Source organism: Paracoccus sp. PAR01, from assembly GCF_014851995.1.
In the GTDB taxonomy this organism is placed as follows: Bacteria; Pseudomonadota; Alphaproteobacteria; order Rhodobacterales; family Rhodobacteraceae; genus Paracoccus; species Paracoccus litorisediminis.
The window spans coordinates 780,133-892,604 of the sequence record NZ_JACVAW010000001.1 but is presented as its reverse complement, the minus strand read 5'-3'; the positions used below and the strand labels follow the sequence as shown (position 1 = coordinate 892,604).

The window sequence follows — 112,472 nt, the reverse complement described above, 5'->3', positions numbered from 1 at the left end:
CGCCATCGCCGCCCGGCGCGCGGCCTAGCCCCAGATCGATGCGGTCGCCATGGATGGTGGCCAGCGTCCCGAACTGTTCGGCAATGGCCAGAGGCGCGTGATTGGGCAGCATGACGCCACCCGCGCCGACCCGGATTGTCCGGGTCTGACCGGCGACATGGTTGATCAGCACCGAGGTCGCCGCGCTGGCGATGCCGGGCATATTGTGATGCTCGGCCAGCCAGAAGCGGTGATAGCCCCAGTCCTCGGCGGCCTGCGCCAGCGCCACGGAATTGGCGATGGCCTGACGGGCATCCGAGCCCTCGGCCACGACGGCCAGATCAAGAATGGAAAATTGCATCGGGATCACTCCTTTGCATGTCAGATAGGCGCGCCTCAGCCCGCTTGCCAGTGCCGATGGCGGCTGGCACAGTTCCGGAAAAAGGAGCAGCGCGCATGATGACCGACCATCGGCAATTGCCGGTCGAGACCCCCGAAGTGGCAGGAATGGTCTATTTCGACGACCCCGACGCCGCCGTTGCCCATCTGATCAAGCTTTATGAGCGTGCCTCGCATTTCCTGCTGGACCGTTTCATGGCCACGCTTGAGGGCACGCAGCCGCAGGCCCGCTACCGCGCCTTTTATCCGGAATTGCGGATGATCGTGTCGAGCCATGCCAAGACCGACTCGCGCCTGTCCTTTGGTCATGTCGCGCTGCCGGGCAGCTATTCGACGACGGTGACGCGGCCCGATCTGTTCCGCGGCTATCTGACCGAACAGATCGCCCTGCTGATGAAGAATCACGGGGTCGCGGTTGCCGTGGGCGACAGCGACACACCGATGCCGGTGCATTTCGCGGTGGCGACGCAAAGCACGCTGAATGTGCCGCAGGAGGGCGTTCTGTCCTTCCCGCTGCGCGATGTTTTCGACGTGCCCGACCTGAACACGATGAACGACGACATCGTGAACGGCACCGCCGGGCCGAACCCGGATGGCAGCCATCCGCTGGCGCCCTTTACCGCGCAGCGCGTGGATTACTCGCTGGCGCGGCTGTCGCATTACACCGCGACCCTGCCCGAGCATTTCCAGAATTTCGTGCTGTTCACCAACTACCAGTTCTACGTCGATGAATTCGAGGCCTTCGCCCGCCGCGCCCTTGGCGATCCGGATTCGGGCTATACCGAATTCGTCGCCCCCGGGAACCAGATCCTCGAACGCCCCGAGGATCTGCTGGTCACCGGTGCCAAGACGCCGCAGATGCCCGCCTATCACCTGAAGCGCCCGGATGGTGATGGAATCACGCTGGTGAACATCGGGGTGGGGCCCTCGAACGCCAAGACGGCCACGGACCATATCGCGGTGCTGCGCCCGCATGCCTGGCTGATGGTCGGCCATTGCGCCGGGCTGCGCAACAGCCAGTCCCTGGGCGATTTCGTGCTGGCCCATGCCTATCTGCGCGAGGATCACGTGCTGGACGACGACCTGCCGGTCTGGGTGCCGATCCCGGCCTTGGCCGAGGTGCAGGTGGCGTTGCAGGACGCCGTGGCCGAGGTCACGCAGCTGGAAGGCTATGAGCTGAAGGGCATCATGCGCACCGGCACCGTCGCCACCATCGACAACCGCAACTGGGAATTGCGCGACCAGTCCGGCCCGGTGCAGCGCCTGTCGCAATCGCGGGCAGTGGCGCTGGACATGGAAAGCGCGACCATCGCCGCGAATGGTTTCCGCTTCCGCGTGCCCTACGGCACCTTGCTGTGCGTTTCCGACAAGCCCCTGCACGGAGAGCTGAAGCTGCCCGGCATGGCCACGGATTTCTATCGCACGCAAGTTGCCAATCATTTGATGATCGGAATTCGTGCAATGGAGAAGCTGCGCGCGACTCCGCTTGATCGGATACATTCGCGCAAGTTGCGCTCATTCAACGAGACGGCGTTCCTGTAACGGGCCTGCATGGCGGCTTGTTTCGCAGCGTTTGCTGGGGATAATCCGCCAAAAATGGCTTGCACCCTTCTCAAAAAGCTTGTGTAGCGACGCGCATGCCGCCAAGGTGGCGTCCGAAAATTTCCCGAATGGGAAACAACGAGGAGACAGACTAATGGCTCAGGCCGCTTCCAAACCGATGACCAAGACCCAGCTGGTCGCCACGCTGGCCGAAGAAATGGGCAGCGACAAGAAGACCGCTACCGCTGCGCTGGACGCGCTTTCGGCCGTTGTCGCCAAGACCGTCGCCGATGGCGGCGCTCTGACCCTGCCGGGCATCGGCAAAGTCGCCTGCCGCGCCCGCCCCGAGCGTCAGGTCCGCAATCCGCAGACCCAGGAAATGATGACCAAGCCCGCCGACAAGGTGGTCAAGATCACCATCGCGAAAGCGCTGAAGGACAGCGTCAACGCCTGATCCTTGGCAGATCACAAATTCGGGGCCGTGCAGATCTGCGCGGCCCCTTTTCATGCGCATGCATGCGGGGTTCCGCCGGTCCGCGGGTTTTGCCTTGCGCACGCGCGCTCGTATGGTAGCCCGGCTGTGACGGATTGACGCGAGGGCGGCAGGACATGGATTTGCGGGCAATTACGATGGGGGTCGGGTTCGCGCTGTTCTGGGCCTCGGCATTCACCACGACGCGGATCATCGTCACCGCCGCGCCGCCCCTGACCGCACTGGTCATCCGTTTTGCGCTGTCAGCGGTCATCGCCATTCCGCTGGCACTGGCGATGGGGCAAAGCCTGCGCCTTAGCCGGGCCGAATGGCGCACCGTCATCATCTTTGGCATCTGCCAGAACGCGCTGTATCTGGGTCTGAACTGGATCGCGATGCAGCATGTCGAGGCCTCGGCCGCCGCCATCATCGCCTCGATGATGCCGCTGGTCGTGGCGTTCCTTGGCTGGCTGCTTTACCGCGAGAAATTGCGGCCGATGGCAGTGGCGGGGCTGGTACTGGGCGTCATCGGGGTCTGTGTGATCATGGGCGTGCGGCTGAAGCACGGTCTGGACGTGCCGGGCATGATCCTGTGCCTGATCGCGGTGGTGGCGCTGGCGGTGGCAACGCTGGCCGCGCGTGGCGTCGGCGGCAGTCCCAACATGATGACCATCGTCGCCATGCAGATGGCGGTTGGCGCGGTCACGCTGGCCATTCCCGCCGCGATCATGGAATGGGGCCGCCCCGTCGAATGGAGCGGCCGCCTGCTGTGGTCCTTCCTTTACACGGTGCTGGCGCCGGGAATCGGCGCGACATGGATCTGGTTCCTGCTGGTCGGCCGCGTCGGTGCGGTCCGGGCCGCGACCTTTCACTTCCTGTCGCCGATCTTCGGCGTGGCCATTGCCGCAGCACTGCTGGGCGAACGGTTCGGCGCCTCGGACGTGATCGGCGCGGGCGTGGTGGCGGCGGGCATCCTGATGGTGCAGCTGGCCCGGCTGCCCGCCGCCGCGCCGCCTCAGCCGTCCAGTTCCGCCGTCCGCGCCATCGACGGGCGCGACTGAACCCGACCTGCCCATTCCGCGACGGCGGGGGTGCTTTTCATCACGTCGCCGAAATAGATGAACGGCCCCGCCACCAGCAGATCCGCCGCCGAGAAGCTGTCGCCCAGCAACCAGGGTTGCCGTGTCAGCACCTCGTCCAGCCGCGCCAGCATGGTGGCGTAATCGCGGAAGGTGGCGTCCAGCGCCGGGTGTTTCAGCCCGGTGAACTCCAGAACCGCGACCGGTTCGACCACGCCCTGATACCAGAACAGCCAACTCAGATATTCGCCGCGCTTCGGATCGCCGGGCAGAGGGCCCATGCGCCCCTCGGGGAACAGGTCGGTCAGATACAGCATGATCGCGCCGCGTTCGCGGATATGGTCATGGCCGTTCACCAGATAGGGCACCTTGCCCTCGGGGTGGGGGTTGGCGGGATCGCGCCCGCCCGAGCCGTCCTGACGCGGAATGGTGACATGACGGATCTCGACCTCATCAAGCGCGTCGAGTTCGATCAGCAGGGAAAGGATGCTGGTCGAGCGGCTTTTCGGCGAATGGAATAGGGTCAGCATGCTGGCCTCCTGTTGTGGATGCGGGCAGGATGCGCCATCCCTGCTGACAGAAGGTGACAGTATGTCCCGTACCGACCGGTTGATGCGACTGATGGATGCGCTGCGCCGTCTGCCCGCGCCCGTCACCGCCGCGCGTCTGGCGGACGAAACCGGGGTGTCGCCCCGCCAGCTTTATCGCGACATCGCCACCTTGCGCGCCGGGGGCGCCCTCATCGATGGCGAGGCGGGTCTGGGCTATTCCCTGACCGAGGACCCGGCGCTTCCGCCACAAAGCTTCTCGCGGCTGGAAATCGAGGCGCTGCTGCTGGCCGTCTCCGGCCTGCGGGCTTTGGCCGATGACGCGCTGGCCCGCGCCGGAGAGGACGCGCTGGCCCGGATCATTGCCACCCTGCCGGAATCGCAGGGCCGTCACGCCATGCATGCGACCATGCGCCTGTTCCGGCCCGCCGCCACCCGGCCCGCGCCCTCGGTCGACATGGACCTGCTGCGCCAGTCGCTATGGGAGGAACGCAGTCTGCTGATCGACTATCTGGACCTGAACGACCAGCCCAGCCAACGCGAGATCTGGCCTCTGGGCCTGAGCTACAGCGACAACAGCATGATGCTGCTGGCCCATTGCCGTCTGCGCGAGGATTTCCGCGTGTTTCACGTTCCCCGCATCACACGGATGGAGCGCGGCCCGACCAGCTTTCGCCCGCGTCGGGTCGCGCTGTTGCGTGACTATGTCGGCAGCAGGGCTACTCGGCCGCCAGCGGGGTAAAGATCGCCGTCGAGCGGTCGCAGCGGTAATGCCGCAGATATTCCTGTGCGTGATCGGCAAGGTTGCAGACCGCGTCCAGAATCGCGTCCACCTCGGCGCGGGGTGCGGCCCAGCAAAGGTTCAGGCGGACAAAGCCCGGCTTCTCGATCTCCTCGCCCGCAAGGATCGCGGCGCGCATCCGGTCGGATTCGGCGCGCGAAAGGCCCAGCAGGTGATGGACATAAGGCCCGGCGCAGGCACAACCGCCACGCGCCTGCACGCCGTGCAGGTCCGACAGCATCCGCGTCGCCAGTTGTTGATGGACAAAGCCGCCTTGCCCGTCGCGAACACGGAAGCTGAAGAAAGGCAGGCGCGGCGCGTCCAGATTACCCAGCAACTGAATGCGCGGATGCGACCCCAGCCGTTTCAGCCCCAGAGCCAGCCATTCAGCATTGCGGGTGTCGATGGCATCCTGCCCGACCGCCGCCTTGGTCAGGAAAACCAGCGCCGCGCGAATGTCGCCAACGACGTTGGGCGTCCCGCCTTCCTCGCGCGCCTCAAGCGAGGTCGAATAATCATGCCCCTCGGGCGAGACGAAACGCACCGTGCCCCCGCCGGGCAGGGTCGGGCGACTGGCCGTCACTGCATCGCGGCGCACCACCAGCACGCCCGAGGCCCCCGGTCCGCCGATGAACTTGTGCGGCGAGGCGACCACAGCATCCATCCCCAGACCCATGTCGATCGGCAGATACGGCGCACCGCCCGCATAATCCCAGACCACCCGCGCGCCCGCAGCCTTCAGCAGCGCCGTGACCTGCGCGACATCGGTCAGCGTGCCGGTGACATTCGAGGCCGCCGAGAACGCGCCGATGACCGGGCCTTCCGCTGCTGCCAATGCGGCGCGCAGGGCGTCCAGATCGGGGCCGCCCGTCACGGCTTCGGGGATGTCCACGACCCGCGCCCCGCTTTCGCGCCAGGGCAGGATGTTCGAGTGATGCTCATAGGGGCCGATCAGCACCGTGGTGCCGGGGCCAGCACCCAACAGATGCACCAGCCGGTTGATGCCCTGCGTCGCCCCCGAGCCGGTGAAGATCACCGCATGTTCGGGTCCCGCGCCGACGCATTCCGCAATTGCCGCGCGGCCCGCGCGCCGCAGGCGCGTCATGGTGCCGCCGCAATGGCTGGCCTCGGTATGGCTGTTGGCATACCAAGGCAGGACGTTTTCCATCACCCATTGTTCTATCGAGCGCAGTGCCCGCCCCGAGGCAATGTAATCGGCATAGATCAGCGGACGGGGGCCGAAAGGCCCGTCGATCACCGCATCGCGGCCGATCAACCCGTCATGGATCGTGTGCAGGGGGGTATCGCCCAACTGGGCAAGATAGCTGTCAAAGGGGGGCATGGTCTTCCTCGTACTCCTGACCCATCTTGACCCGGACCGCTTAGATAATCATTTTCGATTTTTGCATCGATCAGGGAATATGGTTGTCAAATGGGCGCGCAGGGGCACGATTTCGATGAAATTGACAACAGGCTTCTAGTGCTGCTGCAGCGCGATGCCAGCCTGTCCCAGCGCGAACTGGCCGAGCGCGTCGGTTTGTCGCAGAACGCCTGCTGGCGGCGGCTGAACCGTTTGACCGAAATGGGCGTGCTGAAAGGCAGCCGCGCCATGATCGATCCCGCTGCCCTTGGGTTGCAACTGACCATCTTCATCATGATCCGCACCCGCCATCACGACGACGCCTGGGCCCGCCGTTTCCGCGCCCGGATCGAGGCTCAGCCCGAGATCATTGAGTTCCACCGCATCGGCGGCGAATGGGATTATATGGCCAAGGCGGTCACCAGCGGCATGGCTGGCTATGACGCGCTGTACAAGCGCCTGATCACGGATATGGATCTGGAACGCGTGACCGGCGTTTTCTCGATGGAAACCATGTTCGAGGGGCGGCCTCTGGTTCCGACGGGTTGATTTTCACGAAATGTTCTTCACCTTGGGGTCATGCAAGCCGACAGGATCCTTCATCCGACCGAGGCCGGCCTTTACTGTCCCGAGGGCGGTTTCCACATTGACCCGCTGCGCCCGGTCGAACGCGCGCTGATCACCCATGGTCATTCCGACCATGCCCGCGCGGGGCACGGCGCGGTTCTGGCCACGGCGCAGACGCTGGACATCATGCGCCTGCGCATGGGGCCGGATTTTGCAGGGACGACCCAGATTGCCGATGGCCCGCTGCGGATCGGCGGCGTCACCGTCGATTTCCGCCCGGCGGGACATGTGCTGGGGTCCAGCCAGATTTCGGTGACCTCGGGGGATTGTCGGATCGTCGTTTCGGGCGACTATTCCCGTGCACCGAACCCGACCTGCGCCCCGTTCGAACCTGTCGCCTGCGATGTCTTTGTGACCGAGGCGACCTTTGGCCTGCCGGTCTTCCGCTTTCCGGGTCCGGCGACGCAGGTGGCCAAGCTGATCGCCAGCATGGCCGAATATCCCGACCGCCCACATCTGATCGGCGCCTATGCCTTGGGCAAGGCGCAGCATGTGATCGCGCTGATGCGCGAGGCGGGCTATGACGCACCGATCGCCATCCACGGCGCGCTGCAGGCGATGTGCGATTACTACCGCACGCAGGGCGTTGATCTGGGTGTGCTGGTCCCCGCGACCGCCGATCAGGTCACGGCACAACTGGTGATAGCCCCGCCCTCGGCCTTTGCCAGCCCATGGGTGCAGCGTTTCCGCGATCCGGTGATCGGCTTTGCCTCGGGCTGGATGGCGGTCCGGGTGCGGGCGCGGCAGCGTGGGGTCGAACTGCCGCTGATCATCAGCGATCATGTCGACTGGCCCGCGCTGACCGCGACCCTGACAGAGCTGTCCCCGTCCGAGGTCTGGGTCACCCATGGCGCCGAGGAGGGCGTGATCCGCTGGTGCGAACTTGCGCAGATTCCCGCCCGCCCGCTGCGGCTGGTGGGCTATGAGGACGAGGCCGAATGAAAGCCTTTGCCGCCCTGCTGGAACGACTGGCCTTTACGCCCTCGCGCAATGCCAAGCTGCAATTGCTGCAGCATTATCTGGAACGCATCCCCGATCCGGACCGGGGTTGGGCGCTGGCCGCGCTGACCGGGGATTTGCAATTGCGCACCGTCACGCCCAGCCTGCTGCGCGGCTTGGCGGCGGAACGGGTGGACGATCAGCTTCTGTCGCTCAGCTATGATTTCGTGGGCGATCTGGCTGAAACCATCGCGCTGATCTGGCCTGATGGCGCGCAGGACGATCCGCCGCTGTCGCAGGCGGTGGCGTTGTTGCAGGGGACTGGCAAGGTTGCCTTGCCCGCGGCGATTGCGGCGATGCTGGACCGGCTTGGCCCGTCCGAGCGGCTGGCTTTTCTGAAGCTGGCGACGGGGAACCTGCGCATTGGCGTCTCGGCCCGGATGGCGCGGCTGGCGCTGGCGGGAATGGGTGCGCCGACCGTCCCCGAGCTTGAGGAAATCTGGCACGGCCTGACCCCGCCCTATGCGCCGCTGTTTGGCTGGATCGCGGGCGGGGTGAAGCCGGAAAGCGCCGCCTTGGCCCCGTTCCGCCCGGTGATGCTGTCCACCCCCACCGATCTGGCCGAACTCAGTGCCTTGGAGCCGACGGATTTCCATGCCGAGTGGAAATGGGATGGCATCCGCGTGCAGGCGGTCAGCGACGGCGGCGTGCGGCGACTGTATTCGCGGACCGGAGAGGATATTTCCGCAGCCTTTCCCGATGTGATCGCCGCGATGGAGTTCGACGGCACGGTGGATGGCGAATTGCTGGTCCGCCGCGATGCCGAGGTCGCCCCTTTCGGCGATCTGCAAAAGCGGCTGAACCGGAAGTCCGTGGGCAAGGGCCTGCTCACCAGTCACCCGGCCGGGCTGCGGCTTTACGATCTGCTGATCTGGCAGGGCCGCGACCTGCGTGGCCTGCCGCTTGAGGAACGCCGCGCCATTCTGGACAGCGCGGATTTCGGGCCGCGCATCGATGTGTCACCGCTGCTGGACTTTGCCAACTGGGATGATCTGGCGGCATTGCGTGCCGATCCTCCGGCTGCGGTGATCGAGGGGGTGATGATCAAGCGCCGCGACAGCCCCTACATTGCCGGGCGTCCGCGCGGGCCATGGTTCAAGTGGAAGCGCGATCCGATGGTGGTCGATGCGGTGCTGCTTTACGCACAGCGCGGGCACGGCAAGCGCTCGGGGTTTCATTCGGATTTCACCTTTGGCCTGTGGGACGGGGCTGATCTGGTCCCGGTCGGCAAGGCCTATTTCGGCTTCACCGATGCCGAACTGCGCGAGCTGGACCGCTTTGTCCGCGCGAATACGGTTGAGCGTTTCGGCCCCGTTCGCCAGCTTGCGCCGAAGCTGGTGGTCGAAGTGGCGTTCGAGGGGCTGAACCGCTCGACCCGGCACAAGTCCGGTGTCGCCATGCGCTTTCCCCGCATCAGCCGCATCCGCTGGGATAAGCCCGCGGCTGAGGCCGATCACCTGTCCACGCTTGAGGCCATGCTGTGATCCTGCCGCCCGAATTTCAGGACTGGTTCGCAAGGCAGGGCTGGCAGCCCCATCCGCATCAGCTTGCCCTGCTGGAGGCATCGGACGACAGCCTGCTGATCGCCCCGACAGGTGGCGGCAAGACGCTGGCGGGCTTCTTGCCCTCGCTGATCGAATTGCGGGACGGGGTGCGCAAGGGCTCGGTCCATACGCTGTATGTCTCGCCGCTGAAGGCACTGACGGCGGATATCGGGCGCAATCTGGCCCGCCCGGTCGCGGATATTGGCCTGTCCATCCGCATCGAGGATCGCACCGGCGATACCGGCCAGACCCAGCGCCGCCGCCAGCGCGTCGACCCGCCCGAGGTGCTGCTGACCACGCCAGAGAGCCTTGCCTTGATGCTGTCCTATCCCGAGGCCCCGGCGATCTTTGGCGGGTTGCGGCGGGTGGTGCTGGATGAGCTGCATGCGTTGGCAGAAAGCAAACGCGGCGACCAGCTGATGCTGGGGCTGGCGCGGCTGCGCGCACTTGCGCCGGGGCTCAGGGTCACCGGTCTGTCGGCCACGGTCGAGGACCCACATGCTCTGGCGGATTTCATGGCGGGCCGCGCGCCGGTCGCTGTCATTCAGGCCGATCCCGGCCCCGATCCCGATATTGCCATGCTGCCCACCGCCCGCCCCGCGCCTTGGGCCGGGGGCGGCGGCCATTACGCCATCCCCGAGGTGCTGGACGCGGTCGGGCAGGCCCGCACCACCATCATCTTCATCAATACCCGCGCGCAGGCCGAACTGTTCTTTCAGGCGCTGTGGGCGGCGAATGACGAAAACCTGCCGATCGGGCTGCATCATGGCAGCCTGTCGCGAGAGTCTCGTGCGCGGGTCGAGGCGGCGATGGCGGCGGGCGAATTGCGCGCTGTGGTGGCGACGGGCAGCCTTGATCTGGGCATCGACTGGGGCGCGGTTGATCTGGTCATCCAGATCGGCGCGCCAAAGAACGTCAAGCGGCTGGTGCAGCGCATCGGGCGGGCGAACCATCGCTACAATGCGCCCTCCAAGGCGCGCATCGTACCCGCGAACCGTTTCGAGCAGATCGAATGCGTGGCCGCGCTGCAAGCGGTCCGAGAGGGTGATCTGGACGGCGATCCGCGTGGGCAGGGGCCGTTGGACGTGCTGTGCCAGCATATCCTGCTGACGGCCTGCGCCGCGCCCTTCGCGGCGGATGTGTTGTTTGCCGAGATCACGACCGCCGGTCCCTATCGCCGCCTGACCCGTGCTAATTTCGTCGCCTGTCTGGATTTCGCGGCAACCGGCGGCTATGCGCTGCGCGCCTATGACCGCTGGCAACGGCTGATGCTGCGGGACGGGCTGTGGCGCTTGCGCGATCCGCGTTCAACGCAGCTTTTGCGCATGAATATCGGCACGATCGTCGAAGCCGAAATGGTCCGCGTGCGCATGCGCGGTCGCGGTGGTACGCCCTTGGGCGAGGTCGAGGAGGCCTTTGCCGCCAGCCTCTCGCCCGGAGATACCTTTCTGATCGGCGGGCGGGTGGTACGGATGGATGCCATGCGCGAAATGGTGATCGAGGTTTCGCCCGATCCCGGCCGCCAGCCCAAGATTGCGGTGTTTTCCGGGGTCAAGCTGGCCATGTCCACCCAGCTTGCCCATCGCGTGCAGGCGCTGATCGGTGATCCATCGCAACATGCCAGCCTGCCGCCCGACACGCGGGACTGGCTGGCCTTGCAAGCGCAGGTCAGCCGCCTGCCCGAACCGGGGCTGCTGCTGTCGGAAACATTCCCCCATGCGGGCCTGTGGCATTTCGCGCTTTACGGCTTTGCTGGCCGCAATGCCCTGCAGACGCTGGGACTGCTGTTGACGCGCGAGATGGAGGAGGAGGGGCTGGGCCCCTTGGGGTTCCTGTCGACCGATTACGCGCTGCTGATCTGGTCGCTGGACCCCGTCCGCAATCCTGCACCACTGCTCGACCCGGCAAGGTTGCGGGCGGGTCTGGGCGACTGGCTGGGCGGCAATGCCGTAATGAAGCGGACCTTCCGCAATGTCGCGACCGTGGCCGGGCTGATCCAGCGCAATATGCCGGGGTTGCGGAAAACCGGGCGGCAGGCGACGTTTTCCAGCGACATCCTGTACGACACCTTGCGCAAATACGACCCCGACCATCTGATGCTGCGGGTGACGGCGGATGAGGCGGGCAGGGGGCTGGTCGATTTCGGCCGGATCGAGGAGATGCTTTCCCATTCCCCCCGGCGCGAACATCGCATGTTGGAGCGTGTCTCTCCGCTGGCCGCGCCGCTGTTGCTTGAGGTCGGCAAGGTCCCGATCCGCGGCGAAGGACGCGAGCGCCTTGCCGGGATCGAGGCCGAGGCGCTGATGCGCGAAGCTGGGTTGGAGGTCAGCGCATGAGCGGCCATGCCTTTACCTTCCATGGATTGCGGCTGGAGGCGCGGGCCTCGGGCGCGCTGTGGTGGCCCGACGGGCGCTGGCTGGTGGTCGCCGACCTGCATTTTGGCAAGTCCGAACGGCTGGCCCGGCGTGGCGGCCCGCTTCTGCCGCCCTATGAGGGGCTCGCGACGCTGGAACGGCTAGGGTCCGAGATCGCGACGCTTCGCCCGGAAACCGTGGTCAGCCTTGGCGATGGGTTCGATGATATGGCCACGATTCAGGCGCTAGACCCGGCGGTTCTGGCCGAATTGCAGCGGATGGCGACGATGCGGGACTGGTTCTGGATCAGCGGCAATCACGATCCTTTGGGACATGCCGAACTGCCGGGGCGGATGCTGGACGAATTGCCACTAGCCTCGGTCATCCTGCGGCATCAGGCCGATCCGCAGGCGGGGCCGGATATTTCCGGCCATTTCCACCCGGTCGTGCGGCTGGCGGGCGAACGCCGTCGGGCGTTTCTGTTGGGCCATGATCACCTAATTTTGCCCGCTTTCGGGGCCTATACCGGTGGGCTGTCCTGCGAGGGTGCCAGTCTGCGTCGTCTGATTCCCAAGGGTATTGCCATTGCCTGCGGGCGGCGTGCGGTGGCGTTGCCTATCGGCTTTGCTCCAGCCAAGGGCCGCTGAAATGGGAAAGGGGCGCCAGAGGCGCCCCTTCACGATCCGGCATTCCGCTGGATCAGAAGCGGTAGTTCACACCGATTTTCAGGTTGTGATACTTGGTGGTCGCCTCGGTCGTGTAACCGGCGGCTTCCAGCGATTCCTTGCCGAAGTTGGCATATTCGTATTCGCCGGTCACCGAAACCTTGTCGTTGATCATCTTTTCAACGCCCAGACCCAGGATGTAGCCGTCGGCGTCATAGCTGACGTCTTCGCCGGCCAGCTCATAGTCGATATCGGCGCGGCCCCAGCCGGCGATACCATAGACCATGGTGTCGGGCTGGACGATGTAACCGGTCTTGAAGCGCAGGGCGAGGACGTTCTTGACCTTCGCGTCGGCCTCGACTTCGGTGCCGTTGATGATCCCGCTGGTATCGTCGCGGATATCGGTCATTTCCCAGCCGAGTTCCGGGCCGAAGACCCAGTTGTCGCGCTGCCAGCGATAGCCGCCGCGGATACCGATATTGGCACCGCTGACTTCAACATCGCCGATATCGCCCAGAAGCGAGCCGCCTTGGCTGACGCCAACGCGGTCGTCACCGCCGAAGCCATAGCCCAGCGTGCCGCCGACATAGCCGCCGGCCCAGTTTGCGACGGGCTCATCGACGACGATCGGTGCGATGACCGGTTCGGCGACCGGGGGGGTGTAGCCGCCTGCGTAGGCAGCAACACTCGCCCCGAGCGTGAGGGAGGTGGCCAAAATCGTGATATTCTTCATGCTCATTACGCTCTCCAGAGGCAAATGCACCGAACCTCGCGGGTCGGGCGCTACAGAACACCTACGCGGCAATTCGCGCCAGCTGCGATGCAGAAAACAACTCATGCAACCTGAATCCAAGTGTTAATGCTCGTTCAGGTGAATTAATCCTTTGTCAATATGGTAAACTTGTCGAGAGCAGAATCCGCAAAAACGCGGATTCATTTGCTCAGATATCAAGGTTTTCCACGTTGAGGGCATTCTGCTGAATAAAGTCGCGGCGGGGCTCTACCACGTCGCCCATGAGCTTGGTGAAGATGTCGTCGGCCTCACTCAGATCTTCAATTCGCACTTGCAGCATTGTGCGTGCAGCAGGATCCAGCGTGGTTTCCCACAGCTGTTCGGGGTTCATTTCGCCCAGACCCTTGTAGCGTTGCAGCGACAGGCCCTTTTCCCCCTCAAGGAAGATCGCCTGCAGCAGACCCAGCGGGCCGTGGATCGGGATGTCGCGATCCTTGCGGATCAGATGCGCGGTCTGGCCATAGACTTCCTGCAGGCTGGCGGTCATCGCGCCCAGACGGCGGCTTTCGCCACTGCGCAGCATCGGGCCGTCCAGCGTCCGCGATTCCTCGACCCCGCGCAGCTGGCGGGTCAGGCGAATACCGGCATCCTGCGTCGGACGACCAGACCAGCCGCGTTCATATTCCTCGGCGATCATGTCCAGCCGCTGGGCCACGGCCTGCGCCACGCCCTGCGCATCGGCATCGACGCGGCCCTGCACCAGCGCACCGGCAATGGCGGCCTGTTCGGTGATATGGGCGGGGTAATGGGTCGGATAGGCGCGCAGCACGCGGCGTGCGATGCGGGCCTCATCCACAACACGGGCCAGATCGGCGCCCGAGATGCTTTCGCCGCTGCCCAGACGCAGGCTGGCACCGTCGATGCCCTGTTCGATCAGGTAATCTTCAAGCGCGGCCTCGTCCTTGAGGTAGACCTCGGAACGGCCGCGGCTGACTTTGTACAGCGGCGGTTGCGCGATGTACAAATGCCCGGCCTCGATCAGTTCCGGCATTTGGCGGAAGAAGAAGGTCAGCAGCAGGGTGCGGATATGCGCGCCGTCCACATCGGCATCGGTCATGATGACGATCTTGTGGTAGCGCAGCTTTTTCAGGGTGAATTCGTCGCGCCCAATCCCGGTGCCAAGCGCGGTGATCAGCGTGCCGACCTGATCGCTGCTGAGCATCCGGTCGAAGCGGGCGCGTTCCACGTTCAGGATCTTGCCGCGCAGCGGTAGCACGGCTTGGTTCTGCCGCGAGCGGCCCTGCTTGGCGGAACCACCTGCCGAGTCACCCTCGACGATGAATAGCTCGGACAGCGCCGGGTCTTTTTCCTGACAATCGGCCAGCTTGCCGGGCAGGCTGGCTACGTCCATCGCGGTCTTGCGACGGGTCAGTTCGCGGGCCTTGCGGGCGGCTTCGCGGGCCAAGGCGGCCTCGACGATCTTGCCGACGATCTGCTTGGCTTCCGAGGGGTTTTCCTCGAACCATTCGGCCAGCTTCTCGCTGACCAGCCCTTCGACGGCGGGGCGCACCTCGGACGAGACCAGCTTGTCCTTGGTCTGGCTTGAGAATTTCGGGTCGGGCACTTTCACCGAAAGCACGCAGGTCAGGCCCTCGCGCGCGTCATCGCCGGTAAAATCGACCTTTTCGCGCTTGGCCACGCCGCTGGTCTGGGCATAACTGTTGATGACGCGGGTCAGCGCGCCACGGAAGCCCGCCATATGCGTGCCGCCATCGCGCTGCGGGATGTTGTTGGTAAAGGGCAGCACGGTTTCGTGGTAGCTGTCGTTCCACCACATCGCGACTTCGATACCGATGCCGTTCTTTTCGCCCTGAATGAAGATCGGGTCGGCCATGACCGGGCTTTTCGAGCGGTCGAGGAATTTCACGAATTCCCGCACGCCGCCGTCATAGTAAAGCTCGGTACGCAGAGGCTCGGCGGGGCGCTCGTCCTCAAGGATGATGCGCACGCCCGAGTTCAGGAAGGCCAGCTCGCGCAGGCGGTTTTCCAGCGTCTTGTAGACGTAATCGAGGTTCGAGAAGGTGCCCTCGCCCCCGTCCAGCTTGGACGAGGCAAGGAAGCGCACCTCGGTGCCCTTTTCATTCGGGGCATCGCCCACGACGCGCAGGTGCTCGACCGTGTCGCCATGCTCGAAGCGGGCGTAATGTTCCTTGCCATTGCGCCAGACGCGCAGTTCCAGCCAGTCCGACAGCGCGTTCACGACCGAGACGCCGACGCCGTGCAAACCGCCCGAGACCTTGTAGCTGTTCTGGTCGAATTTCCCGCCCGCATGCAGCTGGGTCATGATGACCTCGGCCGCCGAAACGCCCTCGGTTGGGTGCATGTCGACGGGGATGCCGCGACCGTTGTCGCGGACCGAAACCGAGCTGTCGGCATGGATCTTGACGCGGACAAAATCGGCATGACCGGCCAGCGCCTCGTCAATGCCGTTATCCACGACCTCATAGACCATGTGATGCAGGCCCGAGCCATCGTCGGTGTCGCCGATATACATGCCGGGACGCTTGCGCACCGCTTCCAGGCCCTTGAGAACCTTGATGGAATCGGCACCGTATTCGGAAGGCTGGGGGGCGGGTTCGGTCATTGTCATCTTATCCTGCCTTGGGCTCCCATCTTATAGTGGGCCACATGCGGAATGTCACGGGAAAGCCACAAGATTTGGTGGTTTTCCGGGGATTCAGACCAGTCCGGGCTGATCCAGCAACGTGACCCCGCCGCGGCTCTCGATCTCGATCACCCACAGGTCGGGATCGCGGGCGGAATGGCGCGTGATCGCGGCGTCGATTTCGGGTTCGGGGGCCTCGGCCAGCTGCACCCAAGGGCGCTGGTCGGTTTCAAAATCCCATTCCCGCACCCACAGGCTGGCGCGGCCATCCAGTGTGGCGCATTTGACCATGACCGCCCCCGCCGTGTCATCGCCGCGGCGCAGGATATAGGCGGGGATATCGGCCAGCTGCAGGCGCTTGAGATAGGCCGAGACCCAGATCCCCGCAGCCAGCCTTGCGTCAGTCATGCTCAGGCGTCGCCGTCGCGGAAGTCGAGGCCCATTTCGTTGTAGCGCTCGGCCTCGTCCTGCCAGTTCTCGCGGACCTTGACCTGCAGGAACAGGTGGATCGGGCGGCCCATGAACTCCATCATCTCGGCGCGTGCGGCTTGGCCCACGGCCTTGATGGTCTCACCGCCCTTGCCCAGCACGATGCCCTTATGGCCAGCGCGGGTGACATAGACGATCTGGTCGACGCGGGCCGAGCCGTCCTTCTTTTCCTCCCATTTCTCGGTTTCCACCGTGAGCTGGTAGGGGATTTCCTCGTGCAGGCGCAGGGTCAGCTTTTCGCGGGTGATTTCCGCGGCGATCATGCGCATCGGCAGATCGGCCACCTGATCCTCGGGGTAGAGCCACGGCCCTTCGGGAACCTCGGCGGCCAGCCAGTCGATCAGGGCGTTGCAGCCATAGCCCTTTTCCGCCGAGATCATGAAGGTCTGGGCGAATTCGAAGGTCTCGTTGATCTCTTGCGACAGGGCCAGCAGCACCTCGGCCTTGACGCGGTCGATCTTGTTGATGATCAGCGCCACCGGGGTCTTGCCGGCATATTCGCGCAGGTTCTCGATGATGGCCTTGGCGCCGTCAGTCAGGCCGCGATGGGCCTCAATCAGGAACAGGATGACATCGGCATCCGCAGCGCCGCCCCATGCCGCTTTGACCATCGACCGGTCCAGCCGGCGACGCGGGCGAAAGATGCCGGGCGTGTCGACAAAGACGATCTGCGATTTCTCGTGCATGGCGATGCCGCGGATGCGCGAACGGGTCGTCTGCACCTTATGCGTGACGATCGAGACCTTGGCCCCGACCATCTGGTTCAGAAGCGTGGATTTCCCGGCATTGGGTTCGCCGATCAGGGCTGCGAAGCCCGCGCGCGTTTCGGTCATGTGGAACCTTCGATCTGCTCAAGCAGGGCCTGTGCGGCCGCTTGCTCGATGCTGCGTTTCGTGCCCTTGCCGCTGGCGCTGGCCTGACGGCCATCATCCAGCTGGACGGTGATTTCAAATTCGGGGGCGTGGTCGGGCCCCGAGCGCCGGGTCTGGACGTAAGACGGCGGCGTCATGCCCTGAGCCTGCGCCCATTCCTGCAGCGCGGTCTTGGCATCGCGCGCGTCGTCATCGACATTCTTGAGCCGATTGGCCCAAAGTTCCAGCACGACCTTGCGTGCCGCATCAAAGCCCGCATCCAGATAGATCGCGGCCAGAACCGCTTCCATCGCGTCGGCCAGCAGCGCTTCCTTGCGCCGGCCGCCGGTCTTCATTTCGGACCGGCCCAGTTTCAACACATCGCCCAGACCGATTTCGCGTGCGATGGCGGCGCAGGTCTCGCCCTTGACCAATGCGTTGTAGCGGGGGGCAAGCTGGCCCTCGGTCGCCGTGCGGTCGGCGGCAAACAGTGCCTCGGCCAGGGTCAGGCCAAGCACCCGGTCGCCCAGAAATTCAAGCCGCTGGTTGTCGGGGCGCGTCGCGGTCGAGATCGAGCCGTGGGTCAGGGCGCGTTGCAGCAGTTCAGGCCGGGCGAATTGATGGCCCAGCCTGTCCGAGAAGGCTTGCAGTTCGGCAGAAATCTTCATGTCCCGATCCTGCCACGGCCCCCCTTCCGCGGCAATTCTTCCTTAATCCACAGCCTTGAAGAAGCGGTCCGCGCGCCACGTCCAGAAATACAGCAGCGACTTGCCCGCCGACGAGAACATGATCCGATCGGCGCGACCGATCAGGTATTCCGCGGGCACCATGCCGACGCCGCCCATCGAGGCCGGCCAGCGCGAGTCGCCGGAATTGTCGCGGTTGTCGCCAAGGAAGAAGTAATTGCCCTCGGGGACGGTGAATTCCGGGGTGTTGTCGCCGGGACCATTGTCGGCAAGGTTCAGCACGTCATGGCTGACGCCATTGGGCAGGGTCTCGGTCAGGCGGTCGGCGGTGCATTGGCCATCGGTCGCGGCGCGGATCTGACCGGGGCAGGGCAGGCTGCCCTGCGGGCCTTGCGGGGCCTGCGCCTCGGTGAAGGTGCCGTTCGGGACCTGCGGCGCTGCTTCGCCGTTGATGTACAGCACGCCGCCGCGCATCTGCACACGGTCGCCGGGCAGGCCGACAAGGCGCTTGATGAAGTCATCGCCGCGCGTCGGGTGGCGGAAGACCACGACATCGCCGCGCTCGGGTTCGGATCCCAGGATGCGACCGGTGATCGGGCAAAGCGACATCGGGCAGGAATGGCTGGAATAGCCATAGGCCATCTTGTTCACGAACAGGAAATCGCCGATCAGCAGCGTGTCCTTCATCGAGCCCGAGGGAATCCAGAAGGGCTGGAAGAACAGCGTGCGGAAGACGCCCGCGATCAGCAGCGCCCAGAAGATGGTCTTGACGGTTTCCCAGATGCCGCCATCCTTGCGGGCTTCGCTTTTGGCCATTGCCGGTCCCCTCATGCGGAAGTCGCGCGTTCATGGGCCGCGGGACATGGCAAAGTCAAGCGGTAGCGCCGGGAATAGGCGGGTCGCTCACGTCCTCGGGAAGGGCCTCGATGATGACGAAGGCCTGCGCCCAGGGGTGGTCGTCGGTCAGGGTGACGTGGATGCGGGGGCGGTGGCCGGGGGGAAGCATGCTGGCAAGGCGCTCCGCCGCCCAGCCGGTCAGTTCCATCGTCGGCTGGCCCGAGCGCAGGTTGCGGACCGCCATGTCCTTCCAGCTGATCCCCATCGCCAATCCGGTGCCAAGCGCCTTGGAGCAGGCCTCCTTGGCGGCCCAGCGTTTCGCCAGCGTCGCGGCCTCATGCCGGCGGCGGGCGGCCAGCGCCAGTTCCGTCGGCGTGAAGACGCGGTTGCGGAAGCGGTCGCCATGACGTTCCAGCACGCCCGCGATGCGGTCGATATTGGCGAGGTCGGAGCCGATGCCAAGGATCATGCGCCCAGTTGGTCCTGTCGTGACATGGGTATTTGGAAAACGAAGAAACTCATGCGTTCCGCGCCAGATCCATCCGGCGGCGCATTTCGCGGATCGCGCCGTCAAGACCGGTAAAGACCGATTCCGCGATCAGGAAATGGCCGATGTTGAGTTCCATGATCTGCGGGATCTCGGCGATGGAACCGACCGTGTCGAAGGTCAGGCCGTGACCGGCATGGACTTCCAGCCCAAGGCTGTGGGCCAGGGCTGCGGCATCGCGGAGCGCGGCCAGTTCGGCGTCGCGTTCGGCATGGCGGCCTTCGGTGTCGAGGTCGCAATAGGCGCCGGTATGCAGTTCGACGACCGCAGCACCAATCCGGGCCGAGGCTTCGATCTGCGCGGGCTCGTGCCCGATGAACAGCGAGACCCGGCAGCCGGCGTCGCGCAGCGGCGCGATGAACTCGGCCAGATAGGCTTCGTTTCCGACGACATCCAGACCGCCTTCGGTCGTGCGCTCCTCGCGCTTTTCGGGGACGATGCAAACGGCATGGGGGCGATGGCGCAGTGCGATCGCCTGCATTTCGGCGGTGGCGGCCATCTCGAAGTTCAGGGGCAGGCGCAGGGCGGCCATCAGATTGTCGATGTCGCTGTCCGAAATGTGGCGGCGATCCTCGCGCAGATGGGCGGTGATGCCATCGGCACCCGCCTCCTCGGCCAGTTTCGCGGCGCGCACGGGGTCGGGCCAGGGCGTCCCCCTGGCATTGCGGATGGTGGCGACATGGTCGATGTTCACGCCGAGGCGAAGCATGGAATTTTCCTCACGAATCTGGGGCAGATTAAGGCGTTGCGTGGGCGGGGGCGAGTCCGGATGCAGTCACCCACCAGCCGGGATGGGCCCGCGTGATTTGCTCGCAGGCCTGCCGGGCCAGTTCGGCGCTGGCGAACAGTCCGAAACAGGTCGCGCCGGACCCCGACATCCGCGACAGATCGGCACCCGCATCGTCAAGCGCGGCAAGGCAATCGGCGATTTCCGGCATGAGCGCGATCGCCGGGGCTTGCAGGTCGCTGCGGCAGGCGCGCAGGAAATCGGTCAGCTGGGCGGCATCTGCGAAATCGGGCAGGCTGTCCGGCATCGGCGGGTTGTCGCGGTTCGTCAGTGCCCGAAAGACAGCCGGGGTCGAGACAGCCTTGAGCGGATTGACCAGCACCAGATGCAAGGGCGGCAGCGGGGGCAGGGGCACCACGATTTCGCCGGTGGACTGCATCCGGCTGGGTCGGCTGGCAAGGCAGACCGGCACATCCGCGCCCAGCATTTCGGGGCGGTCGGGCTGGCAGCCAAGCGCGCGCAGCACCGCCGCCGCATCGGCTGAACCGCCACCGATGCCGGAGGCGACAGGCAGGTTCTTTTCCAGCGTGATCGCGGCCTGCGCCCCGGCAAGGCGTGCGGCGCGCAGGCACAGGTTGTCGGGATCATCCGCCAACCCGGCCGCAAAGGGCCCGGTCAGCGACAGCGACAAGGGGCCGTCCTGCAGCGTCACCACATCCCCCACATCCAGAAAGACCACGAGGGAATCGAGCAGGTGGTAGCCATCGGCGCGCTGGCCGGTGACATGCAGCGTCAGGTTCAGTTTCGCAGGCGCGAATTCGCGCCGTGGCAAGGTCATGGTCAGTTCTTCGGCGTCTCGGGCAGCTTGGTGCCCCCAGGTTTTTCGCCAGCCAGCACCTCGTCCAGTCCGCGATCCAGCTTGGCACGGATGCGCGCGGCGTCGGTTTCGGACTCGGGCTTCAGCGACAGCGCCCGCTGCCACTGGATCTGCGCCTCGCGTTTACGTCCGACCATCCAGTAAATGTCACCCATGTGGTCATTGACCAGCGAGTCGCTGGCCATCGCGGCGACGGCGCGTTCCATCGGGGACACGGCCTCGTCGTAGCGGCCAAGCCGGTAATAGGCCCAGGCCAGCGAATCGAGGATGTAGCCGTCATCAGGGCGCAACTCGACCGCCTTCTGGATCAGCTTCAGCGCCTCATCCAGCTTCTCGTTGCGGTCGACAAGGCTGTAGCCCAGATAGTTCAGCACCTGCGCGGAATCGGGGCGCAGCTTCAGCGCGGTGCGGAAGTCCTGCTCGGCCTTGGGGAATTGTCCCGCGCGTTCCAATGCGATGCCGCGGGCGTAAAGCGGGAACCAGCGCGCCTCGCCGGCCTTGTCGCCGATGATGTCCAGTGCCTTGTCATAGGCCGGGATGGCCTGTGCAAACTTGTCCTGCTGGCGCAGCAGGTCGCCAAGCGCGATCCAGCCCTGCGCCAGTTCGGGATGGGCGGCGGTCAGGGCCAGCGCGGCCTTTTCGGCATCGTCAGGACGCTCGGCCCGCGCCAGCGCATCGATGCGCGAGAGTTCGGCGATCGGGCGCATGTCGCCACGCTCGCGCAGCTTTTCGAACTCGCGCTCGGCCAGATCGAACTGACCGAAGCCTTGCAGCATCTGTGCCGAAAGCAGGTTCGCCTCGCCCAGTTCGGGCGACAGGTATGAGGCCAGACGGGCATGGATCAGCGCCAGCGGGTCGGGTTCCTCGGTGGTGGCCAGGACGCTGGCGAAGGTCAGAAACACCTGAGCGATCCCGTCGGCGGGATTGCGGATGGAGTCAAAGGGCAGCGTCTCGTCCTTTTTCATCCGGTCGCGCAATGCGATCAGGGTCGGTTCCTCGGTAAAGCCGGGCGTGGCTTCCAGCATGGCGATGGCGTCGTCATTGCGTTCCAGCTGCGACAGGATCTGCGCGCGGGCGACGACACCAAGGATATGCGCGCCATTCGCCGGATCGGCCAGCAATTGCTCGGCCCCTTCGTAATCGCCGACGGCGGCCTTGGCCAAGGCGAGGTGATAGTTCACCATCGGGCGCGCGCCGCGGATCTTGCCCAGTTCCTCGAACGAGGACAGTGCCTGACGGGCATTGCCTGCGCCCAGAAGCGCCCATGCCCGCATCATCTTGTCCAGAAGCTGGCTGCCGCCCGGCGCGGTCTGGGCCACGTCTTCGCCCGGCGCGGGCGGCGGGGCCTTGTCGATCTGGTCGACCAGTTCCTGCCAGCGCTGGGTGCGCGCCAGTTCCGAGCGCTGCATCAGCCGGGCCAGTTCGGTCGCCCTGCCCTGATCGGACATGGTGACCGCAAGGGCACCGGCGCGCTCCATCTCTCCGGACGAGATCAGCGCGACCAGCGCGGAATCCTGCAGGAAGGGGTCGGTGTCGTCCTGTGCCAGCGCTTGCAGGTAATAATTTGCGGCGCTGGTATAGTCATTTTCCATCGCGGCCTGACGTGCGGCCAGATAGGGGCCGGAAAGGCCACGGATCGCCGGGGCGGGCGTGACCGCTGCGGCAGGCTTGGCCAGTTCGGCCTTGGCCGCGGGTGCCTCTGGCGCGGTATTCTGGGCGACAGCCGGCGCGGCGAAAGCCGGTGCAGAGATCAGCGGCGCGGAGGTCAGCGCGATCAGCGCCAGCGGGATCAATCTTTTGGTCACGGCTTTGGCCCAGTCCTTGGCAATACGCGTTGTGACCCTAGCCGTCCCGGCGGGAATGGGCAACGCCGGGGGTGAACCGGCATTGCCACGCAAAGATCACATATTCGGGTAGTTCGGGCCGTCGCCGCCCTGCGGCGTGGTCCAGTTAATGTTCTGCGACGGGTCCTTGATGTCGCAGGTCTTGCAATGGACGCAGTTCTGGAAGTTGATCTGGAAGCGAGGGCCATCCTCGCCCTCCAGCACCTCATAGACGCCTGCCGGGCAGTAGCGCTGCGCGGGTTCGGCATATTCGGGCAGGTTCACGAGGATCGGGATCGAGGCATCCTTCAGCCGCAGGTGGCAGGGCTGCGATTCCTCATGGTTGGTGAAGCTGAAGGCGACGTTCGTCAGCCGGTCGAAGCTCAGCTTGCCATCCGGGCGCGGATAGTTGATCGGTTTGAAATCCTTGGCCTTGCCGGTGGTGGCGGCATCCGTCTTGCCATGTTTCCACGTCCCCAGCGGGTTCCAGCCGGTCAGGCTCGCCATCCACATGTCGAAGCCACCAAGGGCAAGGCTGGGCCACAGGCCAAGCTTGGACCAGATCGGCTTGACGTTGCGCACCGGCTTCAGGTCCTTGGCGATGGCGCCGCCGCGAACCTCGGTTTCATAGGCTGCCAGTTCGTCGCCCTCGCGGCCCGCGGCAATCGCTGCCGCCGCCGCCTCGGCTGCGGCGATGCCCGACAGCATGGCGTTGTGGTTGCCCTTGATGCGCGGCACGTTCACCAGACCGGCCGAGCAGCCCAGCAGCGCCGCGCCCGGCACGGTCAGTTTCGGGATCGACTGCCAGCCGCCTTCGCTGATTGCCCGCGCGCCGTAAGCCACGCGTTTGCCGCCCTCCAGCAGTTCCGCGACCATCGGGTGGTGCTTGAAGCGCTGGAACTCCATGTAGGGATACAGATAGGGGTTGGCATAATTCAGGTGGACGACGAAGCCGACCAGCACCTGATTGCCGCCAAGGTGATAGATGAAGCTGCCGCCACCGGCATTCTTGCCCAAGGGCCAGCCCATCGTGTGGGTGACTGTGCCGGGCTTCGCCTTGGCCGGGTCGATCTCCCAGATTTCCTTCATGCCTAGGCCGAACTTCTGCGGATCGTGACCGGCAGAGAGATCGTATTTCCCGATCAGCTCTTTGGCGAGGCTGCCGCGCACGCCTTCGGCGATCAGGACATATTTGCCGCGCAGCTCCATGCCGGGCTCATATTGCGGGCCGGGGGTGCCGTCGGCTTCCAGACCCATCTCGCCCGCGACGACGCCCACGACGCGGTCGCCCTCATAGACCAGTTGCGAACAGGCCATGCCGGGGAAAATCTCGACTTCCAGCGCCTCGGCCTGCTCGGCCAGCCAGCGGCAGACATTGCCCATGCTGACGATGTATTTGCCGTGGTTCGACATCAAAGGCGGCATCGGCCAGTTCGGGACACGGACCTGACCGGCCTCGCCCAGAATGTAGAAGTTGTCTTCCTTGACCTCGGTCTCGATGGGGGCGCCGCGTTCCTTCCAGTCGGGGATCAGCCGGTCCAGACCCGCCGTGTCCAGCACCGCGCCCGACAGGATATGCGCGCCGATCTCGCTGCCCTTTTCCAGCAGCACGACCGAAAGCTCGGGGTTGACTTGCTTCAGCCGGATCGCTGCCGACAGGCCCGCAGGTCCCCCGCCCACGATCACGACGTCATATTCCATGGACTCGCGAATGGTCTCGGTCATGGCTCGGCCCCCTTGCTCCCTGGCTCAATCTCTGCGCGACACAGGTAGCGTGTCACCTTGTCGCGGGCAATCCTGACGCAACGAAGGAGCGGCGGTTAACCTTGGGGCAAGATTGTCGGCAGAGGCATGGGCAAATGATCGCGGATGGCGTGGGGCGGGGCTTGAAACGCTTGGACAATCGCGCCACGATGCCCGAAATCGCTGGACGCCCTCGGTCTGAAAGGCCGGGGGCGTTCCAACACCTTGTTTCTCGTGATTATGCAGGCCGCCATCGGGCGACCGGAAGGACCGGAATGGAAAAGATACCGATGACCCGTGCGGGCTTTGATCTGCTGGACGAGGAGCTGCGCGAGCTGCGTTCGGTTGACCGTCCGGCTGTCATCCGCGCCATCGCCGAGGCGCGAGAGCATGGCGATCTGTCGGAAAACGCGGAATATCACGCCGCACGCGAGAAGCAGAGCTTTGTCGAAGGCCGCATCAAGGAGCTTGAGGGCATCATCTCGCGCGCCGAGGTCATCGACCCGTCGAAATTCTCGGGCAGCGTCAAGTTCGGCGCGACCGTGACCCTTCTGGACGAGGATACCGAGGAGGAGCGCACGTATCAGATCGTCGGCGAGGCCGAGGCCGATCTGGAACGCGGGCTTCTGAACATGCGCTCGCCGCTGGCGCGTGCGCTGATCGGCAAAGAGGAAGGCGACAGCGTCGAGGTCGTCACCCCCGGTGGCGGAAAATCCTATGAGATCATTTCGATCCGTTTCATCTGAATGGGGGGCGAGCGCATGAGTGCGCTCGAATCCCTGCGCCGGGTCGCGGCCGAACAATCCCGCGACCGGCTGCCGCTCATCGGTGCCGTGGCCAGCGTGGTCTGGCTGGCGCTGGTGGCGCTGTTTGCCTGGCTGGGCAGTGGACCCAAGGCAGAGCCGAGTTCATGGCTGGTCTGGCTGATGGGCGTGGCGCTGCCGCTGGGGCTGATCTGGTTCGGCATCTGGTCGGCCCGCAGTCTGGCGCTGCTGCGCCAAGAGGCCGACGACCTGCGTGCCAGCCTGCACCAGATGCGCCTGCAGCCCGACGACCCCGCCGAGCCGCGCCTGCATCCGCGCCGCCCGCCCGCGCCACAGCCGCGCCCTGCGCCTGAGCGCCGCGCCGCTGCCCCAGCCCCCGACAATGCGCAGTCGCGGCTGGATATTGATCCGGCGCCCATCCCCGAACTGACCCCGACCGAGCTGTTCCTTGCGCTGAATTTCCCCGACGGCCCCGAAGATCACGAGGCGATCCGCTGCCTGCATCTGGCGCTTGGCGATCCCGCGCTGGCACGGCTGATCCGCGCCGCGCAGGACGTGGTGACTTTGCTGGCGGGGCAGGGGGTCTATATGGACGATCTGGAACTGCCGGAAACCGACCCCGCCTTATGGCGCAGCCTTGCTGGCGGCGCGCGGGGGGCGGAAGTCGCCGGGCTTGCGGTCATTGAGGACGAGGCTGCGCTGGACGCCGCCACCGGGCTGATGCGCAAGGACGAGGTGTTTCGCGATGTCGCGCATCATTTCCTGCGCCACTTCGACCGGTTGCTGTCGCGCCGGGCCGAAACCGATGATGCAGTAGTGCTGTCGGTCCTGGGCGAATCGCGCTCGGGGCGGGCTTTTCTGCTGCTGGCACAGGCCAGCGGCATGCTGACCCGCGCGGACAGCTAGACCGGCAGCCGCATGACATGGGCGCGGCCGCGCCAGGGCCAGCCCAGCCGCTGTCGTCCCGAAAGCTGGAAGTCCAGCGCCTGCCACGCGGCCAAGGCATCGCCGTTCCGGGCCTCGACCTCGACCATCAGGGCGGGATGGCCCAGATCGCGGGCACACAAGGCTGCCGCCTGAACCAGAGCGCGGGCAATGCCGCAGCCGCGCCATTGCGGGCGCACCGCCACCCCGTCAAGGATCAGGTCCGCGGTTTCCGCGCCGCTTAGATGCAGCAGGCTGGAGAGGTGCCGCAGACGGCCCCGAACTGGTCCGAACACCCGCCGAAAATCCGCCCCGGAAAGCGACAAGAACCCGCCATCCGGTCCGCGCAGCCCGGCGATACCCACCAGCGCCCCCGATGGCGTCAGGGCGACCAGCGCGCGGTCGGGATGCATGGCGCGCGCCACCAGCGCGATTCCCTCGCGCGCCGGGGTGGGCAAGGGCACCAGCCCCGGCCCAAAGCCCCGCCAATACAGCCGCGCCGCCGCGCCGCGCAGATGCGGCGGCACGCCATGGCGGATCCGGACGCGCTGTTGCTTGATTGCGGTCAAATCCCGGTCACCCTTGCGCCTGCCCTGTGCTTTGGCCAATCTGTGCCCCATCCCTAGCGCATGCAAAGCCGTTTCCGCCATGACATATCCTGACAGCCCTCCGGCGATCTCGCCCGAGGTCGAACCCGTGCTGACCCCTGACCAGCGCCGCGCACTGGCGCGTAGCCCTGCGCAATGCCTGCGCCACGGCTTTGTGCAATCGCTGCCCTTCATCCTTGTGCTGGTGCCCTTTGGCCTGCTGTTCGGGGTGCTTTCGGCCGAGGCCGGGCTGGATCTGGCGCAGGTCATGGGCTTTTCGGTCCTTGTGCTGGCGGGGGCGTCGCAGTTTACCGCCGTGCAATTGCTGACCGACCATGCGCCGACCGTCATCATCCTGCTGTCGGCCCTGGCGGTGAACCTGCGCATGGCAATGTATTCAGCCTCGTTGGTGCCGTGGCTGGGGGATGCGACGCCAAGGCAAAGGGGGCTGGTCGCCTATCTGCTGATCGACCAGACCTATGCCCTGTCGATCCAGCATTTCGAGAACAATCCCCGCCTGCGCATGGATCAGAGGCTGGCCTATTTCGCCGGAACCGCGATCTGCGCCTGCGTGCCGTGGCTTATCGCCAGCGCGCTGGGCTTCCAGCTGGGCCGGGCCATCCCGGAAAGCTGGGCGCTGGATTTCGCGCTGCCGATCACCTTCTTTGCCATGGTCGCGCCGATGCTGCGCAGTCCCGCGCATATCGCGGCGGCGGGGGTTTCGATCATTGCCGCGCTGGTGTTTACCGTCCTGCCTTCTGGGCTGGGCATCCTGTTGGCCGCGCCTTTGGCCATGGCCACGGGTGCGATTGTCGAGAAGCGCATGGAACGGCTGAAGGGAGAGCTGAAATGAGCGGGTTCGATCTGAAGATCTGGTTCGTGATTCTTGTTCTGGGAATCGGAACCTACCTGATCCGCTGGTCCTTTCTGGGCGCGATCGGCAACCGGGCGATTCCCGAATGGGCGGCGCGCGCGCTGCGCTACACGCCGGTCGCGGTGCTGCCGGCGATTGCCGCGCCGCTGGTCGTCTGGCCCGCCGCGACCGAGGGCCAGACCGATCCGGTGCGCCTGACCGCTGCGGCGGTCACGCTGGGGGTCGGGCTTTTGACCCGCAACACGCTGCTGGCGATTGTCGCGGGCCTGATCACCCTGTTCGGGATGCTTTACCTCAGCGCGTGAAGCTGGCCGTCGTTTCCGTAGCCGGTGACGACGCCGTTCTTCTGGCGCAGCAGCACGTCATGGTTGTTGGCCGGGTCGCCATCCATGTGCTTTTTCGAGGTGACGCCGGGCTGGGTCAGGAACCAGCGCCGCAGCTTCAGCGGCGAGAAGCCGGTCGGCGCGCCCTCGAATCCGGGGACGCGACGCAGCACCTGACCGGTCGAGACGCCACAGAAGGTCTTGTTCGCGGGGCCCTGCATTTCGGCAGAGCGGATCGCAGCCTCGGCCACGGCCAGCGGCACCTGAATGGTGTCCTCGGCCACCCAATAGGTCGAGCGGGCGTGGTAATCGATGTAGAAATTCTTGAAATTCGGCGTGATGCCATACAGCACGTCATGCCGTTCCGGGATCGACGGATGATTCCAGCTGCCCGCGGGGTCATAGATCACCCGCTGCGTGCCATTGATCATCAGCGCGGAATGCCCGCCCTCGCCCTTGGGAATGCCGATGACGGTCAGAAGCGTGATCGAGGGCGGCTCACCCGACACGTAGCGCGCCTTGCGCACGGCCTCGTCGCTGGCCCAGATATTGTCAGCACCGCAGGCCGCAAGCGTGGCCGGCAGCGCCAGCGCGAGGAAGGCACGCCTTTGCATTGTCAATCTCCGAAGGTGGGGTCAGGCGTTGCTGAGCGCCATGAAGGTCAGGACGCCGATCGCAAGGACGCAGGTCCAGACCGAGAACTTGATGAAGCCCGCAAAGGTCTTCTCGTGATGGCTGATGTCCATCTCGCCATGCTTGTGTTCGGTGATCTCGTGATGCGAGGCCATGTGTCCCCCTGTTCGCAACGCGGCTTGGGCCAAGGGATAGCCGATGCCCAAGCCCCTGTCACGCCCCCCAGAGGGTTGCGCCGTCGCCGGTCTTGCCGATGGGCCACACCCGTCCGGTGGCGCGCAGGTGGTTGATATGGCCCGCCGCCTCGGCCAGGGCGAGGGCGAATTCCGGTTTGCCGATCATCCGGCGATACAGCAGGTCGAAGCAGCCAATGGTGGTGCGCGGCTGGTCGCGCAGGCCTGCCAACAGGCGTTCGATGGCGGAATTTTGGTTGTCGATCAACTGCCGCAGCCGGGTCGGCAGGCCGCGATAGGGCAGCTTGTGGCCGGGCAGGATCAGCTGATCGGGCCGGGCATGGGGCATCAGCCGTTGGCAGGATGCGATCCACGCGCCGACGGTATCGGCCCCCGGCTCATTGGGATAGACCCCCAGATTGGGCGAGATCGACCCCAGCAACTGGTCGCCCCCGATCACCAGATCGTCGTCCAAGGACCACAGCGTGACATGTTCGGGGGCGTGACCCTCGCCCATGCGCACGGTCCAGCGGCGATTGCCGAAGCTGACCACATCGCCTTCGGACAGGCGGTGATAGCCGGGCGGCAGCGGGCTTGAGGCATCGGACATGTTGAAGGGGCGCTCGGCCGCGCGTTCCAGAATCGCGTCGGGCTCCATCCCGGCCTCGCGCCAGAAGGCGATGGCCTGCGGGGTCGGGCGTTCCTGCACGTCAAGGATGCTCATCCGCGCCATCAGCCATGCCGTGCGCGAGGTCCACAGCTCGGCCCCCAGCGACTGGAACCAGCCGGCAAGGCCGATATGGTCCAGATGGTGATGGGTGGCGATCAGCCGGTGGACCGGTGCATCGGACAGCGGACCTGCCAGCAATTGCTGCCAGATCTCGCGCCCATGGCGGGAATCGATGCCGGTATCGACCACGGTCCAGCCATCATCGTCGCGAAAGGCATAGACGTTGACCGTGGTCGGCTTGAACGGCAGGGGCATCTGCATCCACAGAACCCCTGGCGCGATTTCATGCGCTTCGCCCGCGGCGGGCGCTATGTCGGTCAGGTTCTGGATCACACCGTCATCTGACCAAGGAACAGGTCGTCGTCAAGCGCTTCCAGATCGGCGACACCCGCCTTGGCTGCGGCCAGATCGCCGGCGAATTGCGGCAGGACGCGGGTGATATGGACGCGCGCCAGAGTGACGCTGCCGCCCTGCATCGCCGAGATCAGGTGGTAATGCGCGCCCAGAACCCGGGCAAAGGCCGACAGATAGGGCACCGCGCCCGCGAAACGGTCGGGCAGGGCGCTGTCCAGCAGCTCCAGCGTGGTTTCACGCAGGGTCTCCGCCGCCTGCCAGACGTGATTGGCAAGCTCGGGGAACGCGGCCTGCGCGGCTTTCGCGCTGTCGAGGATCTCATCGAGCAGGGCGGTCGCGGCAGCACCGCCATCGGCGAATTTGCGGCCGACCAGATCCATCGCCTGAATGCCGTTCGTGCCCTCATAGATCGAGGTGATGCGGACATCGCGCAGATACTGGGCGATGCCGGTTTCCTCAATGTAACCCATGCCGCCATGTACCTGCACGGCGGTATCGGCGACGCGGGTGCCGACATCGGTGCCATAGGCCTTGGCTATCGGGGTCAGGAAGGCGGCGCGGGCAGCCCATTCGGCCTCGCCGGTGGCACGGGCCATGTCGATGGCGACGGCGCAGGCGAAACAGATCGAGCGGGCGGCAAAGACCTCGGCGCGCGAGGTGGCCAGCATCCGGCGCACATCGGGATGGCGGATGATCGGACCAAACTGGTTGCGCTCGGTGGCATAGAGGGTGGCCTGCTGCAGCGCGGCCTCGCCCTGCGCGACGCCCTGCACCCCGACGCCAAGGCGGGCGCAGTTCATCATCGTGAACATCGCGGCCATGCCCTTGTGTTCCTGGCCGACCAGCCAGCCCTTGGCGCCCTCGAAGCTCATGACGCAGGTGGGCGAGCCATGGATGCCCAGCTTGTGCTCAAGGCTGACCACACGCAGATCGTTGGCAATGCCGGGATTGCCATCGGCATCGGGGATGAATTTCGGGACCATGAACAGGCTGATGCCCTTGGTCCCCGCGCCGCCATCGGGCAGGCGTGCCAGCACCAGATGGCAGACATTGCTGGTGACGTCGCTGTCGCCCCAGGTAATGAAGATCTTTTGCCCAGTGACGCGGTAGGTGCCGTCCTCGGCGCGTTCGGCCTTGGTGGTCAGCGCGCCCACGTCGGAACCGGCACCCGGCTCGGTCAGGTTCATCGTGCCCGACCATTCGCCCGAGTTCAGCTTGGGCAGGTACAGCGCCTTCAGTTCTTCGCTGCCGTGATGCTCCAGCGCCTCGATCTGGCCTTGGGTCAGCATCGGGTTCAGCTGCAGCGCCAGACAGGCCGAGGCGACCATCTCGTTTACGGCCATGTTCAGCGCCTGCGGCAGGCCCATGCCGCCATATTCGGGATTGGCCGCCAGCCCGATCCAGCCACCTTCGGCCAGCGCGGTAAACGCCTCGGCGAAACCGGGGCTGGAGCGCAGCGCGCCGTTTTCCAGCCGGGCCGGGGTCAGGTCGCCGGCGCGGTTCACCGGGGCAATGATCTCGGTGGCGATGCGGCCGGCTTCGGTCAGGATGGATTTGACCGTTTCGGCGGTTGCTTCGGCAAAGATGTCGGTGCGCGACACTTCGGGAAGGCCGACGACCTCGTTCAGGATGAACTCGATCTGTTCGACGGGCGCGTTATATGGCATGGTCCTCTTCCCTTCGCGCCTTGGCAAATCTTATCCGGGCGCATAACTGATCCTCTTGTCGGCCGATCATATGAGCGGCGCGAAAGCCATCAACCACAACCCCACGTAACAAATGCACACGCGCCTTCTTTCCCCGGATGATCAAGGCCTTGCCATCGCTTGCGACTGGCTCTCGCAGGGTGACCTTGTCGCCATGCCGACCGAGACGGTTTACGGCCTTGCGGGCGATGCAAGAAACGCCACCGCCGTTGCCCGCATCTATGAGGCCAAGGGCCGGCCCAGCTTCAACCCGCTGATCGTGCATCTGCCTGATCGACTGGCGGCCGAAAAGATTGCGCATTTCGATGAATCGGCGCGGGCGCTGGCGCAGGCCTTCTGGCCGGGGGCGCTGACCATGGTGCTGCCGTTGCGCGAGAATGCGGGCATCGCGTCCTTGGTGACGGCGGGGCTGAATACGGTGGCGCTGCGGGTTCCGGCGCATCCGGCGGCGCATGCGCTGCTGCAGCGTTTCGGCGGGCCGCTGGCCGCGCCCTCGGCCAATCCTTCGGGGCGGATCAGTCCGACCACGGCGGCGCATGTCGCCGATCCCGATTCGGGTCTGGGCGGGCGGATTCCGGCGGTTCTGGATGCGGGATCGTGCCCGGTCGGCGTCGAATCGACGATCATTGGCTGGGTCGATGGTCAGCCCGCGCTGCTGCGACCGGGCGGAATTGCCGCCGAGGCGATCGAGGAGGTGCTGGGCCAGTCCCTGATCCGCCCCGCGATCAATCCCGATGCGCCGAATGCGCCGGGACAGCTGACCAGCCACTACGCGCCGCGCGCCAGCCTGCGGCTGAACGCGGAAACGGCCGGACCGGACGAGGTGATGATCGGTTTCGGCAAGGTCGGCGGAGAATTGACGCTGAGCGCCTCGGGCGATCTGACCGAGGCGGCGGCGCGGCTGTTCGATCTGCTGCGGCAGGCCGATGCAATGGGTCGCCCGATTGCGGTGGCCGCGGTTCCCGAAACCGGTCTGGGCGCGGCGATCAACGACCGCCTGCGCCGCGCGGCAGCGCCCCGCTAGGCGCGGCCCGCGCTGGGGGACAGCACCAGCGGGTCGATCCCCAGACCCTTCAGCGCCGCACGCCACTTGCCGGAATTGTCCGCGCCAAAGATCAGCTCATCCAGCCGTTCGCTGGTCAGCCAGCCATTGTCCAGAATCTCGCTGTCCAACTGGCCCGGACCCCATCCGGCATAGCCAAGCGCCAGCATGGCGGGCTGAGGGCCGCGGCCATGGGCGAAATCCTCAAGAATGTCGCGGGTGGTGGACATGGCCAGATCGTCGGCGATGCGCATCCGGGTCTCGTCCAGTTCATCGCCCTTGGGGATGCGGTGCAGCACAAAGCCGCGCCCGGGTTCGACCGGGCCGCCGAAGCGGACGGGGATGTCCAGCGTATCGGCCCCGGTATCTATGCCCAGTTGCGCCAGCAGATCCGAGAAGCCCACCTCGGGCATCGGCCGGTTCACCACCAGCCCCATCGCACCATCCTCGGAATGCGCGCAGATCAGAATGACGGAATGCTCGAATCTGGGGTCGCGCATGCCGGGCATCGCGATCAGCATCTTGCCGGTCAGATCGGCCGAACTGTCCAAAGCCTGCTCCTTCTTCTTTCCCCAAAGATCGGCCCTGACGCGATGTTTCGCAAGAGTGTGCTGCCCTTTGTCGTGAATGTGACTTCACCAGATGCGCCTGTGCCACCTATGAATGCAGGCATGAAATGGTGTGCTTTCCTTTTGGTTTCAGTGGCTCCGGCATTTGCGCAGGGCGGGGTCGGACAGGTTGACGCGGCGGGGGTCGAACACCCGCCGGGGCTGGTCTCGGCCGAGTTGCTGCCCGGTTGGGTCACGCCCGAGGGCAATCGCATGACTGCCCTGGCGCTGCGGCTGGAACCGGGCTGGAAAACCTATTGGCGCAGCCCCGGCGATGCCGGCGTGCCGCCGCATTTCGATTGGCAGGGTTCAAGCAATCTGGGTCAGGTGACGATGCACTGGCCCCGTCCCGAGACCATCGAATCGGGTGGTGAGCGTACGCTGGGCTATCACGACATGCTGGTCCTGCCGATCGAGATCGCGCCTGCGGATACAACTGGTGCTGTCGATCTGGCGACGACGGTGGATTTCGGTCTGTGCGATGACATCTGCGTTCCGGTGCAGGTGCGGCTGACCGCGCCGCCCGCCGGTTCCGCGCCCGATCCCGCGATTCAGGCCGCATTGGCACAGGTTCCCGAAACCTCGACCGCACGCCCGCAATGCCGCGTCGAGGAAATCGAGGACGGCATGCGCGTCACCGCCAGTTTCGACCATCAGGATGCGCCGGAAGTGGCGATGGAACTGCAAGCCGATAAGGTCTGGGTCTCGCAGCCAGAACTGGGGCGGCAGGGCGACCGGCTGACCGCCAGCGCCGATTTCGTGGCCGAGTCGGGCAAGCCCTTTGCGCTGGACACGAATGCGCTGCGGCTGACGCTGATCGGCCCGGACCGGGCGACCGAGTATCTGGGCTGCGATACGGTGACGGATTAAAGCCCCAGATTAAAGCCCCAACCGGGCCGAGACGGACAGAAGATCGGCCCACGCCTCGCGCTTGGCCAAGGGCGTGCGCAGCAGATAGGCCGGGTGGGTCATCGGCAGGGCGGGCAGGCCAAAGGCCTCGGTCCAGTCGCCGCGCAGCCGCAGGATGCCCTGCTGGTTCAGCGCCGCGATGCAGGGTGTGTTGCCCATCAGAATCAGGATTTCCGGCTGCGCCAATTCGACATGGCGGCGCAGGAAAGGCAGCATCAAGGCGATTTCCGCAGGCTCGGGGCGGCGATTGCCCGGCGGACGCCAAGGCAGGACATTGGTGATGTACAGCGCCCGTTCGGCATCGACCGCATCGCGCGCCAGACCGATCGCGGCGAACATCCGGTCCAGAAGCTGCCCGGCGCGACCGACAAAGGGGCGGCCCTGCAGGTCTTCTTCCTCGCCCGGAGCCTCGCCGATCACCATGACCCGCGCGCCGGGGCGACCATCGGCAAAGCAGAAATTGCGCGCGCCCTTGCGCAGGTCGATGGCCTCGAATGCCTCTTGCGCCTCGGCCAGGGCGGCCAGCGTCGTGGCCCCTGCGGCCATGCCCTCGGCCAGTGTGACCAGATCGCGGCCCTCATCGCGGGGGGCAGGGGGCGGGGCCACTGCAGCCGCCGGGGCGGGCGTTATGCGATCGGGCAGGTCATATCGGTCCAGCGGATCGTCAAGGCATGGCTCATCCGCGCCCAGCTCGGCCTGCCATTGCAGAAGAGCCAGCGCGGTCTGCGCATCCAGCGCGAATCCCCGATAGGTCGGATCAGCCGTCATGCCCGCCAAGCTAAGGCCCGCAGGCCGCACGGGCAAGCCATGGCCTGCCCGTCTGCGGTCAGGTCACTGCGACTGGGTCAGCGGCGTGGTGCCGCCGCCCATCCCGATCAACCGCTGAATCAGCGGCTTGGCGGTCGGGCCGATGCGGTCACAGGCCTCCGGATCGTCCAGCAGCTTGAAGGCGGGGCCGTAATAGCTGCGGTCATAGGTGGTCGCATCCAGTCCCAGTTTGTCGGCCAGCTTGTCCCCGGTGCCGGTGATCAGCGTCCATTCGCCATCGGTGACCTCGTATCCCGGGCAGTTCGAGGTGATGACATTCACATTGGCCAGCTCTGCGATCAGCGCCTTGGCCTGATCGGCGCTCAACCCCGAGACATCGGGCAACTGGACCGTGACGCCCCCGTCGGCCAGCGCCATTCCGGCCAGTGTCATGCCAGCCGAGAGGGCCAGCGCTCCGGCCACTGCCGTGAGTGCATGCATGGGTTTTCCCTTTATTCCGATTGCCCGGCCATCCGGCCCGATGGGCCTGTCACACGCAACCCAATTCGCCGTGAACTTGACGGGGCGGACCCACCCCGCTACGCGGATTTCCAAACGTCGAGTTGCACGAGAGGATGCCTTGCGATGACCACCCATTCCCTGCTGATCCTGCCCGGTGACGGCATCGGTCCCGAAGTGATGACCGAGGTGCGCAAGGTCATTGACTGGTTCCAGACGAACAAGGGCATCCAGTTCGATGTCAGCGAGGATCTGGTCGGCGGCGCCGCCTATGACAAGCATGGCGTGCCGCTGGCGGACGAGACCATGCAGAAGGCGCAGGAAGTCGATGCCGTGCTGCTGGGCGCGGTCGGCGGCCCGGCCTATGACAATCTGGATTTCTCGGTGAAGCCCGAGCGTGGGCTGCTGCGCCTGCGCAAGGAAATGGACCTGTTCGCGAACCTGCGCCCGGCGCAATGCTTCGACGCGCTGGCCGATTTTTCCTCGCTGAAGCGCGAGATCGTCGCCGGTCTGGATATCCTGATCGTGCGCGAACTGACCTCGGGCGTCTATTTCGGCGAACCGCGCGGCATTCATTCCGACGACAACAACCCGCAAAACGAGGGTGGCCGCGTCGGCATCAACACCCAGCGCTACACCTCGGGCGAAATTCGCCGTGTCGCGCGTGCGGCCTTTGAGCTGGCCAAGAAGCGCGGCAATCGCGTCTGCTCGATGGAAAAAGCCAACGTCATGGAATCGGGCATCCTGTGGCGCGAGGAAGTGCAATGGGTCCACGACAACGAATACCCGGAAGTCGAACTGTCGCACATGTATGCCGATAACGGTGCCATGCAGCTGGTGCGTCGTCCGAACCAGTTCGACGTGATCGTGACCGACAACCTGTTCGGCGACATCCTGTCCGACGCGGCGGCGATGCTGACCGGTTCGCTGGGCATGCTGCCCTCGGCCAGCCTTGGCGCGCCGATGGCGAATGGCCGTCCGAAAGCCATGTACGAGCCCGTCCACGGCTCGGCCCCCGACATCACCGGGCAGGGCAAGGCCAACCCGATCGCCTGTATCCTCAGCTTCGCCATGGCGTTGCGCTACAGCTACGATCTGGGGGCCGAGGCCGACCTGCTGGAAAAGGCGATCGAGAAAGTTCTGGCGGATGGCGTACGCACCGCCGATCTGATGGGCCCGGATGGCGGCACGCCAGTCTCGACCTCGCAGATGGGGGACAAGATCGTCGAGGCCCTGTCCGCGCTCTGATCCACTGCCGCGCCCGCCCTTACCGGCGGGCGCAGTCATTTCTGGGGCAGCGGAGGGGGCATGCCGGGGAATCTCAAGGGCGCGCTTCTGGCGCTGCTGTCGATGGGCATCTATTCGACCCATGACGTGATCATCAAGTTTCTGGGCGCGGGCTATCCCGCGTTGCAGATCCTGTTCTTCTCGGCCCTGCTGTCTTTCCCGCCCATCGCGATCCTGCTGCTGCGCGATCCGACCCACGGGACATTGCTGCCGCGTTCGCCCTTCTGGGTCACGCTGCGATCAGTCTGTATCGTCAATTCCGGCATCTGCGGCTTTTACGCCTTTTCGGTGCTACACTTGGCGCAGGTCTATTCGATCCTGTTCGCCTCGCCGCTGATCATCACCATCCTGTCGGTGCCCTTGTTGGGCGAGCGCGTCGGGCTGGCGCGCGGGGCGGCGGTGGCGGTGGGCCTGCTGGGCGTGCTGGTGGTGCTGCGACCGGGCTATGTGGAACTGAGCCTGGGCCATTTCGCGGCAATGCTCGCGGCTTGCACCAGTGCCTTGGCGGCCGTCTCGGTGCGCAGGCTGGGGCGGTCGGAGCGAACGGTCATCCTGATCCTGTGGCCGATCATCGGCAACTTCATCCTGACCGGCCTGTCGCTGGGGCTGGCCTATCGCCCGATGGCCGGGATGGACCTGGCGCTGACCGGGCTGATCGCGCTTCTGGGCCTGCTGGCGGGCTTCCTGCTTATCCAGGCCTATCAGGCCGGTGAGGCCGCCAATGTCGCGCCGATGCAATATTCCCAGATGCTATGGGCGATCGGCTATGGCTGGCTGCTGTTCGACGAACATCCCGATTCGGCGACGCTGACCGGGGCTGCGCTGATCATCGGCTCGGGTCTGTTCATCTTGATGCGGGAACGCAGCGGCGCATCCCGCCTGCGCCCGGTGACCGAGGCCCGGCTGCGATCCGAAACCGTGACCGCGCCGCGTCCCAATCTTTTGCGGCGATTGCTGCGTCGGGAGTGAATTGGGGCAGAAAACCGCACGACCCCCCTTGCATTCCCTTTGGCGACGGGCTACCTGCCGCCTCACGGTCGGAGCGTAGCGCAGCCTGGTAGCGCACCTGCTTCGGGAGCAGGGGGTCGGAGGTTCGAATCCTCTCGCTCCGACCATATTTTCCCGAAATTCACCCAAGTGAAAATCAGCCACAGACCCGATGCCGGGTCCGCTGGCCGTTTCAGTAGATCCCCAGATCGCGCATGATCGGGGTCCAGTCCTTGATGCGCTGGCGCGACTTCTGTGGCTGCTTTCCTGCGACTGCATGGGTGATGATATTCATCATCGTGGTCATCGGGCCGGTGGTTTCCAGAAACGCATCGACCTTGGTTCCGACATGGAAGACATAGGGCGTATGCGCCCCGGCCCATGTGTTCACCTCATCGGTGACGACGACGGCATCCATGCCCAGCTGGCGCGCAAGGCGCAGGATCGGCAGCGCCTCGCGGGCATAGGGGGCCATCTCGACCATGATCAGGCAGTGCCGTTCCTGACCACGCCGCTGCGACGGGATCAGCGCCACCAGCCCGTCATCATTGGGTGACAGGAACCGGACCGAACCGCGCACGATCGACAGGCGGCGGGTGAAATCCTCGGCCACGCCCCGGATGGTCTGGAAGCCGACGACAAAGACCTCATCCGCCTCGGCAATGGCGGTGATTGCACCGTCCCATGCCGGTTTCTCGATCTCGGCCGCCAAAGCCAGCACCGCATCGGCATCGCGCTTGAGGATTGTCCCCAGCTCTCCGTTCAGCAGGCGCGTATAACGCTCTGAGGGCGACAGGTGGATGTTCACCAGCGCGCCCTGCAATTCCTCCTTCAGCCCCGCCAGCCCCCTGAAGCCGGCGCGTTTCAGGAATCGGCTGACGGTGATCTCGCTGACGCCGGTCTTGGTCGCGACCGACGCCCCGGTTTCCAACCCCAGCGTCGCCTCGTTCATGACCAGCCATTGCGCGATCATCGCCTCGGATTTCGTCAACTCACCGGGAATCCTGCGCAATCTGGTGGCAAGCGGGGACTCGTCGGGGTTTTCTGCTGATGAATGCATGACAGAATTTACAGCACGATTTTCCAATGTTAGCGTTCTGTCAAAGAATAACATGCCTGAGTCGGATGGGGGAAACTAATTCGGCTCATAACAAGGCGATAACTGGGAGAATCACGATGAAGGCACAGGGAATCGCCCTGGCCTTGGCCCTTGCGGCCGGGTCAGCGCATGCCGAGGGAAATCTCGCGCTTTATAACTGGGGCGATTACATCAACCCCGATATCCTCACCAAATTCACCGAGGAAACCGGGATCAAGGTGACGCTCGACACCTATTCCTCGAACGAGGAAATGCTGGCCAAGATCCAGGCCGGGGCCGCGGATTACGACGTGGTCTTCCCCTCGGTTCACATGAACGACATCATGTTGAAACTGGGGCTGCTGGAAAAAACTGGCATCAATGAAAGCGCGGCTTTCAAGAATATCGACCCCGCCAACCTGCGGTCGAAAGAAGATCCGAAATCCGAATATTGTCTGCCTTATGCATGGGGCACCGTCGGCATTTTCTATAATGAAAAAGTCACCGGCCCGATCAATGGCTGGCAGGATTTCTTTGCCATTCCCGAGAAAACCGGCGGCAAGATCACGCTTTTGGACGATATGCGCGAGGTTCTTGCGGTCGGCCTGATGATGAGCGGCAAATCGGTCAACGCGACCGACCCGGCCGAGGTCAAGCTGGCCACCGATTACATCCTGACCCAGAAGCCCAAGGTCACGGCCTTCACCTATGACATCGCGACGCTGCTGACCTCGGGCGACATCGCCGCCGCGCAGTATTTCGTCGGCATGAACATGATCACCAAGCCCATCGAGGGGATGAAATACGTCATCCCGGCCGAGGGCGCGACCATGTATCAGGAAAACATGTGCGTCCTCGCCTCGGCCCCGCATAAGGACGAAGCGAAGAAGTTCATGGAGTTCTTCCTGCGTCCCGAGATCGCCGCGATGAACGCCGCGACCGAGTTCAACGGCTCGGCCAATATCCCGGCCCGCGACCTGATCCCCGAGGATCTGCGCAAGGACCCGAACATCAACGTCCCGGCCGAGACCATGGCCCGGCTGCAGATCTTCGAGGATACCGGCAAGGCGCTCAAGCTTTACGACCGGGCCTGGAACACCATCCGCACGACCCAATAACGTCTGTTCCGGCGGCCTCGGAGGAGGGGCCGCCCCCTAGATGGAAAGATTTCATGGCTTCCCTGGAAATCCGCGCCGCTAGGCGCCATTTCGTCACGCCTGAAGGTGGCCGCGTCGCGGCTTTGGACGGCATTGACCTGACCGTCGGCGCGAATGAGTTCGTGACGCTTCTGGGCCCCTCGGGCTGCGGCAAGACCACGCTTCTGCGCGCCATTTCCGGCTTCGAGGCACTGGATTCCGGCTCGATCCGGCTGGACGGGACGGATCTGGCAGCGCTGCCGCCGTTCAAGCGGCCGGTGAACACGGTCTTCCAAAGCTATGCCTTGTTCAGCCATATGAGCGTCGCGCGCAACGTGGGCTACGCGCTGGAAGTGCGCGGCGTCGATCACAAGACACGCGAGGCGGCGGTTGAAAGCGCGCTGGCCAAGGTCGGCCTGACCGGTATGGGGTCGCGCAAACCGAACCAACTGTCAGGTGGCCAGCGTCAGCGCGTCGCCCTTGCCCGCAGCATCGTCGCCGAGCCGCGCCTGCTGCTGCTGGACGAGCCGCTTTCGGCCTTGGACCGCAACCTGCGCCAGCAGATGCAGATCGAGCTGAAGGCCCTGCAATCCCGTCTGGGCATCGCCTTTGTCTTCGTGACCCATGATCAGGAAGAAGCCCTGACCATGTCCGACCGCATCGTTGTCATGCGCGCCGGCCAGATCGAGCAGATCGGCACCCCGCGCGAGATCTATCGCCATCCGCGCACCCGCTTCGTCGCCGAATTCATTGGCGAAACCAACCTGTTCCACGCCACGGTCGACCGGATCGAGGGCGCTCAGGCACTGGCCCGCACCGCCCAAGGCGTCGAGATGCTCCTGCCCGCGACCGGCTTGCGCCGCGGCCAAGCCGTGACCGCCGTGCTGCGCCCAGCCGATTTCCGCCTTGCCGATCAGGGCATCAAGGGTCGGGTGACGCGTGCCGTCTATCTGGGTTCCGACCTGCAGCTTTACGTCCAGCCCGATGCCGGTGGCGAGGAAATCCGCGTCACCGCCCGCGACGGCGCGAACGCGCCCGCGACCGGCGCGGCGGTGCATCTTTCCTACGCGCCCGAGGCTGCCCATGTGCTGGAGGCTGCGTAAGCTCATGACCCGTCAGAACCTTGTCCTGACGACCCTGCTGGCACCGGTGACGCTGTTTCTGGGCGTCTTCTTCCTGCTGCCGCTGGTGATCATCGGGCTATTCTCGATCCTCAGCCCCGGCCTTTACGGCGGGGTGGAGTGGAGCTTTTATCACTGGAACTATGGCCGCATCTTCGGTTGGGCCGACGGCATCGATGAGATATTCGAGCCGATCTACCTGCAGATCCTGCTGCGCTCGCTGGGCTTTGCCGCGATGACCGTCGTGCTGTCCTTGCTGCTTTGCTACCCGGTCGCCTTCTGGGTCAGCCGCCTGTCGCCGCGCACCCGGCTGTTCTTCCTGTTTCTGGTGACGCTGCCCTTCTTTTCCAGCCTTGTCGTGCGGCTTTATGCGTGGCTTCTGATCCTGAAACCCTCGGGGCTGCTCAACAGCGCGCTGATGGGGATCGGCGTCATCTCGCAGCCGCTGGAAATCCTGTACACCCCGGCGGCGGTGGTGCTGGGCATGGTCTATATCATGGTGCCCTTCATGTTCCTGCCGCTTTACTCGGCGGTGGACAACCTTGACCGCGCGCTGATCGAGGCCTCGATGGATCTGGGCGCGAACCGCATCCAGACCTTCTTCAAGGTCATCCTGCCCCAGACCCTGCCGGGCATCATGGGCGGCGCGGTCATCGTCTTCATCCCCTCGGTCGGCAACTTCATCGTGCCGGACCTGCTGGGCGGCGCGCGCGGGCTGATGATCGGCAACCTTGTCGAGCAGCAATTCCTGTCGGCGCGCAACTGGCCCTTTGGTGCCGCGCTGTCGATGATCATCATGAGCGTGGTTCTGTTGGTCCTGCTCAGCTCGCTGGGCCGGGCGAAAAAGGCGGGAGTGTAAGATGCGCAATCCCATCGGTTGGGCCAGCCTGACGCTGTTTTCGCTGGGCTTCTTTGCCTTCATCTACGCGCCGCTTTTCGTCATCATCGGTTACTCGTTCAACTCGAACCCGGTGAACATGATGGTCTGGGACCATTTCACGCTGGACTGGTATCGTGGGCTGTTCGGCCTTGCGCGCGAGCAGCTTAGCGGCTCGGTCATGCCCGCCTCGGGTTATGTCGAAAGCACCGGGCATATGCTGGCGGCTTTGCGCAATTCGCTGATGGTCGCGTCAATCACCACGGTCATCTCGACAGTGATCGGCACGGCCACTGCCATTGCGCTGTCGCGCTTCCGCTTCCGGCTGAAGGGCTTTTATAGCGGCTTCCTGATGCTGCCGATGATGATGCCCGATATCGTGCTGGGCATCGGTCTGCTGATCTTCTTCGTGACGATCGGGATGCAGCTTTCCATGCTGACCATCATCATCGGTCACTGCACCTTCCTCAGCAGCTACGTCTTCATCATCGTGCAGGCGCGCATGGCCGGGCTTGATCCCGCGCTGGAAGAAGCCTCGGCCGATCTGGGTGCCTCGGAATGGCTGACCCTGCGCAAGGTGCTGCTGCCGCAGCTGGCACCGGGCATCCTTGGCGGGGCGCTGCTGGCCTTCGTCATCTCGATGGATGATCTGGTCATCACCTATTTCGTCGCCGGGACCGACAACACCACGCTACCCGTCTATATCTTTGGCATGATCCGCCGCGGCGTGAAGCCCGAGATCAACGCCATCGCCACCCTCATCATCCTTGCCTCGGTCGTGATCGCGGCCGCAGGTTTGTGGCTTCGCGCCAGAAAGACCGACTGACATGAGCAAACCTCGCGCCCGCGACCTTGGCCTGCCCTTTCCCGGCACGCCCGGTCCCCTGAACGCGATCACCGACGTGCCCGGTCTGGCGGTGGGTTTCTGCACCCTGACCGACCCTGAGAAGAAGATGCGCACCGGCGTCACCGCCATCCTGCCGCGCCCCGGCAAGCAGCCGAAACCCGTCTGGGCCGGGCAATATTCGCTGAACGGCAATGGCGAGATGACCGGCACGCATTGGGTCAATGACGCGGGCTATTTCGTGGGCCCCGTGATGATCACCAACACCCATGGCGTCGGCGCGGTCCATCACGGCACCACCAAATGGATGATCCAGAACTATTCGGATTACTTCACCACCGAGCACGCATGGGCCATGCCCGTCGTCGCTGAGACCTATGACGGCGTCTTGAACGACATCAACGCCATGCATGTCGAGCCTGACCACGCCATCGCGGCGCTGGATGCGGCCACGACCGGCCCAGTGGCGGAAGGCTCGACCGGCGGCGGCAATGGCATGATCTGCTATGAGTTCAAAGGCGGCACCGGCACCTCGTCGCGCAAGCTGCCGATCGGCGGGCAGGAATATACCGTCGCTGCGCTGGTACAGGCCAATCACGGCATTCGCCCTTGGCTGAGCGTGCTGGGCCGTCCCGTCGGCCAACTGATGCCGGAAGGCGCGCTGCATTCGCGCGAGATGGGCTCGATCATCGTGATCATCGCCACCGACGCGCCGCTTTCGGGTCTGTCGCTGCGCCAAGTGGCCAAGCGTGCGGCCATCGGCATCGGTCGCGGCGGCACGCCGGGCGGGAACAATTCGGGCGACATCTTCTTGGCGCTGTCGACCGCCAATGACGGCCCGATGCCCCAGCAGGCCGAGGCGCTTCTGACCAAGCAGGAATTGAACAACGAGCTGCTGGACAACCTGTATATGGCTGCGGTCGAGGCAGTCGAGGAATCGGTCGTGAACGCCATGGTCGCGGGCGTCGATGTCCCGACCGTCAAGCCCGAGGGTAAGACCTGCCACGCCATCGACACCGCACGGCTGCGGGCGATCTTTGCCCCCGAGGCTGACCAGCCGAAAGCAAAGCTCGCACGGGTCTGAAAAGCAGACGGGCCCCGCAAGGGGCCCGCGCGAAGGATGCGCCCGCTTGTCACAAGGCGGGCGTCGTCGTTTCAGTCCATGCTGACATTGGCGGCTTTCACCACCGGCTCCCATTTCGCCATCTCGGCGGCGACATGCTTGCCCAGATCCTCGGGCGACGAGGCCACGATGGTGGCAGAGAACTCGCCCATGCGTTTGGCAACCTCAGGATCGGCCATGGCTTCCAGCGCCGCCTTGTTCAGCGCGGCGATCGCCTCGGGCGGGGTGCCAGTGGGGGCGAAAAGCGCGTTCCAGCTATAGGTCTCATAGCCGGGCAGGGTCTCGGCAATGGCCGGGACATCCGGGAAGGACGGTGCGCGCTCCTTGGTCGTCACCCCCAGCGCCTTCAGCTTGCCGCTGGTGATATGGCTTGAGGCCGAGGGCAGGTTGTCAAAGATGATCGGCACTTGATTGCCCAGCACGTCCGTCAGCGCCGGACCCGAACCCTTATAGGGGATATGCGCGATCTCGGTCCCTGCCATCGAGTTGAACAGCGCGCCCGACAAATGCAGCGGTGTGCCATTGCCCGATGAGGCAAAGGACAGATCCTCTTTCTTCGCCAGATCGATCAGCTCCTGCACCGAGTTCACCGGCAGTTCCGGGTTCACCGCCAGCACGTTCGGGACCAGCACCAGCAAGGACACCGGCGCGAAATCCGCCACCGGGTCATAGGGTTTCTGCTTCAGGATCAGCGGGTTCAGAGCATGGGTCGCGACCGTACCCATCAGGATCGTGTAGCCGTCGGGATCAGCCTTGGCCACTTGCTGCGCGCCCAGACTGCCGCCCGCGCCGCCGACATTCTGGACCACGATCTGTTGGCCCAAGGATTGGCTCATCCGTTCGGCGACGATGCGGCCGACCACATCGGTCGAGCCTCCGGCGGCGAAGGGGATGACCAGCGTGATCTGGCGATCGGGGAATTCGGCGCTGGCGGCGCCTGCCAGCCCCATCGCCATCGCGGCGCCCAGAGCCAAGCGGCGGGTCAGTTTTATGGTCATGTTCTTCCTCCCTTTTGGTTTTTCATGCGTCGCTCTCGCTGAAGACCTCGTCCCGGCGCTTGCGGATCTGCGGCAGGAAGACCAGCACCAGCACCGCAGCGGTCATCAGCAGCAGCGTGGCGCTGATCGGGCGGGTGATGAAGGTGGTCGGATCGCCACGCGACAGGATCATGGCGCGGCGCAGGTTTTCCTCAAGCAGCGGTCCAAGGACGAAGCCCAGCAGCAAGGGTGCCGGCTCGCAGCGCAGCTTGGACATCAGGTAGCCGAGCAGCCCGAAGAAGGCGACAGCATACAGATCGAAGGTGTTCGAGGCGACCGAATAGACCCCGATCGAGCACATCGCCATGATGATCGGGAAAAGGATGTAATAAGGCACCGACAGCAGCTTCACCCACAGCCCGATCAGCGGCAGGTTCAAGACCACCAGCATCAGGTTGCCGATCCACATGCTGGCGATGATGCCCCAGAACAGGGCCGGTTGTTCGCTGACCACGTTCGGCCCCGGCACGATGCCTTGGATGATCATCGCGCCGATCATCAGCGCCATCACCGGGTTCGCCGGGATGCCCAGAGTCAACAAGGGAATGAAGCTCGTCTGCGCGCCCGCGTTATTGGCACTTTCGGGACCGGCCACGCCTGCCAACGCGCCCTTGCCGAATTCCTCGGGGTGTTTCGACAGCTTCTTTTCGACGGTATAGCTGGCGAAGCTGGCAAGGATCGCGCCGCCGCCCGGCAGGATGCCAAGGAGCGATCCGACAGCTGTGCCGCGCAGGATCGGGCCGAGCATCTGACGAAACTCGTCGCGGGTGGGGAACAGACGGCTGATGTTCTTGGTCATTACCTCGCGGTCATGCTCATCCTCGAGGTTGCGCAGGATCTCGGCGATGCCGAAAACGCCGACGGCAAGGGCCACGAAGTTCAGCCCATCCGCATATTGGGTGATGCCAAGGGTGAAGCGTGGCGCGCCGGTATAGATGTCGGTGCCCACGAGCCCCAGCAGCAGCCCCAGAACGACCATGGCCAAGGCCTTCAGGACCGAGCCATGCGCCAGGGCCACCGACATCACCAGACCCATGACCATCAGGCTGAAATACTCGGCGGCGCCGAATTTCAGCGCGATGGTGGTCAAGGGCGGCGCAAAGATCGCGACAAGGAAGGTGGCGACGGTTCCGGCAAAGAACGACCCGATCGCGGCGGTGGCAAGCGCGGTTCCCGCGCGGCCCTTCCGCGCCATCTGGTAGCCGTCGATGGCGGTCACGGCAGATGAGCTTTCGCCCGGCATGTTGATCAGGATCGCCGTGGTCGAGCCGCCATATTGCGCGCCGTAATAGATCCCGGCCAGCATGATCAGCGAGGATACCGGCTCCAGCTGGAAGGTGATCGGCAAGAGCATGGCGATGGTCGCCGTGGCCCCGATGCCGGGAAGCACACCGATCAGCGTGCCAAGGATGACGCCGATCAGGCAGAAGGCGAGGTTTGCCAGCGACGAGGCGACAGAAAAACCCAGCGCGAGATTGTTTAGAAGATCCATTTCCGCCCCCTCAGAATGGCAGCCAGGGGCCGAAGCGGCGGAAGGGCAGGCCAAGGCCGTAGCTGAAGATCAGCGTCGAGGCGATGGTGACCACCACCGCCAGAACCAGCCCATGCAGCGGCTTCAATCTGTGCGAGGCCTGAGCCGCGATCAGCGCGGCCAGAAACAGCGCCGGGACAAAACCCAAGCCCCGCACCGTCAGCCCGAAGAAGACCGGCGCGGGCAGGATGAAGGCCATGCCGCGCCACGCGACCTTGCCGAAGGGTTCACCCTCGCGGCCAAAGGCCTTCAGAAACACCAGCAGTCCCAGCACGAACAGCAGCACCGACAGGACCATCGGGAAATATCCCGGCCCCATGCGCAGCGACGTGCCGATATCCAGCCCGGTGGTCTGCCAGCCGAAAAACAGGGCCGCCGCCATCAGCAGCAGCCCCGTCGCAATGTCGGTTCCGTCCTTGGGTTTCGTGGACATGTTCTTCCCCCTGTCAGATGAGGTCCCGCCGCGGCTAGCGCGGCGGGACCGGAAGGATCAGTCGGCATAGACGCCGGCGGCGTCGATGACCGGCTTCCAGCGGGTGATCTCGGATTCAAGCTTGGCCTTCAGCGCGGCGGGCGTGGCATCCGCGGCGGGCGAGGGCGCGGTGCCCAGCTCGGCCATGGCCTTGATCACGCCGTCATCGGCAAGTGCCGCTTGCAGGGCTTTGGACAGGCGCTCATTCACCTCGGCGGGCGTGCCCTTGGGGGTATAGATGCCGTGCCAAATGGCGAATTCCAGGCTGTCCAGACCCGATTCCTTGGCAGTGGGCAGGTCGGGGAACAGGGGCAGGCGTTCGGGCGTGGTCACGGCATAGGCCTTGATCGTGCCGCCTTGGATCTGCTGGGTGGTGTTGGTGGTCTGGTCGCACATGATATCGACTTGGCCCCCCAGAAGGTCCGTCATCGCCGGACCCGTGCCCTTATAGGGGACGGTGACCAGCGGCGTGCCCAGCGACTGCATCAACAGCATCCCGCACAGATGCGAGGCAGCACCAATCCCGGCATTGGCCAAGGTCAGCTTGTCGCCGTTGGCCTTGACGTAATCCATGAAGCCCTTGAAATCCGCGGGCTCGAAATCCTTGCGGGCGACGACGACCATCGGGACCTCGGTCACAAGGCCCACATATTCAAAGGCGTTCAGCGTGTCATAGGCCAGGTTGCGATAAAGCGTGGCCGATGTCGCCATGCCGATATGGTGCAGCAGCACGGTGTAGCCATCGGGATCGGCCTTGGCGACCTGACCCGCGCCCAGAGTGCCACCGGCACCGCCGACGTTTTCCACGACGATCTGCTGGCCCAGATCGGCGGACATCTTTTCCGCGACCAGACGCGCCACGGTATCGGTCGGCCCTCCCGCCGAGAACGGCACCACCATCGAAATCTGACGCTCGGGATAGCCCTGCGCGAATGCCGGTGCGGTCAGCATGGTCGCGCCGATCAGCGCGCCGAAAAGCTTCTTGAAAGCCATTTTCCCCTCCCAAGGAATGATCGGCGGTCTCCCCTGTGCCGCCGCTTGGCTCAGACTGCGCCGTGCCGTGCCATTGCACCAAATGCTAATCCGCGCAGATCGGGTCTGTTCGTGCGGCTTGCAGTCGGAATGGGTGGAAAGGGTAACATCAGTCATCCGCGATGGGTGGATTTCCACCCATCAGCCGCCTTCATCCCCGGCATCGATGATCAGACGGCGGTCCAGCGCGTATTTCTGCATCTTTTCATAGAGCGTCTTGCGCGAGATCCCGAGCGTCTCATAGACGGGCCGCAAGCGCCCGCCATGCGCGGCGATGGCCCCGGCGATCAAGCCGCGCTCGAACTCGGCCACCCGGTCGGAAAGCTTCGCACCGGGGGCAGGGGCGGGTTCCGCTCCCTCAAGGCCCAGTACGAAACGCTCGGCCAGATTGCGCAATTCGCGGACATTGCCGGGCCAGTCCCGTGCGGCAAGTCCCGACAGCAGCGCCGCCGGAACCTCGCGTTCGGGGATATTGTGGCGCGCGGCGGATTCGCGGACGAGTTGCAGAAACAGCAAAGGAATATCCTCGCGCCGCGCGGCCAGGGGCGGCACATGCAGCACCGCGACATTCAGCCGCCAGAACAGGTCCTCGCGGAAGGCTCCTTGCGCAACCAGCGCCGCCAGATCGACCTTGCTGATGGCAATGAAACGCACATCCAGCGGCACCGGATCGTTCGAGCCCAGCCGCGTGATCACCCGTTCCTGCAAGACCCGCAGCAGCTTGGCCTGCAATTCCAGCGGCATCGAGCCGATTTCGTCCAGCAGCACCGTGCCGCCGCGCGCATGTTCGAACTTGCCGTAGCGCGGCCGCAGCGCGCCGGGAAAGGCCCCGGCCTCATGTCCGAACAGTTCCGATTCGATCAGTGATTCCGGCAGGGCGGCGCAGTTGATGGCGATGAAGGGGCGCCCGGCGCGTGCGGAAATATCATGCAGCGCGCGGGCCACGACCTCTTTGCCGGCGCCGGTCGGGCCAATGATCAGCGCATCCGCGTCCGAGGCCCCGATGGCCCGCAGCCGGTAGCGCAGATCGACCATGACCTGCGTGCGGCCCGGAAGCCGAGCCTCGACATCGTCGCGCTTGCCCGCGACGGCGCGCAGGCGGCGGTTTTCAAGGACCAACCCGCGATGGTCCAGCGCCCGGCGGATGACGGTCGCCAGTTCCTGCACGACAAAGGGTTTTTCGATGAAGTCATAGGCCCCGCCGCGGATCGCCTCGACGGCCAAGGGCACCTCGGCGTGGCCGGTGACAAGAATGACCGGGATCTCGGGATCGACCTCGTGCAAACGCCCAAGCAGGGTCATCCCGTCCATGCCGGGCATCCGGATATCACTGACCACGACACCCGCGAAGCCGGGCCCGGCCAAGGCCAGCGCCTCATCCCCGGTGGCCAAGGGTTCGACCGCGAATCCCGCCAGTTCCAGCGCCTGCGCGGTTGATGAGCGCATCTGTTCGTCATCATCGACCAGCAGCACGCGCCCGGTCATGCCGCCACCCCGGCAGGTTCGGCCACGGGCAGGCGGATGCAGAACTCGGCCCCCGGTGCGGCATTGCGGCAGGTGATCTCTCCGCCAAGGTCGCGGATGATATTGGCGCTGATCGACAGGCCCAACCCCAGCCCCGCGCCCATACCCTTGGTGGTGAAGAACGGGTCGAAAATCCGCGCGGCGATCGCCTCGGGCACGCCCGGCCCCCGGTCGCGGACCCGGATCAGCACCTGTCCGTTTTCCGCATGGGCGGTCAGGGTGATGCGGCGGTCAGGCTGGCCTTCGACCGCATCGGCGGCATTGGTGATCAAGTTCACCAGCACCTGTTGCAGCCGGGTCGGACCGGCACGCAGGCTGGGCAGATCGGTGGGCAGTTGGCAGTCCAGCATCGCGCCGCTGCTGGTCAGCCGCGCCTCGACGATGGTGCGGGTTTCCTCGAGCAGCGGGGGCAGGGCGACCGCCCCCAGCACGTCATCGGGTTTCCTCGCCGCCTGCCGCAGATGCTTGCCGATGGCCGCCATGCGATCGACCAACGCCAAAATCTGGCCGATATTTTCGCGCGCACGGGTGTAATCGCCGCGCTCGATCAGGATGGCGGCGCTGTCGGCATAGTTGCGTGCCGCCGCCAAGGGCTGGTTGATTTCGTGGGACAGCGAGGCCGACATCTGCCCCAGCGCGGCCAGCTTGCCCACCTGCACAAGGCTTGCCTGCGCCGCGCGCAGCTCGGATTCAGTGGCGCGGCGCTCGGTGATTTCCTGTTCCAGCTGGCTGTTGGCGCGGGCGAGGGCCGCCGTGCGCTCGACCACGCGGCGTTCAAGTTCGGCATGGGCAAAGCGCTCCAGCGCCAGCCGTTCCGCCGCCTGCGCCCGTCGCTGTCGCCACATCAGCGCGCAGATCCCCGCCGCTGCCAGCAGCAGAACAAGCCCCGCCACCGCCAGTTGCGCCTCGGCACGCAGATCGGCGCTGTCCAGCAGCACATGCACCGTCCAGCCCGCATCGGGCATCTCGTCCGAGGCGATGATATACGCCGCATCGGCCAGACGCAGGATCGGCACGCCATGCGAGGCCGTGCGGCTTACGGGGAATTCCGTCAGCGGCGTTTCGGCATAGCGGCGCGAGGCCGCGCTGCGGGCCAGCCGCTCGGGCGTCAGCGGCAGCAGGCTGTGATACAGCCAGTCCGGTTCGGATGACAGGAACACCGTCCCATCCGGGTCGCTCACCAGCACCCGGTATTCGCCGCCGCGCCACGATTGCTCGATCCGGTCGACGCCGATCTTGACCGCGACGACGGCGGTGATCCGCCCCAGATCGTCCCTGACCGGGGCCGAGAAATAATACCCCCTGACCCCCGAGGTCGTCCCCACACCGTAAAACCGTGCCGTCCTCCCTGCCATCGCGTCGATGAAATAGGGGCGATAGCTGAAATTCTGGCCGATGAAGCTTTGCGGCCCCTCGGGCGTGGAATGGGCGATGGTCTGGCCGTCGGGCAGGATCAGGTAGATGTCCGAAGCCTGCACCGCAAGGTTCTGTTCGGCCAGCCACTGGTTCGTCTGCGACTGCAAGACGGGATTGCCGGGATCGGCGGCAAGCTGATGGATCAGGTCCAGATCGCCGACCAGTTGCGGTACGACCTCGAACCGCGCCAGATCGGCCTGAAGCGCGTTCACCGTCAGCCGCAAGGCCGTGGCGGCCCGGCTTTGTCCGGCGCTCAGGTAATGCTGAAAGGCCAGTTGCGCGCCAACCCAAAGGATCAGCGCCAAGGCCGCCCCGCCCCAAGCTGCGCGCCAGATCAGCCGCATGTCACACTCTCCTCATCCTCGGAAGGGAATGTGACAGGCGGGCCGGTGCCGCGCAATGATGCCGTCAGATCACCAGCACGCCGGAATGCTTGGCCTTGTGTTCGGGTTCCACGTGGATCGTGATCAGCGCGCCGGGCAAATGGCCTTTCAGCGCCCGCTCGACCCGGTCGCAGATGTCATGCGCCTGATCGACGGTGGTCTGGCCGTCGACGACCAGATGAAAATCGATGAAGGTCTTCGGGCCAGCATGGCGGGTGCGCAGGTCATGCGCCTCGATCGCGCCGGTCGCCTCATCCGAGATGGTGCTGCGGATCTTCTCCATCATGTCCTCGGACACGGCCTCGTCCATCAGCCCGGAGAGCGAGGATTTCATCACCCGCCATCCCGACCACAGGATATTCACCGCGACCAGCGCCGCCAGTGCCGGGTCCAGCACCGACCAGCCGGTGATGACCGCCAGCGCCACCCCAATGACGACGCCGCCCGAGGAAATCACGTCCGAAAGCAGGTGATGCCCATCGGCGACCAGTGCCGGCGATCTGAGCTGCCTGCCACCACGGATCAACACCCAGCACCACCAGCCATTGATCACGCTGGCGGCGATGTTGATTAGCAGCCCCTCCAGCGGAGCATCCAGCACGCGCGGATTGAAAAATCCATGCACGGCCTCGCGCATGATCAGCAGGGCGGCGACAATGATCATCACCCCCTCCAGCACGGCGCTGAAGAACTCGGCCTTGTGATGGCCGTAAGGATGCTCGCGGTCGGCGGGGCGCGCGGCCACGCGGATGGCGATCAATGCGGCGACGGCAGTCGCGACATTCACTGTGCTTTCCAGCGCATCCGACAGCAACGCGATCGAGCCGGTCAGCCACCAGGACAAAGCCTTGAGGGCGAGGACGACCAGTCCGACGAAGATGCTGCCAGTTGCGATTCTTACGGTCGCGGACATGCGCGATTCCCTAGCTCGAATCCATGGAAGCGGCGTTTTAACGGCTTGCGCGCGTCGGGCCAACCGCCTGCCGCGATTTCTTGGGGCGATGGCGCTTTTTTCACGCTCAGTGCCGCCTTCGGCGGTTTGGGTATTTGAGAAACGGTGAATTCCTCAATGCTGCGAGCGCTTTCTTCGTTTTTCAAATACCCCAGCAAGCTCGGTCGCCGGTCAAACGCGCGCTGCGGTGAGCGAGAAAAAGAAACGGGGACCGCTTGGCCCCCGTTTCCTCCCTGTTATCGCTTACTCTGCCGGGACCGCCGCCAGATCCTCGACATCCGCGATGGGATGCTTCAGGTGCGGCAGCATTTCCTTGGGGCAGACCTGCAGGAAATTGGCCTTTTCCTCGGCCCAGTTCTGCAGGATCTCGCCCGCCCGGCGCGAGTTGGTTTCCTTGAAGTGGCGCTCGATCAGACCCTTCAGCTCGTCCTCCCAATGCGATTGGGTGACGGGACACAGGATCAGCGTCTCGGCGTTGATGTAATCGCGGGCCATGCCTTCGGGGTCGTAGAGATAGCCCATGCCCCCGGTCATGCCCGCGCCGAAGTTGGCGCCGATGCGGCCAAGGATCACGGCGACGCCGCCGGTCATGTATTCGCAACCGTTCGAGCCGCAGCCCTCGATCACCACTTTTGCGCCCGAGTTGCGCACCCCGAAACGCTCACCCGCACGGCCTGCCGCGAACAGGTAGCCATCGGTCGCACCGTAAAGCACGGTATTGCCGATGATTGTGTTCTCGGCCGCGGTCAGCGGGCTTGCCATCGGCGGGCGCACGACGATGGTGCCGCCCGACAGGCCCTTGCCGACATAGTCGTTGGCATCGCCCGAGACCTCGATCTTGAGGCCCGGTGCTGCAAACGCCCCCAGCGACTGGCCCGCCGAACCCGTCAGCCGCACCGTCAGGTGGTCGGGTTGCAGGTTGTTGCGCATGCCAAAGGTCTGCACGATCATCGACGAGGTCCGCGTGCCGACCGTCCGCAGGGTGTTCCTGACCGCATAGGACAGCTGCATCTTTTCGCCATCCGAGAAGAAGCGGCTGGCGTCGCGGATGATTTCGGCATCCAGCGTGTCCGGCACGGCATTGCGCGGTTTCGAGCGGTCGTAGACGATCTTTTCCGAACCATCCACGGTGATCAGCAGCGGGTTCAGGTCGAGGTCATCGAGCGACTTGTCACCACGGCTGACCTGCGTGAGCAGATCGGCCCGACCGATGATCTCGTCGAGCGAACGGGCGCCGATGCTGGCGAGGATCTCGCGCACTTCCGTGGCGTAGAAGGTGATCAGGTTGACCACCTTGTCCGCCGAGCCGTTGAACATGGCGCGCAGCTTTTCGTCCTGGGTGCAGACGCCCACCGGGCAGGTGTTCGACTGGCACTGACGGACCATGATGCAGCCCATGGCGATCAGTGCGGCGGTGCCGATGCCATATTCCTCGGCCCCCATCATCGCCGCCATGACGATGTCGCGGCCGGTCCGCAGACCGCCATCGGTGCGCAAGGTCACGCGGTCGCGCAGGCGGTTCATCGCCAGAACCTGATGCGCCTCGGTCAGGCCCATCTCCCACGGAAGACCGGCATATTTGATCGAGGTGGCTGGGCTGGCACCCGTGCCGCCATTGTGCCCCGAGATCAGGATGATGTCGGCTTTCGCCTTGGCCACCCCGGCCGCAATCGTGCCGACGCCCGAGCTTGCCACCAGCTTCACCGTGATCTTGGCGCGCGGGTTGATCTGCTTCAGGTCATAGATCAGCTGCGCCAGATCCTCGATCGAATAGATGTCGTGATGCGGCGGCGGCGAGATCAGCGTGACGCCCTTGGTCGAGTGGCGCAGCCGGGCGATCAGGTCGGTGACCTTCATGCCGGGCAGCTGGCCACCCTCGCCGGGTTTCGCACCTTGGGCGACCTTGATCTCCAGCTCTTCGCAGGCGTTCAGGTATTCGGCGGTGACGCCGAAACGACCCGAGGCCACCTGCTTGATCTTGGCGCAGGGGTTGTCGCCATTCGGCAGCGGGTGGCTGTGTGCCGGGTCCTCGCCGCCTTCGCCGCTGTCGGATTTCGCACCGATGCGGTTCATGGCGATGTTCAGCGTCATATGCGCCTCGGGGGACAGCGCCCCCAGCGACATGCCCGGCGTCACGAAGCGCTTGCGGATCGAGGTGATCGATTCGACTTCTTCCAGCGGCACCGGCTTGCCAAGCGCCTTGATGTCCAGAAGGTCGCGCAGGTGGATCGGCGGGTTTGCCCGCATGGTTGCCGTGAACTGCTTCCAGACGTCATAGGACGCCTTTTCGCAGGCCAGTTGCAGCAGACGCATGGTGTTGGCTTCCCATGCATGCTTCTCGCCCGAGCGACGCGCCTTGTAGAAGCCGCCAACCGGCAGCAACTCGGTCGCTCCGGTGTCGAAGCCCTTGGCGTGGATGCCCTCCAGCTTGGCCTGCAACCCGTGCAGACCGATGCCGGAAATCCGCGACTGCATGCCGGGGAAATATTCCGCGACCATGGCGCGGGACAGGCCCACCGCCTCGAAGTTCAGGCCGCCGCGATAGGAGGACAGGACCGAGATGCCCATCTTGGCCATGATCTTGAGCAGGCCCGCGTCGATCGCCTCGCGATAGTTGCGCATGTTCTCGATCAGGCTGCCGGTCAGCAGGCCGCGCTCGATGCGGTCGGCAATGGTGTCCTGTGCCAGATAGGGGTTCACCGTGGTCGCGCCGCAGCCGATCAGCACCGCGAAGTAATGCGGGTCGACGCATTCGGCCGAACGCACGTTCAGCGAACAGAAGGTGCGCAGGCCCTTGCGGGTCAGCCCGCTATGCACGGCGCTGGTGGCAAGGATCATCGGCAGGCCGATGCGGTCCGGCCCCAGTTTTTCGTCGGTCAGGACCAGATGGCCCGCACCAGAGCGCACGGCATCCTCGGCCTCGGCGCGGATGCGGGCAAGGGCTTCGCCCATTGCCTCGGGGCCGGCGCCATCGGCAAAGGTGCAGTCGATCTGCGTTACCGTCTCGCCGAACAGCTTGGTCATCTCGGCGAATTCGCCATTGGCGACGAAGGGGCTTTCCAGCACCAGAATCTCGGTCTGGGCCGAGGATTCATCCAGCACGTTCTTGAGGTTGCCGAACCGCGTCTTCAGGCTCATCACGCGGGTTTCGCGCAAGCTGTCGATCGGCGGGTTGGTGACCTGGCTGAAGTTCTGGCGGAAGAAATGCGACATCGGACGATACTGGCCCGACAGCACCGCAGGCGGCGTGTCGTCACCCATCGAGGCCAGAGCCTCTTTGCCGTCCTCGGCCATCGGGGTCAGCATCGATTCGATTTCTTCGATCGTGTAACCGGCGGCGATCTGGCGACGGCGCAATTCGTCGGCGTGGAAGACCACCTGCTCGGGCAGGTCCTTCATCACCTCGGACAGTTGCACGACCTTTTCCAGCCATTCGCCAAAGGGCTGGCTGTTGGCCAGGCGGTCCTTGATGGCGCGGTCGTGGTAAAGGCGGCCCTCTTTCATGTCGACGGCGATCATCTGGCCCGGCCCAAGCGCGCCTTTTTCGCGCACGGTGGTCTCATTGACCGGAACCATGCCAGCTTCCGAGCCCGCGATCAGCAGGTTGTCGCCGGTGATGACGTAGCGCAGCGGACGCAGGCCGTTGCGGTCCAGACCGCCGCATACCCAGCGGCCATCGGTCATCGCAAGGGCGGCGGGGCCGTCCCACGGCTCCATCACGGCGTTGCAATAGGCATACATGTCGGCCCAGACCTTGGGCATGTCGGTCGTGGCTTTCGACCATGCTTCCGGGACCAGCATGGTCTTGGTCATCGGGGCCGAGCGGCCCGAGCGCACCATGACTTCGAACACCGCGTCCAGCGCCGCCGAATCCGACGATCCTGCCGGGATGATCGGCTTGATATCCTCGGCCATCTCGCCAAACGTGCGGCTGGCCATGCGGATTTCGTGGCTTTTCATCCAGTTGGTGTTGCCCTTCAGCGTGTTGATCTCGCCGTTATGGGCCAGCATGCGGAAGGGCTGCGCCAACCACCACTGCGGGAAGGTGTTGGTAGAATAGCGCTGGTGATAGATGGCAAAGGCCGATTCAAAGCGCTCGTCTTTCAGGTCGGGATAGAATTCCGCAACCTGCTCGGCCAGCATCATGCCCTTGTAGATGATCGAGCGGCAGGACAGCGACGCGAAATACAGCCCTGCGATCTGGGCTGCGATGGCGGCTTTCTCGATCCGGCGACGGATGATGTACAGCTCGCGCTCGAACTGCTCGTGATCGATGTCCTTTTCGCAGCGGATCAGGATCTGCTCGATCTCGGGGCGGGTGGCATTGGCCTTTTCGCCCAGAACGGCGGTGTTCACCGGAACGTGGCGCCAGCCATAGATGTAATGGCCCATGCGCAGGACTTCGGATTCCACGATGGTCCGGCAGGATTCCTGCTGCGCGAAGTTCGTGCGCGGCAAGAAGACCTGACCCACGGCGATCAGCTTGGACTGGTCGGGCTCATGCCCGGTGCGGCGAACCTGATCGTAGAAGAAGGGGACGGGGATCTGCACATGGATGCCGGCGCCGTCGCCGGTCTTGCCGTCGGCATCGACCGCACCGCGGTGCCAGATCGCCTTCAGCGCGCCAATGCCGCTTTCGACCACCTTGCGGCTGGCCTTGCCGTCAAGGCTGACCACCAGACCGACGCCACAGGACGAATGCTCGTCCTCGGCACGGTAAAGCGAGTTCTCCGCCATCCAGTCGCGGCGGGCCTGTTCCTGTTGTTCCCAGTCCATCACGTCCGTGCCTCCTTCAAGATCATAAGCTGCCTGAGCAGATCGGGCTTTCCACCCCGGACCATCTGCAGGTCGCAATCATATTCCGGCTTGGTCTCGCCAAATCCGGGCTGTCCCGGAAAGGCAAAGCTTACCGGACTGTCATTGGTATTCTCGCTGGCGCCGGTCCAATCGCTGGAGGTCTCGACGCCACCGTAAAAGCGGCCTTGCGCGCGGCTGATGAATTGCTGCCCCTCGCGCTTGATCAGCTCGTCGCCGGACTCGCTGTAGGTGCTCAGCCGGAACTTGGTGATTTCCAGCTCGACCCCGTCGATATCGACCTTGTCGCCGGTCAGCTCGTCGCGGCCGACATGGTGCAGCCGCTCGCCATTGTTCGAGCGCGTCCAGAAATCGAATTCATCCGCGCCGGTCTTGGTCAGGGTCGAGAATGACGCGTCATCCCTCGCCCCTTCCTCCAGCGTGTCGACCAGACCGGTGTTCAGGTCGGTGCTTTCCATCCAGCGAGTCTCGCGGTCGATGCGGGACTGGTAGGTCGGCCCGTCCGGGGTGAAGTAGACCACCCATTGATCGCCCGGAGCATCCGCGCTGCAGCGATAATGCTGCGAGACCGTGCAGCCGCGATTCTGCACCGTGACCTCCAGCTTGCAGCCTTGCGGCGGCGTGAAGTTCGCCGCCATGACGGGCAGGGCAGAAAAGGTCAGCAAGGCTGCCATTCCTGCAATCCCGCGCGCAACATGCAACGCGCGCTGCCGGTCTACGCGCGGTGTACAGCCTGTGGTCGGCTTGTGCACCATGGTCACACCCCTATTCGGCGGCAACGCGGGCAGCGCCGGTCAGGTAGCCGGCGATGCTGTCGGCGGCCTCGCGGCCGTCGCGGATCGCCCAGACCACCAGGCTTGCTCCCCGCACGATGTCGCCCACGGCGAAAACGCCGCTCAGGCTGGTCTGATGGGTCTGGAAATCGGCCTTGATCGTGCCCCAGCGGGTCACTTCCAGACCGTCCACACCCCAAAGACGCGGCAGTTCCTCGGGCTCAAAGCCAAGCGCCTTGATGACCAGATCGGCGGGCTCGTCGTAATCGGCGCCTTCGATCAGTTCCGGCGACTGGCGGCCCGAAACATCGGGCTGGCCCAGACGCATTTTCTGCACGCGGACGGCGCTGATGGTGGGCACGTCGCCGACTTCGTCCATGTCGCGTTCCTGCGCTTCCATGGCCTCTCCGGTGACATGACCGGTAAAGGCGCCGGGGGCGGAAAGCCACACGAATTCAACGCCTTCTTCCTCGGCGTTCTGCACTTCGCGCTGCGAACCCGGCATGTTGGCGCGGTCGCGGCGATACAGGCATTTCACCGATTGCGCGCCTTGGCGGATCGCCGTGCGAACGCAGTCCATCGCGGTGTCGCCGCCGCCGATGACGACGACGCGCTTGCCCTTGGCGTTCAGTTCCCCATCCAGATAATCGGGAATCTCGTCGCCCAGATCCACCCGGTTCGAGGCGGTCAGATAGTCCAGCGCCCGCACCACGCCCTTGGCGTCGGCATTGTCCAGATCCAGATCGCGGGTCTTGTAGACGCCCGTGGCGATCAGCACCGCGTCATGCTTGCCGCGGATCGCGTCAAAGCTGATATCCTCGCCGACATTGGCGTTCAGGACGAACTCGACCCCGCCATCGGCCAGCAGCTTGTTGCGGCGCTCGACCACGTCCTTCTCCAGCTTGAAGCCGGGAATGCCATAGATCATCAGCCCGCCGGCGCGGTCATGGCGGTCATAGACGGTGACCTGATAGCCCATGCGGCGCAACCGGTCGGCAGCAGCAAGGCCGCCGGGGCCAGCGCCGATAATGCCAATAGATTCAGGATGCTCGACAGGCGGAACGATGGACTGGACCCAGCCTTCTTCCCATGCGGTGTCGGTGATGTATTTCTCGATCGCGCCGATGGTCACGGTGCCGTGGCCCGATTGCTCGATGACACAATTGCCTTCGCACAGACGGTCCTGCGGGCAGATGCGACCGCAGATTTCCGGGAAGGTGTTGGTTTCCTGGCTGCGCAGATAGGCTTCCTGCGTGCGCCCTTCGGCGGTCAGGCGCAGCCAGTCCGGGATGTTGTTGTGAAGGGGGCAGTGGCTTTGGCAATAGGGGACGCCGCATTGGCTGCAACGGCTGGCCTGTTCCTTGGCCTTCGCCTCGGCGAATTCACGATAGATCTCGTGGAAATCCTCCGAGCGGGATGCCGCGTCACGCTTTTCAGGCATTTCACGCCCGATGGTGACGAACTTGAGCATCTTTTGCGTGGCCATGGCTGCGCATCCCCCCGAAATCTGACTGGTCAGAGGGTGATAAAACACGGCTGAAATGATTAAAAGTCAGCACGACTGACCTATTTGACGATTTTTCCCGCTACAGGACTAAAATCGCCCCCGCATTAGCGATAAATAGGTCAGCACAGTTTACCAACCTGCTGCCAGAGCCGCCAAAGCGACCACGCCCACGATGATTCGCCACCAGGCAAAGACCGCGTAGCCATGGACCGAGACATAGTTCAGCAGCACTTTCGCCACCAACAGCGCAGACAAGAACGCGCAAATGAAGCCGATGACGATATTCCCGGCCGAGGCTGCATCGAGGATGTCGCGATTCTTGTAGAGATCATAGACAAAAGCGCCCAGCATCGTCGGCATGGACAGGAAGAAGCTGAATTCGGCGGCAGATCGCTTGTCCGCGCCCAGAAGCAGCGCACCGGTGATCGTCGCGCCCGAGCGGGACACCCCCGGAATCATCGCCAGACATTGGATCAGCCCGATGCCGATGGCGCGGGGGATCGGAATATCCTCGGCCGAATGATAGCGGGGATTCTTGGCCATCCGGTCCACGAACAGCAGTACCACCCCACCAAGGATCAGCATCGAGGCGATCAGCATCGGCGTCTCGAACAGGACTTCCTTGATGATGCGATGCGCCATCACCCCAATCACGGCGGCAGGCAGAAAGGCCAGCAGCACTGACGCGATGAAGCGCCGCGCGCGCGGATCATGTGGCGCGCTGGTAAAGATGCGCCACAGCCGCCCGGCATAGACGCTGAGGATCGCAAGGATCGCGCCGAACTGGATCAGCACCTCGAAGGCGCGCCCCGGTGAGTCGAAGCCCAGGAAATGCCCTGCCAGCAGGACATGTCCGGTGGACGAAACGGGAATGAACTCGGTCAGCCCTTCAAGCAGACCCAGCAGGGCGGCAACGATCGTGTTGTGTTCCATCAGCTCCGGCGCAGGTTCTTCGCAGTTGCGGTCATCGATTCGTATTGGCCCGAGGGGCGGAAGCGCCACAGGTATTCATTGATGACCGCCGAAGAGGCCGTCGGCACGATCCCCAGATCGGCAAAGGTCTTGTGGTTCCCCGAAACGACATTGGGATGGCTTAGCGAGCGCAGCTGGTCGCGGGTCAGAATGCGGTTGGTCAGCAGGCCACCGGTCAGGAATTGCACCCCGTCCAGCACCGCGGCCATGATCCCGGCGATGAAGCCCGGAACGCCCAGCACCAGCTTGCGCCGGTCGATGGCGGTCAGCACCTGCTGGGCCAGTTCGCGCATGGTCACGACATCCGGGCCACCCAGCTCATAGATACCGGGCTGGGCCTGACCACTTGCGCCCTTTGCGGCGGCGGTGGCGACATCCATGACATGCACCGGCTGCAGTTGCGCATTCGCGCCCGGCAACGCCATGACCGGCCCCAGCCGCGACATCGAGGCGATGCGGTTGTAGAAATGGTCGTCGGAACCGAAGATCACCGAAGGACGCAGGATCACCGCATCCGGGCGCGCGGCCAGCACCGCGGCTTCGCCCCGGCCTTTCGACGCGGCGTAGTGGCTGTCCGAATCCTTGTCCGCCCCCAGCGCCGAGACATGCACGAAATGCGCGATGCCGCGTTCAGCGGACAGGCGTGCCACGCGGGCGGCCGCATCGACATGGACGGCGTCGAAGGTGTTCTTGCCTTCGTTGACCAGAATGCCCACGCAATTCACCACCGCATCGGCATCGGCCATGCAGGCTGCGACCGAGCGGTCGTCGCGGACGTTGCAGGGAACCGGCTCGATCTGGCCCGGCGCGCCATAGGTGCGCACGATGCCGGCTTCGTTGGGGCGACGGACGGCGACGCGGATGCGCCAGCCTTGGCTGGCCAGAACCTTGGCGATCTGCCGACCGAGGAATCCGGACCCACCATAGATCGTGACAAGCTTGGCTGCGGACATGGCTCTCGCTCCTTCGCGGGGGGTCTTGGGTGGCGTGCTTTTCCGCTCATTACCCAAGGCTGTCGGCTGCGGCAAGTCGCGGGCGCATCGACGCCGCGATCTGATCCGCCACCCGCAGCGCATTCGCCGCAATGGTCAGGCTGGGATTCACCCCGTTCGAGGTCGGCATGAAACTGGAATCGGTGACGTAAAGATTGCTCAGCCCATGCACCTTGCAGTCGCGGTCCAGCACGCTGGTCGCCGGATCGTCGCCAAAGCGCAGCGTACCGCAGGGATGGGCGAAGTTCAGTTGCGGCGCCGTGCCCATGAACATCGCCCGATGCGGATGGAAGGCTGCCCGCATCGCCTTGCGAAAGATCGCGCGGCGGCGGCGCAGTTCATCCGAGATGTCGTAGTGAAAGACAAAGCGATCCTCATCCTGCGCGTCGGGGATCAGCCGGTTGGTGGGGTAGGGCAGGTCCTCCAGCACGCCGACGAACAGCTTGGCGCGTCCCAGCATCCCTGCCGCGATGCGGGCAGGAACGCGCAAACCCATCCGCAAGGGCCGGACACGGCGCAGCGCCGACATGTCGAAGCGGTTGTGCATCGCGTGCAGGATTTCGCCATAGCCGGCGGTCAGGCCCATGGACTGCACCGTTCCCAGCCGCGCGCCATTGCGGAAATACAGGTCCCGCATGCTGATCGAACGCGAGGCGGCGCTTTCGTCGCGATTCTGCCCGGCCCAGATGGCGATGATCTCGCTCATGTGGAACATCAGGTTGCGGCCGACCAGATCGTTGCGATTGCCCAGCCCCTCGGGCCAATGCTCGTTCTTGGAGCGCAGCATCAGCGAGGGCGAACCCAAGCCTCCGCCCGCCAACACATAGCGCCGAGCGCTCAATGTGATCTGCTTGCCCTCACGCATGCACAGAAGCGAGGTGACGCCCGTTGCATCCGCCTCGATCCGCGAGACGCTGCAGCGGTCGAGCAGCGCGGCGCGTCCGGTCTCGATCGCGGGCAGTACCCCGGCCGAGCGGCCATCCATCTTGCAGCGCCGCGTGCATCGCCTGCCAAAGCAGCCCTCGCAGCCCGGAACAAAGCGGGCGGCCATATGGGTCTGATAGGGGTGCATCCCGGCCCGCTTCAGATCCGCCATCAGGTCGATATCGGATTGCGGCAGGGCGCGCGGTGGGGCGGGCAGGGTCGCCGCCTGGGGGTCCAGCGGATCGGCCTCGCCGCTGATCTGGTAATAGCGTTCGGCCAGATCGAACCAGGGCCGCATCTCATCATAGCTGACCGGCCAGCCGCCGGTCGGGTGCGGCAGGTGCTCGGCCGTGTCCAGATCGTGGCGTTCAGGGCGTTCCAGCGTTGCCGCGTAAAAGGACGAGGTTCCGCCAACGACCGAGCCGATCATGCCGTCCAGCTCGCACCATTTGCCATCCAGCCGGGCCGAGATCGTTTTGGGCCATGCGCCACCGGCAACCCGTGCGTCGGGGTCGATGGTGTCGGGGGGAACCGGCGGCACGACATTGTCGCCAAGGTCCGGACCCTTTTCCAGAAACAGGACGGATAGCCCCTGTTCGGCCAGTCTGCGCCCGACACTGCCGCCACCGATGCCGGTGCCAATGACGATCACGTCCCAGGTCATTGTCGCGATATCGGCCAACATCCGGTCCCCCGATGCGATTTTCTCCATAATTTCTATGCCAATACCCAAACCTTACAAGTTGCCGGAATGGTCAGTCCCGATTCCCGGCATCGCTTGCATCGATGGCGGAATCGGGCGTGCAGGAAAAATATGAAGCTTCGATGAAAAATCGACTTTCACCCCATTGACGCCCCCCGCGACTGTCTTTAATCAGCCGCTCACACCACCTGCCCAGGTGGCGGAATTGGTAGACGCGCACGGTTCAGGTCCGTGTGCCGCAAGGCGTGGAGGTTCGAGTCCTCTCCTGGGCACCAAAACAAAAACCCCCGAAAGCGTCACGCTTTCGGGGGTTTTTGCTTTCCGGATTCCACGTTTGCGGCGGGGTGGAACGGCCCTCGGAATGCCTTGTCGACGAAATCCGAAAAAACCTTCCACATCGAGTTGACGCCGCCCGCGACTGCCTTTAATGAGCCGCTCATACCACCTGCCCAGGTGGCGGAATTGGTAGACGCGCACGGTTCAGGTCCGTGTGCCGCAAGGCGTGGAGGTTCGAGTCCTCTCCTGGGCACCAAAACAAAAACCCTCGAAAGCTTCGTGCTTTCGGGGGTTTTTGCTATCTGGCGTCAAGGTCGGCCCCTGATCGAAAGCCCCGCGCGGGCTTGCGGATCGCACGGGCTCCGGGCAAGGCTGCGGCCGCAATGGCTGCGCTTCAGCCACGATCCGTCGAAAGGCAGCCATGATTCCCCGTTTCGGCCCTCCGCCCGGTTCTCATTCCTACCGTCATCGTGCCGGAGCCTATGCGGTTCTGATCCGTGATGGCCGGGCGCTGGTCACCTTTCAGCACGCGCCCGAGCCGGAATTCCAGCTGGCCGGAGGCGGCGTCGATCCCGGCGAATCGCCCGTCGCGGCGCTGCATCGCGAAGTGCGTGAGGAAACCGGCTGGTCCATCGGCTCGGTTCGGCGGCTTGGCAGCTATCGCCGCTATTGCTGGATGCCGGACTACGATTTCTGGGCCGAGAAACTGTGCACCATCTATCTGGCCCGACCGATCATGCGGTTGGGTCCGCCGACCGAGCCGGGCCATGATGCGCATTGGGTCGCGCTGCCGGACCTGCCGGGGCTGCTGGCCGATCCCGGCTCGCGTCATTTCGCGCGCCTCGCCTTGGCGGGGCGCTGATCGCGGTCAGATCAGGAATTCGGCCAGAACCGGATCGCGGGTGATGTCGCGATGCCCGATCCCCGCCGCCTCCAGCCGCTCGCGCAGCCGGTCGAGGTTTTCGGGCGAGGTGGTCTCGATCCCGATCAGGATCGAGCCGAAGTTCCGCGCCGATTTCTTCAGATATTCGAACCGGGCGACGTCATCGTCGGGGCCGAGCAGCTCAAGGAAATCGCGCAGCGCGCCGGGGCGCTGCGGCATGCGCAGAATGAAATAGCGCTTCAACCCCGAGAAACGCTGGGCGCGTTCCTTGACCTCGGGCAGGCGCTCAAAGTCGAAATTCCCGCCCGAGCAGATGCAGACCACCCGCTTGCCCGCCAGATCGGGGATGTCGCGCAGCGCGTCGACGGCCAGCGCGCCCGCAGGCTCCAGCACGATCCCCTCGATATTCAGCATTTCCAGCATGGTGGCGCAGATCCGGTCCTCGGGGGCCAGATGGACCTGATCGGGCGAAAACCGCCGCAGATGCTCAAAGGGCAGGGCACCGATGCGTGCAACCGCCGCGCCATCGACGAAAGTATCGACGGCGGGCAGGGTGACGGGCGCACCGGCCAGCAGCGCGCCTTGCAGGCTGGCACCGCCATCGGGTTCGGCGAATTCGGCGCGAGTGCTGGGGGAAAGCTCGGCAAACAGCCGGGTCACGCCCGCGGACAGCCCGCCACCACCAACCGGCAGCACGATCACATCCGGTACGCCGTCCATCTGGCTCAGGATCTCAAGCCCGACGGTCGCCTGACCCTCGATGATATCGGGATCGTCGAAGGGCGACAGGAACGTGGCCCCCTGTGCACGGGCAAATTCCTGCGCGGCGGCCAGGGTCTGGTCGAAGTAATCGCCGGTCAGCACGATCTCGACCGCACCGCCGCCAAAGATCCGGGTCTTGTCGATCTTCTGCTTCGGCGTCGTCACCGGCATGAAGATCGTACCCTTGGCCCCGAAATGACGGCAGGCAAAGGCCACGCCTTGGGCATGGTTTCCGGCGCTGGCGCAGACGAAATGCCCTGCAGCCCCCGCGCCGATCTTGCGCATGGCGTTGAAGGCCCCGCGCAGCTTGTAGCTGCGCACCGGCGTCAGATCTTCGCGTTTCAGCCAGATCTCGGCCCCGTATTTGGCCGAGAGGTGGTCGTTCTTCTGCAGGGGCGTCGGCTCGAAGAGGTCGCGCAGCGCGATCTCTGCCTGGCGGACAGAGGCGGCAAAGTTTTCCATGCCCGGCCAATGGCGCGAATTATGCGATTTGGCAAGGGTTTCAGCGCAGTGGTCGAGCCTCGACGTAATGCCCCCACAATGTTGTCAGCACAGACAGATAAAAGAGCACCGAAAACCAGTAAATCCCGAGTTGTGCGGCAATCCACCAGACACTGGGCAGTTTACCAAAGTTGGTATGACCGCCCGCCAGTGCTTGGAAACCCCATTGAAACAGCATGTAGCCTAGAACGAGGATAGCCAAGGTTCGGGATGTTTTGCCCATGGCGATCCAGCTGCGCTTGATCGGTTTTGCCGCGCCGATGGCCGCCCCCGGCAAAGCCGTGCTAAGCCTTAGCACAAAGATATAAAAGATGAACGTTCCCGCGACGCTGAAGAAGCGCGTGGCAGCGGGGATCGATTCTTGGTTCACCATGCGCATGGCAGTGAGGGCAAACAGGAGCATTGGAATCGCGATAGCGGCCATCAAGACGAGCGTGAGCAGCATCGTCTTGAGATATGGCAAGATCTGACGCGGTCGAGAAAAGGCACGTTGCACTTCGGCAAGCAGCACGAACCTATGCCATCTCGTTGCTAGCCATGCCGCAGAGAAGAGGATTGCGCCGAAGGTCAGAGCCCAGACAAAAAAGAAGAAGAAGATAGACTGTGGTGGAGCGTGCAGCCCACCCAACATGAAAATCGCCAGCCCGAGGGCGGCTGTCTGAACCAGTAGCGGCCCGATGGAAAGCAATATGGCCTGCCGCCAATTGCCCGCGAGTTGCATGAAAGAATGTCTTAGAATGCGAATTGACTGCATGATTTTCCCAAAATTTCGCAGAGCCTAATTGCCCCCTTCCCCTTGTGACAAGTGTCGAATGGGCCTATTCCCTGCGCGACATTCCAAGGGGGCTTACCGCATGACCGACGCGCCGAAGAAAGTCGTCCTTGCCTATTCGGGCGGGCTCGACACCTCGATCATCCTGAAATGGTTGCAGACCGAATATGGCTGTGAGGTCATCACCTTCACCGCCGATCTGGGGCAGGGCGAAGAGCTGGAACCGGCGCGCGCCAAGGCCGAGCTGCTGGGCATCAATCCTGCGAACATCCATATCGTCGACGTGCGCGAGGAATTCGTGCGCGATTTCGTTTTCCCGATGTTCCGCGCCAATGCGCTGTACGAGGGGCTGTATCTGCTGGGCACTTCGATCGCGCGCCCGCTGATCTCGAAGCATCTGGTCGAACTGGCACATAAGCACGGCGCCGATGCCGTGGCGCATGGCGCGACCGGCAAGGGCAACGATCAGGTTCGGTTCGAACTTTCGGCCTATGCGCTGGACCCCTCGATCAAGGTGATCGCGCCGTGGCGTGAATGGGACCTGACCTCGCGCACCAAGCTGATCGAATTCGCGGAAACGAACCAGATCCCGATCGCCAAGGACAAGCGCGGCGAAGCGCCCTTCTCGGTCGATGCGAACCTGCTGCACACCTCCAGCGAGGGCAAGGCGCTGGAAAACCCGGCCGAGGCTGCGCCGGAATATGTCTATCAGCGCACCGTTTCCCCCGAGGAAGCGCCGGATACCCCCGAATTCATCGAAGTCACCTTTGAGCAGGGCGACGCGGTCGCGATCAATGGCGAGGCGCTGTCGCCCGCAACGATCCTGACCAAGCTGAACGAACTGGGCGGCAAGCACGGCATCGGCCGTCTGGACTTCGTGGAAAACCGCTTCGTCGGCATGAAATCGCGCGGCATCTACGAGACCCCCGGCGGCACCATCCTGCTGGAGGCCCATCGCGGCATCGAGCAGATCACGCTGGACGCCGGCGCGGGTCACCTGAAGGACTCGATCATGCCGCGCTATGCCGAGCTGATCTATAACGGCTTCTGGTTCTCGCCCGAGCGCGAGATGCTGCAGGCCCTGATCGACAAGTCGCAAGAGCATGTCACCGGCACGGTCCGCCTGAAGCTCTACAAGGGCTCGGTGAATTGCGTCGGCCGCTGGTCGGACCATTCGCTTTACAGCGAAAAGCACGTCACCTTCGAGGAAGATGCCGGCGCTTACGACCAGAAGGACGCGGCTGGCTTCATCAAGCTGAACGCGCTGCGCTTGAAACTGATCGCGACCCGCAACGCGCGCGTCGCCAAGTGATACGAAGGGCCGCGGGCGATCCCCGCGGCCTTTTCCTTTCCGGCCCTCAGGTCAGGGCTTTTTCGAAATAGACCCGGTCGAAACCGTCTTCGGACCGCCTGCCTGTCTCGGTGAAACCCAGATGCGGATAGATCGACAGGTTCGCGACCATCTTTTGGTTGGTGTATAGCTGTACCGCTGACAGCCCTGTGCGCCGCGCCTCATCCTCGCAGAATTTGATCAGCAGCTTGCCGACGCCCCGACCGGCGGCTTCGGGCGTCACGGCCACGGCCTCCAGATGCATGGCGGTTCCGTCGGGAAAAAACACGACATAGCCCAAAAACGCGCCGTCCCTGTCGGTTGCCACATGCACCTGCCTGGCAGCGATCTGGGCGGTGAAATCCGCGACCATGGGTGCCGGAGGCCGTCCGATTGCGGCGATATAGGGGCCATAGGCGGCCTTGGCACAGGCCCTGATGGCGGGTTCATCAGCGGGGTTGGCGGGGCGGATCAGGATCGGGTTCATGCCGGTAATCGATCATGCCCGATCGCCACGGGCAACGGAAACCGCCCACGATCTTTCATTCCCGCGCTTTCCCCGCCACTATGTCCCGGAACTGACCAGAAGGCCGCGCCATGACCCGTCCCGCCCATATTGCCATCGTCACCGTATCCGACCGCGCCAGCCGCGGCGAATATGAGGACAAGGGCGGGCCGGGTGCCGAGGACTGGCTGCGCGCTACCATCACCTCGCCCATGACCATCACCCGCACGATCATCCCCGATGGACGCGAGATCGTGGCCGAAACGCTGCGCAATGTCGCTGACCGGGAACATGCCGACCTGATCCTGATCACCGGCGGCACAGGTCCCGCCCCGCGCGACCAGACGCCCGAGGCGATGGCCGATGTCATGGAAAAGGAACTCCCCGGCTTTGGCGAGGAAATGCGCCGTGCCAGCTTGCGCGAGGTGCCGACTGCCATCCTGTCGCGCCAGACCGCAGGGATCCGGGGCCAGACGCTGATGATCACCATTCCCGGCAAGCCCTCGGCTATCGCGACCTGCCTTGATGCGGTTTTCGCGGCGGTTCCCTACTGCCTTGACCTGATCGGCGCGGCCCGGATCGAGACCGATCCCGCCCGGATCAAGGCGTTTCGCCCCAAGGCGTGACCTCTTTCTTGTCCAAATATCCCGGGGGGCGCCAGACCGGCCCCATCGAGGGGCCGATCTGGCGGGGGGCAGAGCCCCCCTTTCGCGCAGCGGCTTGAAACTGGACAAAATCCCCCTGCTCGTATCGGATAGGGGAACGCCTGCGTCCTTCGCGACGTTGGCCGCAGTCAGGTGAAAGGACGCAACCGGCCATGGCCGATGATCCCTACAAGGCGCTGGGTGTCAGCAAGACCGCCAGCCAGGATGAAATCAAGAAGGCCTATCGCAAGATCGCCAAGACCGATCATCCGGACCTGACGCCCGACCCCGCCGCGCATGAGCGCTTCAAGGCGGCCTCCTCGGCCTATGACCTGCTCAAGGATGCCGATCAGCGCGCCCGCTTCGACCGGGGCGAGATCGACGCCTCGGGGCAGGAGCGCCAGCAGCGGCACTATTATCGCGATTACGCGCAGGCGGGGGACAATCCCTATCGTCCCGGCGCGCAGGATTTCGACGATCTGTCCGACGTGTTCTCGGACCTGTTCGGGCAAAGCGGTGCTTCGCGAAAGCGGGGTGGCGGCGCGCGAGGTTTCGACATGCGCGGTCAGGATCAGCGCTTCACTATGGAGATCGACTTCATGACCGCCGCGCGTGGCGGCTCGACCCGGATCACCATGCCTGACGGAGCGGTTCTGGATGTGAAGATCCCCGAAGGCGCGCGCGACGGCCAGATCATCCGCCTGCGCGGCAAGGGCGCCGCCGGCTATGGCGACGGCACGCCGGGGGACGCGCTTCTGACACTGGTCATTGCCGAAGACCCCGACTGGCGGCGCGACGGCGATGACGTGGAAACCACCCTGCCGATCACGCTGGATGAGGCGGTCCTTGGCGGCAAGGTCGAGGCCGAGACCATCGACGGCCCGGTCATGCTCAGCATCCCGCGCGGGGCCAGCACCGGGCAGAAGCTGCGGCTGAAGGGCCGTGGCCTCAAGGGCGAAGGCGGTCAGCGCGGCGACCAGCATGTCGTGCTGAAAATCGTCATGCCGCCCCGTATCGACGACGATCTGGCGCGATTCATGGAAGAATGGCGCCAGAACCATGGCTATGATCCAAGGAGGGGCAAATGACGCGCAGGCATTACACCCTGACCGAAACCCTGATCGAACTGCCCGAGATGACCCGCGAGCAGTTGGAAACCTATATCAGCAGCGGCGTCGTTCAGCCGGTGCAGTCCGAAAGCGGCCCGCTGTTTCGCGATCTGGACATTGCCCGGCTGCATCTGGTGGTCGATCTGTCCGAGGGTTACCATCTGGACGATGAGGCGTTGGCGCTGGTCCTGTCGCTGGTCGATCAGTTGCACGGGTTGCGCGGCGACATGCGCGCGATTCTGGACGCCGTGGCGCGCGAGCCCGCCGAAACCCGCATCCGCCTGAAAACCGCGATCCGAGAGGTGCGGGTGGTCCGTCGGGACTAAACGTCACCCAAGCGTCACCCGGCCTTCAAGGCCATGTTACATGCGCGCGCCACATCCGCGGGGACCTTGCCAACCCCCGAGGAAATCATGACGTTTCGCCTGACCCTCTGCTCGCTTGTTGCGCTGGCGGCTGCATCGCCCGCCGTCGCCGAGCCGGTTTTCAACCGCATCGCCAGCTTTGCCACCGCCGACAACATGGCCGATGGCGAGGACCGCGCCCGCGCCACCTCGGCCGAGATCATGACTGCGACCGCCGATGGCATGGAGCTGATCTATTCCGACAGCCCGCTGAACGCGATCGGGCTGATCGATATCACCGATCCCGCTGCGCCCAAACCGCTTGGCAATATCCCGATGGATGGCGAGCCGACCACGACTGTGGTGCTGGGCGGGACGGCCTTTGTCGGCGTGAATACCTCGGAAAGCTTCACCCAACCCTCGGGCGTGCTGCGTTCGGTCGATCTGGCGTCCAAATCCGTGACCGCCAGCTGCGATCTGGGCGGGCAGCCCGATTCGGTGGCGCTGTCGCCCAAGGGCGACTGGCTGGCCGTCGCGATCGAGAATGAGCGTGACGAAGAGGTGAATGACGGCGCGCTGCCGCAGATGCCGGCCGGTTTCGTCACCCGCCTGCCGATCAAGGACGGGCAAGTCGATTGCGCCGGAAAGCAGGTCGTTGAACTGACCGGGCTGGCTGAAATCGCCCCCGAGGACCCCGAGCCCGAATATCTGGACTTCAACGCCAACGGCGATCTGGTCGTCACGCTTCAGGAAAACAACCACATCGTGGTGATCGGTGCCGATGGCAAGGTGGCCTCGCATTTCAGCGCGGGCGCGGTCGATCTGGCGGGCGTCGACACGGAAAAGGACGGCAAGCTGGACTTCTCCGGCAGCCTGACCGCTGTCCCGCGCGAACCCGATACCGTCGCATGGTTGGACAATGACCACTTCGCCACCGCGAATGAGGGCGACTGGAAGGGCGGCTCGCGCGGTTTCACCATCTGGAAGCGCGACGGCTCGGTCGCCTTTGAATCCGGCGCCGAGTTCGAACATGCGCTGGTCCGCATCGGCCATTACCCCGAGGGCCGCTCGGGCAAGAAGGGCGTTGAGCCCGAGGCGTTGAAATATGCCGAGTTCGACGGGAAAAAGCTGCTGTTCGTCGGTTCGGAACGCGGCAGCGCCATCGGCGTCTATGACGTGGCCAATCCTGCCCAGCCGAAGCTGACCCAGATCCTGCCCTCGGGCATCGGGCCGGAGGGTTTGGTTGCGATCCCCGCGCGCGGCCTGTTTGCCAGCGCCAATGAGACCGATCTGGGCGAGGACGGCGCCGCCCGCTCGCATGTCATGATCTATGCCCGTGCCGAAGGGACGCCCGCTTATCCGACGATTGTGTCGACCGGCGATCAACTGATCGGCTGGGGCGCGCTCTCGGGCCTGACGGTCGACCCGCAGGATACGACCGTCGTCCACGCGGTCAGCGACAGCGCCTATGCGGCGGAACCCTCAATCTATCGCATCGAGACCGGGACCACGCCCGCCCGCATCACCTCCCGCATGATCGTCACCAAGGACGGCAAGCCCGCCGAAAAGCTGGATCTGGAAGGCATCACCGCCGACGGCAAGGGTGGCTTCTGGCTGGCCGGCGAGGGCAACCCGGAAAAGGAAATCCCGCATCAGATCCTGCATGTAGATGCGCAGGGCGCCGTGCAGCAAAGCATCGAGCTGCCCACCGATCTGGTTGCCGGTTCGACCCGTTTCGGGCTTGAGGGCATCGCGCTGGCATCGGACGGCGCGCTGTGGATGGCCGTCCAGCGCGAATGGAAGGACGATCCCAAGGGGCAGGCGAAACTGCTGCGCTTCGATCCCGCCACCGGCGAATGGGCGGGCGTCCGCTATCCGCTGGAGCAGGGCGAAGGCTGGGTCGGTCTGTCGGAACTGACCATCCATGATGGCGACATCTATTTGGTCGAGCGCGACAACCTGATCGGTCAGGCGGCCAAGCTGAAGCAGGTGACCAAGGTGGCCCTGGACGGGCTGTCCCCTGCCGCGCTGGGTGGCGATCTGCCGCTGGTCGAAAAGCAGGTCGTCCGCGACCTGATCCCCGACCTGAAGCAGTGGAACGGCTATGTTCAGGACAAGGTCGAGGGCATGGCGATCACCGCCGATGGGCTGGTCTGGACCGTGACCGACAATGACGGTGTCGACGATGCCTCGGGCGAGACTTTCCTGTGGTCCTTCCCGCTGGGCAAGCAGACGGCTTCGAACTGATCTTCGGCAAAGAAAAAAGCGGCCCGCAAGGGCCGCTTTCGCATGTCACGCGGGGCGCTCAGCCCAGAAAACTCAACCGGTCCAGCGCGCCTTGCAGGATATAGCCCGCCGCGACCTGATCGATGACCTCGGCGCGGCGTTTGCGCGAGGTGTCGCCCTCCAGCAGGGCGCGTTCGGCGGCGACGGTGGACAGGCGTTCGTCCCAATAGCTGATCGGCAGCGGTGTCAGGCGTTCAAGATTGCGGACAAAGGCGCGGGTGGATTGCGCGCGCGGCCCCTCGGACCCGTCCATATTGCGCGGCAGGCCCAGAACCAGCCCGACCAGCGCGCGATCCGCGACGATCTTCAGCAGCGCCTCGGCGTCCAGCGTGAACTTGACCCGCCGGATCACCGTCAGCGGCGAGGCGACGCTGCGCAACCCGTCACTGACCGCGACGCCGATGGTCTTGGTGCCCAGATCCAGCCCGGCGATGGCGCCGGTGCGCGGCAGGGCGGCGGCGAATTCCTCGATCGTCTCGCAGATCATTGCAGTCCCGATTGCTTGCCCGCGGCCTCGATGGTGGCGAGCGCCTCGGGGATTGAGGCGAAACGCGTCCGCGCCTCGCCCAGGATGTCCTGCGCATGATCCTTTTGGCCAAGGACGACAAGGGCGGAAATCAGCCGCGCCCATTCCTCGGGCGTGCCACCCTGCGTCGCCAGCCGCGATTCCAGCCCCTTGACCATGCCTTGGATCATCTGCTGACGGTCTTCGGGGGTCATGTCCTGCGCCGCTGCCATCGTTTCGGCATCCGGGCCGGGCAGCGCGCCGGGCTGTGGGGCGGATTGCTGGTCGGGCGGCGTGTAATCGGGCACGCCTGCGAACCAGGCCAGATCCTTGATCGAGGCACGAACCAGCCCGTGCCAGGGCGCATTGTCGATATCCTCGACCAGCAGATGCGACCAGATCGGGAAGGCCAGATCGGGGCGGCCGCTTTGGATCTGCAAAAGGCCCGACAGGAAGCGCGCCTGTTGTTCCATCGGGTCCAAAGAAAGCGCGCGGTCCAGATGGTCCTCGGCTTCGCGGGTGATCAGGCCACCCGCGGCCTCGATCGTCAGTCCGGCAAGACGGGTGTAATCGGCAGCCGAAGCCTTGTCGCCGCGCAGCGCGATCAGCCGGGTCTGTGCCTCCTTGGCGGCGACCAGATTGCCCAGACGTTCCTCGTGCTGGGCCAGCAATTCCTGCCCGCGCTGATCGTCGGGATTCTTGGCGACGGTCGCGCGCAGCTGTTCGATCAGCGCGGCATAATCCGCATCGGGCTGGGCGCGTTCGGGTTTCGGCGCGGCCTTTTCGGCCTCGGCCTGACTGGGGCGGTTGGCGTAATTGGCCTCGGCATGGGCGATGCGGGTGCCGATGGGTTCGTCCGGCATGTCGGGCGAGCCCAGATGCCGATAAAGCAGCACCGATCCGAGCAGCAGCAGGCCCAAGACTGCCAGCGCCACCGGACCACCGGCTGTGCGGCCCGAGGCGGTTTCCGTCGCCAGCGCACGGTCGGCGGCCAGAACCTTGCGGCCGATTTCATTGCGCAGGCGCTCGGCCTCGGCGGGTTCGACGACGCGGCGCTCCAGATCGCGTTCGACCTCGCGCAGCTGGTCGCGATAGATCCGCAGGTCATAGGCGGCAGCAGGCTGTTCGCCCGCCGCGCGGCGACGCAGCAGCGGTGCGGCAATCGCAATCGCAACGATGGCCGACAAAGCCGCGCAGATCATCCAGAACATCGCATACTCCCATGGCGCCCCCGTCTTCTATCCGTTCCGGAGGCGCGGAAAAAGTCAATGTGGCGCGAGCGGCCGTGCGGAAGATCTGCGCCGCCCCCTGTCGCAATTCGACAATTGGCCCGTCGCAGGGCTGACTTGCCGGACGCCTCGCGAAAATCCACTCTGCTGACCGAGTCTTTTGCAAAGGTCACGCCCCATGTCCGCCAATCCCGCATCGAAAAGCACCGGCCGCTATTCGGTCTTTGCCATCGCGCGCGAGGCGATGCGCCTGCATTCCGGTTGGAAACGCGCCTGGGCCAGCCCCGAGCCAAAGAAGAAGTATCAGGTCGTCATCGTCGGCGCAGGTGGGCACGGGCTGGCCACGGCCTATTACCTTGGCAAGAATTTCGGCATCACCGATATCGCAATCATCGAAAAGGGCTGGCTGGGTGGCGGCAATACCGGGCGCAACACCACCATCATCCGTTCGAACTATCTGCAGGACCCCTCGGCGGCGATCTATGACAAGGCGCTGAAGCTGTATGAAAACCTGTCACAGGACCTGAACTACAACGTCATGTTCAGCCCGCGCGGGTTGCTGATGCTGGCCCAGACCGAACATGAGGTTCGCGGCTACAAGCGCACGGTCTATGCCAACCAGTTGCAGAATGTCTCGACCGAATGGGTCACGCCCGAACGCATCAAGAAGATGCTGCCGATCATCAATATCGATGGGCCGCGCTATCCGGTTCTTGGCGGGCTGTATCAGGAACGCGGCGGCACCGCGCGGCACGATGCCGTGGCATGGGGCTATGCGCGGGCCTGTTCCGCCATGGGCATGCATATCATCCAGAATTGCGAAGTGACCGGGATCGAGACCGAATCCGGTCGCGTCCGCGCTGTGAACACCGGCAAGGGCCGCATCGAATGCGACAAGCTGGCGCTGGTGGTCGCGGGCCATTCCTCGGTTCTGGCAGAGAAGGCGGGCTTCCGGCTGCCGATCGAATCGATGGCGCTGCAGGCGCTGGTCAGCGAGCCGATCAAGCCCTGCTGCGATCTGGTGATCATGGCCAACACCGTCCATGGCTACCTGTCGCAATCCGACAAGGGCGAGATGGTGATTGGCGGCGGCACCGACGGCTTCAACAACTATTCCCAGCGCGGCTCGTGGCAGCATGTCGAGGAAACCATCCGCGCCCTGATCGAGACCTTCCCGATGCTGTCGCGGCTGAAGATGCTGCGGCAATGGGGCGGGATCGTGGACATGACCGGCGACCGCTCACCCATCCTGTCGACCACGCCGGTCGAGAATATCTTCGTGAACTGCGGCTGGGGCACGGGCGGGTTCAAGGCCATCCCCGGCTCGGGCTGGGCCATGGCGGAACTGGTGGCCAAGGGGCAGCCGGGGCCTCTGGCGGCCGATTTCGGGCTGAACCGTTTCCGCGAGGGGCGCTTCATCGACGAAAGCGTGGCAGCGGGGGTGGCGCATTGATCCGGCAGGAAATCTGCGGGCGGCTTTCCGCCAATCGTGACGGCGCAAGAAAAATGCTGCGATTTCAATGGAACTCTTGGCGGAATAGTGCATTGGTCCCGCACGTCACCATGACCAAGGAGTTTTCTTCATGGCCGAACAAAACAAGAGCAATCTGTGGCTCATCATCGGCGCCATCATCGTCGTGCTGGCCGTCATCTACTGGTACATGTCCGGCTCGACCGAGCCGACCGCACCGGTCGATAACGGCGCCGTCACGACCCCTGCGCCGGCTACGACCGATGGCGCTGTCAGCGTCGAGCCCGCCGCTCCGGCCACGACCACGCCCGCACCGGCCGAGCCTGCTCCGGCCGCACCCGCAACCCCTGCCGAACCGGCGACGCCTGCCGAGCCTGCAGCTCCGGCAACGCCTGCTCCGGCTGGCACCACCCCGCCCGCGAACTGATCGCGCTGCGGCATTAAACAAGGATCGAGGGGCTTTCCGCCCCTCGGTCGACATTGCGGCGCGGCTGATCCACATCGGCCCGCGTAAAGTCGGGATTGCGCGCTGGCGGCTAATGCCCGTCGTGACGCAGCCTGCGCCTATGGCCAGCAGCACCCGGCCTGAACTGTTTTCCCATGTCCAGAACCCCACCCGCGTCCGGCCCATGGCCTTGGCGCGACTGACCATGCGCGCCTGTCACGCAAGGAGTGAGTGATGCTGACCCTGACCTGTCCCTGCTGCGGCATCCGCGCCGAGGAGACCGAGCTTGCTCCGGGTGGCGAGGCGCATCTGAAACGCTTTGGCCCCGGTGCGAGCGACGAGGATTTCGAATCCTACCTGTTCGCGCGCAAGAACCCCAAGGGCGTGCATTTCGAGCGCTGGCGCCACGCCTATGGCTGCGGCAAGTGGTTTCTGGCCGCGCGCTGCACCGTCACGCTTGAGGTGTTCGGCACCTACAAGGCGCAGAACCCGCATCCCACCCCCGAGATCGTTGCCGCCATCCGCGCCAAGCGCCCGGATTGGACGCCTGACTGGACCGAAACCTCGCCTGCCGAAAGCCTGACCGAATGAGCGATAACGGACCCTTCCGCCTGTCCCGCGGCGGCCGCCTGATCGACCGCGCCTATCCGCTGCCCTTCCGTTTCGACGGTCGCCACCTGCGCGGACTGCGGGGCGATACGCTGGCCTCGGCCCTGCTGGCCAGCGGTCAACTGATGATGGGGCGCAGCTTCAAGTATCACCGCCCGCGCGGACCTCTGGCCTCAGGCGCCGAGGAACCGAACGCGCTGCTGGGCTTGGGGCAAGGCGGCAGGTTTGAGCCGAACCAGCGCGCCACCACCACGGCGCTTGTCGCGGGCATGGTCACGACCAGCCAGAATTGCTGGCCCAGCCTGAATGTCGATGTCGGCGCGGTGAACAACTGGCTGTATCGCTTCCTGCCGGCGGGCTTCTATTACAAGACCTTCATCCATCCCCGCCCGTTCTGGAAACATGTGTTCGAACCGGTGATCCGCCGCTCGGCCGGTTTGGGCAAGGCCCCGACCGAGGCCGATCCCGACAGCTATGAACAGGCCTATGCCCATGCCGATCTGGTTGTTGTCGGTGGCGGCATTGCCGGGCTTCTGGCGGCGCGCGATGCCGGGCGGCAGGGCAAGACCGTTACTGTTCTGGAACAGAACCCGCATTGGGGCGGACGCACGCCGACCGATCACGCCGACGGCCAGTCGCGGATCGACGCGGCTCTGGCCGATCTGCGCGCCATGCCGAATGTCACCCTGCGCCGCAACACGATGGCGACCGGGCTTTACGATCATGGCTACCTGATCGCGCGCGAGGCCTTGGCCGATCACGACCCGAATGCCGGGCTGCCGCGCCAGCGGTTGTGGCGCATCCGGGCCGGGCATGTGGTGGTTGCCTCGGGCGCACTGGAACGTCCGCTGAGCTTTGCCGGCAATGATGTGCCCGGTGTGATGCTGGCCTCGGCCGTGCGGGATTTCATCGCGGATTATGCCGTGGCGCCGGGGCGGCGCATTGTCGTGGTGACGAATAACGACGACGCCTATCGCACGGCGCTGGCGGCACTGGATGCCGGGCTTGAGGTGCCTGCGGTGATCGACGCCCGCGCCAACCCTTCGGGCGCGCTTCCTCAGGCCGCCCGTGCGCGCGGCATCCGCATCCTTTCCGCCAGCGCCATTGCCGGGATCAAGGGCGGGCAGGGCGTTCAGGTGGTGCAGGTCTGTTCGCATGTCGGGGCGGGTCAGGTGTCCGAGACGATCGAGGCCGATTGCGTCGCCATGTCCGGCGGCTGGTCCCCGGTCGTGCATCTGTGGAGCCATTGCGGCGGCAAGCTGAACTGGTCCGATGCGCAGGCGATGTTCCTGCCCGATACCAGCCGTCCGCCGACAGGCGACGATGGTGCGGCGATGGCGACCCCGGTCGGGGCGGCGGCGGGCGATCTGCTGGTCGCCGGGGCCACCGGGGCCGAACCCGAACAGCCCTTGCTGCCGGTCTGGGTCATGCCGGTCAATGCGACCAAGGCGATGAAGTTCAAGATGTGGCTGGATTTCCAGAATGACGTGAAGGTCTCGGATGTCGAGCTGGCGGCGCAGGAAGGCTATGCCAGTGTCGAACATACCAAGCGCTACACCACGCTAGGTATGGCGACCGATCAGGGTAAGGTCAGCAATATCAACGGCCTTGCCGTGCTGTCCGCCGCGCTGAAGCAGCCGATCCCGCAGACCGGCACCACCACGTTCCGCCCACCCTATACGCCGCTGACCCTGGGCACCATCGCGGCCGAGGCGCGCGGCGATCTGTTCCAGCCGCTGCGCAAGACGCCGATGCATGGCTGGCATCAGGCCAAGGGCGCGCATTGGGAACCGGTCGGCCATTGGCGCCGCCCCTATTGCTATCCGCAGGCCGGGGAAAACCATGCCGCTGCGGTGGCGCGCGAAATCCGCGCCGTGCGCGGGGGCGTGGGGACGCTGGACGCCTCGACCCTTGGCAAGATCGTCGTCAAGGGGCCTGATGCCGGGCGTTTCCTTGACATGATCTATACCGGGATGATGTCGACGCTGCCGGTCGGCAAATGCCGCTACGGGCTGATCTGCAACGAAAACGGCTTCCTCATCGACGATGGTGTCGCCGCGCGTCTGTCCGAGGACACCTGGCTGGTTCACACCACCACCGGCGGCGCCGACCGCATGCACGCCCATATGGAAGACTGGCTGCAATGCGAGTGGTGGGACTGGAAGGTCTATACCGCCAATGTCACCGAGCAATGGGCGCAGGTCGCCGTGGTCGGCCCGCAGGCGCGCAACCTGTTGGAGCGGTTGGGCGGCATGGACCTCTCGCCCGAGGCGTTGCCCTTCATGGGCTGGGCCGAGGGTCAGATCGCCGGGATTCCCGCCCGTATCTATCGCATCAGCTTCTCGGGCGAGTTGTCGTTCGAAGTCGCCGTACCCGCCGGGCGTGGGCTGGAGCTGTGGGAGAAGCTGCACGCCGCCGGGGCCGATCTGGGCGTTACGCCCTATGGGACCGAGGCCATGCATGTCATGCGCGCCGAAAAGGGCTTCATCATGATCGGTGATGAAACCGACGGCACGGTGATCCCGCAGGATCTGGGTCTGAACTGGGCGATCAGCAAGAAGAAGTCCGATTATATCGGCAAGCGCGCGCAGGAACGCAGCCACATGACCGATCCCCTGCGCTGGAAGCTGGTCGGGCTTGAAAGCCTTGACGGGCGGATGCTGCCCGATGGGGTCTACGCCGTGGACGAAGGGGTAAACCCCAATGGCCAGCGCAATCTGCAAGGGCGCGTGACCTCGACCTACATCTCGCCGACGCTGGGCACACCAATCGCCATGGGTCTGGTCCGGCACGGTCCAGACCGCATGGGCGAGGTGCTGGAATTCCCGGTCGCGGGCGCGGAAACCTACAAGGCGCGGATCGTCGATCCGGTCTTCTATGACAAGGAAGGGAGCCGCGCGAATGGCTGAGGCTTTGGCACATATCCGCGAGATCACCGATCTGGGCATGATCCAGATCCGCGCCGATCTGACCGAGGCGGGGGCGGCCATCGCCAAGGCGGCGGCCGTCCCGCTGCCGGGGCCGACCTCGACCACCACCAATGGCAGCCGTCGCCTGTGCTGGATGTCGCCGGATGAGCTGCTGCTGGTGTTGCCGCAGGCCGAACTGGCGGCGGCGCTGGCAGAGCTGACGACGGCGCTGGCCGGGCAGCACGTGCTGGTCCTTGACGTCAGCGACATGCGCGCGGCCTTTGCCATCGAGGGGGGCAGGGCCGATCAGGTTCTGGCCAAGCTTTCGCCCGCCGATCTGGCCGCGATGCCTGCCGACGGCATGCGCCGCAGCCGCGCGGCGCAGGTGGCCTGCGGCTTCTGGCGGCAAGAGGGGGGATTCGTTCTGATCGGCTTCCGCTCGGTCGCGGATTACCTGCGCGGGCTTCTGGCCAATGCGGTGCGGGCGGGAACCGGCCTCGATCCGCGTTGACAGGGCGATTGCCCCCTTGTGCTTGACCGTCTGACGGCTTTGGATGGGGCCAGCACAGCTTGGGGTTCCGATGCGCCAGCTTATCACCGCCGCCGTGATCGTCGCCTTGCCGCTTGGAGTGCAGGCGCAGGACGCACAGCCCGATCTGCGGGTGATGATGTGTCAGCTGATTGATGAAAGCGGCACCGGCTGGGTGCCGGATTTCCTGATGTTCACCCGCCAGAATGCCGGGCCGCATGCCGGCCGGATCGAGGTCTATGACCCGGTCCTGCAAAAACTGGTCCGCCATCCGATCAAGGCGGTGGTGACGGTGGATGACGCCAAGGGTCGTACCTATGGCTGGGCGCTGGGCCGGGTCCGCAACAATTCCGGGCAGCGGACCGAACGGCTGGATTACCGGCTGCGCGTCAGCAAGTCCGATGGCACAGCCGAGCTGCTGGTGACGGCGCAGGGTTACCAGAACACCATGCGCGGGGTAGGGGAATGCGCCACCCCTTAGGCCGGATGCGGCGGAACCTCGCTCTGGCTGGCGCGTTGTGCCGCCTGACGCCACCGCCTTGGCATTGCCGCGATCTGAGGGCTTTTCCCTGCCCGCCGGCTGTGTCAGAACCCTGTTCCGAACCCCTTGGAAAGGACTTCGAAAATGGCCTTCACGCTTCCCGATCTTCCTTATGCCCATGATGCGCTTGCCGCTGGCGGCATGTCGAAAGAGACGCTGGAATTCCACCACGACAAGCACCACAAGGCCTATGTCGACAAGCTCAACGAGCTGGTTTCGGGCACCGAGTGGGAAGGCAAGAGCCTTGAGGACATCGTCAAGGGCACCTACCAGTCGGGTGCCGTGGCGCAGAACGGCATCTTCAACAATGCCAGCCAGCATTGGAACCACGCCCAGTTCTGGGAAATGATGGGCCCCAATCCGGGCGCTATTCCGGGCGATCTGGAAAAGGCGCTGACCGAATCCTTCGGCTCGGTCGACAAGTTCAAGCAGGATTTCGCTGCGGCAGGCGTCGGCCAATTCGGCTCGGGCTGGGCCTGGCTGGTCAAGGACGCGGATGGTTCGCTGAAGATCACCAAGACCGAAAACGGCGTGAACCCGCTGTGCTTCGGCCAGACCGCGCTGCTGGGCTGCGACGTGTGGGAGCACAGCTACTACATCGACTTCCGCAACGCCCGCCCGAAATATCTGGAAAACTTCCTGAACAACCTGGTGAACTGGGAAAACGTGGCCTCGCGCCTCTGACCCCCGGCTTTTGCCTGTTGCCAGTGAACGCGGCCCGCCCCTTTTGGCGGGCCGTTTTCTTTCTTGTCGAAATATCCCGGGGGACGCCACAATGGCCCCATCGAGGGGCCGTTGCGGCAGGGGGCAGAGCCCCCCTCTTGCCCTTGCGGCCAAACAGGCGCATGTCCGAAACCTTGTATGGAGGCGCGCATGTCTGAATGGGGCAAGGGATTCTGGGCGATGATCGGGGTCTGCCTGACCTGGGGTCTGTCGCCGCTGTTCTATCACCAGCTTGCCGATGTCGCGGTGATCGAGGTGCTGGCCCATCGCACGCTGTGGTCGCTGGTCCTTTTCCTGGGCATCCTTGGCTGGCAGGGACGGCTGGGCGAATTCCGGCGCACGCTGTTCGGTCCTTTCCTGCCGCGGCTGGCCTTTGCGGCGACGGTGATTTCGATCAACTGGGGCATCTTCATCTGGGCGGTGCAGGCGGGCTATGTCGTTGAAAGTTCACTAGGATATTACATCTTTCCGCTGATCGCCGTGGTCATGGGGCTGGTGTTCTTTGGCGAGAAACTGTTGGCCGCACAGGGCGTCGCCGTCCTGATCGCGGCGCTGGCGGTCATCCTGCTGACCTGGGGCCTTGGGGTCGCGCCATGGATCAGCCTGTCGCTGGCGATCAGCTTTGCGCTTTACGGCGTGGTCAAGAAATCGCTGCCGGTGGGTCCGGTCCTGTCGGTGGCCTGCGAGGTCGCGATCCTGGCGCCTTTGGCGCTTGGCTGGCTGCTGGCGCAAAAGGCCGGCATCATGCCCGCCGCCTTGGCCCATCCGGTCAGCTTTGGCACCGACATGCGGATGTCGCTGCTGCTGGCGGCTTCGGGTGTCATCACCGCCGTGCCGTTGGTGATGTTCAGCTATGCCTCGCGCCGGGTCGAGATGTCGACGCTGGGGCTGATGCTTTACCTGAACCCGACGCTGCAATTCCTGTGCGCCGTTCTGGTCTTTGGCGAGAACTTCACCCGCTGGCACATGATCGCATTCGCGATGATCTGGCTGGCGCTGGCGATCTACTCGGCCTCGGCGCTGATCGGCCAGCGCGCCGAAGCGCGCCGCAACGCGTGATCCCCTGCCTTGCGCGCCGCCATTGGCAAAGGGGCGCATCCCCGTATAGAACAGCGCGAAAGCAGACGGGGACGACATGGCGAACCAGAACGACAGCTTCATTGACGAGGTCACCGACGAGCTGCGCCGCGACAGGCTGTTCAAGGCCTTCCGGCGCTTTGGCTGGATCGCGATCGCGCTGATCCTGGCCATCGTTGGCGGGGCCGCATGGCGCGAGCATGCCAATGGCAAGGCCCAGTCCGAGGCTCGCGCCTGGGGCGATGCGGTGCTGGCCGCGCAGGACACCAAGGACCGCGTTCCGGCGCTGGAAGCGATTGACGCCGGCGATATCCCCGGCCGCAAGCTGATGGCCGAAATGCTGGCCGCCGGCACCGAGGCCGAGGCGGGCGAAAACGGCAAGGCGTCTGAACGCCTGCTGGCTGCCGCCGATCTGCCGGGGCTTGATCCGCTGTTGCATGACCTTGCCCAGCTCAAGGCGGTGATCGTCGCCGGGCAGGAAATGGATGCTGCGCAGCGCGATACCATCCTTGCCAATCTGTCCAAACCCGGCGCGCCCTTTGAAATGCTGGCGCTGGAACAGAAGGCCGTCGCCCTGATCGGCGCGGGCCGGACCGAGGACGCGACCATGCTGATCCGCCAGATCCAGCAAAAGGACGGCCTGTCCGAGCCCTTGCGCCGCCGCCTTGCCGAGATGATGATCACGCTGGGTGCCGACCCGGACGAGGCGCAAGGCCCCGGCCCGCAATCCACCACCGTGGCCCCGTCCGAATAACGCGAAATACGCCGGCCCTGCCGGAAGAACAAAAGTAGGCGTGCCCCGTCCCGCCGCAACGAGGAGACAGCGATGACCCGGTTGCCCCTTATCGCCGCCCTGACCGGCATCGTGGCCCTTGCGGCCTGCAACAAGAACGACCAGCCCTTGCCCGGCGAACGTCTGGACCCGCGAGCGGTAATCTCGCCCGACGGTGTCCCGGTACAGGGCGCGACCGGTCCGACCACGACGGCGCTGTCGCTGCCGCCGGTGCGCGGCAATGCCGACTGGCCGCAACGGGCGGGCAGCGCCAGCCACGCCTCGGGGAACATGGCCATTGGCGCGGGCACGAATCGGGTCTTTGCGACCTCGATCGGCGCGGCATCCGACCGCCGCCACCGCATCACCGCCGATCCGATCGTGGCGGGCGGGCTGGTCTATACGCTGGACAGCCAGTCGACCGTCACCGCCTCCAGCACCGGCGGTGGCCGCGTCTGGAGCGCCAGCCTGCGTCCTTCGGCGGAAACCTCGGACAGTGTCTCGGGCGGTGGGCTGGCCTATGAGGGCGGTCGCGTCTTTGCCACCTCGGGCTATGGCGAGTTGGTCGCACTGGACGCACGGACCGGCGGCATCGCATGGCGGCAGCGGGTCGATGCCCCGATCAGCGGCGCGCCTTCGGTGGCCAATGGCGTGGTCTATGTGATGGGCCGCAATGCCACCGGCTGGGCGGTTCGCGCCAGCGACGGCAAGGTGCTGTGGCGCGTCTTCAGCAATAACGGCATGGCGGGTGTCATGGGCAGCGCTGCGCCTGCGGTAGCGGGCGGCACGGCGGTTTTCCCCTTCTCGACGGGGCAGATCATCGGCGTCGATACGACCGAGGGCACGCAGACCTGGCAGGCCAATGTCGCGGGTTCGCGGCTTGGCCGCGCGATCACGCTGTTCCGCGACGTCACCGGCGATCCGGTGATTTCGGGGAACGCCGTCTATGCAGGGACCAGCTCGGGCCGGGTTGGGGCCTATGATCTGGCGACGGGCGCGATGAAATGGGAGGCCGCCGAAGGTGCCTCCAGCCCGGTGCTTGCCGTGGGCAATTCGGTGTTCCTCGTCAATGACCAAGCCCAGCTTTTGCGGCTGGATGCGGCCAATGGCGGACGGGTCTGGGCGCAGAAGCTGCCCTACTTCACCAAGCAGATCGTCAGGAAGCAGGACAAGGTCTGGAATCATTATGGTCCGGTCCTTGCAGGGAATCGGCTTTACCTTGCCGGCTCGGACGGGTATCTGCGCGTCTTCGATCCCGCCTCGGGCGCTTTGATCGGCACTGCCGAGATCCCGGGCGGCGCCGCAGCAGCACCGGCCGTCGCAGGCCAGACCCTTTACGTCGTCACCCATGACGGCCAATTGATAGCATATAGATGAGCTTCACCCTCGCCATTGTCGGGCGGCCGAATGTCGGCAAGTCCACGCTTTTCAACCGCCTTGTCGGCAAGCGACTGGCGCTGGTCGATGACCAGCCCGGCGTCACGCGCGACCTGCGCGAGGGAGCGGGCCGCCTTGGCGACCTTCGTTTCATCGTCGTCGATTCGGCGGGCCTCGAGCTTGTCGATGATGACAGCCTGCAAGGCCGGATGCGCCGCCTGACCGAGCGCGCCGTCGACGAGGCAGATATCTGCCTGTTCGTGATCGACGCCCGCGTCGGCGTGACCGCGGCCGACGAATATTTCGCCGACATCCTGCGCAAGCGGGCCAAGCACGTGATCCTTGCTGCCAACAAGGCCGAGGGCCGGGCTGGCGAGAACGGTTTCCTCGAGGCCTATGGCCTTGGTCTGGGCGAGCCCCTGCGCATCTCGGCCGAGCATGGCGAGGGGATGGACGATCTTTACCGCGTCCTTGTGCCGCTGGCCGATGTGTTCGAGGCTCAGAACGTCCAGCAGGCGCCGGAAACCGATGTCGATGTCTCCGAGGATGACGATGAAGACGATTCCGAGGATTGGCGCCCGAGCGCCGCGAAGCCCCTGCAGGTCGCCGTAATCGGTCGTCCGAATGCCGGGAAATCGACCCTCATCAACAAGATTTTGGGCGAGGACCGTCTGCTGACCGGCCCCGAGGCCGGGATCACCCGCGATTCGATCTCGGTCACCACCGACTTCATGGGCACGCCGACCCGCATCTTCGACACGGCCGGGATGCGCAAGCGCGCCCGCGTCACCGACAAGGTGGAAAAGCTCTCGGTCGCCGATGGCTTGCGCGCCGTGCGCTTTGCCGAGGTGGTCGTGGTGCTGCTGGACGTGGGCATCCCCTTCGAGCAGCAGGACTTGCGCATCGCCGATTTCGCGGAAACCGAGGGCCGCGCTGTCGTGGTCGCCGCGAACAAGTGGGATCTTGAGGAAGAAAAGCCGCAAAAGCTCAATGAGCTGCGCGAGGCCTTTGAACGGCTGCTGCCGCAGCTGAAAGGCGCGCCGCTGGTCACCGTCTCGGCCCGCACCGGCAAGGGGCTGGACCGCCTGCACAACGCGATCCTGAAGGCGCATGAGGTCTGGAACCGCCGTATTCCGACCGCCCGCCTGAACCAGTGGCTGGGCGCGATGACCGAGGCGCATCCGCCGCCGGCTCCGGGTGGCCGCCGCATCCGCCTGCGCTACATGACGCAGGTCAAGACCCGTCCGCCGGCCTTCGTGGTCATGGCGACGCATACCGACAAGATCCCGGATAGCTATCAGCGCTACCTGATCAACGGGTTGCGCGCCGATTTCGACATGCCCGGTACGCCGATCCGTCTAACCTTCCGTGATCAGGGGACCAAGAACCCCTATCTGGCCAAGGCCAACAAGATCAATCAGTCAGGCGCGCTGTCGAAGCACAAGCACCGGCAAAAGCCCAAGGAAGCCTGATCAGGTCGTGACCCTGACAAGGGCGACGGCAATGACCGCGATGGCCAGCACGGCCATCGTGGCCAGCGCCGCCTCGACCGAGACCGATCCCGCGGCCAGCCCGATCATCCCCCAGATGACGGCGACGCTGTAGCTGATCGTTCCCCCCAGTCGCAGCTGGACATTCACCGCGGCCAAGGCCGCGATCAGGATGGCGATGCCCGCCGCCAGCACCATCGGTGCCCGCAACTGGGTCTGCAGCAATGTCGCAAAATAGGCGCAGGTGACCAGCGTGGCCCAGCCCGCGGCGAATCCCAGCGCGCCGCTGTTCCTGATCCGGTCGCCCAGCCGCATCGCGCTAAGCGCCGCGCCCAGAAAGCCCGCCAGCATCACCGCGCATAGCATGATCCCCATCATAGGGTGGCCGTCACGCAGCCATGGCCATGTCGCCCCGGCAATCAGCCCGACGATCAGTAGCGCATATTCGTCATGGCGACCGCCCTCATCGGTCAGCAGGCAGCGGATGGCGTGAAACCCCAGCGCCAGCCAAGTCACGACCAGCAGACCCATCATGGTCAGGACGCGGGGCTGCAGAAACTGCCCGCCCAGATCCAGAAACACGTTCTCGCTTTCGAAGACCATGCCCATGCCGAATTCGGTCGCAGGCTCCAGCGCCAATGCGACCGGGCGCAGGGCATAGCCGAATGTGCTGGCGATAAAGGCCAGCGTAGCGATCAGCAAAAGGGGGGCTGCGGCTTGTCTCATGTCTGCGGAACGCCGCTCGGGTCCGCCGGGTTCGATGGCGCGGAAGGAATTCCGCACCATCGTGTCGCTTTCAGCGCTCAGACCAGATCGCCATCCGCGCCCAGACGGGTTTTGCCGCCCAGATAGGGGTGCAGCGCCTCGGGCAGGATGACCGAGCCATCCGCCTGCTGACCGTTCTCCAGTACCGCGATCAGCGTCCGTCCGACCGCCAGACCCGAGCCGTTCAGCGTGTGAACGAACTCGGGCTTGCCGCCCGCTTCGGGCCGATAGCGGGCATTCATCCGCCGCGCCTGGAAATCGCCGCAATAGCTGACCGACGAGATCTCGCGGTAACGGTCCTGACCCGGCAGCCAGACCTCAAGGTCATGGGTGATGCGGGCGCCAAAGCCCATGTCGCCGCCGCACAGCACCATGGTGCGATAGGGCAGGCCCAGCTTCTCCAGCACGGCTTCGGCGCAGCGGGTCATGCGGCCATGTTCGGCCAGACCGTTTTCAGTATCGGTGATCGAGACCATCTCGACCTTTTCGAACTGGTGCTGGCGCAGCATGCCCGACGTGTCGCGGCCCGCGCTGCCCGCTTCCGAGCGGAAGCACTGGCTATGCGCGACCATGCGGCGGGGCAGGCTGGCATGTTCGACCAGATCGCCATTCACGGTATTGGTCAGCGTCACTTCGGATGTCGGGATCAGCCACCAGCCTTCGGTGGTCTGATAGCTGTCCTCGCCGAATTTCGGCAGCTGGCCGGTGCCTTCCATCATCTTGGACAGGACCAGAACCGGGGTCCAGGTCTCGGTCAGGCCGTGCTGGTCGACATGCAGGTCCAGCATCATCTGGGCCAGCGCGCGATGGATGCGCGCGACCCCCTTCTGCAGCACCACAAAGCGCGAGCCCGACAGCTTGGCCGCGGTCTCGAAGTCCATGCCGGGCTTCACGCCTTCGATCTCGAAATGCTCTTTCGGGGTAAAGTCGAAACGACCGGGCTCACCCCAGCGGCGGATTTCGACATTGTCGTTCTCATCCGCTCCGGGGGGAACGCTGTCGACCGGCAGGTTGGGAATGCCCATCAGCAATTCGGCCAGCTTCGCGTCCAGCGCGGCAGCCTCGGCCTGAAGCAGGGCGTTTTCCTCTTTCTTGGCGGTGACGAAGGCGCGCAGCCGCTCGAACTCGGCCTCATCACCGCGACCCTTGGCGGCACCGGCTTCCTTGCTGGCGCGGTTCTGTTCGGCCTGAGCGGCCTCGGCGGCACTGATGCGGGAACGGCGGTCGGCGTCCAGCGACAGGATCTCGGGCGAAACCGGGGCCAGGTTGCGCAGGCTCAGGGCTGCATCAAAGGCGGCGGGGTTTTCGCGGATGGCGCGGATGTCGTGCATGGGCTGACCCGTTCATCTATCTGGTTACGGTGCCCCAGATAACGCAAGCCCGCGCAGGGCGAAAGCCTTCAGGCCGAACCGCGTGCCTGCCCGATCATGCCGCGCAGGACCGGAAAGAACCGATCGGCGCCGGGATAGCCCTCATAGCGGGCGATTTCGGCCCCGTTCTGAACAAGGATGAAGCTGGGCGTCAGCCAGGGCATCCGCGCTAAGGCCAGCCCGTCGGGATAGGGGCCATCGACATCGACCATCACCAGCGGGGCCTGCCGCCCCTCGGCATGCTGGCCATAGATCGGTCCGATCTCACGGTCCCAGCGGGCGCACCAGACGCAGCCCTTGCGCCGGATCATCAGCAGCCCCAACCCGCTCCCAGCCTGCGCGAGGGCGGCCCAGCCTCCGGCCAGGGCCAGCCCCAGAAGCGCGCGACGTGTCGGATGATGGGCTTTCCAATCCATGACCTCGACACCTAGCTCCCGCATCTTCCTGCGACAAGCCTGCGGCCCCTGCGGTTTCTTTCTTGTGAAAATATCCACGGGGGTGCGGGGGCAGTCAGCCCCCGCTGAACAGCGCCAAGGTCGAATCGATTCCCCGGTGGAATCCCCTTGCCGCAGCTGTCACGGCCATGCGATGCGGGGCCTCGCGTCAAAATCCTCGGGCAAATGCTGCATTTCGATCCCGCCCGCGCCGCAAAACCCCGGCAAAAAGACTTGACGCGCCCCCCACGACCCCGTATTTCCCCCAGACAGATTTCCGGGCGCTGCCACGCGGCGCCCTTTCATATTGCGGGCAGCCGCCCGTGCAGGATCGAATCGAAGGAATAAGATCATGTCGCGCGTTTGCGAACTGACCGGCAAGGGCCCGATGAGCGGCAACAACGTGTCCCACGCCAACAACAAGACCCGTCGCCGCTTTCTGCCGAACCTGAACGAGGTCTCGCTGATCTCGGACAAACTCGGCCGCAGCTACCAGCTGCGCATTTCGGCCCACGCTCTGCGTTCGGTCGATCACCGTGGTGGCCTTGACGCCTTCCTCGCCAAAGCCCGCGACGAAGAGCTCTCGGACCGCGCGCTGAAAATCAAGCGCGAGCTGGGCAAAGCCTGATTCACGCTGCGCCTGCCGGTCGATCGATTCGCGATCGGCGGGAATGACAGTGACGAACCCCGCCCGAAACGGCGGGGTTAAGTCAATTCAGGGATGCGCTTTGCGGAACCTGTACCGCGTTCTGCGCCTCGACCCGGTCGATCAGTTCCTCGACCTTGGGGCCCAGTTCCACAACGATCGCCTTCACCCCGGCAGACGAAGGATGCAGCTTGTCGGGCTGCAGCATGGTCAGCATCTCGGGCTTGGGCAGGGCAAAGAACGGCGCATACAGGTTTTCCAGCAGCAGCGCATCATGCACGCGCGCCAGCCTTGGCCAGATCGCGGCCCAGGTCCGGCCCTGCGGATTGTCCGAATCCGGCAAGGCGATTCCCACCAGCAGCAGGGGCCGGTCACCGTCCCCCGCCTGTTTCATGATGAAATCCAGATTGCGGGCGGCCTTGCCGGGGGCCGTGCCGCGCAGCAGATCATTGCCGCCCAGCTCGACGATCACCGCGTCGGGGGCGTGCTTCTCCAGATCCTGCTTGATCCGGGACACGCCATCCGCAGTGGTCTCACCCGAGACACCGGCATTCAGCACTTCCACATCGTGCCCGCGCCCGCGCAACCAGCCTTGCAGCTGGGGCACAAGGCCGTCTTCGGCAGGCAGGCCGTAGCCCGCCGTCAGACTGTCGCCAAAGGCGAGCAGCCGGACCGGATCGGCCCATGCCGCCAGAGGCAGACACAGGCCGATCACCAGAGCAATTGAACGAATCGTCACTTGAACCCTCGGAGCCTCAGCGCATTGGTCACCACGAAGACCGAGGATAGCGCCATGGCCCCGGCCCCCAGCATGGGGGACAGCTGCGGTCCGCCAAACGGAACCAGCACCCCCATGGCCACGGGAATCAGAGCTACATTATAAGCAAACGCCCAGAAAAGATTCTGCCTGATATTGCGCATCACCGCCCGCGACAGGCGGATGGCGCGCGAAACGCCCAAGGGATCGCCGCTGGCCAGCACGACCTCGGCCGATTCGATGGCAACATCGGTGCCGGTTCCGATGGCGATGCCAGTCCGGGCGGCGGCAAGGGCAGGGGCGTCGTTGATGCCGTCACCGACAAAGACCGTGTCCTTGCCCATCTCGCGGATCGCGCGCAGCTTGCCCTCGGGCAGGACGCCCGCGATGACCTGACCGATGCCCAGCTTTGCTCCGACCGCCTCGGCGGTGGCCTGCACATCACCCGACAGCATCACCGTCCGCAGCCCCATCCGGCGCAGTTCGGCAACGGCCTCTTGTGCGTCGGGGCGGATCGGGTCGGCCAGCGCCATCACCGCGACATGCTGTCCGTCAATCGCCAGATGCACCGGGGTCGCGCCATCCTTGGCCCAGCCTTGGCCGCGTTCCAGCAGGTCCGGGTCGGCACTGACCCCGCCCTCGGCCAAGGCATCGGCATTGCCGATGAGCAGTGCGCGTCCCTCGACATGGGCTGTCAGCCCGCGCCCGACCGAGGCGCTGACACCCTGCGCTTCCGACAAGGCGATTCCTTCGGCCTGCGCGGCGGCGACGATGGCCGCGGCCAAGGGATGCTCTGACCGCGCCTCGGCCGAGGCCGCCAGCCGCAGCACCTCGGCCCGTTCCAGCCCGTTCGTCGCCAGATCGGTCAGGGCGGGTCGGCCCTGCGTCAGGGTTCCGGTCTTGTCAAAGCCCACCACCTCGGCCTCGGCCAGATGCTGCAAGGCGTCGCCGCGCCGGAACAGCAGGCCCAGCTCCGCCCCGCGTCCGGTCCCGACCATGATCGAAACCGGCACCGCCAGCCCCATGGCACAGGGACAGGCGATGATCAGAACCGAAATCGCCGCCACCAGCGCATCGCCCAGCGAGCCGGTGGCGATCAACCAGCCGGCAAAGGCCAGCACCGCCAATGCGATCACCACCGGGACAAAGATCGCCGTCACCCGATCCACCACCGCCTGCACCGGCAGCTTGGTCGCCTGCGCCTCTTCGACAAGGCGGATGATCCGCGACAGGACGGTATCGGCACCGGTCGCGGTGACGCGATAGGTCAGGGCGACATTGCCGTTGACGGTGCCGCCAGTCACGGCATCGCCCGGCGATTTGACCACCGGGACGGGTTCCCCGGTCAGCATCGATTCGTCGATTGCGCCGCTGCCTGCGGTCAAAACGCCGTCGACGGCGACACGCTCGCCGGGGCGCAGATGCACGATGTCGCCGGGTTTCAGCTGGTCGATGGGCAGTTCGACCGCATTGCCGTTTCGCTCGACAAGGGCGGAATCGGGGCTGAGTTCGACCAGCCGCCGGATCGCCGCCCCAGCCTGCCCTTTGGCGCGGGCCTCAAGCCAGCGGCCCATCAGAATCAGCGTGACGATGACCGCCGCCGCCTCGAAATAGACATGGCGGGCATTTTCCGGCAGCAGGTCGGGCAGGAAAGTCGCGACGGTCGAATACAGCCATGCCGCCCCCGCACCCAGCGCGACAAGGCTGTTCATCTCGGGTGCGCCGCGCAGCAAAGCGGGGATGCCGATGCGAAAGAACATCCGCCCTGGCCCGGCCAGCGCCGCTGTGGTCAGGACAAATTCGATCAGCCACAGCCGGGTCTGCCCGATCGTCCCATGCAGCCAATGATGCAGGCCGGGCAGGGCATGGCCGCCCATCTCGGCCAGAAACACCGGCAGGGTCAAAGCCAGCGCGATCAGGAAGTTGCGCCGCAGGGTCGCGGCATCGCCTCCGTGGTCATGCATGTGATGCGCGGAATGGTCCGCGACGACATGGGTCGGATAGCCCTTGGCGGTCACGGTCTGGGCCAGCAATCCGGCGGGCGTCGCGGGCGAATGGGTCACATGCGCGCTGCCAGTGGCAAGGTTCACGCTGGCCGAGCTGACACCCGGCACCGCCGCCAGCGCCTTTTCGACACGCCCCACGCATGAGGCGCAGGTCATCCCCTCGATCCCCAGCCGGGTCTCAAGGGGCGCGGCGGGATAGCCCGCCTTGTCCAGCGCGGTCACCGCCTCGGCCAGAGCCTGTGGCGTGGCGGCATGGAAATGCGCCTGCCCGGTCGCAAGGTTCACGCTAGGTGCGCTGACCCCCGGCACCGCTTGCAGCGCCTTTTCGACGCGGCCCACGCATGAGGCGCAGCTCATCCCGGTGACGGCCAGTTGCGCGTCACCTTGGTCGATATTCGAATGTTGTGTCATCTTTCCTGATCCTGTCTGAAGGGCGAAAATCGCTGTTCAGGCAGAAAGAGGCGGGGCCTGTGGTCGTCGCGGCGCGCGCTGCGGCATTTCCGCCACCGGCACGCGCAGCAGGCGTGGCGGTTGCAGTCGTGTATGTGACAGGCGTAGCCGCGCGGTCACGTGACAGCGGCAACCGCGTAGCCCGCTGGCCCGGCACAGATACGCGGCACGCGTGGTCGCGCGGCGCGGCGGCTTGGGGGCGGGCATGGTCGCACAGCACATGGCGGGGCTCCTTCACGATGCAAGCTAGGCACGATTCCGCAGGCTTTCAAGCGTGTCACGGCGCTTTGAGTTGATCCCCGCTCAGCGAATCGTTACCGGAAACCCAAACCTTGCTTGAAGTCAGGAATGGATGATGAACCGCCGTCAGATGCTGATGCTATCGCTGCCTCTGGTCGCCGCGCCTTCGCTGGCGCTGGCCCAGAACAAGAACTTGCCGGCCGCGCCGGCAGCCAAACCCGTCGCCAAGCGTGACCCCTATGCCCCGACCGAGGTCGCGATCCGTTCGGATTTCGAGGTGGGCAGCATCGTCGTCGTGTCCAAGGACTTCTTCCTGTATCACGTCGTCGCGCCGGGCCGCGCGGTCCGCTACGGTGTCGCCGTCGGCAAGGACGAGTTGGTCTGGAAGGGCCGCGCCACCGTTGGCCGCAAGACCGAATGGCCCAGCTGGACGCCCACGCCCGCGATGATCAAGCGCAAGCCCGAGCAATATGGCAAATGGGCCGATGGCATGCCCGGCGGCCCGACCAACCCGCTGGGGGCGCGTGCGCTGTATCTGTATGACGCCAAGGGCAATGACACCTCGATCCGCATCCACGGCACGACCGAGCCGAACTCGATCGGTCGCGCCGTGTCGAACGGCTGTATCCGCATGCGCAACGAGGCGGTGATGGACCTGTTCGAACAGGTGCCGACCGGCACGCCCGTCTACGTCTACTGATTGGACATCCGTCTGAAATCCCTGTCGGATCCGGCGTTGGCCGGGTTCGACACCATCATCGACACGCGCGCCCCCTCGGAATTCCTTGAGGATCACCTGCCCGGCGCGATCAACCTGCCCGTCCTGTCGGATGATGAACGCGCGCAGGTCGGTACGATCTACAAGCAGGTTTCCCCCTTTGACGCCCGCAAGATCGGCGGCGCGCTGGTCGCAGCCAATGCCGCACGCCATATCGCCGGGCCGCTTTCGGGCTTTGGCGGTGGCTGGAAGCCCTTGGTCTATTGCTGGCGGGGCGGGCAACGCTCCGGAGCATTCGCCACGATCCTGTCGCAGATCGGCTGGCGGGTCGGTCGGATCGAGGGCGGCTACAAGGCATGGCGCGCTTTGGTGGTTGCGCGGGTCGAGGCCCCGGTCGCCCCTCCGGTCATCGTCCTTGACGGCAATACCGGCAGCGCCAAGACCGAGATCCTGCTGAGGCTGGCAAAACGCGGCCATCAGGTCATCGACCTTGAGGGGCTGGCCAACCATCGCGGCAGTCTGTTCGGGGCGATGCCCGGCGGTCAGCCTAGCCAGAAACTGTTCGAATCACGCCTCGCCATGTCGCTTGAAGGGCTGGACCCGACCCGCCCGCTGCTGGTCGAGGCCGAAAGCTCTCGCATCGGCGAGGTGAACCTGCCACGCGGCATCTGGCAGGCGATCATTGCCGCGCCGCGCATCCGGCTGGCGGTTCCCGTGCAGGCCCGTGCCGCCTATACAGCGCAAAGCTATGCCGATGCCTGTGCCGATCCGCGACGCCTGACCCGGATCGTCGACAGCTTGCGCCCGCTGCATCCCGGGGACCACATTGATGGCTGGCTGCGTATGATCGATAGCGCCGATTGGGTCGCACTTTCGGCGGGCCTGATGCGCGACCATTACGACCCGCGCTATGAAAAACACCGCGCCCGGCATGATGACGGACGCGGCGCGGTGGTGGCTTTGGACAGCCTGAGCGATCTTGAGGTCGCGACCTCGGCGGTTGAGGCCGCCCTAGCCGCGCAGAAACCGGCGTAGCACCTTTTCCAGCTTGGCCGCACCCAAGGGTGCCATGGCCTTGGTATGTTCATGGCTGATCGATTCGTCCGACAGGCCCGCGCCCATATTGGTCACGACCGAAACCGCGGCGCAGCGCAGCCCAAGGAAGCGGCCAAGGATAATCTCGGGGACGGTGGACATGCCGACCGCATCCGCGCCCAGCACTTTCGCCGCCCGGATCTCGGCCGGGGTTTCAAACGACGGCCCAGAGAACCAGCAATAGACTCCCTCGGGCAGATCGACCCCTTCGGCCTCGGCCGCAGCCTTCAGTCCGGCGCGGATTTCGACGTCATGGGAATCGGTCATCGGCACGAAACGCGCCTCAGAGGCCTCGCCGATCAGCGGATTGGTTCCGGCGAAGGCGATATGATCCGACAGCAGCATCAGCGATCCGGGCGGCAGATCGCTGCGCAGCGAGCCGGCGGCATTGGTCAGGATCAGCCGCTGACATCCCAGCGCCTTCAACACTTCCAGCGGCAGGCGCATGACATCGGCGCGCCCCGATTCATAGTAATGCGCCCGCCCGCCAAAGACGGCGACCCGCCGCCCCTCAAGCTGGCCGATCACCAGTTGCGGCACATGCCCCGAGACTCCGGCATGGGGAAAGCCGGGCAGGTCGGAATAGGGGATCGCAACGCCATCAACCGTCGCCGCCAGATGCCCCAGACCCGAGCCAAGGATCAGCCCATATTCCGGTGCCTCAGCCCCCGCACGGTCGCGGATCAGCGCGGCAAGCTCAGCGCTCTTTGACATAGGGCTCTCCTCCGGCGCGGGGCGGAATGGCACGGCCGACGAAGCCAGCCAGAATGATGACCGTCAGGATATAGGGCAGCGCGCTCATGAACATCGAGGGCACGGTGATGATCCCCAAATCAAGGTTGGGGAAGCGGTTCGCCAAGGCCTCAAGCAGACCGAACAGGAAGGTCGCCCCCAGCGCCGCCCATGGCCGCCATTTGGCAAAGATCAGCGCGGCCAGCGCGATGAAACCACGGCCCGCCGTCATTTCCTTGACGAATCCAGCCGAAATCCCGGTCGCCAGATAAGCCCCGGCGATGCCGCACAGCACGCCGCAGATCGCCACGGCGCCGTAGCGCAGACGCGTGACGGAAACCCCGGCGGTATCGACCGAGGCAGGGTTCTCACCCACTGCCCGCAACCGCAGCCCAAAGCGCGTGCGGTAAAGTACCCACCAGGTCAGCGGCACCATGGCAAAGGCGACATAGACCAGGATCGTATGGCCGGAAATCAGCTCGGCATAGATTGGGCCAATGACCGGGACCGGGCGCAAAGCCTCGGCAAAGGGCAGGGTGATTTCCGAAAACCGTGCCGGACCCGCCAGCGCAGGCGTCCGCCCGGCAAGGCCGAAGATCTTCTGCCCCAGCAGCACTGTCAGCCCCGAGGCCAGAAAGTTGATCGCCACGCCGGAAATCAGCTGATTGCCGCGGAAGGTGATCGCGGCCAGCCCGTGGATCGCCGACATGGCCAGCGCCCCCATGATCCCCGCGCACAGCCCCAGCCATGCGCTGTTCGTGGCATAGGCGACCGCCGCCGCGGCAAAGGCCGCCATCAGCATCTTGCCCTCAAGCCCGATGTCGAAGACCCCGGCGCGTTCCGAATATAGTCCGGCCAGACAGGCCAGCAGCAGGGGCGTCATCAGCCGGACCGCGGAATCAAGGATCTGCAGGATTGTCGGGAAATCCATCACGCTCTCCCCTTGCGCAGCGCCATGAAAATCCGCTCAAGCGGCATCCGCACCATGTTGTCCAAGGCCCCGGTGAACAGGATCACCAGCGCCTGAATGACCACGATCAACTCGCGCGGGACCGAGGTCCACAGCGCCAGCTCACCGCCGCCCTGATAGAGGAACCCGAACAGCAAGGCCGCCAGCAGCACGCCAAAGGGGTGGTTGCGGCCCATCAACGCCACCGCGATGCCGATGAAGCCCGCGCCCTCGACTGCGTTCAGTACCAGCCGCTCGGCCTCGCCCATGACGTTGTTGATCGCCATCAGCCCGGCCAGCGCACCGGAAATCAGCATGGCGATGACGGTGATCCGCACGGGCGAGATCCCGGCATAGACCGCCCCGCGTTCGGATTTGCCAAAGGCGCGGATCTCATAGCCCAGACGCGAGCGCCAGATCAGCAGCCAGACCAGCAGGCAGGCGATGACAGCGACAAAGAAGGTGACATTGGCGGGGGTGTTCTTGCCCCACTGCATGCCGAATGCCAGCGCCATATCCGTCAGTTTCAGCAGATGCGCCGCCTCGGGGAAGCGGGCCGAGGCCGGGTCCATGCTGCCCACCGGGCGCAGCAGGTTGACCAGCACATAGTTCAACAGCGCCGCAGCGATGAAATTGAACATGATCGTGGTGATGACGATATGGCTGCCGCGTTTCGCCTGCAGCCATGCCGGGATCAGCGCCCAAAGCGCGCCAAAGACCGCCGCCCCGACCATCGCCGCAGGCAGGGCCAGTGCCCAATGCGGCCATGGCACGGCCAGCAGCACCAGCGCGACGCCCAAGCCACCCATCGCGGCCTGCCCCTCACCGCCGATATTGAACAGGCCTGCGTGATAGGCGACGGTGACGGCCAGACCGGTAAAGATGAAGTTCGTCGCGTAATACAGCGTGAATCCCCAGCCATAGCTGGAGCCCAACGCGCCCTCGACCATCACCTTCAGCGCCTCGATGGGGCTTTCCCCGATCGCCAGGATCACCAGCGCCGAAATCGCAAAGGCCAAGACCAGAGAGATCAGCGGCGTCAGGATCACATCCGCCCATTTTGGCATTCGCTCCATCAGCATTCCCTCGCGACACTGGTCTTTCGCCGTTTTCCAAATACCCCCGCCGGAGGCCAGCAGCGCCTCATCCCGCGACCCCCGCAGGACCCATCGCGGGCGGGATCGCCTGCTCGGGCGGTGTGCCCGGCTCGACACCGGCCATCAGGCAGCCCAGATCAGCGGTGGTCGCCTGATCGGGCAGGCGCTCGCCCATGATGCGGCCGTCGAACATGACGGCGATCCGGTCCGACAGCGCCAAAATCTCGTCCAGCTCGACCGAGACCAGCAGCACCGCCTTGCCCGCATCGCGCAGGGCGATGATGCGCTTGTGGATGAACTCGATCGCACCGATATCGACGCCGCGCGTCGGCTGGCCGATCAGCAGCAGGTCGGGATTGCGCTCGACCTCGCGGGCGACGACGATCTTTTGCTGGTTCCCGCCCGAGAAATTCTTGGCCGCAAGCTCGGGGTTCGGGGGGCGCACGTCGAAACGCTCGATTTTGGCACTCGCATCGGCGCGGATCGCGGCCTGATTCATCAGCCAGCCATTCTGGAATTCGGGCGCATCGTGATAGCCGAAGGCCACGTTTTCCCAGGCGCTGAAATCCATGATCAGCCCCTCGACCTGGCGATCTTCGGGAACGTGACCCACGCCAGCTTCGCGCCGCGCCCGCGCATCCGATCCGGTCAGCGGCAGCGCCGCACCCTTCAGCCGGATCTCGCCTTCCAGCCTTGCGCCCTTTTCGGGGTAGCCGCCAAGGATTTCCAGAAGCTGGCTTTGACCGTTCCCGGCGACGCCCGCGATGCCCAGAACCTCGCCCGCGCGGATGTCCAGATCGATGCCGCGCAGCCGTTCGACACCCGCGGCATCGACCATGCGCAAGCCGCGCACCTCCAGCACCGGCGCGCCGGGCGTGGCCGGGGCCTTTTCGACCCGCAGCAGGACCTTGCGCCCCACCATCAGCTCAGCCAGCTGGCTGGGGCTGGTTTCCGAGGTCTTGACCGAGGCCACCATCTCGCCGCGTCGCATGACGCTGACATTGTCGGTGATCTCCATGATCTCGCGCAGCTTGTGCGTGATCAGGATGATGGTTTTGCCCTCATCGCGCAGCCCGCGCAGGATGCGGAACAGGTGATCGGCCTCGGCGGGCGTCAGCACGCCGGTCGGCTCGTCAAGGATCAGGATATCGGCCTGACGGTAAAGCGCCTTGAGGATTTCGACCCGCTGCTGATGGCCGACCGACAGATCCTCGATCATCGCGTCGGGATCGACCTGCAATTCGTATTCGGAGGCCAGACGTTTCAGCTCGCCCCGCGCGCGCGCCAAGGACGGGCGCAGCAGACGACCGTCCTCGGCGCCAAGGATGACGTTTTCCAGCACGGTGAAGTTCTGGACCAGCTTGAAATGTTGAAAGACCATGCCGATGCCAGCGCGGATCGCGGTCTGGCTGTCATGGATGGTGATCGGCCCGCCGCCGATCAGGATTTCGCCGGCATCGGGGCGATAGAAGCCGTAGAGGATCGACATCAGCGTCGATTTCCCGGCCCCGTTCTCGCCAATGATGCCGTGGATCGTGCCGCGAGGCACGATCAGGTCGATGTTCTTGTTCGCCTGCACCGGCCCGAAGGCCTTCGAGATCCCCCGCAATTCGATCGCGGGGGCCCCGTTCACGGCTTCGGGCCGCGCCGTCATTACTGCACCGGGCAGGTGTTGTCGGTCATGTAATCATGAACCTTGATCTCGCCGCCGGTGATGCCCTTGGTGGCGGCATCGACGGCTGCGGTCATGTCCTCGGTGATCAGCGGCTTGTTGTTGTCGTCCAGCGCGACCGACACCCCGCCCGAGGCCAGATCCATGACCTTGATCCCCGGCTGCACTTCGGTCCCGGCCTTGAAGGCGTCATAGACGGAATTGTCGACGCCCTTGACCATCGAGGTCAGGATCTTGCCCGGATGCAGGTGGTTCTGGTTGCTGTCGACACCGATCGACAGGATATTGGCATCGGCCGCCGCCTGCAGCACGCCGATCCCGGTGCCGCCCGCTGCCGCATAGATCACGTCAGCCCCTTGCGAGATCTGGGCCTTGACCAGCTCGCCCCCCTTCACCGGATCGTTCCACGCGGCAGGGGTCGTGCCGGTATAGTTGATGATGACCTTGCCTTCGGGATTGGCGGCCTTGAAGCCTTGGGCATAGCCGCATTCGAACTTGTGGATCAGCGGAATGTCCATGCCGCCGATGAAGCCGACCGTGCCCGATTTCGAGGCTTTCGCCGCCATCACGCCCGCCAGATACGAGCCCTGCTCCTCGGTGAAGACGACCGATTGCACGTTCGGCTGCTCGACCACCATGTCGATGATGACGAATTTGGTGTCCGGATAGTCGGGCGCGACCTGATTGAGCACCTCGCCAAAGGCAAAACCGGTCATCACGATCGGGTTGGCGCCGGTCTCGGCCAGACGGCGAAGCGCCTGTTCGCGCTGCGCCTCGGACTGCATTTCCAGTTCCTTGTAGCTGCCGCCGGTTTCGGCCTTCCACTTCTCGGCGCCGTTGAAGGCGGCCTCGTTGAAGGACTTGTCGAACTTGCCGCCCAGGTCGAAGATCAGCGCCGGATCGGCCATGGCGACCAGCGGCAGAAGGGACAGGCTGGCACCGGCCAGCAGCGACTTCATCAGGGACATTCCAAAACCTCAAGCTTTTTGCGGGCGTTCCTGCCCGGTTATGGATGGATTAGCGCGCATGGGCCGCCATGCGTCAACAGGCATCTGACGTGGCTAAAGCGCGCGGCGCATCAGGACCGCATCGATGCCGGGTGCATAATAATTCCGCCGCAATCCGACATTTGCCCAGCCATCCGACAGGTAAAGCGCACGTGCCGCATCATTGTCCGAGGCGACCTCAAGAAAGGCCTCGACCGCGCCGCGTCCGCGCGCGGTGTCGCTGAACTCGGCCAGCAGGTCGCGGGCCACGCCCTGACGCCGCGCGTTGGGCGAGACGGCGACGGTCAGCAACTCGGCCTCATCGGCGACGGTGCGGCCGATCAGGAAACCCTGCGGGCGATGCAGCAGGAAATTCAGCTGGCTGGACAGCAGATCCTCGATCTCGGCCGCCGACCATGGCCGGGGATGTGCGCGAAAACAGCGCAGATGCAAATCGGCAAGGAAATCCGAGGTCATGTCAGGATGACGGGTCCGCGGTCGCGGGCAGGGGCTGCATCGGCCGGGCGCAGGTAGATCGGGGCAGGCCGGGGCAGGTCGGGCTGCGCGCGGCGGTCCTGCGCGATCCGGGCGATGGCCACGGCAAGGGGATGGACAGGGTCCAGAACCGGCGGGCCGGGGGGCAGGGCATGCAGCACGCCCTGATCGGCGCGGGTGTCGTGCCCGGTGCCGAAATCCTGCCAGATCACCTCGCCCGCGCGGGCGGGGATGGCGACGCGGCAGGGGCGGGGCAGGTCCAGCGCCAAAGCCTCGGTCACGCCGACGCCCACGGCGGGAATGCCCAGCGACAAAGCAAGGCCACGCGCGGCGGCGACAGCGATGCGGATGCCGGTGAAATTCCCCGGCCCGGTGCCGACGCCGATCACCGACAGGTCGTGCCAATCCACGCCGCCTTCGGCGATCACCTCGGCCAGCAGGGGGAACAGCCGTTCGGCCTGCCCCTTGGCCATGTCCTCATGACGATGGGCCAGCACGCGCCCGCCTTGCAATAAAGCGGCCGCGCAATGCGCGGCCGATGTGTCAAAGCCCAGAGACAGTGCCTCAGGCAACGGGACGAACCTCGGTCACCTCGGGGATGTAATGGCGCAGCAGGTTCTCGATGCCCATCTTCAGGGTCAGGGTCGAGGACGGGCAGCCCGCGCATGCGCCTTGCATGTGCAGGTAGACGACGCCGCGGTCGAAGCCGTGAAAGGTGATGTCGCCACCATCCTGCGCCACGGCGGGGCGGACGCGGGTGTCCAGCAATTCCTTGATCTGGGTGACGATGTCGGCATCGGGGCCGTCCTGATCGTTATGGCCGCTGGTCGCAGCGCCTTCCATGACCGGGGCGCCGGACTGGAAATGCTCCATGATCGCGCCCAGAACCGAAGGCTTCAGATGGTCCCATACGGCACCATCGGCCTTGGTCACGGTCACGAAATCCGAGCCGAGGAAGACGCCAGCAACGCCGGGCACGGCAAAGATGCGGCGGGCCAGCGGGCTGGGCGCGGCGGCCTCGGCCTCGGGGAAGTCGGCGGTGCCGGTTCCCAGAACGGTTTCGCCGGGCAGGAACTTCAGCGTGGCAGGGTTCGGGGTGGTTTCGGTCTGGATGAACATGGGCGCGCTCCTTTGATGCGCGATATGGGGATTGAGGGGGGTATGAGTCAAGGAAAACGCGCGCTTCCATTTGTCGCGGCCAGCACTGCAAAGGTGCAGATGTTGATGGCCACATGGCAGAGCGCCGCAAAGCCGGCGCTGCCCGAGGCCAGCCGCGTCGCCATTGCGCAAATGCCCAGCAGCGCCGCAGCGATCAGCAGACCCGGCACCCCGCCCTTGGCATCCAGCGCGGCCATGGCGGCGGCAGGGGCCAGATGCCACAGCGTGAACAGCCCGACGGCGGGTACGGCCGCCTGCCAACGGGCACGTGGAACTAGCGCGCCACGCCAAAAGGCTTCCTCAAGCGTGCCATTGATGCAGGCCGCGATCAGCACGGTTGCCAGCACATGCGGCGAAAGCTGCGGGATCGCCGATCCGCCGAAGATGGCCGCGCTGGCGGTCAAGGCCGCCAGCGGCAACGCGGCGCGCCAGCCCGGCCAGCGCAGGTGCAAGGACCAATCCCGGCGCCTATGCAGCGCCGCCAGCAAAAGCAGCCAATATGCGCAAAGCCCGACAAGGCAGGCGGTCAGCGGGCGCATCCCGCCTTGAGCCAGCCCGTAAAACAGCGCCGCCAGTGCCGGGATGGCAGCCAGCGCCGCCAGCGCCAGCCCGCGATCCATCAGGTGATCTGTTCCAGCCGTTCCCGAGAGATGTCGCCGGGCACGATGGTGATCGGGCAGGGCAGGGTCGCCATCTCGCGCATGAGGCGGGTAATCAGCGGTCCCGGTCCGGTGCTTTCGACCGAGGCGGCCAGGACGATGACGCCGATCTCGGGGTCGTCGTTCAACTGGGCCAGCAGTTCGTTGCCCGGCTCACCCTCGCGCACGATCAGTTCCGGCTCGACCCCCGGACGGTCGCGCATCCATTTGGCGAAGACCTCGAAATGGGCACGGATTCGCTCGTAAGCCTCTGCGCGCATGACCTCGGCGACGCCCATTCCGTGCTGAATCTCAGAGGCGGGAATCACCGCCAGCACCTGAACTGCGCCGCCCGTTTTCGCGGCGCGCATCGCCGCAAAGCGGATCGCGTTCAGGCATTCCCGCGAATCGTCCAGAAAAACCAGGAATTTCCGCATCTTCGTCCCGTCCGTCTGGCCTGCAGATTGGCAAAGACTGGCCGAAAGGACACGCTCACGCAAGTCTGTCGCGCTTTCACCCTTGCGCGCATTTTCAATTTGGATGCCCTATGTTAAGGCACAAACGTTAACGAGCTGACCACTTACACGGGACCGCGCTGTGACAATTCATCACGATTGGGGCAGACGTCATGACCGTTCCGTGGATACGCCATCGGGCGTAGACCTGTCATGGATTGCCGAAGAAGGTCAGGGATGCCGCGTTGGCATGACCTTCGGCAAGCGCGCCTTCGATATTTTCTTTGCGATCCTGCTGCTTGTGCCGCTTTCCGTGGTGATCCTCGCGGTGGCGATCGTGCTGCTGGTCAGTCAGGGACGCCCGCTGTTCTACGTCGCGCCGCGGATGCGTGCGCCGGGCGAGAAATTCAACCTGCTCAAGTTCCGCACCATGCTGCTTGAGGCGGATGATTTCGGCGCAACCGGGGCGCATAAGCATTGGCGGATCACCCGCGTCGGTCGCTTCCTGCGTCGCTCGCGGTTGGATGAATTACCTCAGCTTTTCAATATCTTGCGCGGCGATATGAGCTTTGTCGGCCCGCGCCCGCCGCTGCCCGAATATGTCGAGCGTTTCCCGGCGCTGTATAATCAGGTGCTGAGCAATCGGCCCGGTGTCACCGGCCTTGCGACGATGATCTATCACGCGCATGAAGACCGCATCATGGCGCGCTGCAAGACCGCCGAAGCGACCGAGGCCGCCTATTACCGGCGCTGCCTGCCGACCAAGCTGCGGCTGGACCTGATCTACCAGCGTCGCCGCAGCCTGCGCGTGGATCTGTGGATCATCTGGCATACGGTGATGACGGTGCTGGTCCCGAACTGGCAGGGTCGGGGCCGTCGTCGGCTGCCCTCGGATCAGGTTGCCCCGTCGAAAAAACGGGCACGAGTCAAAAACCAGATGCCGGCCGAGTGATTCTCTGGGGTTAAGCGCGGTCGATCCCGAACGGGTCCTGCGGATAGCCCACCCCCGACAGATACAGCCCCTGAGGCGGGCAGACCGGCCCACATGACGCACGGTCACGTGCCGCCAGCGCATCCGCCACGCGGTCGGGCGACCACGATCCCGCGCCGACGCGTTCCAGCGTGCCGACGATCGAGCGGACCTGATTGTGCAGGAAGGACCGGGCCCGCAGGTAGAAGCGATATTCGCGGCCCTGCGGGATCTGATGCTCCTCGATGCGGATCTCGTCCAGCGTTTTCACCGGGCTGTTCGACTGGCACATGGTCGAGCGGAAGGTGGTGAAATCATGCAGGCCGATCAGATGCGCCGCACCCTGCCGCATGGCATCGGCGTCCAGCGGGTTCAGCACCTGCCAGACCCGGCCCCGGTCATGGGTCACGGGCGCGCGGCGCGAGGTCAGGCGAAAGATATAGCGCCGCTCATGGGCTGAAAACCGGGCGTGGAAATCATCCTCGACGCGGACGGCGGCCAGAATGGCGACGGGGGCGGGCTTCAGGTGCCAGTTCAGCGCCTCGGACAGGCGGAACGGGTCCCAGTCGCGCTGCAGATCGGCATGGGCGACCTGTCCGGTTCCATGCACCCCGGCATCGGTACGTCCGGCGGCGGCGATGCGGGCGCCTGCCGCGAAACCGGCATCCAGCCGCGCCAAGGCGGTTTCGATGGCACCCTGCACGCTGGGCTGGTCGGCCTGCGCCTGCCAGCCGGCAAAGGGCGTGCCGTCATATTCGATCAACAGGGCATAGCGAGGCATCAGCGGCGCTGCTTTTCGCTTTCGCGGGGGATCAGCAGATCATCCATGGTCATCGGCGTTTCCAGCTCGGGCGGGGCGGCGGGGCGCAGGATACCTTCGCGCGCCAGACGGTCGCGCAGCACGCCGATCTCGATGTCCAGATCGGTGCGGCCACCCTCGACCAGCTTGCGGGTCTGGGCGGCGAACTGGCTTTCCAGATCGTTCAGCAGAGTTTCATAATCCTGACGGGCGCGGGCGTCATGGGTCTGCACGTACAGGTCCGAGAATTTGACCGTCGCGTCCCGCGCGCCCTGCAAATAGACGCCCAGATAGCGACGGGTGGCGGCGATATCGCCGGGGTCCTGCTCGATGCGGGCGAACAGCTCGCGCGCGGTGGCGGCGAACATGCCGACGCGGGCTTCCAGACGGCGGTCGCCGGTGCGCAGGATGGCGTCCTGCATGGCCTTCAGATGGGCCTCGCCCTCACTGATAATGCGGGCGGCGCGGTCCTGCTGGAAGCTGTCGATGCCCTCCATGCCCTTGTCGCGCATCGGATCGGTGCCGAAGGACAGCCAGTGCAGCACAGCGCCTGCGACGCCGATGATGCCGGCACCCAGTTCGGCCCCCGGCACATAGGACCCCAGCGCAAGGCCAAGCCCGGTCAGGATGCCGCCGAACAGCTTGCGCGGAATGGCGGGGCGGCGCGCGACGCGGCGGGCGTCATATTCGGCCTCGGCCTGCAGACCCTCGCGGGTCAGGAACATGCCCGCGGCCACGCCGCCAAAGGCCAGCAGATGCATGACCAGCCCGAACGGCCCCTGCCAGAAGGCGCTGATCAGGAAGGGGACCGCCATGAAGGTGATCCAGCGCGTGCGCGATTCCAACGGGTGATGAACCGGGCGCGGCACCGGACGGGTGCCGGTCATCGCCGCATTCTGCGCATCCTGACCCCGACCAAGGGGCGAGAAGCGGCCTCCGAAACGTTTGGTCATGATCCGCCCTCAGCCTGCGCCCACGAAGGACGCGTAAAGCGTCAGCCCCATCAACAGAAAGAAGGACAGGCGTTTCGTCGCTTTCCGGGACATCTGCTTCCTTTCATGCTGGGCCGGACGGGTTTCCCGCTGGATATAGGGCCACAGCACCGCGAAAGAAAGGGCAGGACCCGTCAGTCCGCTTGACAGGACCCGCCGTCCTGCGCGAACAGGCAGTCAGCCACGGTTCCGGTCCTGCACCGGATGAAAAGGGAATGCGGTGCGCCTGCAAGGGCAAATCCGCGGCTGCCCCCGCAACTGTAAGCGGCGAGCAAGGGCCATATGCGCCACTGGAACACCGGTTCCGGGAAGGTCGGCCCAAGCGATGACCCGCAAGCCAGGAGACCTGCCGAGGCATCACCCATTTCCGGCGCGGGGCGCGTCCGGGAAGCGGCCATCCGCAGCGGTGAACCTCACCCATCTGCGGAGGCGCCATGACCGGCCCATCCCGCAACCTACCCAAGACTTGCAGGCTTGCCTGCGCAGGAAAGGCCCCGGACATGATCCTCAACCGAAGCTCTTATCTCGCCCTTGTCGCAGCATCGCTGCCCGGTTTCGCGCTGGCGCAGGACACCGCCCCCGCCGTCACCCTGGACCCGCTGGTCCTGTCGGCAGGCTTCCTGCCTGTGGCTAGCGACGGCTATGGCCGCGCCTATAGCGTCGTCACCGCCACCGAGATCGAGGAACGCGGGCTGGTCACCGTGCAGGACGCGCTGCGTGCGATGCCCGGCGTGTCGGTCAGCAGCACCGGTGCCAGCTACACGCAGGTCCGCATCCGTGGCTCCGAGGCCGACCATGCCCTGATCCTGATCGACGGGATCGAGGCCGCGGGTGGTGCTGACGAATATATCCTGAGCGGGCTGGAAACCGCCAATGTCGAGCGCATCGAGGTGCTGCGCGGCCCGCAATCGGTCTATTACGGCTCGAACGCCTCGGCCGGGGTGATCAATATCATCACCGACAAGGGCGGTCCGGGGCTGCATTATGGCGGCAAGGTCGAAGTCGGGAACGGGGCCGCCGCCTCGGCCCATGTCAGCAACAACGGCGAGCGCGGCGGGATCGCGCTGAACCTCTCGGCGCGGGACGATCACGGCTGGGACCAGTCGGGCGATGGCGGCGAAAAGGATGGCATCAACCGCAAGACCATCGGCCTGTCGGGCTGGTATCAGGCGACGGACGATCTGCGCCTTGGCGGCAGTCTGCGCCGGGCCAAGGAAAAATACGATTATGACCGCGCCGATTACATGGCCACCGATGCCGACGGCTACATCGTCGATGACAGCGGCCTGTATTTCGACCGCAACGAGTTCCAGGGCGCGGCCTGGGGCGAATATTCCATGCTGGACGGTCGCCTGACCCAGCGGCTGGAATATCAGGACAGCGTGTTCAAAAGCAGCGATACCGGCGCGCCCGAAACCCGTGGCGAGACCGAGAAATGGAAATACCGTCTCAGCTATGGCTTGGACGGGCAGGCGGTCGCGGATGCCAGCCATCTGCTGAACCTGCTGGTGGAAAAGCAGAAGGACGAATCCTCGCTGGCCCCGGATTTCACGCGCGAGATGACCTCGGTCGCGCTGGAATACCGCGCGTTTCTGGAAAACGGTCTGGATATTCAGGCCGGGCTGCGTCGCGACGACAACAAGGTTTTCGAGGATTTCACCAGCTGGAACCTTGGCCTGTCATGGCAGGTGCCCGACCGTCCGTTCCGGCTGCATGCCTCGGGCGGGCGCGGGTTGGTCAACCCGTCCTATTACGAGCTTTATTCGAATGACAGCTTCACTGTCGGCAATCCCTATCTGAAGCCGGAAACCAATCGCGGCTTCGATCTGGGCGTCGAGGCGCAATTGCCCGGCGACCGCGGCACCATCGACGTGACCTGGTTCCGCGAGCGGATCGAGGATGAGGTGACCTATGTCTTTGGCGGGGCACCGGATGGGCGCGCGACCTATGTGAACCAAGAGGGCGAAAGTCCGCGCGAAGGGGTCGAGATCGCCGCGCGCGTCAAGGCCACCGACAGCCTGGATCTGGGCCTGAACTACACCTATCTGGACGCCAAAAATCCCGACGGCTCGATCGAGATCCGCCGCCCGCGCCACGAGCTTGGCCTGTCGGCGACGCTGGCCCTGTTCGAGGGGCGTGGCTGGGTCACCGCCGATCTGCGCCATGTCGCGGGGAACTACGACACCCAGTTCTGGGGGATGTATGAAACCGCGGAACTGTCGGACTATACCACCGTCAACCTGTCGGGAGGCTATGACCTGACCGAGAATGTCCGCGCCACCGCCCGCGTGGTGAACCTGTTCGACGAGGAATATTCCGACGTCTGGGGTTATGCCTCGCAGGATCGCACGGTCTATGCCGGGCTTGAGGCGAAATGGTAGCCTTGCGCCTGATGGCCGCCTGCCTTGCGGGCGGCCTGACAATGGTTGCGGCGGCGGCTTTCGCCGATCCGCCGCGCCGGGTCGTCTCGATCAACCTGTGCACGGACCAGTTGGCGCTGCAGCTTGCGGCGCCGGGGCAATTGGTCTCGGTCTCATATCTGGCGCATGACCCGGCCAGTTCGGCCATGGTGTCTGAGGCGGCGCATGTCCCCGCCAATCGCGGCAGCGCCGAGGAAGTGTTTCTGCTGCAGCCCGATCTGGTCCTTGCCGGGACCTTCACGCCGCCCGACACCTTGCGGCTGCTGTCGCGGCTGAACGTCCCGATTGAATTGTTCCCGCCGGAAACCAAATTGCAGGACATTCGCGACAACCTGCGCCGCATGGGCCGGGTTCTGGGGCGCGAGGCCGAGGCTGCGGCCACCATCACCCGCTTCGATAAGGGGCTGGCTGCGCTGGGACCGCTCGAAAGCCCGGCCCCCAGCGCCGCGATCTATGCCGCCAACGGCTATGTCGCCGGGCCGGTCAGCCTGTCGGGCGCAATTCTGCAGGCGGCGGGCTATCGCAATATCGCCGGCGATTTCGGAATTTCCGAAGGCGGGAACATCCTGCTGGAGCAACTGGTCATCGCAGATCCCGATCTGCTGGTGCTGGGCGCGCGCAATCCCGGCCATGCCCGCGCCGAGGAATTGCTGGACCATCCCGCCCTGCATGCGCTGGTCGCCCGCCAGCCCCATGCCGTCATCGAGGATCACAACTGGTCCTGCGGCACGCCCGCCGCGCTGGACGCCATCCGGGCCTTGCGTCACGCCGCCCCGAACGGAGCATTCGGACCATGACCCGTCAGCCGCGTGTCGCCTTGCTGTTCGCGGGACTGATCCTGCTGGTGCTGGGGCTGGGCCTTGCCTCGTTGCTGATCGGCCCGGCCCGGCTGGGCATCGGGCAAAGCCTTGCCGCGCTCTTTGGCCACGGCCCCGAGATGCTGCAGCTGGTGATGCGCGAATTGCGCCTGCCGCGCGCGCTGCTGGGGGCGCTGGTCGGCGCGGCGCTGGGAATGTCGGGCGCGGTCATGCAGGGTTTCCTGCGCAACCCCTTGGCCGAGCCGGGGCTGATCGGGACCAGCGCCTCGGCAGCGCTGGGGGCGGTGCTGGCGATCCAGACCGGGATTGCGGCGGCATTCCCCTTGGGCCTGCCGCTGGCAGCGCTGGCCGGGGCGCTGGTTTCGGTCATGCTGGTTTTGGCGCTGGCCGGGCCGCAGGGGGGGGCGCTGGCGCTGATCCTGTCGGGCATTGCAATTTCGGCCTTGGCGGGGGCGGCGACCTCGTTGGTCCTGAACCTTTCGCCCAACCCCTTTGCCGCCAATGAGATCATCTTCTGGATGCTTGGTTCGCTGGCCGACCGCTCGATGCTGCATGTCTGGATCGCGCTGCCGTTCATGGTCGTGGGTGCGGGTCTGCTGCTGACCACGGGGCGGGGACTGGATGCGCTGACCCTGGGCGAGGACGCGGCTGCGGCCAGCGGCATCGACCTGCGACAGTTGCGACTGGTGCTGGTTACCGGGACGGCTGCGTTGATCGGCGGGGCGACGGCGGTTGCGGGGGCGATCGGCTTTGTCGGGCTGGTCGTGCCCCATATCCTGCGCCGCGCGGTCGGGGCGCGGCCCTCGGCTTTGATCCCGGCCTCGGCCCTTGGCGGGGCGGCGATGGTGTTGGCCGCCGATATCGCGGTGCGGGTGGTGGCACCGTCGCGCGATCTGAAGCTGGGGGTGCTGACCGCGCTGATCGGCGCGCCATTCTTCCTGCACCTGATCCTGAAGACACGAAGGAGCGGCGCATGAAGCTGCTGGTCCTGTCCGGCCTGACCTGCGATCAGGGCCGCCGCCGTGTTCTGGACGGTATCGACCTGACCATCCGCGCGGGCGAGTTCGTGGGTCTTCTGGGGCGGAACGGTGCGGGTAAGACCACGCTGCTGCGCGCGGCACAGGGGCTGATCCCGGCGGGCGGCTGGTCCTCGCTGGCGGATATGCCCGCGCATGAGCGCGCCCGCATGGCGGCCTTCATGCCGCAGGGGCGCGAGATCGCATGGCCGATGTCGGTCGAATCACTGGTGGCGCTGGGGCGGATCGCCCATCCCGATGCGGCAGGCGCTGCGGATCTTGCCGCAACCGAACGCGCCATCGCGGCGCTGGATCTGGGGGCGCTGCGCCATCGTCCTGCCACCGGACTGTCCGGAGGCGAGCAGGCCCGCACCCTGATCGCCCGCGCCTTGGCGCAAGAGACACCGTTGTTGCTGGCCGATGAGCCGATCTCGGGTCTGGACCCCGCGGCGCAGATCCGGGTGATGCGGCTGTTTGCGGCCTTGGCCAAGGACGGCAAGGGCGTGGTCGCTTCGCTGCACGATCTTGGGCTGGCGGCGCGCCATTGCACGCGGCTGGTGCTGCTGGATCAGGGTCGGATCGTCGCGGATGGTGCGCCCTCCAAGGTGCTGAGTGCCCGCAACCTTGCCCAATGCTTTGGCATCACCGCGCAGATGACCCAGACCGCTGACGGTCTGTCGTTTCAGGTGCAGGATGTGACCGAGCCGCATTAACCTGGTCTTCAGGGTTGCCCGGATAAGGTGCAGGCGTCGCGCCTAATCCGCGCGGGAAACCTGGGGAGGGCACATCGAAGACCGCTTGGTCCCGCCGAGCGACGATCAGATGAAGCACGCGCAATTCCTGAGTGATCAGGCCGAAGCACATAGGCTTCAGGCCGAGACGCTTAAACTGCAGGCTAAGACGCAACGGAACCGGATGCTCGTATGGCTTCTGTCGGTGACAATAGGCGCGTTGATCGCCATCGCGGCAATTGTTCTGCGACCCTGAGGGCCAGCCGTTTCGTCGGAAGGTGATGATGGAGCGGGTGATGGGAATCGAACCCACGTATTCAGCTTGGAAGGCTGCTGCTCTACCATTGAGCTACACCCGCATCGCCACTTTCTATAGGCAAGCGCGAAAGGGCTTGCAAGCACTTGAACGCGCGGCGATGCAGATGCTTGACGCAGCAGGATGCGCGCGGCAAGCAGGTTCGCATGATCGACATTCGCCCCGTCGCCAATACCATCGGCAAACTGGTCATCACGCTGGGGGCGGCGATGGTGCTGCCGATGTGCGTCGATTACTGGGCGGGCGACCCACATTGGAAATCCTTCCTTGAGGCCGCGATCCTGACCATGCTGGCGGGCGGGCTGATCACGCTGGCCACCCATGACAAGAACCCGGCAATGACGCTGGAACAGGCCTTTCTGCTGACCGCCTCGATCTGGGCGGTGCTGCCTGCGGCCGGGGCGGTGCCCTTCATGGTGGGCGAACCCCATGCCAGCTTCACCGACGCCTATTTCGAGGCGATGTCGGGCCTGACCACGACCGGCGCCACCGCATTTCCCGATCTCGACAACCTGCCCAAGGGCATCAACCTGTGGCGCGGCTTCCTGAACTGGTCGGGCGGTCTGGGGATCATCGTCGTTGCGATGATCTTTTTGCCGGTGATGAAGGTCGGCGGTATGCAGTTCTTCAAATCCGAGGGTTTTGACACGCTGGGCAAGATCCTGCCCCGCGCCTTTGACATCGCGCGCGAGATGACCTGGGTTTACATCGCCCTGACCGCGATCTGCGCCATCGTCTATATCCTGCTGGGCATGAACGGGTTCGATGCGGTGGTGATGGCCATGTCGACCTGTTCGACCGGCGGTTTTTCGAATTACGACGCCAGTTTCGGGCCCTATGTCGGGCCACTGGAATATGCGGCGGCGGTGTTCATGATCCTCGCCTCGATCCCGTTCATCCGCATGGTGCAACTGGTGCGGGGCTCGGCGCAGCCGCTGTGGCAGGATGTTCAGATCCGGGCCTATCTGCGCTGGACCTTCTATGCCATCGCCGCGATCGTCATCTATCGCCTGCTCTGGTTGGAGGCCAAGCACCCCGAGGCGATCATCCGCGAGACCGTGTTCAACGTGGTCTCGACCTTCTCGGGCACCGGGCTTGCCTCGACCGATGTCACGCAATGGGGGCATTTCCCCTTTGCCGTTCTGGTGGTGATCGGGCTGATCGGCGGCTGCACCGGCTCGACCGCCTGTTCGGTCAAGGTATTCCGCTATCTGGTGCTGTTTCAGGCGGTGAAATCGCAGCTGAAGCGCATGCAATCGCCGCATCGGGTCTATCCGCTGCTTTACGACGGCCGCCCGCTGGACCGGGACGTGGTCGATTCGGTGATGACCTTCTTTACCCTGTTCATGCTGACCTTTGGCCTGCTGATCATGGGGCTGGCGATGACCGGGTTGCATCCGCGCACGGCGCTGACCGGGGCATGGACCTCGATCGCGAATGTCGGTGTGCTGTGGGGGCCCGAGCTTAGCCCGAATGGTGCGGTCGACCAGCTGCCCACCGCCGCCAAATGGATGATGACGGTGGGCATGTATATCGGTCGGCTTGAGCTGATGACCGTGCTGGTGCTGTTCCTGCCGCGCTTCTGGCGCAGCTGACCGTCAGGGGACGGGGATCGTCGCGGGGGCGGCGCTGACGGTTTCGGCGGGCGGAATAGCGGGCGCTTCAGGCAGGGCCTCGCCCGCGGCGGGGGCGAAGCGGCCCAGATTATCCGAGATTTCCGCGGCGATGCGGCGCTGCTCCTCGGGGTCGGTCGCGGGCCAGATCAGGACAAAGCCCTGCACGCGGTCCTCGATCACCTTGCCCTCGGCATGGCTGATATGGGTCTGATTGCGGCCGTCCAGCGTCACGCTGCCTTTGCGCACGTCGCGCTTCGGGGCCGGAACCCAGCCAAGCGCGGTCACAAGGCCGGCAAGGTCCAGCATCTCTTGCTGACCGCCGGGCTGCGAGAACAG

107 protein-coding genes, 4 tRNA genes and 1 riboswitch (2 of these 112 only partly in view) are annotated in these 112,472 nt (G+C 65.0%); of the genes, 51 read left to right on the top strand and 60 right to left on the bottom strand.

Annotated features, from left to right (window positions below; translation table 11 throughout):
• On the bottom strand, positions 1–340 hold the start of the coding sequence (locus tag IB235_RS04525) for an LLM class flavin-dependent oxidoreductase (RefSeq protein WP_192335815.1). Its footprint begins 647 nt before the window's first position; the window shows 340 of its 987 coding nt (coding positions 1–340); its start codon is at positions 338–340; its stop codon lies beyond the left edge, outside the window.
• Between the two features lie 95 nt (positions 341–435).
• Between IB235_RS04525 and IB235_RS04520 the strand changes: the two genes are divergently transcribed.
• The 3 genes from IB235_RS04520 to IB235_RS04510 all read left to right on the top strand — a co-directional run bounded on the left by IB235_RS04520 (position 436) and on the right by IB235_RS04510 (position 3,453).
• A complete protein-coding gene (locus tag IB235_RS04520; RefSeq protein WP_370576823.1) occupies positions 436–1,920 on the top strand; it encodes an AMP nucleosidase in 1,485 nt (494 codons plus the stop codon).
• A 154-nt stretch (positions 1,921–2,074) separates the two neighbouring features.
• Positions 2,075–2,374, top strand: coding sequence for an HU family DNA-binding protein (locus IB235_RS04515; protein WP_155038391.1), 300 nt, complete (start codon positions 2,075–2,077; stop codon positions 2,372–2,374).
• 155 nt (positions 2,375–2,529) lie between these two features.
• Entirely contained in the window at positions 2,530–3,453 is a 924-nt protein-coding gene (locus tag IB235_RS04510; protein ID WP_192335814.1) for a DMT family transporter, read from the top strand.
• Here the strand turns inward: IB235_RS04510 and IB235_RS04505 are convergent.
• Complete coding sequence (locus IB235_RS04505) at positions 3,408–4,001, bottom strand: glutathione S-transferase family protein (protein ID WP_192335813.1); 594 nt, start codon at positions 3,999–4,001, stop codon at positions 3,408–3,410. The genes IB235_RS04510 and IB235_RS04505 overlap by 46 nt on opposite strands.
• 61 nt (positions 4,002–4,062) lie before the next feature.
• On the opposite strand from IB235_RS04505, the gene IB235_RS04500 reads away from it, so the two are divergent.
• On the top strand, positions 4,063–4,761 hold the full coding sequence (locus tag IB235_RS04500; protein ID WP_155038388.1) for a YafY family protein: 699 nt from the start codon (positions 4,063–4,065) through the stop codon (positions 4,759–4,761).
• Here the strand turns inward: IB235_RS04500 and IB235_RS04495 are convergent.
• A complete protein-coding gene (locus tag IB235_RS04495; RefSeq protein ID WP_192335812.1) occupies positions 4,739–6,142 on the bottom strand; it encodes an aminotransferase class V-fold PLP-dependent enzyme in 1,404 nt (467 codons plus the stop codon). The genes IB235_RS04500 and IB235_RS04495 overlap by 23 nt on opposite strands.
• Positions 6,143–6,232: 90 nt before the next feature.
• Between IB235_RS04495 and IB235_RS04490 the strand changes: the two genes are divergently transcribed.
• From IB235_RS04490 to pdeM, 5 genes are read left to right on the top strand one after another with little or no spacing between them, the layout of a single operon-like run.
• Entirely contained in the window at positions 6,233–6,709 is a 477-nt protein-coding gene (locus IB235_RS04490) for an Lrp/AsnC family transcriptional regulator (RefSeq protein WP_155038386.1), read from the top strand.
• A 30-nt stretch (positions 6,710–6,739) separates the two neighbouring features.
• Positions 6,740–7,729, top strand: coding sequence for a ligase-associated DNA damage response exonuclease (locus IB235_RS04485; RefSeq protein ID WP_192335811.1), 990 nt, complete (start codon positions 6,740–6,742; stop codon positions 7,727–7,729).
• Positions 7,726–9,270 (top strand): cisplatin damage response ATP-dependent DNA ligase, encoded by a 1,545-nt coding sequence (locus IB235_RS04480; protein ID WP_192335810.1) that lies wholly within the window; start codon positions 7,726–7,728, stop codon positions 9,268–9,270. The genes IB235_RS04485 and IB235_RS04480 overlap by 4 nt, the downstream gene beginning before the upstream one ends.
• Positions 9,267–11,666: a ligase-associated DNA damage response DEXH box helicase gene (locus tag IB235_RS04475; protein ID WP_192335809.1), complete on the top strand. Its 2,400-nt coding sequence runs from the start codon at positions 9,267–9,269 to the stop codon at positions 11,664–11,666. Before IB235_RS04480 ends, IB235_RS04475 begins: the two co-directional genes overlap by 4 nt.
• The gene (pdeM, locus tag IB235_RS04470) at positions 11,663–12,331 is read left to right on the top strand and encodes a ligase-associated DNA damage response endonuclease PdeM (RefSeq protein WP_192335808.1); all 669 of its coding nucleotides are present in this window, start codon (positions 11,663–11,665) and stop codon (positions 12,329–12,331) included. Before IB235_RS04475 ends, pdeM begins: the two co-directional genes overlap by 4 nt.
• 52 nt (positions 12,332–12,383) lie before the next feature.
• Here pdeM and IB235_RS04465 read toward each other — a convergent pair whose 3' ends face one another.
• The 11 genes from IB235_RS04465 to IB235_RS04415 all read right to left on the bottom strand — a co-directional run bounded on the left by IB235_RS04465 (position 12,384) and on the right by IB235_RS04415 (position 24,309).
• Positions 12,384–13,088 (bottom strand): outer membrane protein, encoded by a 705-nt coding sequence (locus tag IB235_RS04465; protein ID WP_155038382.1) that lies wholly within the window; start codon positions 13,086–13,088, stop codon positions 12,384–12,386.
• A gap of 202 nt (positions 13,089–13,290) precedes the next feature.
• Positions 13,291–15,726: a DNA topoisomerase (ATP-hydrolyzing) subunit B gene (gyrB, locus tag IB235_RS04460; protein ID WP_155038570.1), complete on the bottom strand. Its 2,436-nt coding sequence runs from the start codon at positions 15,724–15,726 to the stop codon at positions 13,291–13,293.
• A 93-nt stretch (positions 15,727–15,819) separates the two neighbouring features.
• Positions 15,820–16,155 (bottom strand): DUF1491 family protein, encoded by a 336-nt coding sequence (locus IB235_RS04455; protein WP_192335806.1) that lies wholly within the window; start codon positions 16,153–16,155, stop codon positions 15,820–15,822.
• A 2-nt stretch (positions 16,156–16,157) separates the two neighbouring features.
• The gene (gene era / locus IB235_RS04450) at positions 16,158–17,069 is read right to left on the bottom strand and encodes a GTPase Era (RefSeq protein ID WP_155038380.1); all 912 of its coding nucleotides are present in this window, start codon (positions 17,067–17,069) and stop codon (positions 16,158–16,160) included.
• Complete coding sequence (gene rnc, locus IB235_RS04445) at positions 17,066–17,755, bottom strand: ribonuclease III (RefSeq protein ID WP_155038379.1); 690 nt, start codon at positions 17,753–17,755, stop codon at positions 17,066–17,068. The genes era and rnc overlap by 4 nt, the downstream gene beginning before the upstream one ends.
• Before the next feature lie 42 nt (positions 17,756–17,797).
• On the bottom strand, positions 17,798–18,589 hold the full coding sequence (gene lepB, locus IB235_RS04440; RefSeq protein WP_155038378.1) for a signal peptidase I: 792 nt from the start codon (positions 18,587–18,589) through the stop codon (positions 17,798–17,800).
• A 55-nt stretch (positions 18,590–18,644) separates the two neighbouring features.
• Entirely contained in the window at positions 18,645–19,079 is a 435-nt protein-coding gene (gene acpS / locus IB235_RS04435; protein ID WP_192335804.1) for a holo-ACP synthase, read from the bottom strand.
• 49 nt (positions 19,080–19,128) lie between these two features.
• On the bottom strand, positions 19,129–19,866 hold the full coding sequence (locus IB235_RS04430) for a pyridoxine 5'-phosphate synthase (protein WP_192335802.1): 738 nt from the start codon (positions 19,864–19,866) through the stop codon (positions 19,129–19,131).
• Positions 19,867–19,894: 28 nt separating this feature from the next.
• Positions 19,895–20,722 (bottom strand): 4-(cytidine 5'-diphospho)-2-C-methyl-D-erythritol kinase, encoded by an 828-nt coding sequence (locus tag IB235_RS04425; RefSeq protein ID WP_192335800.1) that lies wholly within the window; start codon positions 20,720–20,722, stop codon positions 19,895–19,897.
• Between the two features lie 2 nt (positions 20,723–20,724).
• Positions 20,725–22,566 (bottom strand): tetratricopeptide repeat protein, encoded by a 1,842-nt coding sequence (locus IB235_RS04420; protein WP_370576822.1) that lies wholly within the window; start codon positions 22,564–22,566, stop codon positions 20,725–20,727.
• Positions 22,567–22,662: 96 nt separating this feature from the next.
• Positions 22,663–24,309: an electron transfer flavoprotein-ubiquinone oxidoreductase gene (locus IB235_RS04415; protein WP_192335798.1), complete on the bottom strand. Its 1,647-nt coding sequence runs from the start codon at positions 24,307–24,309 to the stop codon at positions 22,663–22,665.
• Positions 24,310–24,602: 293 nt separating this feature from the next.
• Here IB235_RS04415 and greA point away from each other — a divergent pair, with 293 nt between their 5' ends.
• Positions 24,603–25,073, top strand: a complete 471-nt coding sequence (gene greA / locus IB235_RS04410) for a transcription elongation factor GreA (protein ID WP_170297599.1) — start codon at positions 24,603–24,605, stop codon at positions 25,071–25,073.
• A 15-nt stretch (positions 25,074–25,088) separates the two neighbouring features.
• Positions 25,089–25,997, top strand: a complete 909-nt coding sequence (locus IB235_RS04405) for a hypothetical protein (RefSeq protein ID WP_192335796.1) — start codon at positions 25,089–25,091, stop codon at positions 25,995–25,997.
• Here IB235_RS04405 and IB235_RS04400 read toward each other — a convergent pair.
• Positions 25,994–26,623, bottom strand: a complete 630-nt coding sequence (locus IB235_RS04400; protein WP_225612036.1) for an N-acetyltransferase — start codon at positions 26,621–26,623, stop codon at positions 25,994–25,996. The two genes, IB235_RS04405 and IB235_RS04400, sit on opposite strands and share 4 nt — an antisense overlap.
• 40 nt (positions 26,624–26,663) lie before the next feature.
• Here IB235_RS04400 and IB235_RS04395 point away from each other — a divergent pair, with 40 nt between their 5' ends.
• Complete coding sequence (locus IB235_RS04395; RefSeq protein ID WP_192335792.1) at positions 26,664–27,455, top strand: AzlC family ABC transporter permease; 792 nt, start codon at positions 26,664–26,666, stop codon at positions 27,453–27,455.
• Positions 27,452–27,781 carry an AzlD domain-containing protein gene (locus tag IB235_RS04390; RefSeq protein ID WP_155038370.1) on the top strand — a complete coding sequence of 110 codons (330 nt, stop codon included), beginning with the start codon at positions 27,452–27,454 and terminating at the stop codon, positions 27,779–27,781. Before IB235_RS04395 ends, IB235_RS04390 begins: the two co-directional genes overlap by 4 nt.
• On the opposite strand, the gene IB235_RS04385 is transcribed toward IB235_RS04390, so the two are convergent.
• From IB235_RS04385 to IB235_RS04370, 4 genes are all read right to left on the bottom strand, one after another.
• Positions 27,766–28,413, bottom strand: a complete 648-nt coding sequence (locus tag IB235_RS04385; protein ID WP_192335790.1) for a hypothetical protein — start codon at positions 28,411–28,413, stop codon at positions 27,766–27,768. The two genes, IB235_RS04390 and IB235_RS04385, sit on opposite strands and share 16 nt — an antisense overlap.
• A gap of 21 nt (positions 28,414–28,434) precedes the next feature.
• The gene (locus tag IB235_RS04380; RefSeq protein WP_155038368.1) at positions 28,435–28,587 is read right to left on the bottom strand and encodes an aa3-type cytochrome c oxidase subunit IV; all 153 of its coding nucleotides are present in this window, start codon (positions 28,585–28,587) and stop codon (positions 28,435–28,437) included.
• A gap of 58 nt (positions 28,588–28,645) precedes the next feature.
• On the bottom strand, positions 28,646–29,596 hold the full coding sequence (locus IB235_RS04375) for an MBL fold metallo-hydrolase (RefSeq protein ID WP_192335788.1): 951 nt from the start codon (positions 29,594–29,596) through the stop codon (positions 28,646–28,648).
• Positions 29,597–29,664: 68 nt separating this feature from the next.
• Positions 29,665–31,356, bottom strand: a complete 1,692-nt coding sequence (locus IB235_RS04370; RefSeq protein ID WP_192335786.1) for an acyl-CoA dehydrogenase — start codon at positions 31,354–31,356, stop codon at positions 29,665–29,667.
• A 112-nt stretch (positions 31,357–31,468) separates the two neighbouring features.
• On the opposite strand from IB235_RS04370, the gene IB235_RS04365 reads away from it, so the two are divergent.
• Positions 31,469–32,419, top strand: coding sequence for an L-threonylcarbamoyladenylate synthase (locus IB235_RS04365; RefSeq protein WP_192335784.1), 951 nt, complete (start codon positions 31,469–31,471; stop codon positions 32,417–32,419).
• On the opposite strand, the gene IB235_RS04360 is transcribed toward IB235_RS04365, so the two are convergent.
• Positions 32,416–32,988, bottom strand: a complete 573-nt coding sequence (locus IB235_RS04360; RefSeq protein ID WP_155038364.1) for a YqgE/AlgH family protein — start codon at positions 32,986–32,988, stop codon at positions 32,416–32,418. The genes IB235_RS04365 and IB235_RS04360 overlap by 4 nt on opposite strands.
• Before the next feature lie 120 nt (positions 32,989–33,108).
• Here IB235_RS04360 and IB235_RS04355 point away from each other — a divergent pair, with 120 nt between their 5' ends.
• Complete coding sequence (locus IB235_RS04355; protein ID WP_192335782.1) at positions 33,109–33,915, top strand: protein-disulfide reductase DsbD domain-containing protein; 807 nt, start codon at positions 33,109–33,111, stop codon at positions 33,913–33,915.
• Between the two features lie 9 nt (positions 33,916–33,924).
• On the opposite strand, the gene IB235_RS04350 is transcribed toward IB235_RS04355, so the two are convergent.
• Together IB235_RS04350 and IB235_RS04345 are read right to left on the bottom strand one after the other, a co-directional pair.
• A complete protein-coding gene (locus IB235_RS04350) occupies positions 33,925–34,722 on the bottom strand; it encodes a uracil-DNA glycosylase (RefSeq protein WP_192335780.1) in 798 nt (265 codons plus the stop codon).
• Between the two features lie 63 nt (positions 34,723–34,785).
• Positions 34,786–35,202 (bottom strand): hypothetical protein, encoded by a 417-nt coding sequence (locus tag IB235_RS04345; protein ID WP_155038361.1) that lies wholly within the window; start codon positions 35,200–35,202, stop codon positions 34,786–34,788.
• Positions 35,203–35,346: 144 nt separating this feature from the next.
• Here IB235_RS04345 and leuB point away from each other — a divergent pair, with 144 nt between their 5' ends.
• The 3 genes from leuB (at position 35,347) to IB235_RS04330 (ending at position 37,622) form a co-directional block, all read left to right on the top strand.
• Positions 35,347–36,468 (top strand): 3-isopropylmalate dehydrogenase, encoded by a 1,122-nt coding sequence (gene leuB / locus IB235_RS04340; RefSeq protein WP_155038360.1) that lies wholly within the window; start codon positions 35,347–35,349, stop codon positions 36,466–36,468.
• Positions 36,469–36,528: 60 nt separating this feature from the next.
• Positions 36,529–37,476, top strand: a complete 948-nt coding sequence (locus tag IB235_RS04335) for a DMT family transporter (RefSeq protein ID WP_192335778.1) — start codon at positions 36,529–36,531, stop codon at positions 37,474–37,476.
• A gap of 69 nt (positions 37,477–37,545) precedes the next feature.
• Positions 37,546–37,622, top strand: a tRNA-Pro gene (locus IB235_RS04330).
• A gap of 65 nt (positions 37,623–37,687) precedes the next feature.
• Here IB235_RS04330 and IB235_RS04325 read toward each other — a convergent pair.
• Positions 37,688–38,554, bottom strand: a complete 867-nt coding sequence (locus IB235_RS04325; RefSeq protein ID WP_225612035.1) for a MurR/RpiR family transcriptional regulator — start codon at positions 38,552–38,554, stop codon at positions 37,688–37,690.
• Between the two features lie 116 nt (positions 38,555–38,670).
• On the opposite strand from IB235_RS04325, the gene IB235_RS04320 reads away from it, so the two are divergent.
• The 5 genes from IB235_RS04320 to IB235_RS04300 are packed head-to-tail and all read left to right on the top strand — an operon-like array spanning position 38,671 to position 43,634.
• Complete coding sequence (locus IB235_RS04320) at positions 38,671–39,690, top strand: spermidine/putrescine ABC transporter substrate-binding protein (RefSeq protein ID WP_192335774.1); 1,020 nt, start codon at positions 38,671–38,673, stop codon at positions 39,688–39,690.
• Between the two features lie 53 nt (positions 39,691–39,743).
• The gene (locus tag IB235_RS04315) at positions 39,744–40,811 is read left to right on the top strand and encodes an ABC transporter ATP-binding protein (RefSeq protein ID WP_192335772.1); all 1,068 of its coding nucleotides are present in this window, start codon (positions 39,744–39,746) and stop codon (positions 40,809–40,811) included.
• Positions 40,812–40,815: 4 nt separating this feature from the next.
• On the top strand, positions 40,816–41,688 hold the full coding sequence (locus IB235_RS04310; RefSeq protein WP_225612034.1) for an ABC transporter permease: 873 nt from the start codon (positions 40,816–40,818) through the stop codon (positions 41,686–41,688).
• Between the two features lies 1 nt (position 41,689).
• Complete coding sequence (locus IB235_RS04305; RefSeq protein WP_155038354.1) at positions 41,690–42,532, top strand: ABC transporter permease; 843 nt, start codon at positions 41,690–41,692, stop codon at positions 42,530–42,532.
• A gap of 1 nt (position 42,533) precedes the next feature.
• Positions 42,534–43,634, top strand: a complete 1,101-nt coding sequence (locus IB235_RS04300; protein ID WP_192335768.1) for a P1 family peptidase — start codon at positions 42,534–42,536, stop codon at positions 43,632–43,634.
• 71 nt (positions 43,635–43,705) lie between these two features.
• On the opposite strand, the gene IB235_RS04295 is transcribed toward IB235_RS04300, so the two are convergent.
• The 13 genes from IB235_RS04295 to IB235_RS04235 all read right to left on the bottom strand — a co-directional run bounded on the left by IB235_RS04295 (position 43,706) and on the right by IB235_RS04235 (position 62,688).
• Positions 43,706–44,671 carry a tripartite tricarboxylate transporter substrate binding protein gene (locus IB235_RS04295; RefSeq protein WP_155038352.1) on the bottom strand — a complete coding sequence of 322 codons (966 nt, stop codon included), beginning with the start codon at positions 44,669–44,671 and terminating at the stop codon, positions 43,706–43,708.
• Between the two features lie 22 nt (positions 44,672–44,693).
• Complete coding sequence (locus IB235_RS04290; RefSeq protein WP_192335766.1) at positions 44,694–46,202, bottom strand: tripartite tricarboxylate transporter permease; 1,509 nt, start codon at positions 46,200–46,202, stop codon at positions 44,694–44,696.
• 10 nt (positions 46,203–46,212) lie between these two features.
• Positions 46,213–46,674 (bottom strand): tripartite tricarboxylate transporter TctB family protein, encoded by a 462-nt coding sequence (locus IB235_RS04285; RefSeq protein ID WP_192335764.1) that lies wholly within the window; start codon positions 46,672–46,674, stop codon positions 46,213–46,215.
• 57 nt (positions 46,675–46,731) lie between these two features.
• Positions 46,732–47,706 carry a tripartite tricarboxylate transporter substrate-binding protein gene (locus IB235_RS04280; protein ID WP_192335763.1) on the bottom strand — a complete coding sequence of 325 codons (975 nt, stop codon included), beginning with the start codon at positions 47,704–47,706 and terminating at the stop codon, positions 46,732–46,734.
• A gap of 180 nt (positions 47,707–47,886) precedes the next feature.
• Positions 47,887–49,230 carry a sigma-54 dependent transcriptional regulator gene (locus IB235_RS04275; RefSeq protein ID WP_192335762.1) on the bottom strand — a complete coding sequence of 448 codons (1,344 nt, stop codon included), beginning with the start codon at positions 49,228–49,230 and terminating at the stop codon, positions 47,887–47,889.
• Positions 49,227–51,029 (bottom strand): ATP-binding protein, encoded by a 1,803-nt coding sequence (locus tag IB235_RS04270; protein ID WP_192335761.1) that lies wholly within the window; start codon positions 51,027–51,029, stop codon positions 49,227–49,229. Before IB235_RS04270 ends, IB235_RS04275 begins: the two co-directional genes overlap by 4 nt.
• Before the next feature lie 64 nt (positions 51,030–51,093).
• Positions 51,094–51,981 (bottom strand): cation diffusion facilitator family transporter, encoded by an 888-nt coding sequence (locus IB235_RS04265; protein WP_192335760.1) that lies wholly within the window; start codon positions 51,979–51,981, stop codon positions 51,094–51,096.
• Between the two features lie 282 nt (positions 51,982–52,263).
• Positions 52,264–56,796, bottom strand: a complete 4,533-nt coding sequence (gene gltB / locus IB235_RS04260; RefSeq protein WP_192335759.1) for a glutamate synthase large subunit — start codon at positions 56,794–56,796, stop codon at positions 52,264–52,266.
• Complete coding sequence (locus tag IB235_RS04255) at positions 56,796–57,509, bottom strand: hypothetical protein (protein ID WP_225612033.1); 714 nt, start codon at positions 57,507–57,509, stop codon at positions 56,796–56,798. The genes gltB and IB235_RS04255 overlap by 1 nt, the downstream gene beginning before the upstream one ends.
• Before the next feature lie 91 nt (positions 57,510–57,600).
• The gene (locus IB235_RS04250) at positions 57,601–59,094 is read right to left on the bottom strand and encodes an NAD(P)-dependent oxidoreductase (RefSeq protein ID WP_192335758.1); all 1,494 of its coding nucleotides are present in this window, start codon (positions 59,092–59,094) and stop codon (positions 57,601–57,603) included.
• Between the two features lie 150 nt (positions 59,095–59,244).
• Positions 59,245–60,048, bottom strand: coding sequence for an undecaprenyl-diphosphate phosphatase (locus IB235_RS04245; protein ID WP_155038343.1), 804 nt, complete (start codon positions 60,046–60,048; stop codon positions 59,245–59,247).
• Complete coding sequence (locus IB235_RS04240) at positions 60,048–61,040, bottom strand: complex I NDUFA9 subunit family protein (RefSeq protein ID WP_155038342.1); 993 nt, start codon at positions 61,038–61,040, stop codon at positions 60,048–60,050. Before IB235_RS04240 ends, IB235_RS04245 begins: the two co-directional genes overlap by 1 nt.
• Positions 61,041–61,089: 49 nt before the next feature.
• The gene (locus tag IB235_RS04235; RefSeq protein WP_192335756.1) at positions 61,090–62,688 is read right to left on the bottom strand and encodes a GMC oxidoreductase; all 1,599 of its coding nucleotides are present in this window, start codon (positions 62,686–62,688) and stop codon (positions 61,090–61,092) included.
• A 208-nt stretch (positions 62,689–62,896) separates the two neighbouring features.
• On the opposite strand from IB235_RS04235, the gene IB235_RS04230 reads away from it, so the two are divergent.
• From IB235_RS04230 to IB235_RS04220, 3 genes are all read left to right on the top strand, one after another.
• Positions 62,897–62,981: transfer RNA gene (locus IB235_RS04230), tRNA-Leu, on the top strand.
• A gap of 172 nt (positions 62,982–63,153) precedes the next feature.
• Positions 63,154–63,238 (top strand) — tRNA-Leu (locus IB235_RS04225).
• A gap of 165 nt (positions 63,239–63,403) precedes the next feature.
• Positions 63,404–63,844, top strand: a complete 441-nt coding sequence (locus IB235_RS04220) for an NUDIX domain-containing protein (protein ID WP_192335754.1) — start codon at positions 63,404–63,406, stop codon at positions 63,842–63,844.
• Positions 63,845–63,850: 6 nt separating this feature from the next.
• Here the strand turns inward: IB235_RS04220 and ilvA are convergent, their stop codons facing one another.
• Positions 63,851–65,089, bottom strand: a complete 1,239-nt coding sequence (gene ilvA, locus IB235_RS04215) for a threonine ammonia-lyase IlvA (RefSeq protein WP_192335752.1) — start codon at positions 65,087–65,089, stop codon at positions 63,851–63,853.
• Between the two features lie 40 nt (positions 65,090–65,129).
• Positions 65,130–65,849, bottom strand: a complete 720-nt coding sequence (locus tag IB235_RS04210; RefSeq protein ID WP_192335749.1) for a hypothetical protein — start codon at positions 65,847–65,849, stop codon at positions 65,130–65,132.
• 133 nt (positions 65,850–65,982) lie between these two features.
• Between IB235_RS04210 and IB235_RS04205 the strand changes: the two genes are divergently transcribed.
• Positions 65,983–67,212, top strand: coding sequence for an argininosuccinate synthase (locus IB235_RS04205; protein WP_192335747.1), 1,230 nt, complete (start codon positions 65,983–65,985; stop codon positions 67,210–67,212).
• A 46-nt stretch (positions 67,213–67,258) separates the two neighbouring features.
• Here the strand turns inward: IB235_RS04205 and IB235_RS04200 are convergent, their stop codons facing one another.
• On the bottom strand, positions 67,259–67,717 hold the full coding sequence (locus IB235_RS04200) for a GNAT family N-acetyltransferase (RefSeq protein ID WP_192335745.1): 459 nt from the start codon (positions 67,715–67,717) through the stop codon (positions 67,259–67,261).
• Positions 67,718–67,827: 110 nt separating this feature from the next.
• Here IB235_RS04200 and mog point away from each other — a divergent pair, with 110 nt between their 5' ends.
• From mog to IB235_RS04180, 4 genes are all read left to right on the top strand, one after another.
• Positions 67,828–68,361, top strand: a complete 534-nt coding sequence (gene mog / locus IB235_RS04195; protein ID WP_192335743.1) for a molybdopterin adenylyltransferase — start codon at positions 67,828–67,830, stop codon at positions 68,359–68,361.
• Positions 68,362–68,552: 191 nt separating this feature from the next.
• A complete protein-coding gene (locus IB235_RS04190) occupies positions 68,553–69,467 on the top strand; it encodes a DnaJ C-terminal domain-containing protein (protein ID WP_155038335.1) in 915 nt (304 codons plus the stop codon).
• The gene (locus IB235_RS04185; RefSeq protein WP_155038334.1) at positions 69,464–69,814 is read left to right on the top strand and encodes a hypothetical protein; all 351 of its coding nucleotides are present in this window, start codon (positions 69,464–69,466) and stop codon (positions 69,812–69,814) included. Before IB235_RS04190 ends, IB235_RS04185 begins: the two co-directional genes overlap by 4 nt.
• Positions 69,815–69,901: 87 nt before the next feature.
• Positions 69,902–72,079, top strand: coding sequence for an esterase-like activity of phytase family protein (locus tag IB235_RS04180; RefSeq protein ID WP_192335741.1), 2,178 nt, complete (start codon positions 69,902–69,904; stop codon positions 72,077–72,079).
• 58 nt (positions 72,080–72,137) lie between these two features.
• Here IB235_RS04180 and ruvX read toward each other — a convergent pair whose 3' ends face one another.
• Entirely contained in the window at positions 72,138–72,605 is a 468-nt protein-coding gene (gene ruvX / locus IB235_RS04175; RefSeq protein WP_155038332.1) for a Holliday junction resolvase RuvX, read from the bottom strand.
• The gene (gene ccmI / locus IB235_RS04170; RefSeq protein ID WP_192335739.1) at positions 72,602–73,834 is read right to left on the bottom strand and encodes a c-type cytochrome biogenesis protein CcmI; all 1,233 of its coding nucleotides are present in this window, start codon (positions 73,832–73,834) and stop codon (positions 72,602–72,604) included. Before ccmI ends, ruvX begins: the two co-directional genes overlap by 4 nt.
• A gap of 196 nt (positions 73,835–74,030) precedes the next feature.
• Between ccmI and IB235_RS04165 the strand changes: the two genes are divergently transcribed.
• The 11 genes from IB235_RS04165 (at position 74,031) to der (ending at position 85,777) form a co-directional block, all read left to right on the top strand.
• On the top strand, positions 74,031–75,305 hold the full coding sequence (locus IB235_RS04165; protein ID WP_192335737.1) for a sarcosine oxidase subunit beta family protein: 1,275 nt from the start codon (positions 74,031–74,033) through the stop codon (positions 75,303–75,305).
• A gap of 130 nt (positions 75,306–75,435) precedes the next feature.
• Positions 75,436–75,750 carry a hypothetical protein gene (locus IB235_RS04160; RefSeq protein WP_155038329.1) on the top strand — a complete coding sequence of 105 codons (315 nt, stop codon included), beginning with the start codon at positions 75,436–75,438 and terminating at the stop codon, positions 75,748–75,750.
• 252 nt (positions 75,751–76,002) lie between these two features.
• Entirely contained in the window at positions 76,003–76,359 is a 357-nt protein-coding gene (locus tag IB235_RS04155) for a sarcosine oxidase subunit delta (protein WP_192335735.1), read from the top strand.
• On the top strand, positions 76,356–79,286 hold the full coding sequence (locus tag IB235_RS04150) for a sarcosine oxidase subunit alpha family protein (RefSeq protein ID WP_192335733.1): 2,931 nt from the start codon (positions 76,356–76,358) through the stop codon (positions 79,284–79,286). The genes IB235_RS04155 and IB235_RS04150 overlap by 4 nt, the downstream gene beginning before the upstream one ends.
• On the top strand, positions 79,279–79,797 hold the full coding sequence (locus IB235_RS04145) for a sarcosine oxidase subunit gamma (protein ID WP_192335731.1): 519 nt from the start codon (positions 79,279–79,281) through the stop codon (positions 79,795–79,797). Before IB235_RS04150 ends, IB235_RS04145 begins: the two co-directional genes overlap by 8 nt.
• 70 nt (positions 79,798–79,867) lie before the next feature.
• Complete coding sequence (locus IB235_RS04140) at positions 79,868–80,296, top strand: hypothetical protein (RefSeq protein ID WP_192335729.1); 429 nt, start codon at positions 79,868–79,870, stop codon at positions 80,294–80,296.
• Between the two features lie 144 nt (positions 80,297–80,440).
• Positions 80,441–81,040, top strand: coding sequence for a superoxide dismutase (locus IB235_RS04135; protein WP_155038324.1), 600 nt, complete (start codon positions 80,441–80,443; stop codon positions 81,038–81,040).
• A 189-nt stretch (positions 81,041–81,229) separates the two neighbouring features.
• Positions 81,230–82,138, top strand: coding sequence for an EamA family transporter RarD (gene rarD / locus IB235_RS04130; RefSeq protein WP_192335727.1), 909 nt, complete (start codon positions 81,230–81,232; stop codon positions 82,136–82,138).
• Positions 82,139–82,214: 76 nt separating this feature from the next.
• Positions 82,215–82,910, top strand: a complete 696-nt coding sequence (locus tag IB235_RS04125) for a hypothetical protein (RefSeq protein ID WP_192335725.1) — start codon at positions 82,215–82,217, stop codon at positions 82,908–82,910.
• A gap of 72 nt (positions 82,911–82,982) precedes the next feature.
• Positions 82,983–84,305, top strand: coding sequence for a PQQ-like beta-propeller repeat protein (locus tag IB235_RS04120; protein WP_192335723.1), 1,323 nt, complete (start codon positions 82,983–82,985; stop codon positions 84,303–84,305).
• Positions 84,302–85,777, top strand: coding sequence for a ribosome biogenesis GTPase Der (gene der, locus IB235_RS04115; RefSeq protein ID WP_155038320.1), 1,476 nt, complete (start codon positions 84,302–84,304; stop codon positions 85,775–85,777). The genes IB235_RS04120 and der overlap by 4 nt, the downstream gene beginning before the upstream one ends.
• Here der and IB235_RS04110 read toward each other — a convergent pair whose 3' ends face one another.
• From IB235_RS04110 to IB235_RS04100, 3 genes are all read right to left on the bottom strand, one after another.
• On the bottom strand, positions 85,778–86,581 hold the full coding sequence (locus IB235_RS04110; RefSeq protein WP_225612032.1) for a hypothetical protein: 804 nt from the start codon (positions 86,579–86,581) through the stop codon (positions 85,778–85,780). It lies immediately after the preceding gene.
• Between the two features lie 17 nt (positions 86,582–86,598).
• The gene (gene serS, locus IB235_RS04105; RefSeq protein ID WP_192335721.1) at positions 86,599–87,891 is read right to left on the bottom strand and encodes a serine--tRNA ligase; all 1,293 of its coding nucleotides are present in this window, start codon (positions 87,889–87,891) and stop codon (positions 86,599–86,601) included.
• A 68-nt stretch (positions 87,892–87,959) separates the two neighbouring features.
• Positions 87,960–88,346 carry a SoxS protein gene (locus IB235_RS04100; RefSeq protein ID WP_225612031.1) on the bottom strand — a complete coding sequence of 129 codons (387 nt, stop codon included), beginning with the start codon at positions 88,344–88,346 and terminating at the stop codon, positions 87,960–87,962.
• Between the two features lie 370 nt (positions 88,347–88,716).
• On the opposite strand from IB235_RS04100, the gene rpmB reads away from it, so the two are divergent.
• The gene (gene rpmB, locus IB235_RS04095; RefSeq protein ID WP_155038318.1) at positions 88,717–88,992 is read left to right on the top strand and encodes a 50S ribosomal protein L28; all 276 of its coding nucleotides are present in this window, start codon (positions 88,717–88,719) and stop codon (positions 88,990–88,992) included.
• Between the two features lie 82 nt (positions 88,993–89,074).
• Here the strand turns inward: rpmB and IB235_RS04090 are convergent, their stop codons facing one another.
• A complete protein-coding gene (locus IB235_RS04090) occupies positions 89,075–89,749 on the bottom strand; it encodes an arylesterase (RefSeq protein ID WP_192335719.1) in 675 nt (224 codons plus the stop codon).
• A complete protein-coding gene (locus tag IB235_RS04085) occupies positions 89,746–92,184 on the bottom strand; it encodes a heavy metal translocating P-type ATPase (RefSeq protein ID WP_192335716.1) in 2,439 nt (812 codons plus the stop codon). The genes IB235_RS04090 and IB235_RS04085 overlap by 4 nt, the downstream gene beginning before the upstream one ends.
• Positions 92,185–92,578: 394 nt before the next feature.
• Here IB235_RS04085 and IB235_RS04080 point away from each other — a divergent pair, with 394 nt between their 5' ends.
• Together IB235_RS04080 and mnmH are read left to right on the top strand one after the other, a co-directional pair.
• Positions 92,579–93,163 (top strand): L,D-transpeptidase, encoded by a 585-nt coding sequence (locus tag IB235_RS04080; protein WP_155038316.1) that lies wholly within the window; start codon positions 92,579–92,581, stop codon positions 93,161–93,163.
• Positions 93,164–94,216 carry a tRNA 2-selenouridine(34) synthase MnmH gene (gene mnmH / locus IB235_RS04075; protein ID WP_192335714.1) on the top strand — a complete coding sequence of 351 codons (1,053 nt, stop codon included), beginning with the start codon at positions 93,164–93,166 and terminating at the stop codon, positions 94,214–94,216.
• Here the strand turns inward: mnmH and IB235_RS04070 are convergent.
• From IB235_RS04070 to IB235_RS04025, 10 genes are all read right to left on the bottom strand, one after another.
• Positions 94,193–94,990, bottom strand: a complete 798-nt coding sequence (locus tag IB235_RS04070) for a purine-nucleoside phosphorylase (RefSeq protein ID WP_192335712.1) — start codon at positions 94,988–94,990, stop codon at positions 94,193–94,195. The genes mnmH and IB235_RS04070 overlap by 24 nt on opposite strands.
• The gene (locus IB235_RS04065; protein WP_155038313.1) at positions 94,974–95,939 is read right to left on the bottom strand and encodes an ABC transporter permease; all 966 of its coding nucleotides are present in this window, start codon (positions 95,937–95,939) and stop codon (positions 94,974–94,976) included. Before IB235_RS04065 ends, IB235_RS04070 begins: the two co-directional genes overlap by 17 nt.
• Positions 95,939–97,033, bottom strand: coding sequence for an ABC transporter permease (locus IB235_RS04060; RefSeq protein WP_192335710.1), 1,095 nt, complete (start codon positions 97,031–97,033; stop codon positions 95,939–95,941). Before IB235_RS04060 ends, IB235_RS04065 begins: the two co-directional genes overlap by 1 nt.
• 67 nt (positions 97,034–97,100) lie before the next feature.
• Positions 97,101–98,708 carry an ABC transporter ATP-binding protein gene (locus IB235_RS04055; RefSeq protein ID WP_192335708.1) on the bottom strand — a complete coding sequence of 536 codons (1,608 nt, stop codon included), beginning with the start codon at positions 98,706–98,708 and terminating at the stop codon, positions 97,101–97,103.
• Complete coding sequence (locus IB235_RS04050) at positions 98,708–99,694, bottom strand: BMP family protein (protein ID WP_192335706.1); 987 nt, start codon at positions 99,692–99,694, stop codon at positions 98,708–98,710. Before IB235_RS04050 ends, IB235_RS04055 begins: the two co-directional genes overlap by 1 nt.
• A gap of 93 nt (positions 99,695–99,787) precedes the next feature.
• On the bottom strand, positions 99,788–100,189 hold the full coding sequence (gene rimI, locus IB235_RS04045; protein WP_192335704.1) for a ribosomal protein S18-alanine N-acetyltransferase: 402 nt from the start codon (positions 100,187–100,189) through the stop codon (positions 99,788–99,790).
• Entirely contained in the window at positions 100,186–100,779 is a 594-nt protein-coding gene (tsaB, locus tag IB235_RS04040) for a tRNA (adenosine(37)-N6)-threonylcarbamoyltransferase complex dimerization subunit type 1 TsaB (RefSeq protein WP_192335702.1), read from the bottom strand. Before tsaB ends, rimI begins: the two co-directional genes overlap by 4 nt.
• A complete protein-coding gene (locus tag IB235_RS04035; protein WP_155038307.1) occupies positions 100,772–101,326 on the bottom strand; it encodes a NifU family protein in 555 nt (184 codons plus the stop codon). Before IB235_RS04035 ends, tsaB begins: the two co-directional genes overlap by 8 nt.
• Positions 101,327–101,373: 47 nt before the next feature.
• Positions 101,374–101,985 (bottom strand): CPBP family intramembrane glutamic endopeptidase, encoded by a 612-nt coding sequence (locus IB235_RS04030; protein WP_192335700.1) that lies wholly within the window; start codon positions 101,983–101,985, stop codon positions 101,374–101,376.
• Entirely contained in the window at positions 101,985–102,440 is a 456-nt protein-coding gene (locus IB235_RS04025; protein ID WP_155038305.1) for a universal stress protein, read from the bottom strand. Before IB235_RS04025 ends, IB235_RS04030 begins: the two co-directional genes overlap by 1 nt.
• A 202-nt stretch (positions 102,441–102,642) precedes the next feature.
• On the opposite strand from IB235_RS04025, the gene IB235_RS04020 reads away from it, so the two are divergent.
• A complete protein-coding gene (locus tag IB235_RS04020; protein ID WP_370576819.1) occupies positions 102,643–103,410 on the top strand; it encodes a sugar transferase in 768 nt (255 codons plus the stop codon).
• Between the two features lie 10 nt (positions 103,411–103,420).
• Here the strand turns inward: IB235_RS04020 and truA are convergent, their stop codons facing one another.
• Positions 103,421–104,209 carry a tRNA pseudouridine(38-40) synthase TruA gene (gene truA / locus IB235_RS04015; protein ID WP_192335698.1) on the bottom strand — a complete coding sequence of 263 codons (789 nt, stop codon included), beginning with the start codon at positions 104,207–104,209 and terminating at the stop codon, positions 103,421–103,423.
• Complete coding sequence (locus IB235_RS04010; RefSeq protein WP_192335696.1) at positions 104,209–105,180, bottom strand: 5-bromo-4-chloroindolyl phosphate hydrolysis family protein; 972 nt, start codon at positions 105,178–105,180, stop codon at positions 104,209–104,211. The genes truA and IB235_RS04010 overlap by 1 nt, the downstream gene beginning before the upstream one ends.
• 206 nt (positions 105,181–105,386) lie before the next feature.
• Positions 105,387–105,588: riboswitch (cobalamin riboswitch) on the top strand.
• 131 nt (positions 105,589–105,719) lie between these two features.
• Between IB235_RS04010 and IB235_RS04005 the strand changes: the two genes are divergently transcribed.
• The 4 genes from IB235_RS04005 to IB235_RS03990 are packed head-to-tail and all read left to right on the top strand — an operon-like array spanning position 105,720 to position 110,186.
• A complete protein-coding gene (locus tag IB235_RS04005; protein ID WP_192335694.1) occupies positions 105,720–107,600 on the top strand; it encodes a TonB-dependent siderophore receptor in 1,881 nt (626 codons plus the stop codon).
• On the top strand, positions 107,594–108,436 hold the full coding sequence (locus IB235_RS04000; protein ID WP_192335692.1) for an ABC transporter substrate-binding protein: 843 nt from the start codon (positions 107,594–107,596) through the stop codon (positions 108,434–108,436). Before IB235_RS04005 ends, IB235_RS04000 begins: the two co-directional genes overlap by 7 nt.
• The gene (locus tag IB235_RS03995; RefSeq protein ID WP_192335690.1) at positions 108,433–109,434 is read left to right on the top strand and encodes an iron ABC transporter permease; all 1,002 of its coding nucleotides are present in this window, start codon (positions 108,433–108,435) and stop codon (positions 109,432–109,434) included. Before IB235_RS04000 ends, IB235_RS03995 begins: the two co-directional genes overlap by 4 nt.
• Positions 109,431–110,186 (top strand): ABC transporter ATP-binding protein, encoded by a 756-nt coding sequence (locus IB235_RS03990; protein WP_192335688.1) that lies wholly within the window; start codon positions 109,431–109,433, stop codon positions 110,184–110,186. The genes IB235_RS03995 and IB235_RS03990 overlap by 4 nt, the downstream gene beginning before the upstream one ends.
• A 303-nt stretch (positions 110,187–110,489) precedes the next feature.
• On the opposite strand, the gene IB235_RS03985 is transcribed toward IB235_RS03990, so the two are convergent.
• Positions 110,490–110,563 (bottom strand) — tRNA-Gly (locus IB235_RS03985).
• A 103-nt stretch (positions 110,564–110,666) separates the two neighbouring features.
• Here IB235_RS03985 and IB235_RS03980 point away from each other — a divergent pair.
• A complete protein-coding gene (locus tag IB235_RS03980) occupies positions 110,667–112,115 on the top strand; it encodes a TrkH family potassium uptake protein (protein WP_155038298.1) in 1,449 nt (482 codons plus the stop codon).
• A 3-nt stretch (positions 112,116–112,118) separates the two neighbouring features.
• Here the strand turns inward: IB235_RS03980 and IB235_RS03975 are convergent, their stop codons facing one another.
• Positions 112,119–112,472 carry the final stretch of a peptidoglycan-binding domain-containing protein gene (locus IB235_RS03975; protein ID WP_192335686.1) on the bottom strand. The gene runs 1,113 nt beyond the window's last position, so only the last 354 of its 1,467 coding nucleotides appear in the window; its start codon lies off the right edge, out of view — the gene reads right to left on this strand; the stop codon is at positions 112,119–112,121.

What these genes read in the sequence shown, in the direction of transcription:
- IB235_RS04520 (WP_370576823.1), top strand. Translation starts at nt 436, where the DNA reads ATGATGACCGACCATCGGCAATTGCCGGTCGAGACCCCCGAAGTGGCA.
- IB235_RS04515 (WP_155038391.1), top strand. Translation starts at nt 2,075, where the DNA reads ATGGCTCAGGCCGCTTCCAAACCGATGACCAAGACCCAGCTGGTCGCC.
- IB235_RS04510 (WP_192335814.1), top strand. Translation starts at nt 2,530, where the DNA reads ATGGATTTGCGGGCAATTACGATGGGGGTCGGGTTCGCGCTGTTCTGG.
- IB235_RS04505 (WP_192335813.1), bottom strand. Translation starts at nt 4,001, where the DNA reads ATGCTGACCCTATTCCATTCGCCGAAAAGCCGCTCGACCAGCATCCTT.
- IB235_RS04500 (WP_155038388.1), top strand. Translation starts at nt 4,063, where the DNA reads ATGTCCCGTACCGACCGGTTGATGCGACTGATGGATGCGCTGCGCCGT.
- IB235_RS04495 (WP_192335812.1), bottom strand. Translation starts at nt 6,142, where the DNA reads ATGCCCCCCTTTGACAGCTATCTTGCCCAGTTGGGCGATACCCCCCTG.
- IB235_RS04490 (WP_155038386.1), top strand. Translation starts at nt 6,233, where the DNA reads ATGGGCGCGCAGGGGCACGATTTCGATGAAATTGACAACAGGCTTCTA.
- IB235_RS04485 (WP_192335811.1), top strand. Translation starts at nt 6,740, where the DNA reads ATGCAAGCCGACAGGATCCTTCATCCGACCGAGGCCGGCCTTTACTGT.
- IB235_RS04480 (WP_192335810.1), top strand. Translation starts at nt 7,726, where the DNA reads ATGAAAGCCTTTGCCGCCCTGCTGGAACGACTGGCCTTTACGCCCTCG.
- pdeM (WP_192335808.1), top strand. Translation starts at nt 11,663, where the DNA reads ATGAGCGGCCATGCCTTTACCTTCCATGGATTGCGGCTGGAGGCGCGG.
- IB235_RS04465 (WP_155038382.1), bottom strand. Translation starts at nt 13,088, where the DNA reads ATGAGCATGAAGAATATCACGATTTTGGCCACCTCCCTCACGCTCGGG.
- gyrB (WP_155038570.1), bottom strand. Translation starts at nt 15,726, where the DNA reads ATGACCGAACCCGCCCCCCAGCCTTCCGAATACGGTGCCGATTCCATC.
- IB235_RS04455 (WP_192335806.1), bottom strand. Translation starts at nt 16,155, where the DNA reads ATGACTGACGCAAGGCTGGCTGCGGGGATCTGGGTCTCGGCCTATCTC.
- era (WP_155038380.1), bottom strand. Translation starts at nt 17,069, where the DNA reads ATGACCGAAACGCGCGCGGGCTTCGCAGCCCTGATCGGCGAACCCAAT.
- rnc (WP_155038379.1), bottom strand. Translation starts at nt 17,755, where the DNA reads ATGAAGATTTCTGCCGAACTGCAAGCCTTCTCGGACAGGCTGGGCCAT.
- lepB (WP_155038378.1), bottom strand. Translation starts at nt 18,589, where the DNA reads ATGGCCAAAAGCGAAGCCCGCAAGGATGGCGGCATCTGGGAAACCGTC.
- acpS (WP_192335804.1), bottom strand. Translation starts at nt 19,079, where the DNA reads ATGATCCTTGGCATCGGCTCCGACCTCGCCAATATCGACCGCATCGCG.
- IB235_RS04430 (WP_192335802.1), bottom strand. Translation starts at nt 19,866, where the DNA reads ATGCTTCGCCTCGGCGTGAACATCGACCATGTCGCCACCATCCGCAAT.
- IB235_RS04425 (WP_192335800.1), bottom strand. Translation starts at nt 20,722, where the DNA reads ATGACCTTGCCACGGCGCGAATTCGCGCCTGCGAAACTGAACCTGACG.
- IB235_RS04415 (WP_192335798.1), bottom strand. Translation starts at nt 24,309, where the DNA reads ATGACCGAGACCATTCGCGAGTCCATGGAATATGACGTCGTGATCGTG.
- greA (WP_170297599.1), top strand. Translation starts at nt 24,603, where the DNA reads ATGGAAAAGATACCGATGACCCGTGCGGGCTTTGATCTGCTGGACGAG.
- IB235_RS04405 (WP_192335796.1), top strand. Translation starts at nt 25,089, where the DNA reads ATGAGTGCGCTCGAATCCCTGCGCCGGGTCGCGGCCGAACAATCCCGC.
- IB235_RS04395 (WP_192335792.1), top strand. Translation starts at nt 26,664, where the DNA reads ATGACATATCCTGACAGCCCTCCGGCGATCTCGCCCGAGGTCGAACCC.
- IB235_RS04390 (WP_155038370.1), top strand. Translation starts at nt 27,452, where the DNA reads ATGAGCGGGTTCGATCTGAAGATCTGGTTCGTGATTCTTGTTCTGGGA.
- IB235_RS04385 (WP_192335790.1), bottom strand. Translation starts at nt 28,413, where the DNA reads ATGCAAAGGCGTGCCTTCCTCGCGCTGGCGCTGCCGGCCACGCTTGCG.
- IB235_RS04380 (WP_155038368.1), bottom strand. Translation starts at nt 28,587, where the DNA reads ATGGCCTCGCATCACGAGATCACCGAACACAAGCATGGCGAGATGGAC.
- IB235_RS04375 (WP_192335788.1), bottom strand. Translation starts at nt 29,596, where the DNA reads ATGCAGATGCCCCTGCCGTTCAAGCCGACCACGGTCAACGTCTATGCC.
- IB235_RS04370 (WP_192335786.1), bottom strand. Translation starts at nt 31,356, where the DNA reads ATGCCATATAACGCGCCCGTCGAACAGATCGAGTTCATCCTGAACGAG.
- IB235_RS04365 (WP_192335784.1), top strand. Translation starts at nt 31,469, where the DNA reads ATGCACACGCGCCTTCTTTCCCCGGATGATCAAGGCCTTGCCATCGCT.
- IB235_RS04355 (WP_192335782.1), top strand. Translation starts at nt 33,109, where the DNA reads ATGAAATGGTGTGCTTTCCTTTTGGTTTCAGTGGCTCCGGCATTTGCG.
- IB235_RS04350 (WP_192335780.1), bottom strand. Translation starts at nt 34,722, where the DNA reads ATGACGGCTGATCCGACCTATCGGGGATTCGCGCTGGATGCGCAGACC.
- IB235_RS04345 (WP_155038361.1), bottom strand. Translation starts at nt 35,202, where the DNA reads ATGCATGCACTCACGGCAGTGGCCGGAGCGCTGGCCCTCTCGGCTGGC.
- leuB (WP_155038360.1), top strand. Translation starts at nt 35,347, where the DNA reads ATGACCACCCATTCCCTGCTGATCCTGCCCGGTGACGGCATCGGTCCC.
- IB235_RS04335 (WP_192335778.1), top strand. Translation starts at nt 36,529, where the DNA reads ATGCCGGGGAATCTCAAGGGCGCGCTTCTGGCGCTGCTGTCGATGGGC.
- IB235_RS04325 (WP_225612035.1), bottom strand. Translation starts at nt 38,554, where the DNA reads ATGCATTCATCAGCAGAAAACCCCGACGAGTCCCCGCTTGCCACCAGA.
- IB235_RS04320 (WP_192335774.1), top strand. Translation starts at nt 38,671, where the DNA reads ATGAAGGCACAGGGAATCGCCCTGGCCTTGGCCCTTGCGGCCGGGTCA.
- IB235_RS04315 (WP_192335772.1), top strand. Translation starts at nt 39,744, where the DNA reads ATGGCTTCCCTGGAAATCCGCGCCGCTAGGCGCCATTTCGTCACGCCT.
- IB235_RS04310 (WP_225612034.1), top strand. Translation starts at nt 40,816, where the DNA reads ATGACCCGTCAGAACCTTGTCCTGACGACCCTGCTGGCACCGGTGACG.
- IB235_RS04305 (WP_155038354.1), top strand. Translation starts at nt 41,690, where the DNA reads ATGCGCAATCCCATCGGTTGGGCCAGCCTGACGCTGTTTTCGCTGGGC.
- IB235_RS04300 (WP_192335768.1), top strand. Translation starts at nt 42,534, where the DNA reads ATGAGCAAACCTCGCGCCCGCGACCTTGGCCTGCCCTTTCCCGGCACG.
- IB235_RS04295 (WP_155038352.1), bottom strand. Translation starts at nt 44,671, where the DNA reads ATGACCATAAAACTGACCCGCCGCTTGGCTCTGGGCGCCGCGATGGCG.
- IB235_RS04290 (WP_192335766.1), bottom strand. Translation starts at nt 46,202, where the DNA reads ATGGATCTTCTAAACAATCTCGCGCTGGGTTTTTCTGTCGCCTCGTCG.
- IB235_RS04285 (WP_192335764.1), bottom strand. Translation starts at nt 46,674, where the DNA reads ATGTCCACGAAACCCAAGGACGGAACCGACATTGCGACGGGGCTGCTG.
- IB235_RS04280 (WP_192335763.1), bottom strand. Translation starts at nt 47,706, where the DNA reads ATGGCTTTCAAGAAGCTTTTCGGCGCGCTGATCGGCGCGACCATGCTG.
- IB235_RS04275 (WP_192335762.1), bottom strand. Translation starts at nt 49,230, where the DNA reads ATGACCGGGCGCGTGCTGCTGGTCGATGATGACGAACAGATGCGCTCA.
- IB235_RS04270 (WP_192335761.1), bottom strand. Translation starts at nt 51,029, where the DNA reads ATGCGGCTGATCTGGCGCGCAGCTTGGGGCGGGGCGGCCTTGGCGCTG.
- IB235_RS04265 (WP_192335760.1), bottom strand. Translation starts at nt 51,981, where the DNA reads ATGTCCGCGACCGTAAGAATCGCAACTGGCAGCATCTTCGTCGGACTG.
- gltB (WP_192335759.1), bottom strand. Translation starts at nt 56,796, where the DNA reads ATGGACTGGGAACAACAGGAACAGGCCCGCCGCGACTGGATGGCGGAG.
- IB235_RS04255 (WP_225612033.1), bottom strand. Translation starts at nt 57,509, where the DNA reads ATGGCAGCCTTGCTGACCTTTTCTGCCCTGCCCGTCATGGCGGCGAAC.
- IB235_RS04250 (WP_192335758.1), bottom strand. Translation starts at nt 59,094, where the DNA reads ATGGCCACGCAAAAGATGCTCAAGTTCGTCACCATCGGGCGTGAAATG.
- IB235_RS04245 (WP_155038343.1), bottom strand. Translation starts at nt 60,048, where the DNA reads ATGGAACACAACACGATCGTTGCCGCCCTGCTGGGTCTGCTTGAAGGG.
- IB235_RS04240 (WP_155038342.1), bottom strand. Translation starts at nt 61,040, where the DNA reads ATGTCCGCAGCCAAGCTTGTCACGATCTATGGTGGGTCCGGATTCCTC.
- IB235_RS04235 (WP_192335756.1), bottom strand. Translation starts at nt 62,688, where the DNA reads ATGTTGGCCGATATCGCGACAATGACCTGGGACGTGATCGTCATTGGC.
- IB235_RS04220 (WP_192335754.1), top strand. Translation starts at nt 63,404, where the DNA reads ATGATTCCCCGTTTCGGCCCTCCGCCCGGTTCTCATTCCTACCGTCAT.
- ilvA (WP_192335752.1), bottom strand. Translation starts at nt 65,089, where the DNA reads ATGGAAAACTTTGCCGCCTCTGTCCGCCAGGCAGAGATCGCGCTGCGC.
- IB235_RS04210 (WP_192335749.1), bottom strand. Translation starts at nt 65,849, where the DNA reads ATGCAACTCGCGGGCAATTGGCGGCAGGCCATATTGCTTTCCATCGGG.
- IB235_RS04205 (WP_192335747.1), top strand. Translation starts at nt 65,983, where the DNA reads ATGACCGACGCGCCGAAGAAAGTCGTCCTTGCCTATTCGGGCGGGCTC.
- IB235_RS04200 (WP_192335745.1), bottom strand. Translation starts at nt 67,717, where the DNA reads ATGAACCCGATCCTGATCCGCCCCGCCAACCCCGCTGATGAACCCGCC.
- mog (WP_192335743.1), top strand. Translation starts at nt 67,828, where the DNA reads ATGACCCGTCCCGCCCATATTGCCATCGTCACCGTATCCGACCGCGCC.
- IB235_RS04190 (WP_155038335.1), top strand. Translation starts at nt 68,553, where the DNA reads ATGGCCGATGATCCCTACAAGGCGCTGGGTGTCAGCAAGACCGCCAGC.
- IB235_RS04185 (WP_155038334.1), top strand. Translation starts at nt 69,464, where the DNA reads ATGACGCGCAGGCATTACACCCTGACCGAAACCCTGATCGAACTGCCC.
- IB235_RS04180 (WP_192335741.1), top strand. Translation starts at nt 69,902, where the DNA reads ATGACGTTTCGCCTGACCCTCTGCTCGCTTGTTGCGCTGGCGGCTGCA.
- ruvX (WP_155038332.1), bottom strand. Translation starts at nt 72,605, where the DNA reads ATGATCTGCGAGACGATCGAGGAATTCGCCGCCGCCCTGCCGCGCACC.
- ccmI (WP_192335739.1), bottom strand. Translation starts at nt 73,834, where the DNA reads ATGTTCTGGATGATCTGCGCGGCTTTGTCGGCCATCGTTGCGATTGCG.
- IB235_RS04165 (WP_192335737.1), top strand. Translation starts at nt 74,031, where the DNA reads ATGTCCGCCAATCCCGCATCGAAAAGCACCGGCCGCTATTCGGTCTTT.
- IB235_RS04160 (WP_155038329.1), top strand. Translation starts at nt 75,436, where the DNA reads ATGGCCGAACAAAACAAGAGCAATCTGTGGCTCATCATCGGCGCCATC.
- IB235_RS04155 (WP_192335735.1), top strand. Translation starts at nt 76,003, where the DNA reads ATGCTGACCCTGACCTGTCCCTGCTGCGGCATCCGCGCCGAGGAGACC.
- IB235_RS04150 (WP_192335733.1), top strand. Translation starts at nt 76,356, where the DNA reads ATGAGCGATAACGGACCCTTCCGCCTGTCCCGCGGCGGCCGCCTGATC.
- IB235_RS04145 (WP_192335731.1), top strand. Translation starts at nt 79,279, where the DNA reads ATGGCTGAGGCTTTGGCACATATCCGCGAGATCACCGATCTGGGCATG.
- IB235_RS04140 (WP_192335729.1), top strand. Translation starts at nt 79,868, where the DNA reads ATGCGCCAGCTTATCACCGCCGCCGTGATCGTCGCCTTGCCGCTTGGA.
- IB235_RS04135 (WP_155038324.1), top strand. Translation starts at nt 80,441, where the DNA reads ATGGCCTTCACGCTTCCCGATCTTCCTTATGCCCATGATGCGCTTGCC.
- rarD (WP_192335727.1), top strand. Translation starts at nt 81,230, where the DNA reads ATGTCTGAATGGGGCAAGGGATTCTGGGCGATGATCGGGGTCTGCCTG.
- IB235_RS04125 (WP_192335725.1), top strand. Translation starts at nt 82,215, where the DNA reads ATGGCGAACCAGAACGACAGCTTCATTGACGAGGTCACCGACGAGCTG.
- IB235_RS04120 (WP_192335723.1), top strand. Translation starts at nt 82,983, where the DNA reads ATGACCCGGTTGCCCCTTATCGCCGCCCTGACCGGCATCGTGGCCCTT.
- der (WP_155038320.1), top strand. Translation starts at nt 84,302, where the DNA reads ATGAGCTTCACCCTCGCCATTGTCGGGCGGCCGAATGTCGGCAAGTCC.
- IB235_RS04110 (WP_225612032.1), bottom strand. Translation starts at nt 86,581, where the DNA reads ATGGTGCGGAATTCCTTCCGCGCCATCGAACCCGGCGGACCCGAGCGG.
- serS (WP_192335721.1), bottom strand. Translation starts at nt 87,891, where the DNA reads ATGCACGACATCCGCGCCATCCGCGAAAACCCCGCCGCCTTTGATGCA.
- IB235_RS04100 (WP_225612031.1), bottom strand. Translation starts at nt 88,346, where the DNA reads ATGGATTGGAAAGCCCATCATCCGACACGTCGCGCGCTTCTGGGGCTG.
- rpmB (WP_155038318.1), top strand. Translation starts at nt 88,717, where the DNA reads ATGTCGCGCGTTTGCGAACTGACCGGCAAGGGCCCGATGAGCGGCAAC.
- IB235_RS04085 (WP_192335716.1), bottom strand. Translation starts at nt 92,184, where the DNA reads ATGACACAACATTCGAATATCGACCAAGGTGACGCGCAACTGGCCGTC.
- IB235_RS04080 (WP_155038316.1), top strand. Translation starts at nt 92,579, where the DNA reads ATGAACCGCCGTCAGATGCTGATGCTATCGCTGCCTCTGGTCGCCGCG.
- IB235_RS04070 (WP_192335712.1), bottom strand. Translation starts at nt 94,990, where the DNA reads ATGTCAAAGAGCGCTGAGCTTGCCGCGCTGATCCGCGACCGTGCGGGG.
- IB235_RS04065 (WP_155038313.1), bottom strand. Translation starts at nt 95,939, where the DNA reads ATGGATTTCCCGACAATCCTGCAGATCCTTGATTCCGCGGTCCGGCTG.
- IB235_RS04060 (WP_192335710.1), bottom strand. Translation starts at nt 97,033, where the DNA reads ATGGAGCGAATGCCAAAATGGGCGGATGTGATCCTGACGCCGCTGATC.
- IB235_RS04055 (WP_192335708.1), bottom strand. Translation starts at nt 98,708, where the DNA reads ATGACGGCGCGGCCCGAAGCCGTGAACGGGGCCCCCGCGATCGAATTG.
- IB235_RS04050 (WP_192335706.1), bottom strand. Translation starts at nt 99,694, where the DNA reads ATGTCCCTGATGAAGTCGCTGCTGGCCGGTGCCAGCCTGTCCCTTCTG.
- rimI (WP_192335704.1), bottom strand. Translation starts at nt 100,189, where the DNA reads ATGACCTCGGATTTCCTTGCCGATTTGCATCTGCGCTGTTTTCGCGCA.
- IB235_RS04035 (WP_155038307.1), bottom strand. Translation starts at nt 101,326, where the DNA reads ATGTTCATCCAGACCGAAACCACCCCGAACCCTGCCACGCTGAAGTTC.
- IB235_RS04030 (WP_192335700.1), bottom strand. Translation starts at nt 101,985, where the DNA reads ATGGATCGCGGGCTGGCGCTGGCGGCGCTGGCTGCCATCCCGGCACTG.
- IB235_RS04025 (WP_155038305.1), bottom strand. Translation starts at nt 102,440, where the DNA reads ATGCGGAAATTCCTGGTTTTTCTGGACGATTCGCGGGAATGCCTGAAC.
- truA (WP_192335698.1), bottom strand. Translation starts at nt 104,209, where the DNA reads ATGCCTCGCTATGCCCTGTTGATCGAATATGACGGCACGCCCTTTGCC.
- IB235_RS04010 (WP_192335696.1), bottom strand. Translation starts at nt 105,180, where the DNA reads ATGACCAAACGTTTCGGAGGCCGCTTCTCGCCCCTTGGTCGGGGTCAG.
- IB235_RS04005 (WP_192335694.1), top strand. Translation starts at nt 105,720, where the DNA reads ATGATCCTCAACCGAAGCTCTTATCTCGCCCTTGTCGCAGCATCGCTG.
- IB235_RS04000 (WP_192335692.1), top strand. Translation starts at nt 107,594, where the DNA reads ATGGTAGCCTTGCGCCTGATGGCCGCCTGCCTTGCGGGCGGCCTGACA.
- IB235_RS03995 (WP_192335690.1), top strand. Translation starts at nt 108,433, where the DNA reads ATGACCCGTCAGCCGCGTGTCGCCTTGCTGTTCGCGGGACTGATCCTG.
- IB235_RS03990 (WP_192335688.1), top strand. Translation starts at nt 109,431, where the DNA reads ATGAAGCTGCTGGTCCTGTCCGGCCTGACCTGCGATCAGGGCCGCCGC.
- IB235_RS03980 (WP_155038298.1), top strand. Translation starts at nt 110,667, where the DNA reads ATGATCGACATTCGCCCCGTCGCCAATACCATCGGCAAACTGGTCATC.